Source organism: Gilliamella sp. ESL0232, assembly GCF_013346885.1.
GTDB lineage: Bacteria > Pseudomonadota > Gammaproteobacteria > Enterobacterales > Orbaceae > Gilliamella > Gilliamella bombi.
The window spans coordinates 57,672-173,014 of sequence record NZ_JAAEDW010000005.1 but is presented as its reverse complement, the minus strand read 5'-3'; the positions used below and the strand labels follow the sequence as shown (position 1 = coordinate 173,014).

The window sequence follows — 115,343 nt, the reverse complement described above, 5'->3', positions numbered from 1 at the left end:
TCTTCAAGCAAGTGTTTATCATAAAGTTCACTGTCGACCAATTTTTTAACGTGTTCATAAAGTGAAGGTGGGGTAAATTGATTAAAGGCTTTTTTACGTAAATGAAAGATCGCTAAGCGTGCGGCTAAATATTGATAGTCTGGCGCTTCTTGTGAGATCAGATCGGCTGCAGCACGAATAATTGTCTCATGAATATCCGATGTACGAATGCCATCATAAAATTGAATATGTGAACGTAATTCAACCTGAGAAACAGAAACATTTTCTAATCCTTCAGCAGCCCATGTAATAACACGGTGGATTTTATCAAGGTTTATTGGTTCTTTCTTTCCATCTCGTTTGGTAACGAGTATTGATTTATTCATTCTTTCATTCCAATGTTAAAGTATGTTTTTAATTATGATAATTGATATTTATCAAAATATACAATATGTAGTACCTATTAATTGAATTTATCACTATATGTAGTATTATTAATCAATAGTTCAAATTTATTAATTAAAATAAAACGTTATTGATTTTAATAGCTAGAATTTATTTTTTCATAAAAAATGAAAAAAAGAACTTATGCCAGTTACCGTCGTGCTGTCGATATCATTTAATTGATTATCGACAAAGTAAAAATTTGTGTAAAGCGATAACAAAAAATTTGAAAGCGATTTATCAGGCTACAACAGAACAGCAAGCACAAGCATTTACGCATTTTGGGTCAATTTGGGTTGAAAAGTAGGACTATACTAGCCAGTCGTAGCGTATAGGAACTGGGAAAACCTCAGCACCTTGTACTTACCCGTTGACATTCGCAAAGCAAATTTACATCACCAATGCAATAGAGTCTTTAAACAGTCCTATTCGCCATATCATCAAGAAATGTAAAGTTTTACAAACAGATAAATCAGTTAAAAAAGTCATTTTTTGGACAATACCACACGCTTGTAATAAATTGGCTATATCAATCCAAAACTTAAAAAAATGCTATAAGTCGGTTCATTATAAAATTTGGTGACTGAATCAACCGTCACCTTGAATAGGTAAATACACAAAATTTAGGGTAGTGCCTTTCAATCTGATTTTCTAGTTAATTTCTTAATAGCAAACGAGCAAATAGGAATAATCTCACGCTTTTCTTGCTGTAATTTTTCTACTACAAGGTCTAATAAATTATCTGCAATACCTTGACCACGATACGCAGAATCAACATAAGTATGATTAATAGTAGCTTTATCTTTCCCGACCCTTGTAAAGGTCATTTCAGCTATTTCTTTATTATTAGCATCACAAGCATAAAAACGATCATTATCTTCTAAAAAATGTAGTGTCATAAAATTACCAATATAACATTGTAATTAGTTTACTATGATTCACATCCATACTTGATAAATAAAAACTCTTTTATTATTAAAAGCAGCCTAATTCCATATCGACTCATTTTAAAGGAGTTAGTAGATAAACAAATAGGTGACTGTCATAAAATATCATTTTTACCAGTTCACCTATTAATAAAACAATCAGATATTTATCTATTACTAATTATGCTTAAATGGCACAATTAACATTTAAAATAATCGTTTGGCTGTATTGTATAGATCCATATCAAATGGACGCTTCATATTATTGATAGCATCTATAATATCGTGATGTACTAATTTACCATTTTGTACGCCAACGCTTCTACCTGCATAGCCTTGTAGCAGTAATTCAACAGCATAAGCCCCCATACGAGACCCCAAAATACGATCATAAGGGACAGGAGAACCACCACGTTGAACGTGCCCTAATACTGTGGCACGAGTTTCGTGATGAACAGCAGCTTCAATGTCTACTGCAAGTTGATTTACATCACACATATGTTCTGTAACAGTCACAATTGCATGTTTTTTACCTTTTGCAAAGCCTAGTTTAATTTCTTCGATTAGATCTTCCTTCGTATAAGAAACCTCTGGAATAATCATAAATTCACAACCACCAGCAACTGCTGCATTTAAGGTTAAATCACCACAATCTCTCCCCATTATTTCAATAACTGAAATTCGGTTATGTGAAGAACAAGTATCACGTAATCTATCGATTGCTTCAACAGCAGTACTAAGTGCAGTAAAATAACCTATAGTATAATCAGTACCACGAATATCATTATCAATAGTTCCTGGTAAACCAATACATGGAAAACCTTCTTCAGTTAATCGCATTGCGCCCATATATGAACCATCACCACCAATAACAACTAAAGCATCAATTTGATGTTTTTTTAGATTAGCAATGGCTTTTTGTCTTACAGCTTTATCTTTAAACTCTGGAAATCTAGCCGAACCAAGAAATGTACCACCACGAGTAATAATATCAGATACACTTGAACGCTTTAGTTGAACAATGCGATCTTCACAAAGTCCCATATAACCATCATAAACACCAAAAACATCCAACCCTTCTGATAATGCTGTTCTCACTACACCTCGAATAGCAGCATTCATTCCTGGAGCATCGCCACCACTGGTTAAAATACCTATTTTTTTTATCATATAAAATAACTCCAAATTATTAACTTTTAGTTATTATAGAGTCTTAACAGATATCTAACAATAGACAATAAAAGCTATTTTTGATTAAGTTTTCTACTTCATCATTTCGATGGGCACAACAGAAATTGGATCTTGATGAATAATCACCGTTGCAGGAGAAAATTCTTTAGAAATATGTTTTTCAATAGCATCAGCAATGGCATGAGCAGTGATTAAAGGCATATCATCGTCTAATTCAAGATGCAATTGAATAAATTTGAGAGGGCCTGCTTGGCGGGTCTTTAGATCATGAAAACCTCTTACATCTGGATATGAAGCAACAATTTCAGCTATTCGCAAATTATCACTATCTGGTAAAGCATGATCCAATAGGTCTTTAATTGCATTATGTGCAATGTGATAAGCATTATAACAAATATACAAAGCAATAAAAATTGCAAAGGCCGCATCAGCATAAGTAATGCCATACCAACTTAAACAAAGTGCAATTATAACAGCAATATTCAACAACATGTCGGAAGAATAATGCAACATATCGGCTTGAATAGCATTACTTTTAGTGATTTTTACAACATATCTTTGATACAAAACAAGAATGCATGTCACTACAGCAGAAACAGTTGAGACAATAATCCCCAATAAAGGTTCCTGCAGTTCATTCGGATAAATAAAAGAGCGAATGCTAGAAAGTAATAAAATTATTGCAGAACCAATAATAAACGCACTTTGTAATAATCCTGCCAAAGATTCGGCCTTGCCATGACCAAAAGTATGATCAGCATCTGCGGGCTTTAGTGCATAACGAACTAAAAAAAAGTTAACACCAGAAGCAAGTAAATCGATACTTGAATCTAATAATGAAGCAAATAAACTTATTGAACCAGTAAACCAACAAGTAATAAATTTAATTAAAATTAAGGAAATAGAGATTGAAACAGCGCCTAGCGTCGCTCTTTTAACTAATTTTTCATACAAATGTGAATTTGACATTTAGTACCTATTTATTGATAGGATTCAATTCCCAAAGGAAGAACTAATTGCCGAGCAATTTCAGCTGCTTTTATTCGGCCTAACAACGCATCTATAATTTTTAAAGCAAAATCAATAGACGTTGCGGGACCTTGGCTAGTAATAACTTTATACAACTCATCAAAATAAACTCTATCGGACTTCCAATTTTTAAACGCCTCTTTAGTGGTTGGATAACCAGTCATATATGCGTGTGGAAATAAGTTATGATGTTGTAAAACCATAGCTGGAGAAGCACAGATTGCAGCAACAATACCGCCACTTTGGTGCGTTTGTTTCAATTTTTCGATTAGCAATGGACAATCTCGAAAATTTTCAGCGCCTTTAACACCTCCAGGTAAAACAACAACATCAAAATCAATGTATTGAACATCCGAAAGTATTTTTTTGGCCAAAATGGTTACCCCTCGAGAACATTCAATTTCACGAGAATTTGAAATACTTGCAGTAGTAACTTTAATATCAGCTCGGGTTAATAAATCGATAGTGGTTACTGCTTCTGTTTCTTCACAACCATTCGATAAAAACACCAATGCTTGCTTTGTCATCATTACGCTCCTTTTGAAAAAACAACTTATTAATTTTTTATCGAAAATGAATTATTTCACCCTTTCAATATTGGCGCCTAATTTTCTTAATTTTGCTTCAATATTGTCATAGCCTCGATCTATATGGTAAATACGATCAACAGTGGTTAAACCTTCAGCAATACAACCAGCTAAAACTAGACTCGCTGACGCCCGCAAATCCGTCGCCATCACTTGTGCACCGCTCAATGTTTCAACACCATGGGTAATTAAGGTATTACCTTCAATTTCTGCTTTTGCACCCATGCGAATTAGCTCAGGAACATGCATAAATCGATTTTCGAAAATGGTTTCTTTAATGATTCCTGTACCTTCAGCAACCATATTTAGCAATGAGAATTGTGCTTGCATATCAGTAGGAAAACCTGGATGCGGAGCAGTATGAATGTTAACAGCTTTTGCCCTTTTTCCTTGCATATCTAAACAAATCCAATCTTCACCTACCTCAATCTTAGCACCAGCTTCCTTCAATTTAGAAAGCACCGCATCAAGTAGGGTTGGATCAGTTTTACGGCAAGTGATTTTACTTCTAGATATAGCTGCCGCAACTAAAAAAGTCCCTGTTTCAATACGATCAGGAACTATTTCATGTATACCACCACCTAAACGTTCAACCCCTTCTATCTCAATACGCATTGTACCAGCACCAGTAATTTTAGCGCCTAACATATTTAAGAATTTAGCGGTATCAACAATTTCAGGTTCACATGCTGCATTTTCGATGATAGTTTTGCCTTCAGCTAAAGTTGCGGCTGACATAATCGTAACGGTCGCGCCAACACTCACTTTATCCATGACAATATGAGTACCTTTTAGTTTTCCATTGACTGACGCTTTAACATAGCCTTCATCAAGTGCGATTGTCGCACCAAGTTGTTCAAGACCACTAATATGAAGATCAACAGGCCTTGCACCAATAGCACAACCGCCAGGTAATGAAACTTGTCCTTGCCCAAAACGAGCGACAAGAGGGCCTAAAGCCCAAATTGAAGCACGCATAGTTTTTACTAGCTCATAAGGTGCACAGTAGTTATTCAGATGACCTGCATCAAGGTAAATAGAATCATTTCGTTCATATTTTACACCTAGCTGGCCTAGCAATTCCAAAGTTGTATCGATATCTTTTAATTTAGGAACATTTCGAAGTTCTACTGGTTTTTCCGCCAAAATTGCAGAAAATAAAATGGGTAGCGCAGCATTTTTTGCGCCAGAAATAACCACTTCGCCATTTAGCGATGTTGGACCTGTTACGTGAAACTTTTCCATTGTTAACTCTTATGCGTGATAAATTGGCGATTATTATAGAAGCTATTTACTAATAGTTAAATGAATTTCATTAAAAATTGAAAACATCGCTTTTTTGAGATCAATAAAAACAACTAAAAATAAATAAGTTAAAAATTTTATCTTATTTTGAATCTAGTAAATAATTACGATTAATCAATGATTGACTCAAACAAATTAGCGCCTTATAGTGAATATACTATTTTCACATACAATTTGGGTTATATGACATATACCGCAAGATGTCCTTATATCAATACGATAATATTCAGTCGAGGGAAAAATATATTTGATTCACTTGCAAAAACAAGTCAGATTAATAACAAAAATAAATTCATTAAAAAAGACGTTTATATCTAATTTTATACTGAAACACATAGTTACCTGAAACTTTTTTACAAGTTAACTGGCATAGAGAAGTGCTCATCTTTAATAGTCACACATAATTTAATTTGCTAACATAAATGGCTTTTAAACATGGTAAAAAAGAACTACACAATAACATGGATTACGATATCGCGATTATAGGACTAGGGCCTGCTGGCAGTACGCTAGCCCGTTTACTGAGTCCTTCATTCAAAGTCATTGCATTAGATACAAAACATAAAACGGGAAATGGCGGATTTCATAAACCTTGTGGGGGACTATTAGCAGATGATGCACAAAAAGTCTTTGCTAGGCAAAATATAAACTTACCCGCTGATATTTTAACTGATCCTCAAATTTTTAGTGTCAGAACTTATGACTTACAAACCAAACTTATTCGCAATTATCAGCGGAGTTATGTAAGTTTTGATCGGCACAAATTTGATCTGTGGCTAAAGTCACTAATACCATCAAATGTAACCGTCCTTCATAATACACTCTGTAAAGAAGTAAGACGCATTATTGATGGTTATCAGATCACTTATCTTGATGAAAATAAAAATGAACACAACGCCACTGCTCAATATGTGGTCGGTGCTGACGGTGCCAATTCTCTGGTTAGACGAATGCGATATCCTCAACATACGATAAGACAATATGTAGCGATACAACAATGGTTTATAGAGCAACATCCAACTCCATTTAATTCTTGTATATTCGACAATGAATTAACAAATTGCTACTCGTGGAGTATTTCAAAAAATGGTTATTTTATCTTTGGCGGTGCTTTTCCTAAAAAAGTAGCGAATCAAAATTTTGAACAATTAAAAGAAAAATTGACTACACAAGGTTTTATTTTTGGCAAACCTCTCAAAACAGAAAAATGTTTAGTGGTTTATCCAAATCGGCTACGTGATTTTTATACTGGTAATGAAAATATTTTTTTAATTGGTGAAGCTGCTGGTTTTATTAGTGCAAGTTCGTTAGAAGGTATTAGCTATGCTTTAGATAGCGCTGAAATTTTAAGTAAAATATTAAATAGTGGCCATCCAAAACCTAATAAATGTTATTATCAACGTACAATACCATTACGCTTCAAACTTTATAGTAAAATTGTTAAAGCCAAACTATTAACAACTCCTTTGTGGCGTAAATTAATAATGAAAAGTAAGATTCAGCATATTGAATAACTTAAAATAAAAAAATAATAATGAAATATATTGGGAAATATTAATTATGTTTGATGTAAACGATCTGATCCGTTTTAACCACGAATGGTCAGAAAAAATAGAGCAAGAAGATCCTGAATTTTTTAAACAACTTGCAGTTGAACAAAACCCTAAATTTTTATGGATCGGCTGTTCAGACAGTCGTGTGTCAGCAGAAAAACTCATTAAGTTAAAGCCAGGTGAGTTATTTGTGCATCGTAATGTTGGTAATCTTGTAATACACACTGATTTAAACTGTTTATCTGTCGTTCAATATGCAGTGGATGTACTTAAAATTGAAGATATCATTGTTTGTGGTCATTTAGGTTGTGGTGGAATTCGTGATGCGGTTGAAAATCCTGATTTAGGACTAATTAATAACTGGTTACTGCATATTCGTGATCTTTGGTTTCGAAACAGCTCACTTCTAGGGGAATTTCCACCCGATATCCGTTTGGATGTTTTATGTGAACTTAATGTAATCGAACAAGTATACAATCTTGGACACTCTACAATTATTCAATCTGCATGGCAACGAGGTCAAAAGGTTAATTTGCATGGTTGGGTTTATGGAATTCATAATGGCAAAATTACTGATTTGCATATCACTTCATCAAGTAGCGAAAATCTTGAAATTAACTACCGAGAAGCTATTTCTTATCTTCTAAATTTACATAAATCTCACTAATTAGCCCATGATTTTTATTTAAAACGATGGATAACTTGATTGCTGCTTCCTCGCCATAATAGGCGAGGATCAGCAAGTTCCTGCACAAATTTCCCATCAATTAACACATCAATATAAGGAATAACCGCTTGTTGTTCAGCTGTTAACTCATCAAGCTTATACCCAGTCCAAAGCCAAATATCTTTATTATCGCACTCAGATTTAACACGTTGGACCAGTTTTAATATAGTTGCAACGTTTTTAGGATGCAAAGGATCACCGCCAGAAAGCGATAATCCTTGACGTTTTATTTCAGTATCTTGTAAATCTTTAATGATTTGATCTTCAAGTGCTTGTGTAAATGGTAAACCAGAATTTACTCCCCATGTACTTTTGTTATAGCAACCTGGGCACTGATGTACACACCCGGCAACAAAAAGAACACAGCGAGTTCCTTCCCCATTAACAACATCGACAGAATAATAACGATGATAATTCATAAATATTTATTGATTATTAACCAATTTGACCATTATTTAAATGTTTAACTCGACGTTTTACTTCTTCTTGTTTACCTGCATTGAATGGGCGGGCATCAGGACTACCTAAATATCCACAAACACGACGAGTAACCGATACTTTTGAAGAATCATGATTACCACAACTTGGGCAAACAAAGCCTTTGCTGGTACAAGAAAATTCACCGGTATAACCACATTCATAACATTCATCTATTGGCGTATTAGTCCCATAATAAGGAACTCGTGAATAACTATAATCCCAAACATCTTCTAATGCTTTGATATTGTTAATCATATTTGGATATTCGCCATAACAGATGAAACCACCATTAGCAACTTGAGGATAAGGTTTTTCAAATTCGATTTTTTCGTACGGATTAACCTTTTTCTCAACATCAAGATGGAAACTGTTAGTGTAATAACCTTTATCAGTAACACCTGGAATTACACCAAATTCAGCCGTATCAAGTCGGCAAAATCGATCACATAAATTTTCGCTTGGTGTGCTATATAAACTAAACCCATAACCGGTTTCGTTCTTCCATTGATCCACCGCATTACGTAAACGCTCAACAATTGCCACACCTTTTTCGCGTAATTTATCACTATCAAATGGATGCGTTTGATTTCCGTAAAGTGCATTTAATGTTTCATGAAGACCAATATAACCTAAAGAAATTGAAGCTCGCCCATTTTTGAAAATTTCAGAAACATTGTCATCTTCGTTAAGCCTTACACCACAAGCACCTTCCATATATAAAATTGGTGCCACTCTTGCTTTTACGCCATCAAGTCTAGCAATACGCGTCATTAATGCTTTTTTACATAGTTCTAAACGTTTATCTAAAATTTCCCAAAATCGAGCTTCATCACCTTTAGCTTCAATAGCTATACGAGGCAAATTTAGACTAATTACACCTAAATTATTGCGCCCATCATGAATTAACTGGCCGTTTTCTTCATAAACGCCCAAGAAACTTCGACAACCCATTGGCGTTTTAAATGAACCCGTCACTTCAACAACTTTATCGTAATTTAAAATATCTGGGTACATCCGTTTACTTGCACACTCAAGTGCAAGTTTCTTAATATCATAATTAATATCGCCCTGTTTATGGTTAATACCATCTTTAATGGCAAAAACAAGTTTTGGAAAAACTGCTGTTTTATGATTTTTACCTAATCCTTTGATACGAACTTTTAAAATAGACTCTTGAATTAAGCGTGATTCCCAACTAGTTCCTAAACCAAAACCAAAAGTAACAAACGGAGTTTGTCCATTAGCTGTGTGTAAAGTGTTTACTTCATATTCAAGAGATTGAAATGCATCATAACACTCTTTTTGAGTGCGACTTTCAGCATAAGCTTCTGGATTTGGGATATTCCATTCTTCAGCCACTTGTTTGTGTTTGTTATAACTAATAGTAACAAACTTTGCTAAAACTTCATCGATACGATTAATGGTCGTGCCACCATAAATATGGCTAGCCACTTGCGCTATAATTTGTGCAGTTACCGCAGTTGCTGTAGCAATTGATTTTGGAGGCTCAATCTCAGCATTACCCATTTTAAAACCATTTGTTAACATACCATCTAAGTCAATTAACATACAGTTAAACATAGGGAAAAATGGCGCATAATCTAAATCATGATAATGAATTTCACCACAATCATGAGCACGAGAAATATCTTTAGGTAATAAATACTGCTTTGCATAATGCCTTGCTACAATACCCGCAAGTAAATCACGTTGAGTTGGAATAACCTTGCTATCTTTGTTAGCATTTTCATTTAAAATGGCGACATTACTTTGCTCAATTAACCCTCGAATATCTTGATTTAGACGGCTACGTTCTTCTCGAGCACGATCACGATCATGACGATACTCAATATAAGTTCTCGCTAATTTTTTATAAGGGCCTGACATTAACTGATTTTCAACTGCATTTTGAATTTCGTTGATATCAACACTTTCACGTTCGCTCATTTGATTAGTAACAACACGAGCAACCGTTTCGCAATAATCAGGATCATGAACATTCGTCGCCACAGCTGCTTTGACAATTGCATCTTTAATTCGAGTCTCATTAAATGCAGTTTGACAACCATCTCGTTTTATTACTACAGGCATATATACTCCTCAATATCCATCAATAACTCGCGTTAGTCACAGGTGTTATACCAACATTAATATTCGTTGTTATTATTCATTTTTTATCAAATCATTAGTTTTTTGATATAATCCCGAGGCTTTCTACCGCTTAAATAACACTATATATAGTAAATAATATTCAATTATACACAATATATAGTGTTTTTCTAGGCTTTTTAATAAATGAAATCACTTGACAAATTTAAAATCAATAATGACAAGGAGTTATGAAATATTGAGATACAAAAGGGGAAAAAGCTATACAAAAGTGCAAACTTACTTGCACTCTTGTATAGCAAAATAAGATTATAAATTGAAAATATTAAGATTCAATATTTAACCAATCGGTATGGAACACACCTTCTTTATCAATACGCTCATAGGTATGAGCACCAAAATAATCTCTCTGAGCTTGAATCAAATTAGCTGGTAATACCGCTGATCGATAACTATCATAATAAGCAATCGCTGCTGAAAGTGTTGGAACAGCAATACCTTGTTGTACCGCTAAAGATACCACATCACGTAATGATTGTTGGTAAGCCTCAACTGTTTGATTAAAATAAGGCGCTAACAATAAATTATCAATCTCATTATTATCGGCATAAGCATCAGTAATTTTTTGAAGAAACTGTGCACGAATAATACACCCTGCTCTAAAAATCTTAGCTATTTCACCATAATTTAAATTCCATTGATATGTATGAGAAGCAGCTTTTAGCTGTGCAAAACCTTGTGCATAAGAAATAATTTTACCCATATACAGTGCTTTACGGACTTTTTCTATGAGCTCCTGCTTATCACCACTATAAGGCGCTTTTTGAGGACCTTTTAACACTTTTGCCGCCGCAACTCGCTGATCTTTAATTGCTGATAGATAACGAGCAAATACAGACTCAGTGATTAAAGATAAAGGCTCACCCAAATCTAAAGCACTTTGGCTGGTCCATTTACCTGTACCTTTATTGCCTGCCGCATCTAAAATCACATCAATTAAATAATTACCATCTTCGTCTTTATGCTTAAAGATATCAGCGGTAATTTCGATTAAATAACTGTCTAACTCGCCTTTATTCCAATCTGTAAACACCTCAGCAAGTTCATCATTAGTTAAACCAACAGCATGTTTTAATACCGAATAGCTTTCAGCTATCAGTTGCATATCGCCATACTCAATGCCATTATGTGCCATTTTTACATAATGACCTGCACCATTTGGACCTATATAAGCAACACAAGGTTCACCATTAGCTTTAGCCGCTATTTTCTCTAATATAGGAGCAACTAGTTCATAAGCCTCTTTTTGCCCACCAGGCATAATTGATGGACCTTTTAGCGCTCCCTCTTCGCCACCTGAAACACCAGTACCAATAAAGTTAAATCCTTCTGCTAACAATGTTTTGTTTCGACGAATTGTATCTTCAAAATAGGCATTCCCACCATCGATAATAATATCACCTTTATCTAAAAGTGGACGCAACTCATCAATTACTGCATCAGTACCTTTACCTGCTTGCACCATAATCAGGATACGGCGTGGTTTTTCTAAAGAATTGACAAAATCTTCAATTGTATAATAAGGAACCAATTTCTTATCAGAATGTTCAGCCATGACTTGTTCTGTTTTATCTTTAGAGCGATTATAAATAGCAACAGAAAATCCTCGACTTTCAATATTGAGCGCAAGATTTCGCCCCATAACTGCCATTCCAATAACACCGATTTGTTGTTTTGACATGATTTGGCTCCTTTATTAAACCTCTATAACCTTAACCATAAGGTTTTAACAACACCTAAAACTTAATTAAGTTTTATAAATTACGCTATATTTTGCCATAAAAAAAGCCGTATCAGAATACAATACGGCTCTTTTTCGTGACTTTAATGATATTTACTATCAACTGAATAAATCATGAACGTTTCATCATTTCGAAAAACTCATCATTAGTTTTAGTCATGGCAAGTTTATCGATCAAGAACTCCATTGCATCAGTCTCACCCATTGGGTTAAGAATTTTGCGTAAAATCCACATTTTTTGTAGTTCATCAGGCGAAGTCATTAGATCTTCTTTACGTGTACCAGAACGATTAAAGTCAATAGCAGGAAACACACGACGTTCAGCAATTTTACGCGATAAATGGACTTCCATATTACCGGTACCTTTAAACTCTTCATAGATAACTTCATCCATTTTAGAGCCAGTATCAATCAATGCTGTTGCAATAATTGTTAAACTACCACCTTCTTCCACATTACGTGCTGCACCAAAAAAACGTTTCGGACGATGTAATGCATTCGCATCCACACCACCAGTCAACACTTTACCTGATGAAGGAACAACTGTATTGTATGCACGAGCCAAACGGGTGATCGAATCTAATAAAATAATCACATCTTTTTTATGTTCAACCAAACGTTTTGCGCGTTCAATAACCATTTCAGCAACTTGAACATGTCTTGCTGCTGGTTCATCGAATGTCGATGCAACAACTTCACCTTTAACTAGACGCTGCATTTCGGTCACTTCTTCGGGACGCTCATCAATCATTAATACAACTAACTCGCATTCAGGATGATTAACCGCTAAGCTTTGTGCAATATTTTGTAAAAGCATTGTTTTACCTGCTTTTGGTGGTGCAACAATCAAGCCACGTTGACCTTTACCAATTGGTGATGCTAAATCAAGAACTCTTGCGGTGATATCTTCGGTAGAACCGTTACCTCGTTCCATTCGTAAACGAGAATTTGGATGAAGTGGAGTTAAGTTTTCGAAAAGAATTTTATTGCGGGCATCTTCTGGTTTATCGTGATTTACTTCATTTACTTTTAACAAAGCAAAATATCGTTCACCTTCTTTTGGCGGACGGATTTTACCTGCAATGGTATCACCAGTCCTTAAATTAAATCGTCGAATCTGACTTGGTGATACATAAATATCATCAGGACCAGCTAAATAAGAGCTATCAGCTGAACGCAAAAAGCCAAATCCATCTTGCAAAATTTCCAGTACGCCATCACCAAAAATATCTTCACCACTTTTGGCATGTTGTTTTAAGATTGCAAAAATAATGTCTTGTTTTCTAAGTCGGGCAAGATTTTCAAGCCCCATCTTTTTTTCTCCAAGCGCTACAAGCTCGGAAACAGAAGTGTTTTTTAATTCAGTTAAATTCATAATGTTAAAAATTCTTGAGGATAAAATTGATATGTTTGCAATTTAATATTATTTTTGTATATTTGTTTAATTCGCTTATAAAAAAGCTCTCTTACAACACTTAAATTCAATCGATTGCTAAGCTTTTGATGATAATTGAACATTTGAATATAGAATTTCACCACTTTACCAATAAAAACAATGAATTACAGAAAGGGATACATGTAAGAGAAGCACAGATTACACTAAAATCATTAATTTGTCTACAATTAATTGAATATAACTATTATAAATTAATAAATCTAGTAAAATTAAAGACACAAAAAAAGAGTAATGCAAAATTCATTACTCTATTAACCATATTATAAAAACATAAAGTAACTATTACAATTGAGGATTAATAAAATCTCTAAGTTGAGCTTTAGATAAAGCTCCTACTTGAGTGGCAGCTACTTGTCCGTTTTTGAAAATCAATAAAGTAGGAATACCTCGAATACCAAATTTAGGTGCTATATTGGGATTTTCTTCAATATTCAATTTGGCAATAACTATCTTATCGCTATATTCTTGAGCTATTTCTTCCAAAATCGGAGCAACCATTTTACAAGGCTTACACCATGAAGCCCAAAAATCAACGAGTACTGGTTTCGATGATTCATTAACTACTTTATCAAAAGTTGCTTCTGATAACTGAACGATATTATCACTCATTTTTGTCTCCTACATTTTTACTTTTTACAATAATAGAATACTTTGAATTTCTCTACTAGCAATTAGTATAATAGGATATAATTATTAGTGATGTCACTATATTTAGTGTGTTATAATCTGACAATTCTGATAATTATATTCACAACAATAATGATTCAATCATATCTTACCAAAACAACTTTTAGCCAATTTCCTCTTCATCCTTCAGTGTTAAAAGCACTTGAAAAAAAAGGATTTGTTTATTGCACACCAATTCAAGAAAAGACATTACCGCTAACCACTAACGGAATGGATATTGCAGGGCAAGGACAAACAGGAACAGGCAAAACCATGGCGTTTTTAGCATCAACATTTAATCACTTGTTGAATCATGAGCCTTTACCTGATCACAAAATAAATCAACCAAGGGCAATAATTATTGCCCCTACACGCGAATTAGTTGTACAAATATACCATGACGCTGAACGGCTATCTGAAGAAACAGGATTAAAATTAGGATTAGCTTTTGGTGGTGATGGCTATGATAAACAATTAAAAATGCTTTCCACAGGGGTCGATATTTTAATTGCCACAACAGGACGATTGATTGATTATGCAAAGCAAAATTATATTAATTTAGACGCAATTCAAGTTGTCGTATTAGACGAAGCCGATCGCATGTTTGATTTAGGATTTATCCGTGACATACGTTGGGTTTTCAAACATATGACACCACCACAAAAAAGATTAACCATGTTGTTTTCTGCAACATTAACACACAACGTGCGTGAATTAGCCTTTGAGCATATGAATAATCCTCAGTATATTGAAGTTGAACCAGAACAAAAAATTGGGCATCGCATTAAAGAAGAACTATTTTTCCCATCTAACGAAGATAAATTAGCACTTTTACAAACACTAATTGAGGAAGAATGGCCTGATCGTTGCATTGTGTTTGCTAATACCAAAGTAACTTGCGAAAAGATTTGGCGGCACCTTATCGCTGATGGTCATCGTGTTGGATTATTAACTGGTGATATTGCTCAGAAAAAACGTTTATCAATTTTAGAACAATTTACCCAAGGTCATCTTGATATTTTAGTTGCTACCGATGTCGCAGCCAGAGGATTACATATACCTAATGTTACTCACGTTTTTAATTATGATCTGCCCGATGATTGTGATGATTATCGTCATCGAATTGGAAGAACAGGGCGTGCAGGAGCTGGAGGTTACTCAATTTCATTAGCCTGTGAACGTTATTCGCAAAATTTACCTGCTATTGAAAAAGCAATTGATCATGCTATTCCTGTTAGCCAATATGATCCTTCTGCGCTACTGGTTGATTTGCCTCATCCAAAACCATTTAGACGTCCACCACGTAGAAAACCATCAAATTGACTAAACTAAATAGTAGATAGAAAACATAAATAATATCAACCATAAAAAATTATCTAAAAATGTAATTATACTTCATCGTAAAGCATTTTTAGATAACTGTTATTATTATGGTGATATTATTATAAGTACTTTGATCAACATAGCCAGTCAAAATTATTCTTTATATGAGTCATTATCCATCTGGTTTAAAAAACATTGATATTCAAGTTCAATTTCTTTTTTAGTCTCCTTGGACAAAGTTGCAACATGAAAACGATGTAAAGAACTATATAAAACAAACAATATATTAATGGAAATGGTTTCTTTTTTTTGTTTTATTTTATAATATGCATTCAAATAACCTACCTTTTGAAAGGTATCAACATCTTTAATTCCAACACTACACAATAACCTTTCTAACGACAAAGTCATATTTGGCAACTCTTTTATCCGTTTTGCTTTGATTTCGTTTTTTTCATATTGCTCTTTTTTAGTATACTTTATCACCATCTGTACCATAGAAAACAGTTTTTCATGATCCTTAAAAAGTTCATTACCTACCTTATAATAATCAAGCAATTTAGTAGACATGCCTGTCGTTATACTTAATGGCTGCATACCCAAATTAATAAAAAGTGAACGATAATCTGGATGCCCTCTTAAATAAAAGCTTTTTTGGGTAACCCAACCAAACATTATATCTTTACTATTAACACTAAATCCTCCAAAAAACGTTTTAATTGAAATATCTTCAACGTCAGAAAGCTCTGTTAAAATTCGATTTGCAAATGTTGAGCACATAATTAATTTCCATCTAAACTTTATTGAGTAACTGAAGTAACTTAATAGTTAATCTAAATTATAGTTATTTTATATTCAAACTATTTCTAAATTAATACATAAATATGCGATCTGCATTCCATATATAAATATAAAATACATTATTACTTGATAAATTATATTTTTGTGAAATTAAATTAATTTTTGTAAAGAGTTTTAGCAAAGAAAGACAAAGCTAAATAGTTAGAAAAAAAGAAAATAGCTTTAACATTGTTATTCTGTCGTAATAATTATACAATCACGGGGTCATTAATTTTGGTACCTAAATTTTGCCTAATCGAATCAATATGATAAAAAACATCATTACTCTATTTTTTATATTTTATTCTTTTATCGCATCAGCCGATAAAGTGCCATTGATTGATTCGTTAATGCTTTGCAACTCTGATTTTTTTAAAGAAGTTTATAGCAATAAAAATGAACTAGAAAAATATACTAATATAAAAGTTTTTAATAAAAATCAAGCCAATATTGTTATTGAAAATCGCTCTGATATAACTAAAAACTACGTTTATTTCAAAACTCCTATGACTTATAAAAACCTAACAATCATTGGCTATTATGATAGTGCCATGGATCTTGGCAAAATGGGAAAATATTATTTCTGGGGATTTATAATCGATAATGATATTAATCAAATCAAAGATGCTTTGAATTTTGTAGATTGGAAAAATATGGAAGATAACCTACTGTATATCGCAAATCCAAAGATTCGTAATATTAATGACGATCTCCAGACTTGGCATAAAAATACCGGAACTGTTGTCGGTGTTAAAACCATTCCAGCTCCAGATACCACCGAAAAACTGCTATTACTCGAAAAAAGCCCAAATATGAACCTTCTTATTTGTTCGATTCAAGGTATTGTGACTTCTGAGCTACTCAAACAAGAACGACCTGACATTCAGTAATTTAAACTAAATCGCAGATTCATCCATTTCGCCAGTTCGAATACGAATGACTTGTTCAACGTTATAAACAAAAATTTTGCCATCACCAATTTTACCGGTTTGTGCTGTCTTCATAATAGTCTCAATACACATTTCTAAAATATCATCAGACACAATAAGTTCAATTTTCACCTTCGGCAGAAAATCAACCATATATTCCGCACCGCGATAAAGTTCAGTATGCCCCTTTTGACGACCAAAACCTTTAACTTCAGTAACTGTCATACCTGTAATACCTTGATCAGCAAGTGCCTCTCGAATATCATCTAATTTAAATGGTTTAATAATAGCTTCAATCTTTTTCATATTTAATTTACCTTTAATTCAAGATCACCAATTTTTAAATCCAAAAGCAGAAGTAATAGGATAACGGCGACCTTTGCCAAAGTTACGAGCTGTTATTTTCGGACCGACCGCTGATTGGCGACGTTTATACTCATTTATATCAACCAATTTAATAACACGCCTTACAGTTGCTTCATCATAACCTTGCGCAATAAGTTGTTCAACGGAAAGATCAAGTTCGACATAACCTTTCAAAATTCCATCTAAAATATCATAAGGCGGTAAACTGTCTTCATCTTTTTGATCTGGAGCCAACTCTGCTGATGGAGGGCGAGTAATCACTCTTTCAGGAATAACATAAGAACGAGTATTCCGATATTTTGACAATGCAAAAACCATGGTTTTAGGCACATCTTTCAGAACATCAAACCCACCAGCCATATCGCCATAAAGAGTTGCATAACCTACCGACATTTCACTTTTATTACCCGTTGTCAGCACCAGCCTGCGCCGTTTATTTGATAGTGCCATTAAAACAACACCACGACAACGTGCTTGAAGATTTTCTTCAGTAGTATCTTTTGGCGTACCAACAAACATTGGACTTAACGATGCCATAAACGCATCAAACATTGGCTCAATCGAAATAATATCAAATTCAACCCCTAATATTTCAGCTTCTTCTTTGGCATCAGCAATACTAATATCGGCTGTATAACGAAATGGCATCATCACTGCCTGCACTTTATCTTTTCCTAGCGCATCAACTGCAATAGCAAGGGTTAAAGCTGAATCAATCCCTCCAGACAGTCCTAATACTGCACCTTGAAAGCCATTTTTAGTAACATAATCGCGAGTCGCAAGTACCAATGCATCATAAACTGAAGCTAATTGATCATTTTCATTATTATCAATTATCGCCTGATGATTTACACCATATTCAAAAGAAGAAACTTGCTCTTCAAATGATTTTAGCTGACAAACAATTTCACCAAGCTCATTACAAACAAATGATCCGCCATCAAACACCAGCTCGTCTTGACCACCCACTTGATTAACATAAATGAAAGGTAAACCTGTTCGTTTAACATGCTGTTTAACTAACTCTCGACGATTTTTCTGCTTGTCGCAGTCATAAGGCGAAGCGTTAATAGCCACAACAAAATCAGCCTGAGCCTTATGGATATTATCAACTGGCTCAAATTGCCAAAGATCTTCACAAATTAGTAAACCAATCCTTTTACCTTTAAAATCAACTACGCAAGTTTGATTGTCAGCCGTAAAGTAACGCTTTTCATCAAATACATCATAATTAGGTAATCGCTGTTTATGATAGCGAGCTAACAATTCGCCATCATAAAAAAATGAAAGGGCATTATAAATATTTTGATCTTGCCAATGCGGATGTCCAACAATAACTGCACAGTACCGACTCGCTTGTTGAATCAACGATAATGCTTTTTGGCAACGAGCTTTAAAATCAGAACGAAAAATTAAATCTTCGGGTGGATAACCACACAAAGCAAGTTCTGGAAAAATAATGAGATCATCGGATGAGTGGCTATTTATCAATTCAATAATCTGTTGAGCGTTTCCTTCAATGTCGCCCACACGCCAATTTTTTTGTGCTAAAACAATAGATAAAGACATATAAAATTTAATATCACAAATAGAAATTATTGACAAGTTTAAATGATTCTAAGTTGCACTGCCACTTTTTTATCGCTAACATGCAACAATAAATCCACTTTGACTTGTCTGGAAATTAATATGCAAAAAACATTAAATGTAGCGCTAGCTAAACGCAGTTATCCAATCACAATTGGTGAAAATCTACTAAGTGAATTTCAACATTTTAAACTCCAAGCAGGGCAACGCGTACTCATTGCTACCAATGAAACCATAGCCCCACTTTATTTACAAACACTAATTGATATGCTTGAAAAGCATGGTGTAAAAACCGATTCAGTTGTTGTTCCCGATGGTGAAAAATATAAGACCATGGAAACATGGAATAGCATTTTGACAACGTTACTGGCAAACAATCATACTCGCAGTAGTATACTTATAGCACTAGGTGGAGGTGTGATTGGTGACATTGCAGGATTTGCCGCTTCAGCTTATCAACGTGGAATTAAGTTTATTCAAGTGCCGACAACGCTATTATCACAGGTTGATTCCTCGGTAGGAGGTAAAACAGCGATTAATCACCCACTGGGTAAAAATATGATTGGCGCATTTTATCAACCACAGTCTGTAGTGATTGATCTTAGTTGTTTAAAAACATTACCGCAAAGAGAGCTTTCGGCTGGACTTGCCGAAGTTATAAAATACGGCATTATTTTAGATGCTAAATTTTTTGATTGGCTTGAAGAACACATCAACGATTTACTAAACCTAGATGTTAATGCATTAAGCTACTGTATTTACCATTGCTGTGAACTCAAAGCACAAGTGGTTGCTGCTGACGAAACAGAACAAAACATGCGAGCAATCTTAAATCTTGGTCACACTTATGGGCATGCCATAGAAGCAGAACTAGGCTATGGAAATTGGCTACATGGCGAAGCTGTCAGTGTTGGTATGCTAATGGCTGCACAAACAGCCAAATTACTTGGTAAATTGGATCAAACTGATATTGAACGAATTAAGAACTTATTAATTCGCGCTAAACTACCTGTTAACAGACCAAAAAAAATGTCAATTGAATCTTATCTGCCACATATGTTACGAGACAAAAAAGTATTATCTGGGCAATTAAGGCTTGTTATACCAACTAAAATTGGCCATGCTGAAGTGATAGATGGTATTGATAAAGATATGGTAATTCAGTCTATACAATTAACTTAATCTATAATTGATAACCAATAGTTGCATCATTTACATATAGAAATTAAACGTCTGGTTAAAGGCGGAAAGTCCATTGAAGTTAAATTAAGGCGACAAGCTAAACGCTATAACAAAACCTATCTGGGAGGAAATACTACAATACCAAACGTTTACCTTTACTTAAAAACGAAGCCAAACAAAAGAGGCGAGAGTATTTATTTGTCGGTCAGTATTGATGATTTTTCACAAGAGCTTTATGCAGGCATTTACTCCCAATAAATCCCGATTTAACTAGCACTATTTATACAAACAATGTGTTAACCCTATATCCTTTATCATTGAATGTATTTATTCCAAGAATGGACATGAATATCAAGGCACAGGTGAAGAGCTATTTGTTAAAACGTGTAACAACCATCGTATCCATCAAAAATTCACGAAACTAGCCTGTCCACAAACGAATGGGAAAGCTCAAAAGAGTGATACGATCTTTAATGGAAATGTAGAATAATCAGAAAATATTTAGCCATTAAAAAGATAGAAAACACAATATTAAACGATTTATTAACTATTATAATACAATTAAACCCCATAAAGCGATTTCGAAAAAAACGCCTTATAAGTTTTTAGAGGATTATTTTAACCATAAAGTGTAAATAACCCTGTATTTTCCTACAAAAGCGTTGTTATTTTTATTTTCCAGCGTAATTATAATAATATTTTTATAAATTTTTATTGGAAAACCAATCCTATTCTAGTTTAAGAATAGTTTTTTGCGATTAAACTATTGTCAAAAACTTTCAGGAAAACCTACGTTTAAATCAAAAATCATGATGAAAAATGACAAGAAAATAGATAAATCCACAAAATAATAGTCAATAATAACGACAAAAATACCGCCGCCGAGCCATAATCCTTTGCTCGGCCAGATAAATCATGCCTTTCAGAGCCAATACGATCAACTACACACTCAATTGCACTATTTATTAACTCAGTAATCATCACCACTCCAATTGAACCAAGTAGCAAAATACGCTCATAAATAGAGAAATCAATTAGCATTACAACAATATAAGCCACAACTAATAGAATTAACTCTTGGCGAAATGCAGCTTCATGTTTGATCGCCGATTTTAAGCCTTTTAAAGAATATTTTGTTGCTTTAAGGATACGTAGTAAGCCTGTCGATTTTTTCATTACAATATTCCAAATTTAAAATTACCTTACGTAGCCATAGTTCATCAAGCGTTGATATCTTCTTTCTAGTAATACAGATAAATCCATACTTTCAAGTTCATCAAGATCACTAAGTAACTGTGTTTTGAGTGAATTAGATACAACAGCATAATCACGGTGGGCACCGCCCAGTGGCTCAGCTATAATCGAATCAATAAGATTCAATTTTAGTAATTTATCTGCAGTCATATTCATAGCTTCAGCTGCAACTGGTGCTTTATCAGCACTTTTCCATAAAATCGAAGCACAACCTTCTGGCGATATAACAGAGTAAGTACTATATTGAAGCATATTAACTTTATCGGCAACCCCAATAGCAAGAGCCCCCCCAGAGCCTCCCTCTCCAATTACTGTACAAATAGTAGGTACTTTAAGACGTGACATTTCTCTTAAATTACGAGCAATAGCTTCTGCTTGACCTCGCTCTTCGGCACCAATACCAGGATAAGCACCTGGAGTATCAATAAAAGTAATAATTGGTAATTTAAAACGCTCCGCTAATTGCATTAATCGTAAAGCTTTACGATACCCTTCTGGAGCGGGCATACCAAAGTTCCGATAAATTTTCTGTTTTGTTTCTCGACCTTTTTGATGCCCAATAACCACCACAGATCTTCCATCAATACGAGCTATTCCACCAACAATTGCTTTGTCGTCAGCATAAGCCCTATCACCAGCTAATTCATCAAAATCAGTAAAAATTTCTTTCAGATAATCCAATGTATAAGGACGATTTGGATGTCTTGCTAGTTGCGCAATTTCCCAAGGAGTTAAATTAGCAAATATTTTTTTTGTTAATTCACGACTTTTTTTATGTAATTGCTTAATCTCTTTATCTAAATTAATATCTAATTCAACTTGTTGCGAATCAATATTCTTTAAGGAATTAATTTTTGCTTCTAATTCCGCTATCGGCTTTTCAAATTCCAAAAAATTGTTCATAACGCTTGTAATTGCCTCTTAATTTATTTGGTATTTTAAAAAAATACACATCTAATACAGTATACTGGCTAATTCTTAAAATAAAATTAATCCAATTCTACTATGTAATACTCATTGAAGTCACCTAAATTTATATTATTAGACTTCAACTATTCAAAATGTTATACCACTTACATTTAATTAAAGTAACATTATTTAATAAATTTAATTAATCAACCAGACTACTATTAACAAGTTTATTTTCTTATTCAAACTCAAATTCAATACGATCAATACCAATAAGTGTCTTTAATTCAATAATCAGAGCGTCCTCTGGAATAACCCTCCATGTCGTACCGAATTGAATCCTAACAACCGAATCACTCCGGTGATAATATAAGCTAACAGGCACACTACCATGACGATAAGGTTCTAAAACTTGTTGTAAACGTTGCAATATTGCTTGATTTGCTTCGCTTTCTGTTAATGTAATGGACAGTCCTTTTACATATTTAGTACGGGCATCTTTTAGATCAACAATATCTCGCACTGACATTTTAAAACCACCATTAAAATCATCATTACTAACTTGGCCTGTAACAATTAAGATCTTATCTTTTACGAGTAAATGTCCAAAATTTTCCAAAGATTCTGCAAAAAGCATACCATCAATACGACCTGAACGATCATCTAAAGTAAACAAGCCAATTTTTTTACCTTTTTTAGTAATTCGAGTCCTAGCATCAGTAACAATACCAGCAAAAGTAACTGTTTTTCCCCAGCCTGTCGGAGATGCTTCACTAATTCGCAATCCACCAGTATAACGATTTAATTCTTTTAAATATTGCGTTACAGGATGCCCTGTTAAATAAAGCCCTAAAGCTTCACGTTCTCCATCAAGCAAAACTTGATCGGGTAATTCAGGTACCGCAGCATAAGCATGCTCAACTTGTTCAGGTTCTTCAGCTAAGACTCCAAACATATCTTCTTGACCAATATCTTGAGCTTTTGCATATTGATCCGCTGCCTGCATTGCATCATTAATACTATGCAAAATAGCTGCTCTGTGAGGGCCTAATTTATCAAATGCCCCTGCCATAGTAAGTTTTTCAAGTACACGGCGGTTGATCTTTTTCATATCTGTTCGAGCACAAAGTTCGAATATATTTTTAAAATATCCACCACTATTACGTGCTTCAACAATTGCCTCAATAGGACCTTCACCGACACCCTTTATAGCCCCAATCCCATAAACAATCTCACCTTTATCATTCACATGAAAGTGATAAAGACCACTATTAATATCTGGTGGATTAACCTTTAATCCCATCCGTAAGCATTCATCAACCAAACCGACAATTTTATCAGTATTATCCATATCGGCAGTCATAACTGCAGCCATAAATTCTGCTGGATAATGAGTTTTTAACCATAATGTTTGATAAGAAACAAGCGCATAAGCTGCTGAATGAGATTTATTAAAACCATAACCGGCAAATTTTTCCACTAAATCAAAAATGCGCATGGAAAGCTCACCATCGATACCTTGCTTTTCGGCACCTTCTTTAAAAACAGAGCGTTGCTTTGCCATTTCCTCAGGTTTTTTCTTCCCCATAGCTCGACGTAATAAATCCGCACCACCTAATGTATAACCCGACAAAGTCTGAGCAATTTGCATAACTTGTTCTTGGTACAAAATAATACCGTATGTTGGTTCTAAGATAGGTTTTAATGATTCATGTTGATATTTAATATCAGGATAGGATACTTCTTCTCTGCCATGTTTACGGTCAATAAAGTTGTCTACCATGCCTGATTGTAACGGACCGGGTCTAAATAAAGCAACTAAAGCGATCATATCCTCAAAACAGTCAGGTTTTAATCGCCTTATTAAGTCTTTCATACCTCGAGATTCAAGTTGGAACACAGCTGTTGTTTCGGCTTTCAATAACAAATCAAATGACGCCTGATCATCGAGAGGAATTCGAGTAATATCGATAGGTTTATTTCCTTCTCTTAACTGACGTTCATTAATCATTTTGATTGCCCAATCAATAATGGTTAATGTCCTTAGTCCTAAAAAGTCAAATTTAACAAGGCCTGCATATTCAACATCATTTTTATCAAACTGGGTTACTGGGTGATTTCCTTCTGGATCACAATAAATTGGCGAAAAATCTGTAATCTTAGTTGGTGAAATTACAACGCCCCCAGCATGCTTACCTGCATTTCTAGTTACACCTTCTAATTGACGTGCGATATCAATTAATGATTTAATTTCTTCATTATTATCGTATAACTCCTGAAGTTGAGGCTCAACTTCAAAAGCTTTAACCAATGTCATTCCCGGATCTAAGGGAATTAATTTGGAAATCCGATCAACAAAGCCATAAGGATGTCCAAGTACTCGGCCAACATCCCTGATTACTGCTTTAGCCGCCATAGTTCCAAAAGTAATAATCTGAGAGACTGCATCACGACCATACATATCAGCAACATGATCAATTACTAGATCTCGCTTTTCCATACAAAAGTCGACATCAAAATCAGGCATTGAAACACGTTCAGGATTCAAAAATCGTTCAAAAAGTAAGTCAAACGCCAATGGGTCTAAATCGGTAATTTTTAAAGCATACGCAACTAGTGAACCCGCACCTGAACCACGCCCAGGTCCCACGGGAATATCATTATCTTTCGACCATTGAATAAATTCCATAACAATTAGAAAGTATCCAGGAAAACCCATCTGATTAATAACCGTTAATTCTGTTTCTAAACGCTCATCATATTCAGGTCTTCTTTGTTTTCTAACTTCTGGATCGGGAAATAAAAACTCAAGTCTTTCTTCTAAACCTTCACGCGATTTATGCACCAAAAAATCTTCGGTCGACATATCACCAGTAGGAAATTTAGGTAAAAAATATTCACCTAACCGGATGGTTACATTACAGCGCTTTGCTATTTCAACACTATTTTCAAGCGCTTCTGGTATATCAGAGAATAGTTCACACATTTCCTGTTCAGATCGTAAATATTGCTCTGCTGAGTAATTTTTAGGTCGGGAAGGATCTTCAAGTGTATTCCCATCATGAATAGCAACACGAATTTCATGAGCCTCAAAATCTGAAGCTTTTAAAAAACGAACATCATTAGAAGCAACCACGGGTAATTGATACTGTTCAGCCAATCTTACTGCACTATGAATAAATAGCTCTTCATTGATTCGTTTAGTCCGTACTAGCTCAAAATAAAAATGCTCATTAAAATTTTCAAGGTAAAAATTAATAGCATGCTCAATAATAGTTTGATTATTGCGAACGATACCGATACCAATATCACTTTCTCGTCCAGCTAATACAATTAACCCTTCTCGATGCTCAATTAACCACTCATTATCAACAACAGGCAAATCTCCAATGTATCCTCGCTGATAAGCTTTAGAAATCAATAAAGTAAGATTTTGATATCCCTGATTATTAGCTGCTAACAGAGTTAGATGATAAATATCATCAGGCAATTGAGAACTTCTAATAGCGAGATCTGCACCAATGATAGGTTTAATACCTTTTGACATTGCTGAGCCGTAAAACTTAACCAGTCCACAAAGATTAGTAAAATCAGTGATTGCAAATGCAGGCATCTGCAACTTGCTCATTTCATTTACTAATGCACCTACCTTAGCAATTCCATCAATCATAGAGAAATCACTATGTAAATGAAGATGAATAAATTTTGGTTCTGCCATAATTACCAGAAATGAAGCGATAAAATTAGCTTTGAATTATAACACAAGCAAGAAGAATATTCTTATTCTCTTTACCTACATGAACTTACAACAAAATGTAAAAGAAATAAAAATTCTTGATGTAAAAAACCAACCAGAGTACATTTAAAGTTAGCACAATTAATCTAAAAAAGTGCAAAACTATTTACGACGTAGTCCCTCTGTAGTTGCTACTTTTATAACGATTTTCATCAACTCTTCATCACTGGTATTAGCTAAGCCAAATTCAGCCAGCATGGTTGATAAACCGACAGATTCGCAGAAATTATATACAGTTTCAATCATATCTGAATTACTATCGATTAACATTACCAATGTACCTATCGCTACTGTTTCTCCAGCCAATAATCATGCGTTGTTTCTGATACAGTAAAGCCATTATGAATGGCATGAGCAGCAGGCATTCGCCACATTTAAAGCTTCTAAAATATAAGAATAAAATTTGAACATACACTAAACATATCGTCTCCAATCAAGGAGAAAATATATTTGTTGATATAAATATAAAACAAGCTTTAACATTCAATTTACCAAATAGAATGTTAGAAAAATGAGGAATACGCTACATTTTTACTTAATAAAAATGGACTATTATTGACAACACATTAACAAGAGATGAATAAATTCCCACCATTTTTAGTGATGGGAAAATAATTAAAATTATATTTTTTTAAATAGGACCGAACCATTGGTTCCGCCAAAACCAAAAGAGTTACAAAGTGCATATTCTAAATTTTTAACCTGACGCGCTGTATGAGGAACATAATCAAGATCACATCCCTCACCAGGATTATCAAGATTAATTGTCGGCGGAACAGCTTGATCACGTAATGCTAGGACAGTGAAAATTGACTCAACTGCACCAGCTGCACCCAATAAATGCCCTATCATAGATTTAGTTGAACTCACCATCACTTTGCTAGCATTTTCTTTAAAAATACTTTTTACCGCTTGGGTTTCAGCCTTATCACCAGCGGGGGTCGATGTACCATGAGCATTAATATAACCAACCTGTTCTGGAGCAATACCTGCATCACGAAGTGCACATTTCATTGCTAAGGCCGCACCACTACCATCGGCTGGAGGCGAAGTCATATGATAAGCATCACCACTCATACCAAATCCAACTAGTTCAGCGTAAATCTTAGCTCCGCGTTTTTTGGCATGTTCATATTCTTCTAAGAACATGATTCCTGCACCATCACCCAACACAAAACCATCACGGTCTTTATCCCAAGGACGGCTTGCTGCTTTAGGATTGTCGTTATTAGTTGATAAAGCACGAGCTGCACCAAAACCACCGATACCCAATGGGGTACTCGCTTTTTCGCCACCACCCGCTAACATCGCATCTGCATCACCATAAGCAATCATGCGTGCAGCATGACCAATATTATGAACACCTGAAGAACAAGCTGTTGCAATAGTAATACTCGGTCCTTTTAATCCATAAATAATAGATAAGTGGCCTGCAATCATATTAACAATTGTTGATGGTACAAAAAACGGGCTAATTTTGCGTGGTCCACCATTTACTAATGCACTGTGGTTTTCTTCAATCAACCCAAGCCCACCAATACCAGAACCTATAGCACAACCGATTCGTTCTGCGTTTTCATTCGTGATTTCAATGCCTGCATCTTGCATTGCCTGCATACCTGCAGCAATGCCATATTGGATAAAATAATCCATTTTACGTGCATCTTTGCGTGAAATATTATAATCTTCGCCATTAAAGTTTTTAACCATCGCTGCGAAGCGCGTTGCGAAAGGGGCTGTATCAAAGTGCTCTATGAGTTCAACACCACTTTGCCCAGCTAATAAAGCTTGCCAAGTGGATTCAACTGTATTACCTACAGGAGATATCATGCCCATTCCAGTAACAACAACTCTGCGTTTAGACACATTGCCCTCCAGGAAAGGATTGAAATGAAATTTGAATCATTGAAAAATTTTATTTTGAGTTTTCTAAAGATTTATACCGACTTATTTTTAATTTAACAATTAAAGATATAAATACAAACTAGGCGATCATTTGACCGCCTATCATAAAAACTCTACTAACCTTATTGATTTGCAGTAATATAATCAATTGCAGATTGAACAGTTGTAATTTTTTCAGCTTCTTCGTCAGGAATTTCAGTATCAAATTCTTCCTCTAAAGCCATAACTAATTCAACTGTATCAAGAGAGTCAGCGCCAAGATCTTCAATGAAAGAAGATTCGTTTTTAACTTCTTCCCCTTTTACACCAAGTTGCTCAACAATAATTTTCTTAACTCGCTCTTCAATAGTGCTCATACTCTTTTTTTTCCTATAAAAATCGCCGAAAGTGGCGGTGAATGTAAGTTTATAAAATGTTGAAAAAGATGCCAATCATTTTCCAACCCAATTGCTTAGTTTTTGTTCAAAACGTTAAAATAATGGCTCATTTTACACTATTCTAACCAATTACACCATATACATGCCACCATTGACATGTAAAGTTTCACCAGTAATATAAGATGCTTCATCTGATACTAAAAATGCTACTGCATTAGCTATTTCTGTTGGTTCACCTAATCGTCCAGCAGGAACTTGTGCTAATGTTAAAGATTTTTGTTCATCGGTTAATGCATTGGTCATATCAGTTGCGATAAAACCAGGTGCAACCACGTTAACAGTAATACCTCGTGATGCAACTTCACGTGCTAATGATTTACTAAAACCAATTAATCCAGCTTTAGCTGCAGCATAGTTAGCTTGGCCCGCATTTCCCATTGTGCCTACTACTGAGCCAATGGTTACAATTCTTCCATAGCGTTTTTTCATCATTGTGCGCAATAATGCTTTAGATAAGCGAAAAACAGATGTTAAATTTGTATTCAAAATATCTTGCCATTCGTCTTCTTTCATTCGCATTAATAAATTATCACGAGTAATACCTGCGTTATTAACCAAAATATCAATATCACCAAATTCAGCCTTAATTGCACCAATAACTGACTCAATTGATGTTTGATCTGTCACATTTAAAGCAAGACCTTTACCATTTGCTCCTAAGTAATGGCTAATAGCTTCAGCACCTTTTTCTGTTGTTGCCGTACCAATAACAGTTGCGCCACAAGCAACTAATTTTTCTGCAATTGCTTTACCAATTCCACGACTTGCTCCCGTAACTAAAGCAATTTTTCCTGATAGGTTCATAACCACCTCTTTTACCATTTTACTTTGTGTTTTCTAATGCCGTTTCTAATGATACTTTATCATTAACCACAAGACCAGAAAGTGTATCAACAATACGTTTAGTTAATCCCGTTAACACTTTCCCAGGGCCCATTTCGATTAAAAGTTTTACATCTTGTTTTGCCATATATTCAACAGTTTCAGTCCAACGTACAGGGCTGTAAAGCTGAGCAATTAATGCAGTTTTAATTTTTTCTGCAGATGTTTCAACTTTAACGTCGACATTATTGATAACAGCAAACTTTGGTGTATTAAATTCAATATCATTTAATGTAGTCGCTAATTTGTCAGCTGCTGGCTTCATTAACGCACAATGTGATGGTACGCTAACAGAAAGCGGTAATGCACGCTTAGCACCCGCATCTTTACATAGTGAGCCTGCACGTTCAACAGCTTCCTTATTACCAGCAATAACTACTTGACCAGGTGAATTAAAATTCACTGGCGCAACAATCTGCCCTTGAGCCGCTTGTTCACATGCTTTGCTAATTGATTCGTTATCTAATCCAATAATAGCGTACATTGCACCTGTGCCGCTTGGCACGGCTTCTTGCATTAATTTTCCGCGTAATTCGACTAATTTAATCGCATCTTTAAACTCAATCACGCCTGCACAAACTAAAGCAGAATATTCGCCTAAACTATGACCAGCCATAAAATCAGGTTGAGTACCATTAACACTTTGCCAGACTCTAAATATTGCAACAGATGAAGCAAGTAGTGCTGGTTGTGTCTGCCATGTTTTATTTAGTTCTTCAACTGGGCCTTTTTGTACTAAATCCCACAAATCATAACCTAACACATCAGAAGCTTCATCAAATGTTGATTTGACAATCGGAAAATTATCAGCAAGATCTTTTAACATACCGACAGCTTGAGAGCCTTGTCCTGGAAATACCATTGCAAATTTGGTCATTCTTAAATCCTTGATCATTAAAAATACTTCATAAACTAAAATCTAACTAGTGCAGATCCCCAAACAAATCCGCCACCAAAGGCTTCTAATAAAATTAGATGACCTCGTTGAATTCGTCCATCTCTTACACCAGTATCTAAAGCACAAGGCACAGAAGCAGCAGAAGTATTGCCCTGCTTATCTAATGTGACAATAACTTTATTCATATCCATATCTAAGCGTTTTGCGGTTGCAGAAATAATTCTTAAATTAGCTTGATGCGGAACTAACCAATCTAAATCTGCTTTATTGAGCGTGTTTTCAGTTAAAAGCTCGTCAACCAAATTTGATAGCTCTTTAACTGCCACTTTAAACACTTCATTGCCATGCATTGTCATATAAACAGGATCATTCATATTACGGCGATCAACATATGGATATTTTAATAAATCACCATAACGACCATCAGCATGGAGATGCGAAGCAATAATACCAGGTTCTTCTGATGCACCAACAACAACCGCTCCTGCACCATCCCCAAAAATGATAATGGTGCCTCGATCATTTGGATCAACACCACGGGTTAACATGTCAGAACCAACAACTAAAGCATTTTTAATTGCACCACTTTTAACATATTTGTCAGCAATATCAAGCGCATAAATAAACCCAGAACAAGCAGCTGACACGTCAAAAGCAACGACATCACCAATACCTAATTTAGCTTGTAATTCTGTTGCAGAACTTGGAAATGCATTGCCCGAAGTTGCTGTTGCAACAATAATCATACCTATTTCTTCTTTATCGATATTGGCCATTTCAATTGCATTTATAGCAGCTTCATAAGCCATGCTCGTTACTGTTTCATCTGGCTCTGCGATACGTCTTTCTTTAATACCAGTACGCGTTGTGATCCATTCATCACTGGTATCAACCATTTTTTCAAGATCTGCATTAGTTCTTATCTGTTTTGGAAGATAACTCCCAGTTCCTAATATCTTTGTATACATCTAATTATTCGCTCTTGGGTAGTGCGGAAGAAAGGCTCGTTGCAATCTTCTCAGGTATATTTGTTTGTATAGCCAAAATAGCTTGTTCTATTGCTGCATAAAATGATTTTTGATTGGCACTACCGTGACTTTTAATCACAATACTTCGAAGTCCAAGCAAGCAAGCGCCATTATATCGTCCGGGATCTAAATAACCAAAATTTTTTGCAATTTTCCTTTGTAGCCATTTACTCAATAATTTCAATAATAGTGAATGATGACCTAACGATAATTTAAAAGAAGACATAAAAATTTTTATTAAACCTTCTACTGTTTTTAACGTTACATTACCCACAAAACCATCACAAACAAGTACATCGGTTTTACCCGTTAAAAGTTCGTTACCTTCTAAATAACCGATATAATTAATTTTGTTATTTGATTTCAAAATAGCAGAAGCCGCACGAATTTTATCCAAACCTTTAATGTCTTCTTCACCAATATTAAGTAATGCAACACGAGGATATTCAATATTAAGCACTGTTTTAGCTAAAATTTCACCCATTATCGCAAACTGAACTAACATATCACTATCACACTCAGCATTAGCTCCTAAATCCAATACTACTGTATTTTGATTGTTTAATGCTGGAACTATAGCGACGAGTGCAGGACGATCTATACCCGTCAATGAATGCAAAAGTAGTTTTGACAGCCCCATTAACGCACCAGTATTACCGGCACTTACACATGCTTGAGCTTTATTATCTTTAACTAGTTCAAGCGCAATTCTCATAGAAGATCCTTGACTATGACGAATTGCATAAGAAGGTTTCATATCATTAGCTATTACTGATGTCGATTCTATCAACATTAATCGACCTTCTTGTTGGTATTGAGTAATTAACTTTGCTTTTTCTTTAGGCAAAAAAAGATTGATTTCTGTTAGACACCCTACCAGAAAAATTGAAAGAGTTGGATAATTATTTAGTGCTTGTATTGCAGCAGGAACAACAATACGAGGACCGAAGTCCCCGCTCATAGCATCTAACGCAATGGTTAGATTATCCAAAATGTCACCTGAGGATTTCTAATTACTAAATAATTATTTAGAAATCACTTTACGACCACGATAATAACCATCAGCGGTTACGTGATGACGCAAATGTGTTTTACCTGATTCATCAACTGAGATATTAGCAACAGTTAATGCATCATGAGAACGACGCATACCACGTTTTGCACGAGTTTTACGATTCTGTTGAACAGCCATGGATTTACCCCTTATTCTTTAAACTAACTAAAATTGCAAATGGATTTGTTTTTTCATTCTCAGTAGGAATTTCACCAAATACCATATCTGCCTCTGACACTTCGCAGTGTTTACTATCATGTACCGGCGCAATTGGTAACGAGAGAATAATTTCGTCCTCAAGTAACGCTAATATATCTACTTCACCAAACTCGTTCATCAAAACGGGTTCATAATGTTCCGGTAGCGTCTCTGCTTGAGCATCGCTCTTAACAGGACTAAATTTATTCGTCACATGAACTTCAGTGACAAAAGGTTTAAAACAACGTTGACAAGTTTGTTCTAACGTTAATTTTGCATCAATATTGATAATGCAGAGTTTTTGTTCATCATAATAAAAAGACAAACTACACTCAATATCACTTTTTGGGCTATCAACCCTATTTACCGCTTGAAGTGGATAATATCCAATATAATCAAGTCGTTTTTGTGCCGATTTAATCGGATCAATAGTAAATGGTAATTTATTTTGCATAAGATATGCATACTACCTTAAAAAAATTTTTTTAGTGTAGTTAAAAACTACACAATGCCATAAGGCGCGCATATTACCTTTAAATCAAGGTTTCGTCAATGGGATCACACAATATAATTTGTTTTAGTTGTTGATTATTACTTTAATATTCATTTTGTTAATGATTATTTTTTTCTTGCAAAGTTTTTTCAGAAAACACCCATATTTCAGTATAAAAGTTGTCATTTTGGTCTTTTCATTTATTATGATAATCGACACAAACTATCTTTCATAATCGCTCGAAAATCATCAAAAGTTCTGCTATCTAATAAACGTTTGGTAGACTTTTCTTTGACAAAGTTTACAAACAAATTATATATTCGCATAGCATCTTCATATTCATCTTTGCTAATTGCTAATAAAAAAATAACATGCGCAACTTCATTTTTATCCCAAACAATACCTTGTGGTGCTAAAATAGTCGTAACTACAGTTTTTTTTGCCAACAATCCAACTGAATGAGGAATAGCAATATTTTCACCTAATAATGTAGAGACTATTTCTTCCCGCTCAACAAGTGATGGATAAAAATCACCACCAACATATCCTGATTGTTCAAGCCTTACACAAATACTTTTAAAAATTTCTTTTTGTGTCATTGGCTTATCAATAATAATAAAGAACTTTTCATCAAAAAAACGTTCAATAATATAAGGCATTTTTCGGTCAACCATTGCCAATCGCCCTAATTGTTCAAGCTGATAAGCTGTCGGAAATGGTGCTATTTTGACAATTTGTTTGTCTTTTTCGGTTAAGCGAACAGTTGATACAACAAAATCCTCTTCTATTTGTGTTAATTGCTCATACTCTCGATAGGAAAGTGTACGATTAATTTGGATATGCGGAAAATCTCTCTTAATTTTTGATTCAACCATACGCAAAGTTGAGTTACTGAGCTCACTAACTAATAGAATTTGTGCAAATCTTTCATGCCCTGCACTATAATTTCGCTCCAATGCTACACCAATATGTAAGGCTAAATAACTTATTTCATCCTCTGTCATTTTTGATTCAGTGTATTTTTCTGTATTAGTTAACGCAGAAAGCGTAATATCATAAGCAAATGGATAATATTGTTTAATTTCATGCAATAAAGGATTGGTTGTTCTTATTTGATATTTTATCCTAGATAACATTGATGACGTATGAATCAGCATATCTTGGCGTAATTTAGTATCATCCCATAAATTATAGTGATATGTATCATTAATATAAGATAATATATGCTCAACTAACGCCAAACTTTTTGCTTGATTTGGGGATTCTGTTATTATTCGAGAAATAATTTGTACACACAGATAATTAAATTCCGCATCACAAAGTACACTGCCTAAAAAATATGAAAACTCTTCTGAAATTTCACGTGCAGCACTAATAACTGTTGTATTAATTTGATCAACTTGATATTCAAGCAGCTCATAACCTTGAGTAATACGAGTAATAGATACAGCGCAACTGTAAAGCAAATATCCCTGTCCTTCAGCATTTAACTTTAGTTCAAAACGTTCAAGTTGGTTTTGTAAAATCTTTTCAAGATAATCTAAATCAATATCATTTAATATTGTCTGACGAAGCCTGTTTACGTTTATAGTATCTTCTGCCATATGACGTTGCCACAATATATCAGTTAAACATGCTCGAATTGATGACTCCTCTCCAACTAAGTACATCCCATAATAAGGACGATTTTCAAGAGATAAATTGTACTTATCTAAATATTGTTTAACCTCGATAACATCATTTTGTAAAGTACTGCGACTTAAAAACCACTCATCAGCTATATCATCCAATTTCACAGAAATGGACTGTGTTAAAAAAGCAATCAATAAAGCCGAAACCCTTTCTTTACTAGTTCTTGGTACTTGCTCAATTGCTTGAGTAATAGGCAATTGAGCATAACTGACTGGATCGGTTACTACAAGTTGATATCCTACATTTTTAGTATAATCAACTTGAGCACCATAACTACGTAAAACATCGTTAAGTGCTGAAACATCAGTACGAATTGTGCGAGTAGATACTGAAAAGCGATTAGCTAACTCTTGCTGAGGTAGTGTCTCTTTTTTTATAGTATCAAATAAATACGCTAATCGCTGATAAGAGAAAAGCACTTTAGATGACATCATTTATCCTACTAGTTTTTGTGTGATAGCTAAAAGTTGTTTGACATCATTGGTTCGCGTTGCACCAGTCGCTTTGTCAATAATAGAACTATAGATGTGTGGAATAATTTTTTTTACACCTGCATCTAAGGCAATTTTTAAAATTGCTTCATAATTATCTAAATCAATTCCACCTGTCGGCTCAAGATAGAAATCGTACTCAGCACAACACTTAGCCACATACTCAAATTCATCTTTATGTTTTAGACCTCCCATAGGAAAATATTTTATTGAACTGCCGCCCATATCTTTCAGTAAAGCGATAGCTGTTTCCACTGGAATAACTCCTGCTGGCGAATTTGAGCTTAAAGGTCCAGTTGCAATATTAACTAAACCAACTTTACCTGTCGGCGAAACTAAACCATTAATGATTGTTTGTTTTTGTCCTAACAATGCTCGGCTAGTCGCAACACCCGTGAAAACTTGGTTAATATGCTGTGGTTGAAGTACCGCTGAAATTTCAGACACCATAGTTGACTGATTTGGATCACCTGCACCAAGCCCCACAGAAATAGCATTATCGATAGCTGCAGCGTATTTTTGCATATCCTCAATCGCCGATTCATTATCTGAATAGTTTTTAGATAAGATACCAACAACTACATGACTTTGTGCCGCTTCATAAATCTCTTTTGCATTATCGATTGAATTTGCTAAAACATTTAAACAAACACGATCATTATAATAATTTGGAGTCAGTTGCATTATTTTGCTCCTTGAATAATATTTTTGATTTTGTTGTAAATAATATCGAGTTGGGCTGATGTTACACTACGCACATCGGCATCAACTTTACCTTCATTGGCTTTATATTCTCTGAAATACACTGCTATTTCGCCTTTTTTCATCAGGTCAACTATCTCAATTGCAGATTTACCTATTACACTTGCATCAAACGTTATTTCTGCACGCGCAATATCACGTCCTGCGCCATCCCAAACGACTCTGGCTGATACTCCATCAAGTGTATTTAGGCTTTCAATAAATGGCGTCATTTTAGTCACCATTTGCTGTCCTGTTTCAGTCTTTTTATCAGTAATATAAAGTTCAATAGCTTTTGTTAATCCTAAAATACCTTCTTTTCCTACTTTCATTGGTCGGCCAATACCTTGTGATTGTAGTTTTAACCATTCCACCGCCTGATGACGACCAATAACCAAACCACTAGTTGGCCCTTCGATTGCTTTAGCACCACTATAAACAACCAAATCTGCGCCTTGCTGATAATAAGTTTGTAAATCTTCTTCTGCCGCTGCATCAACAATTAATGGGACATTATGTTTTTTTGCAATTGCTGCTGTTTGTGCAACCGACAACATACTTTTTTGTACACAATGATGTGACTTAATATATAAAATTGCGGCAGTATCTGGATTAATTAGTGATTCAATATGCTCAGGCTTACACTCGTTGGCATAACCAGCTTCAACAATAATCCCTCCACCTAAAGAAACCATTGTGCCAATTGGTGCACCAAAATTAACATTATGACCTTTAGGAACAATGATTTCACGGGGGACATATTTGTCAGATGAATGTAAATTAAATAATAAATCGCGATCATCCTTAATAATTAATCCAGCAACAGCTTGGGCAATACCAGCAGAAGCACATGATACTACCACCGCATTTTCAACATTAAGCAATTTAGCAATATATTGGCCTGTTTTATCAACCAAATCTTTAATTTCAAAATATTCATTTAGCCCATGGGATACAGTATCGACCACTTCAGGCCTTGGCGTTGAAACACCTAAAATTGTCATTCGTCCTGATGCATTAATTACCTTTTTTAGGTTATATTTACTGTAAACATCTTTTTCAGTTTGAGATTCTGAGCTCATTTTTACTACCTTCTTCTGTTATTTCAATTCGTATCAAATGGTTTTTCTCATCAGCAACAATAGAGGCTAGAGGAACAAATTGCTCATCACTTTGTCTAACTTCACCTTCTGAATCTAATAATGAAACTGTTTGCTGTCTAATATCAAAAATAGTCAAATCTGCATCATAACCAACCGATAAAACACCTTTATTTTTAATTTGCAAAACTTGTGCCACATTTTTCGTCACACTATCAATGATTCTTTTTCGACTATAACCAAGACAGATAAACTTTGTCATCACATTAGCCAGGCTAAAAACTGGTCCCTGTAAACGATTTTTAGAATAAATATCAGAGCTAATAGTATTAGGATAAATATCTAAGCATTTAGCTCGTTCTGCTACTGAAAAACTAAAACTTTCACCACCATGACCGACATCCAATATCACACCACGTTCAATTGCTCGTTTAATTGAACCACGCAGTTTATTTTGTTTATCAAAGATTTGATTGGGTTTACCATTAAAACAATGTGTAATAATGTCACCTTTTGTTAACAAATCAGCAATTTCATCAAGCTCTGGAGGATTATTGCCAACATGGATCATTAAAGGTAAACCACTCTTTCTTTGCATTTCTTTAGCTTTAATTAAGGGTAAAATGCCATTTTCACCTACTACACTACGGCTCATTCGCACTTTGATCCCAATAATAAAATCGGGATACTTAGCTAATGCCTCATCAAATAAGGGTACATCAATATCTTGTATATCGGCGAGTTCACTTTGCCTTAATAACCCGATTTTAGAAATATTTAAAAAAGAGTAAACATGTGTACTTGCTTGCTGAGCTAATTGATAAAACTCATCTACATCGATAGCTCCAATGCTACCAGCATCAACAACCGCAGTAACACCAGCTTTAACGCCGATCAAATCAGGCTCATCATGATAAATAGGTGAATGAGCAAAACAATGGGTGTGTGAATCAATCCATCCGGCACTGATATAGTGCTTATTTTGTAGATCTAAGACACGCTCAGATTGGTCTGTAATAGAACTAGCAATCGCAACAATCTTTCCATGATGAATAGCAATATCTGTTACTGATTCATCAATTTGTTTGGCATTTTTTATAATTAAATCATACATAATTTATTCCGAATCCCCTCTTTGCAATTTAATAAATTACAGAGGGGAATAACTAATATTATAAAATTGGAAATATACCACCAAAAATCATAGCACCTAAAATAGCTCCACCTGTGATTGGTTTTTTCCATACATAAAAAAGTAGCGCCCCCAATAATGAACCGGTACCAATAGGAATTGAAGCAACCATCGCAGATAAAATAATCATAGGACCAAGAAATCGTCCTGATGCATTACCTGCCCCCATCATGACATCAGCACCAAAAGTCGAACCACCACCACTATTGACAGTGAATTTACGGATAATAATAATAATTAAGCCTATAAGCACACCTAATATCAATCCAGTTGCTAACGCTGCAAAAAAATTTTCAATAGGTAAAGTATAGCCGCCAGCTAGCAGTAACGCAGGTACACCAAGCCCAATACCTGTTTGCAATGCACCACCGATATCTAAAATGCCGACCAAGGAACCCTCAATAACACGAGCAAATAAAAAACTAGCACCAAAAGCCGCAACAGCGCCATAATCGCCAGTGGTCATTCCTGATTTGAGCATAGCAACAAATGCAATTTCATTAAATGCACCAATACCGTACACATAGAATGTATGCGTTCCAGCAAAAATACCGGCAGATAATAGCCCACAAATAATAGGGAAAGACCAATCGGCATACCAAAAACTTTTATTGACCATTGTTTGTGTATTCATAATGTGTCCCTATATTATTTAAACCAATAAGATAAACCATCTCTAAACGAGTTAATCATCTTCAAATCAAAACCACGGAAATATCCACTCATAACAAATAAAATAATGACAGCAACTAACATAATTTTCATCACACGGTTCCAGCCACTATCATCTACACCTTTGCCAATCAATATACCCAACACCAACCCTGGTACTGCATTGCCCATAATTAACTGTGCAAGCCCACCAAATAACGTTCCCCAAAATCCACTACGACGCCCTGCATCTAGAGCGGCTAACCAGAAAATAACAGGCATAACCGTTGCAACTAACAAGTTAGCGGCAGGAACAAGAACCTTCGTTGCAGTAATTTTTAGCGAATCAGGAATAACTGAAGTGGTTGTATTTAAAAATAACACCACAATCATCCCAATAAATGCACAAGCAAATGCCATTTTTTTAGGATCATGTAAGGTTTCTGCAAGATTACGATTTTTTATCATCAATAAAGCTCCACCCCAGTTAGGGATGATGCGATGATCAACGTCTTGAGTAAAAGAACCAGCAGCAACCGATGAAGCCCACGCATTAAAAAAAAACCCTAAACCAAATGAAAAGTGCGCTGCAGGATCACCTTCACAAGAATTAAGTTCACCTAATGTCCGAAACGCACCCATCCCTTGATAAGTTGGCGCATGAAACATTCGAGCAGCTCCCGCACCGACCCCAAAACCACAAAGTCCGCCGATAATAATAGACTTGAATGCAATAATTAAAATTTCCATAACTTCCCTTTTACGTTATGTTATTTTGAAGTAAATTTAATATCATTTAAATCAATAAAAATTACGTTAACAGATACATCAAGCGTGATTTCATAAAATGTCTTTTTCCTTGGCAAAAAGATAAACAAAAAACGTTCTGTTGTTATCTTTTCTATTGCTGATACAACTTGAATATCAATTGGTTCTATTCGCAACATAATATTATTAATGTTTTTGAGTACTTCTTTCTGAACCTGACTTAAAGCTATAGCAAAAGCTCGCTGCTTAGAATCACCATGACCTTTTACTCTAACAAGTTTCTGTTCTGTTTTTTTCATTCTTATTTACCGTTTATGAACGTGGATATTTTTTTAGAAATGCTTTTGCTACACGTTGTCCTAATTCTTCCGTGTCCATGAAACCAAAACCAAGAACTTTACAGCCGTCATTAATAGCTGTTTCACCTTCCTCAATTGATCGCATACCATGGCGTTGTGAATAGCCATATTTATTTTGTGCAGTAATAGCACCAGCTCCACCACTACCACAAAATGAAAGGCCCAAATCGGCATTTTCTTTATTCATTACATCACCTAATTTCATATCTGCTGCCATACCTGGAATGACGATTGCACGACAACCTTCTACTGAGTTAATTCCCTCCGCAATTTTTTGCCCTTTTCCCATTCTATCGCCGATAACAATGACTACTTCTGCCATAATATTTCTCCTATTAATTATTGTTTTTTACTTGTCTAGTAATCGTTTAATTTGCTTTAGCTACTTCATAATGAACTGCCAATAAATATGCTTCTTCTATCGGTAAATTATCAAATAAGTTTATTGTTTTTCTTGCCAGTTCTAAAGATTCTTCTGAAAGTTCATCAAATAACCCAGGGTCGACTTCAGGTAATGTTTCTAATGTTTTGGCCCTTTCAACCATAGCTTTTACATGTGAAAATAACATCGCTTTTTGAACATCATTTTGTATGATTTGATGCTGTACTAACCAACTATTGATGATCGTAATGGTTTGTTCAATAACTAACTCTGGTTCTAAATTATCCTCGATCATTCGAAATTTTATTGGGTTCATAGCTAATACATATCTCTTATTGTTTTTTGAATTGGATAGAATAAGCGTAAATCAATCAAGGCTTAATGTGGATAGAGAATTTTTCCGTCTGCAAGAGGAAATTTATTATAAAGTTTGCTAAATACAGCAATAAGCAAGAATTGTTACTCTTGATACAACTATTTATTGATTAAATCTATGTTCAATTTTGTGATTTAGATCATAAAACCCGACCTTCACAAATACATTTAAAAATACAATTTCTATAATTTGATTAATTAGATAATACTGTCATTTATACATTGAGGATAATATTCAAACATTGTAAAAAATAGGTAAAAATTAAAAAATTAGTTTATTTTTCCAAAAATGCTCAGGTTTGCTATTGATTTTATTTGATTTTTTAATGTTTAAAAAATTAATCTTTTTATACTTAGCTATTTATATTATGAAGACTATGAGCAAATTGTGCAAAATTAACTTAAGCTTTAAAATCCACTTTAGACATCCACTCTGTAGAAAACAGCGCATAGCTTTCTTCTATTTTCTCTTGTGAAAGGTAAAGACGATTCATTACAACATACATGCCTATACTTTTTATATTTATGACTTTTAGTCATCATATAAAAAAATAGCACGCTATGCGTGCTATTTATGAATCAAATCTATAATGAGACTATTGATTTTCTTCAGCTGAATTTAGTAACTCAGCTAAATTAGCTGTAGCTTCTTCAGCTGAAATTGTTGTTTGAATCTCATCAGTCGATGGCATTGCTCGTTTACGTAAACGTTCCTTATGGTAAGCATAACCTGTACCAGCTGGAATTAATCGACCAACAATTACGTTTTCTTTTAAGCCACGTAATTCGTCATTTTTACCAGCTACCGCTGCCTCTGTTAAGACGCGAGTCGTTTCTTGGAACGAAGCTGCAGAAATAAACGATTCAGTCGTTAATGATGCTTTGGTAATACCAAGTAGATCGTGTAAATAAACAATCGGTTCTTTACCTTGAGCCTCAAGTTCACGGTTGATAATCTTCAAGCGTGAAACTTCAAGTTGTTCGCCTTCAAGCAAGCGAGAGCCACCAGGATGGATAACTGTTGCTTTACGTAACATTTGGCGCACAATAACTTCAATGTGTTTATCGTTAATTTTTACACCTTGTAGACGATAAACTTCTTGAACCTCGTTTACAATATAACGTGTTACAGCATTAACACCACGTAGACGTAAAATGTCATGAGCCGATTCAGGTCCATCAGAAATTACATCTCCACGACCAACTTGTTCACCTTCAAATACGTTAAGTTGACGCCATTTTGGAATCATTTCCTCATATGGTTCACTACCATCTAACGGAGTGATAATTAAACGACGTTTACCTTTCGTTTCTTTACCAAATGAAATGATACCATCAATTTCAGCTAAAATAGCAGGCTCTTTTGGTTTACGAGCTTCAAATAGGTCAGCAACACGTGGTAAACCACCGGTGATATCTTTGGTACCAACAGATGCTTGTGGAATACGAGCAAGTGTGTCACCAATATTGATTTCTGCACCATCCTCTAACTGTACTAACGCTTTACCTGGTAAAAAGTATTGTGCAAGCATTTCTGTACCAGTAAGATAAATATCTTTACCTTCAGCATCAACAATTTTAATTGCTGGACGTAAATCTTTACCCACCCCAGTTCGTTCAGCTACGTCTAATATCACAATAGATGATAAACCAGTTAACTCATCAGTTTGGCGAGTAATAGTTTGTCCATCAACCATATCAACAAAACGAACAAAACCTTTTGCTTCTGAAATAACTGGCATTGTATGCGGATCCCAGTTAGCAACGGTTTCACCCGCATCAACTGTTACACCATCACCTTTACTTAAAATCGAACCATAAGGAACTTTATAGGTTTCTTTCATTCGACCTAATTCATCAATAATCGTTAATTCTGCATTACGCGAAGTAATAACTAATTTCTTATCTGGGTTAGTTACAAATTTAGCATTAGTTAATTTAATACTACCTTTGTTTTTAACTTGCACACTTGATTCAGCAGCAGCACGCGACGCCGCACCACCGATATGGAACGTACGCATGGTTAACTGAGTACCTGGTTCACCAATTGACTGCGCAGCAATAACGCCGATGGCTTCACCTTTATTAACCAAATGACCTCGAGCCAAATCTCGTCCATAACATTTTGCACAAACACCAAAATCAGTATCACACGAAACGACTGAACGTACTTTAACGCTATCTACCGATTCAGCTTCAAGTAAGTCACATTTACTTTCATCAAGTAAAGTATTACGTGGAATTAAGATATCTGCACTACCAGGTTTTAATACATCTTCAGCTGTGACTCGACCTAATACACGCTCACGAAGTGGTTCTTTAACATCACCACCTTCAATAACTGGTGTCATGACCACACCTTCTAAGGTGCCACAGTCGTCTTCGATTACCACTAGATCTTGTGCAACGTCAACTAAACGTCGAGTTAAATAACCTGAGTTTGCTGTTTTTAATGCAGTATCGGCAAGACCTTTACGCGCACCATGAGTAGAAATAAAGTATTGAAGTACGTTTAATCCTTCACGGAAATTCGCTGTGATAGGTGTTTCGATAATCGAACCATCTGGTTTTGCCATCAAACCACGCATACCAGCAAGCTGACGAATCTGTGCAGCAGAACCACGTGCACCTGAGTCAGCCATCATGTAAATACTATTGAAAGAAGATTGAACTTCCTCTTCACCTTCACGGTTAATGACTTTTTCAGTTGATAAGTTATCCATCATGGCTTTAGCAACACGTTCATTAGCAGCTGCCCAAATATCGATAACTTTATTATAACGTTCACCAGCAGTTACTAAGCCTGATTGGAATTGCTCTTGAATTTCAGCAACTTCAATTTCAGCTTCATTGATGATTTGTGATTTCTTAGCTGGAATCTCCATATCATCAATACCAACAGATACCCCTGAACGTGCTGCATAAGCAAATCCAGTGTACATAATTTGGTCGGCTAAAATTACCGTATCTTTCATACCTAATTGGCGATAACAAATATTTAAAATCTTAGAAATCGCTTTTTTACCAAGAGGTTGATTAATAACAGAGAAGTTCATTCCTTTTGGCATAATTAACCATAAAATTGCACGACCGACAGTTGTATCAACAATCGAGGTAGTATCTTCCCACTCACCTACACTATTTCGTTGGCTTTCAGTAATACGAACTTTAACTTTAGCATGTAATTCAACTAGACCTAAACGGTATAGCTTTTCAGCTTCTTTAGGACCAGTTAATACCATGCCTTCGCCTTTGGCATTAATTTTATCACGAGTCATATAGTAAAGACCTAAAACCACATCCTGAGAAGGAACGATAATAGGTTCTCCACTTGCAGGTGAAAGAATATTGTTGGTTGACATCATTAACGCACGTGCTTCTAACTGAGCTTCTAACGTTAATGGAACGTGAACCGCCATTTGGTCACCATCAAAGTCAGCATTAAATGCCGCACAAACTAGTGGGTGTAATTGAATCGCTTTACCTTCAATTAGGATAGGTTCAAATGCCTGAATACCTAATCTATGTAATGTTGGAGCACGGTTTAATAATACTGGATGTTCACGAATAACTTCATCTAAGATATCCCAAACAATTGCATCTTCACGCTCAACCATTTTCTTCGCAGCTTTAATGGTTGTTGCATAACCGCGACGTTCTAATTTCCCATAAATAAATGGTTTGAATAATTCAAGTGCCATTTTCTTTGGTAAACCACACTGATGCAAATGCAAGTATGGACCTACAGTAATTACAGAACGACCCGAATAGTCAACACGTTTACCTAACAGGTTTTGACGGAAACGACCTTGCTTACCTTTGATCATATCAGCAAGGGATTTTAATGGGCGTTTGTTAGAACCTGTAATCGCACGACCTCGGCGACCATTATCTAATAATGCGTCAACAGATTCTTGTAACATACGTTTTTCATTACGTACAATAATATCTGGTGCAGCTAAATCCAATAAACGTTTTAAACGGTTATTACGGTTAATAACTCTACGGTAAAGATCATTTAGATCTGATGTTGCAAAACGCCCACCATCTAGTGGAACCAATGGACGTAAATCTGGTGGCAACACAGGTAATACATTTAAGATCATCCATTCAGGTTTGTTTTCTGATTGAATAAATGCTTCAATAATCTTAATACGTTTAGTTAGTTTTTTACGCTTAGTTTCAGAATTAGTAGTTGCTAGCTCATCGCGTAGAGCTTCACATTCTGCTTGCACATCAATATTACGCAATAATTCTTGGATAGCTTCAGCACCCATACGAGCATCAAACTCATCACCAAACTCTTCTAACGCGTCAAGATATTGCTCTTCAGTTAAAATCTGACCTCGCTCTAAATTAGTCATGCCGCCATCAAGAACCATAAATGACTCAAAATAAAGCACTCGTTCAATATCGCGAAGTGGCATATCAAGTAATAAGCCGATGCGAGAAGGTAATGATTTTAAAAACCAGATATGAGCAGTTGGAGATGCAAGTTCAATGTGCCCCATACGTTCACGACGTACTTTAGCTTGAGTTACTTCAACTCCACATTTTTCACAAATAACACCACGGTGTTTTAGACGTTTATATTTTCCACATAAACATTCATAATCTTTTACTGGTCCGAAAATACGTGCACAAAACAACCCATCACGTTCAGGTTTGAACGTACGATAATTGATTGTTTCAGGTTTTTTGACCTCACCAAAAGACCATGAACGAATCATATCAGGAGAAGCAAGGCCTATCTTGATAGCATCAAAGTCTTCAGTTTTTGTTTGTGCTTTTAGAAACTTTAATAAGTCTTTCACAATTGACTCCTATGGAGTTAAACCAATTAGATAACTTATTATTACTAATAAGTTATCCCTATAAATAGAAATCATTTAAGTTAGAGAAAATTACTCTTCATCTAACTCTATATTTATACCTAGCGAACGAATCTCTTTTAATAGTACATTAAATGATTCTGGAATCGCAGGCTCCATACGATGATCACCATCTACAATATTTTTATACATCTTAGTTCGACCGTTTACGTCATCAGATTTAACGGTTAACATTTCTTGTAAGGTATAAGCTGCACCATATGCTTCAAGTGCCCATACTTCCATCTCACCAAAACGTTGACCACCAAATTGAGCTTTACCACCCAATGGTTGTTGAGTAACCAGACTGTATGAACCAGTAGAACGAGCATGCATTTTGTCATCAACTAAGTGATTCAATTTGAGCATATACATATAACCTACAGTAACTGGACGTTCAAATTTTTCACCTGTACGACCATCGTACAAAGTAATTTGGCCTGAAGTTGGTAAGTCACCTAGCTCAAGTAATGCCTTAATTTCTCGCTCTTTAGCACCATCAAATACAGGTGTTGCTAATGGCATACCATTACGTAAATTTTGTGCTAAAGTCATCACTTCTTGATCAGTAAATTCTGCAACATTAACTTTTTGCGCAGCACCTAAACCAAGATCATACGCTTTTTGTATAAATTCACGTAATTTAGCTAATTCCTGCTGTTCTTTTAGCATAGCATCGATCTTCTGACCAATACCTTTAGCAGCCATACCCAAATGAGTTTCTAAGATCTGTCCAATATTCATACGGGACGGAACACCTAGCGGATTCAATACGATATCAACTGGACGACCTTTTTCATCATAAGGCATATCTTCAATTGGGTTAATTTTTGAAATAACCCCTTTGTTACCATGACGACCAGCCATCTTATCACCAGGCTGAATTTGACGTTTAACTGCCAAGTAAACTTTAACAATTTTAAGAACGCCAGGCTGTAGATCATCGCCTTGAGTAATCTTCATACGTTTAGCTTCAAGTTTTTTGTTAAACTCTGTTTTTATTTCGTCGTACTGTTCAGCCAACTGTTCTAATTGAGCTTGTTTATCTTCGTCTGCGATACCAATTGTTAGCCATTTTTGATGTGGTAAAGCATCTAATTTATCCGCTTTGATTCCACCTGAAATTAATACATCACGAATTCGAGCAAACAATGCAGCTTCTAAGATTTTAAGTTCTTCAGTTAAATCTTTTCTTGCCTGCTTGAGTTGCATCTCTTCGATTTCAATTGCACGTTTATCTTTTTCTACGCCATCACGAGTAAACACTTGAACATCAATAACAGTACCTGAAACACCATTTGGCACACGTAATGAGGTATCTTTAACGTCAGATGCCTTTTCACCAAAAATAGCACGTAGTAATTTTTCTTCTGGCGTTAATTGAGTTTCACCTTTAGGTGTCACTTTACCAACCAGAATATCGCCACCTTTTACTTCAGCACCGATGTATACAATACCTGATTCATCAAGTTTAGACAGTGCTGCTTCACCTACGTTTGGAATATCCGCAGTAATTTCTTCTGCACCTAATTTTGTATCACGAGAAATACAAGATAACTCTTGAATATGAATCGAGGTAAAACGGTCGTCTTGTACCACTTTTTCAGAAACTAAAATAGAATCCTCAAAGTTATAACCATTCCATGGCATAAATGCCACTCGCATATTTTGCCCTAGTGCCAATTCACCTAAGTCAGTAGATGGACCATCTGCAAGTACATCACCACGCTCAACTTTTTCTCCCAATTCCACACATGGAATTTGGTTAATACAAGTATTTTGGTTAGACCGTGTATATTTAGTTAAGTTATAAATATCAATACCTGTTTCACCAGCATATATTTCATCTGAATTAACATTAACCACAATACGCGATGCATCAACATATTGAACTGTACCACCACGACGAGCAACCGCTGTTACACCCGAGTCAACAGCTACTGCACGTTCCATACCAGTCCCAACAAACGGCTTTTCAGCTTTTAAGGTTGGTACTGCTTGACGTTGCATGTTCGCACCCATTAAGGCACGGTTCGCATCATCATGTTCAAGGAACGGAATTAATGAAGCACCAACTGATACGATTTGTTGAGTTGATACATCCATATAATGAATTTGTTCAGGACTATATAAACCCGATTCACCACTTAAACGACAAGTTACTAAATCTTCTTTAAAACGACCATTTTCATCAAGATTTGAGTTTGCCTGAGCAATTACAAATTCACTTTCATCAATCGCTGATAAATAGGTAATTTCATCAGTTACAATACCATCAATAACACGACGGTATGGTGTTTCTAAAAAGCCATACTCATTGGTACGAGCATAAACTGCTAATGAATTAATCAAACCAATGTTTGGACCTTCAGGCGTTTCGATTGGACAGACACGTCCATAGTGCGTTGGATGTACGTCACGCACTTCAAATCCTGCTCGTTCACGCGTTAAACCACCTGGTCCTAAAGCTGAAATACGACGTTTATGCGTAATTTCGGATAGTGGATTGTTTTGATCCATAAACTGAGATAACTGACTTGAACCAAAGAATTCACGAATCGCTGCTGAAATTGGTTTAGCATTAATCATATCTTGTGGCATTAGTGAATCAAGATCACCTAGAGATAAGCGTTCTTTCACTGCTCGTTCAACACGAACTAAACCAATACGGAATTGGTTTTCTGCCATTTCACCAACACTACGAATACGTCTATTACCTAAATGGTCGATATCATCAACTTCACCGTGACCATTACGAATAGCGATTAATTTCTTTATTACGTCAACGATATCATCTTTCGTTAAAACGCTTTCACCTTCAATGTCATCACGCCCTAATGAACGGTTAAACTTCATTCGACCAACAGCAGATAAATCATAACGTTCTTCAGAAAAGAATAAATTATCAAATAACGCTTCAGCTGCTTCTTTTGTAGGTGGCTCACCTGGACGCATCATGCGATAAATTTCAACTAATGCTCCAAGTCGGTCACGAGTTGAATCAACATTTAATGTCTCAGAAATAAATGCACCATGATCTAAATCATTAGTGAATAATGTTTCTATCTTTTTATAGCCAGCATTCGTTAATTGAAGTAATAGTTCTAGTGAAATCGGTGTATTGGCAAAAGCAATTACCTCACCTGTTTCTTCATCAACATAATTTTTAGCAAGAACTTTATTAACAATATATTCAACTGGTACATCAATTTTGCTAACTTTATCTTTTTCTAACTCACGAATGTGACGAGCTGTAATACGTCGGCCTTTTTCAGCGTAAACTTTACCTTTTGACTCAATATCAAATAGTGCTGTATCACCACGTAAACGCTCTGGAATAAGATCCATTTTTAACTTAGATTTGCTAACTTCAAAAATAGTTTTTTCAAAGAAAATATCTAAAATTTCTTCTGTTTCATAACCTAATGCACGTAAAATAATGGTTGCTGGAAGTTTACGACGACGGTCAATACGAGCAAAAAGATTATCTTTTGGATCAAATTCAAAATCAAGCCAAGAACCACGATAAGGAATAATCCGAGCATTATATAAAACTTTACCAGAAGAGTGCGTTTTACCTTTATCACTATCAAAGAACACACCTGGACTACGATGTAATTGCGATACGATTACACGCTCTGTACCGTTTATCACAAATGTACCATTGTCTGTCATTAAAGGAATTTCGCCCATATAGACGTCTTGCTCTTTAATATCTTTAACTGTTCCCTCTGGCGCATCTTTATCATAAATAACTAAACGTAATTTTACGCGCAACGGTGCTGAGTAAGTGATCCCTCTAATTTGACATTCTTTAACATCAAACACAGGTTCGCCCATCATAAAGCTCACGTACTGTAACTCAGCGTTACCACTATAACTTTTTATCGGAAATATTGAACGGAATGCAGCTTCTAAGCCATATTGTCCTTCTGGATCTTGCTCAATAAATTTCTGGAACGAATCAAGTTGAATAGAAAGAAGATACGGTATATCCAAGACTTGTGGACGCTTACCAAAATTCTTACGAATTCGTTTTTTCTCGGTATAAGAGTAAACCATTAGTTCCTCAACTTGCTTATCTGCTATTTTAGCATGATTAAATATTCATCAGGGTGTTATCGCCAACTGATACACCTGACACCTCATCGAAAATATCTATAAATATCAATTGATTAGGCTTAATAAATATACTATTTCTTTATTATTTTTTATTGATAATCTTCAAATAAAATTCTTTAACTTATTATAGCGCAAAAAGGCTGGAGGTATAAAACCCCCAGCCATTTATCGGAATATCGATAAACTTATTTAAGCTCGACAACTGCACCAGATTCTTCAAGTGCTTTCTTAAGTTCATCAGCATCGGCTTTGCTAACGCCTTCTTTAACTGTTGCTGGAGCTGATTCAACAAGGTCTTTAGCTTCTTTTAAGCCTAAACCAGTTGCACCACGAACTGCTTTGATAACAGCTACTTTATTAGCACCAACATCTTTTAAGATTACATCAAATTCAGTTTTCTCTTCTGCTGCTTCAGCTGGACCTGCTGCGGCTACGGCTACAGCTGCTGCTGCAGAAACACCAAATTTTTCTTCCATCATTGATACAAGCTCAACAACATCCATAACAGACATTTCAGCAACTGCATCTAAAATTTGTTCTTTAGTGATAGACATAATATAGTTTCCCAAATTTACATTTTTTAATTAATAAAATTCACAATCAAACCGCCAATTAAGCAGCTTCTTTTTGATCGCGAACCGCTGCAAGAGTACGAACCAATTTGCCAGCTGCGGCTTCTTTCATGGTTGACATCAAGCGAGCTAATGCTTCTTCATATGTAGGTAATGTTGCTAAGCGATCAATATTCGCTGCAGTAATCAACTCACCTTCAAAGGCTGCGGCTTTAATCTCAAATTTTTCATTTTCTTTCGCAAACGCCTTAAAAATACGCGCTGCAGCACCTGGGTGCTCATTTGAAAATGCAATTAGAGTTGGACCAACAAACGTATCTTTTAAACACTCATATTGAGTGCCCTCAACAACACGGCGTAATAGCGTATTACGAACAACACGCATATAAACACCCGCTTCACGAGCAGATTTACGTAATGCAGTCATTTTTTCTACAGTTATGCCTCGAGAATCAGCAACAACTGCAGATAGCGCACCTTTGGCGATTTCATTGACTTCAGCAACAATTTCTTGTTTATTTTGAAGATTTAGTGCCATTGGTATTGCTCCTGGATTATACTAGGCAAAAGCCTAGACTTATTCAAGCTAGCTACAAATATAGCTAGCACAACCACGATGAGCAGAATCCTTCTATTATATCTTATCAGGTTCTGTCACCGTCTACGTAGGAAAATTAAGTAGTCACACAACAACCACACCTACGGTCTTGGACGGGGTCTGGTTAAGGCCAGACACCAACCGATTTCTCTATTTAATTATAAATAATAATTAAACAGTTGCATTTAATGTTGCTTGATCAATAGCAACACCAGCACCCATTGTAGTAGAAAGGCTAACTTTCTTAATAAATACACCTTTAGAAGAGGCTGGTTTTGCACGTTTCAACGCAACAAGTAATGCTTCTAAATTTTCTTTAAGCTTATCTGCATCAAAATCAGCTTTACCAATAGTAGTATGGATAATACCATTCTTATCATTACGGTAACGGATCTGACCAGCTTTAGCGTTTTTTACAGCTTCTGCAACGTTAGGAGTTACAGTTCCAACTTTAGGATTTGGCATTAAACCACGTGGTCCTAAAATTTGACCTAATTGACCAACAACGCGCATAGCGTCAGGTGATGCAATTACGACATCAAAATCCATTTCGCCTTTTTTGATTTGATCTGCAAGATCGTCCATACCCACTAATTCAGCACCAGCTTCTTTTGCAGCCTCTGCATTTGCACCCTGAGTAAAGACAGCAACACGCACGCTACGTCCAGTACCATGAGGAAGAACGATCGCACCACGAACATTTTGATCTGATTTACGTGAATCAATACCTAAATTAACAGCAACATCAACACTTTCTGTAAATTTAGCTGTAGCTAATTCTTTTAATAAAGTAATTGCTTCATTGATATCATATTGTTTAGTTGCGTTTACTTTTTCGCGGATAAGTTTAGCCTTCTTAGATAATTTAGCCATGAATTAACCCTCCACTTCCAAGCCCATTGAACGAGCTGTCCCTTCAATAGAACGCATCATCGTTTCAATGGTAGCACCATTCATATCTGCAGCCTTCAATTCAGCGATTTCGCGAATTTGTGCACTCGTTACTTTACCTACTTTTTTCTTATTAGGTTCACCTGAACCAGATTTGATTTTAGCCGCTTTCTTTAACAAAACAGCAGCTGGAGGTGTTTTAGTTACGAATGTAAATGAACGGTCAGAATATACTGTAATTACAACAGGAATTGGTAAGCCTTTTTCCATGCTTTCTGTTTTTGCATTAAATGCTTTACAGAATTCCATGATATTCACACCATGTTGACCAAGTGCTGGACCAACTGGCGGACTAGGATTTGCTGCACCAGCTGCAACTTGCAACTTGATGTAAGCTTGTACTTTTTTTGCCATTTTTAGTTTCCTTTGCTTGGGTGCAAACGCCTCTATTAATAATAATTATTAATAAATAGACAGCTCCCCTAAGTTAAATGAGGGCAGAATTATCCTATAACTTAATTGAAAATGCAAGATTTAATTTAAGTATAGATAAATCAAAAGCAAGGCAAATACCTTGCTTTAATCCTAAATAACATAAAAATTAAAGAACACCTACAGCATTAAGCTCTTTAAATGCAAGTTCTAAACGAGCAACTAAAGAATCTTGTCCCTTACGTAACCATACGCGAGGATCGTAGTATTTTTTATTTGGAGCATCAACGCCTTCAGGGTTACCTAATTGCCCCTGTAAGTAAGCTTCATTTGCTTTGTAATAATCTAAGATACCAGACCAGTTAGCCCATTGCGTATCTGTGTCAATATTCATTTTAATTACACCATAACTAACTGCTTCAGCTATTTCTTCCGGTGTAGAGCCTGATCCACCATGGAATACAAAGTTTAATGATTTAGCTGGTAGATTATATTTTTCAGATACATATTTTTGTGAGTTATCTAAAATTTTTGGCGTTAATTTAACATTACCTGGTTTATAAACTCCATGCACATTACCAAATGAAGCTGCAATAGTAAAACGAGGACTGATAGCACTTAAACGTTCATAAGCATAAGCTACATCTTCCGGTTGAGTATAAAGTGCTGAGCTATCCATATGACTATTATCAACACCATCTTCTTCACCACCAGTACATCCTAGCTCTAACTCTAAAGTCATTTTCATTGCTGACATACGAGCAAGATATTGACAACAAATATCAATATTATCTTTTAATGACTCTTCTGAAAGATCAATCATATGAGATGAAAATAATGGTTTACCTGTTTTAGCAAAATGAGTTTCGCCTGCATCCAGTAACCCATCAACCCATGGAAGTAATTTTTTAGCGCAGTGATCAGTATGAACTATAACAGGGACTCCATATTTTTCAGCCATAAGATGAACATGTTTTGCGCCAGAAATAGCACCCAACACAGCACATTCTTGACCTTCTAATTTTAGGCCTTTACCAGCAATAAATTGAGCTCCACCGTTAGAAAACTGAACAATAACAGGAGAACCTACTTTTGCGGCTGTTTCAATAACGGCATTGATAGTATTTGTGTCAACACAGTTAACCGCAGGTAATGCAAAGTTATTTTCGCGAGCGATTTGAAATACTTTTTGAACATCATCACCAGTGACAACACCAGGTTTAACAACATCAGAAATCTTAGTAACCATTTTATTACCTATAAATTTATTTATAAAAATTAAAGGATGAGTAATTATCTCATCCTTTTACTGAACTCAAATACTAGGCCTTTGCTCTAGCTTCTAACATCGCAACAGCGGGTAGTTTTTTACCTTCAACAAATTCAAGAAAAGCCCCGCCACCAGTTGAAATATAAGAGATTTTATCTTCAATACCAAATAGATCGATTGCAGCTAATGTATCCCCACCACCAGCAATTGAAAAACCTTCGCTATCGGCAATTGCTTTGGCTACAATTTCAGTACCACGACGGAAATTAGGAAATTCAAAAACACCCACTGGACCATTCCATAAAATGGTTTTAGCATTTTTGATAATATTTGCTAATACTTCTGCTGATTTATCACCTAAATCAAGAATTTGTTCATTTTCTTTAACATCTTTAACTGATTTTTCAGTCGCTGTTGCTGTTTCACTAAATTCTGTTGCAACACGAACATCAGTTGGAACTGGGATTTCACAGTTAGCCATTAATTTTTTAGCTTCTGGAATTAAGTCTGCTTCATAAAGAGACTTACCTACATTATAACCTTCAGCGGCAATAAAAGTATTAGCAATACCGCCACCAACAATAATTTGGTCAGCAATTTTTGATAAAGAATCAAGTACGGTTAATTTTGTTGATACCTTAGAACCAGCAACGATAGCAACCATTGGCCTTGCTGGATTATCTAATGCTTTACCTAACGCATCAAGTTCAGCTGCTAACAATGGCCCAGCACAAGCCACTGGCGCAAATTTACCAGCACCATGAGTCGAAGCTTGAGCTCGGTGAGCTGTACCAAATGCATCCATTACATAAATATCACAAAGAGCAGCGTATTTTTTAGACAAAGTTTCATCATCTTTACCTTCGCCTACATTGAAACGAACGTTTTCAAGTACAACTAATTCGCCTTCTTTTACATCTACACCATTGAGGTAATCTTTTACTAAACGAACAGGGAATGACACGTGTTCTTTTAAATAATCAACAACAGGTTGTAAAGAGAACTCTGGATTATACTCACCTTCTGTTGGACGGCCAATATGAGAGGTAACCATTACTTTAGCACCTTTTTTGATGGCTTCTTCAATAGTAGGTAGTGATGCTTTAATACGCGCATCGGAAGTTACCTTACCATTTTTGACCGGCACATTAAGATCTGAGCGAATAAATAAGCGTTTTCCTTTTAGATCAAGATCTTGCATTCTAATAATAGACATGATACTTCCCCTTGTAAAATATAAATAAAATAAAACTTACGCTATTCTAACATAAAAATTCTTTTTAGGTTATAGGGATTGCTGTGCAAATAATAAACATTAATAATAAATACAAAAACTACCAACATATTTTTTTATGTAACGCCATTGACAATAGGAAGAAATTAAGGCATATTTTGCCACCTTATTAATATGTAATTTTTATCTAAACTTGGGAGTTGACTTTGGCTAATATCAAATCAGCTAAGAAGCGTGCGGTTCAATCCGAAAAACGCCGTAAACATAATGCTAGTAACCGTTCAATGATGCGTACTTATATTAAGAAAGTTTACGCAGCTGTTGCAGCTGGTGATAAACAAACAGCTGAAGTGGCATTCAAAGACATGCAAGCAGTTGTTGACCGTCAAGCGGCTCGTGGCTTAATTCACAAAAATAAAGCTGCACGTCATAAAGCAAATTTAATCAAACAAATTAAAGCGTTGGCTTAATACATTAATTTTTTAACTAACATAGTTAAAGAAATACGAAAAAAAGTGGTGTAAGCCACTTTTTTTATTTATATACTAGTTTTATTTTACACAATATTATTAAAAAGAGAGTTTATTGTGGTTCAGCGTGATTATGTCAGAAAAAAGAGCCAATCAAAAAAAAGTAAGTCACGAAATAAGCCTAATTTTATGATATTTTTGGCTATTATAATCATTATTTTATTTTCTGCTATTCTCTATTTTGTTGCAAATAATACACCTAAAAAAACCGCTGAACCACCAAAAACAAAAACTCAACCTCCTTCAATAACTTTACCTGAACAACCTCAAGAGCGTTGGACATACCTTAAGGAATTAGAAACTCCTAATGCTAATTATGGTTCTGCGTCAAGTTCAATTGCTAGTGAAAGAGAGCAAATCCTAAATAGCTTTGTTAATAATTCACGCAGTGTGACGTCTTCTAAAAAAGAAGCAACAACGCAAAACCAAACATCAAATGTAACATCACAACCAACACAAGCTATTACAAACAAATGGCTATTGCAATGTGGAGCATTTAAAGATAAATCTAATGCTGATAAACTAAAAGCTAAGCTTGCAATGACTGGGGTTAGTGGCAATATTTCTTCAGGCCAATTATATCGAGTCACAGTAGGACCTTATACCAGTAAAAAAGAAGCCGATATCACATTAAACTTATTAAATAGTAATGGGATTAATAATTGTGTTATTTCTAACTAGAATATAAAAAGCCGATGAGATCAATGACGCAAATACAGATTTTTATAAAAATGTTATGGAATCGTATCAACCATGACCGGCTAACAACATCTTCTGCGGGACTTGCTTATACCACTATACTAGCACTAGTTCCACTTATTACCGTTATTTTTTCTTTACTTTCAGCTTTTCCTATGTTTGATGAAATTAGCCATTTATTGAAACAATTAATCTATAACAATCTTGTTCCAACGGCGAGTGACACCATTCAAAATTATTTAGAACAATTCATCTCCAATACAAAAAAAATGACCTTTGTTGGTGTAATTGGTCTGATTGTTACATCACTGTTGCTTATCAACTCAATTAATACAGCACTTAATCATATTTGGCAAACTAAACGCAAACGTTCCTTCATGTACAATCTAACCATGTATTGGACAATACTAACCTTAGGCCCAATTTTAATTGGTTCTAGTATAGCGATTAGCTCTTATATTTTTTCATTGAAATGGCTATCTACCGCAACAACGGGTAATATACTACTTAATTGCTTACCATTTATTATTTCTGTGATTGGATTTTGGCTACTTTATAGCATTATCCCGACCGAGTCTGTACCTTTAAAAGAATCGATGATTGGAGCGTTTGTCGCTGCAGCATTATTTGAAATAGGTAAACGCGCATTTGCACTATATGTTACTTCGTTTCCAACATATCAACTTATTTACGGAGTAGTATCATCAATCCCCATTATGTTAGTTTGGATCTATTTTTCTTGGTGCATTGTCTTGTTTGGGGCCGAATTTGCAGCAACCTTAACTGACTATAATAGACAAAAAAAACATATTGTTAACAACCCTTCTTTACCAGAGTAATTAAATTATGATCGCCTTAATCCAACGAGTAAAACAAGCTAGTGTGACAATAGACAATAATATCATTGGACAGATTAATCAGGGTTTACTGATTTTCCTGGGAGTTGAGCAAGATGATGACGAACAAAAAGCAATTCGTTTATGTGATAAAGTTTTAGGTTATCGTATTTTCAGCGATAATGAAGGAAAAATGAATTTAAATGTTAACCAAGCTAATGGCGAAATATTAGTTGTTTCTCAATTCACCCTAGCTGCAGACACTAAAAAAGGAATGCGACCAAGCTTTACAAAAGGCGCTAAACCCGATGAAGCAAATAGGCTTTACCAATTTTTTGTAGAACAATGCCAACAAAAAATAACAACTCAAACAGGCCAATTTGCAGCTGACATGCAAGTATCATTGATTAATGATGGTCCTGTAACATTCTGGTTACAAGTCTAGTTATATAACTAAAATTACATTTAGATAATATTTCGCAAGTTTTACCAATTATTATTTAATATTTGGCATTGTAAGATCCAATTTAAATAGGTTATTGTTAAATAAATCTAGCAACAACCTAACAAAATTTGATTATAAGATGCGGCTAACCTTTATTAGTCATCAATCGTTAAATTTCGAGTAGTTAAATCAAATGGAGTTAACTGGTAAACATAATAGTTGAGCCAATTACTAAATAATAGGTAAGCGTGGCTACGCCATGTGGCTTTTGGTGTTAAATGAGGATTATTATCAGGAAAATAATTATATGGCATATCAGGATGAATACCTGCATTTAAATCTCGATAATATTCATTTGCCAACGTTGAAGAATCATATTCAGGATGACCTGTTACAAACACCATTCGCTTATCAGCTGTAGCCATTAAATAAGGACCGGTAATATCAGACTCAGCTAAAATAGTTAAATCGGTATATGTTTTTATTTTATCAATTGGAAAATCAGCATAACGAGAATGAGGAGCCCAAAAGGTATCATCAAAACCACGTGTTAAAATCGCATTAGTTTGCACAATATGATGCTGAAAAACACCCGATAACTTTTGCGTGCGAGTAAATTTTGGTAAATCATATAAGACATTCAAAGCAGCTTGAACACCCCAACAAACAAACATAGTTGAAGTAACATGATCCTTTGCCCAAGTAATAATTTTGGCTAACTTAGACCAATACACAACATCGGAAAAAGCCACTTTCCCTAGTGGGGCACCTGTTATAATTAACCCATCAAAATTTTGCTCACAAATATCATCAAAATCACAATAAAAACTATTTAAATGTTCAATAGGCGTATTTTTAGACTCTCGCTGATCAATACGTAATAACTGAATATCAACTTGTAAAGACGAATTAGAAAGTAAGCGTAAAAATTGGTTTTCTGTTTCGATTTTTTTAGGCATTAAATTTAAAAAAAGAAGCTTAAGAGGTCGAATTTCTTGGGTATTAGCACGCGATGAAGTCATAACAAATACATTCTCATTACGTAATACATCAACCGCAGGTAATGAGTCAGGAATACAAATAGGCATAACAAAAACTCCTAAATCGGTAAGTCATTTTTAAACATCAAAATAGACGTCTAGAAATCTATATAGCTAAATATAGTATCTTTTAATTTATTTGTCGAGATTTTTTATTTAACAAAATCATCAGAATAATCAAATTACAAATTAACAAACATTCTAAAGAAATGTGTATTACTTCATGCAAAAATCAAAATCACTCCGATAGATTTGTTAATTAAAAAGTACGAGTATCGGTACGCCAAGTATCTGCAGTAAGCGCTTCACCAAAATAGCTATTGATTAATTTTTGGGTAATATCACTCAGCGGTGAAGCTAATACTTCAGCAGTATTACCATATTCAACCAATTCGCCATTATGCATAACTAAAATTTCATCGCTGATATGTTTCATCATCCCAATATCTTGAGTAACATATACATAAGAGATATTTTGTTCAGCTTGTAACATCAGCATTAAATTAACAATTTGTGAACGCATCGAAATATCAAGTGCAGCTAATGCTTCATCTAAAATTATCACTTTAGGTTTTAAAATCAATGCTCGAGCTAATGCTACTCGCTGTTTTTGCCCCGCAGCCATCACTGAAGGATAATAAGAGGCATGTTCAGGTAACAATCCAACTTGCTTCAATACATCTCTAATTAACTTTTCACGTTCATGAGCATCATAATTAGCATTACACTTTAATGGGATTTCAAGCAATTGCCCAATACGTAATCGTGGATCAAATGAACTTTCTACATGCTGAAATATCATACGAATTAGTTGACAACGATAGCTATAATCGCCGTATTGAACTTTATTACCATCAATCCAGATATCTCCACTATCAGGCTTTATCATACCAACTAACATTTTTGCGAGTGTCGATTTGCCAGAGCCATTTTGTCCGATAATTGCAAGCGTTTTACCTTCATTAAGAGAAAACGATAATGGCTTCACCGCATTAATGTATAAATGTCCCAGAAATCCTTTAGGAATTTTAAATTGCTTAGATAAGTTACGCACTCTTAATATTGGATTCATCGTATATTCCTATTATTTATGGCTACTCATCAGTATTTAACGGAAAATGACAGGCTACGAAATGATCTTTTATCGGTATCAATTCTGGCGCCAAAATACATTTTTTCTGGGCATATGGACAACGAGGACCTAATCGACAACCTATTGGTAGGTGTTCTAATGATGGGATCACTCCAGGCAAAGTATTTAAAGGACTTTTATGCGGCATCGCTTTACCAAAGTCAGGAATTGCATAAATTAGCGCCTGAGTATAAGGATGATAAGGCGATTTAATTAAATCTTTACTATCAGCAACTTCAACTGTCTGTCCACAATATAAAACATTGATACGATCAGTCCATCTGGTAACCATTTGCAGATCATGACTAATAAATAAGATAGTGGTACCCACATTTTGATTCATACTAGCTAGCAACCTAAAAATTTGTGCTTCTGTAGTTGCTTCCATCGCATTTGTCGGCTCATCAGCAATAAGTAGCTTAGGCTGATTAGCCAACGCAATTGCAATCATGACTTTTTGACATTCACCTTCAGTCAATTCAAACGGATAAGATTTTAATATCTCCTTATGATTCTTAATTCCTACCCGATGCAATAACTCAATCGCTCGATGTTTACGCCAAAATAACCTTTGCCACCAATGCCCTTTAAATGTCCTTCTTGGAATTGCACTAATTAACTGTTGTCCTACTTTCATGGAAGGATCTAAGCAAGATTGTGGTTCTTGGAATATCATCGATATATTGGCACTAATGACTTTTCGGCGCTGTCTAGGAGTGAGTTTAAGTAAATCAATGTCATTAAAATAAAATCGATCAGCTGAAATCTTCCAATTATGATTAGTCACACCTAAAATAGCTTTAGCGATAAGGCTTTTTCCAGATCCTGACTCACCAACTAAACCTCGAATTTCACCTTCTGACAACTTTAAATTTACACGATCAATTGCACGTAAAAGACCATCTGGTGTAATAAACTCAATGGTTAAATTCCGAATATCTAACAATGCCATAATTAAGTTCCTGCTCGACGGCCATATAATCCAAAATTGAATAAATAAACCAAAATAATTGTAGCAGAAACCGCAATTCCCGGAGATAAAAAGGCTAAATAATTAGTTGCAATGATATCTTTCATTTGAAACATCATCATACCTAAATCTGGTCGAGAAACATCATTAGCAAAACCTAAAAAAGTTATAGTAGTAATAGTTAAAATAATCGAACCAAATAGCGAAACAATTTCAGTCAAATAAATAGGTAAAATATTAGGTAAAATATAATGATTAAAAATTGTAAAGGAAGATAATCCATCAAGTCTATAGGCCGTAATATATGTTTTATTCCATTCATTGATGGCACGCTGATGAATATTATAAATAAAGCGTGGCGTATAAGATAACCCTATTACCAATAAAATATTAGTAATGTCATCTTCTAATAATAAGCTAATAACAATCACACCAAGTAACGGTGGTACTACCATACAAAATTTAAAAACAAATAATATAAAAGGGCGTATAAATGATATAAAAAACATTAAATAATTGATTAACCCACCAATGACTACCACATAAAAAACCGCCTTTAAGGTCATTGACATAGTTGAGCGATAACCAATTAACAAATAATCAAAAATATCTTGTCCTTTAGCGTTAGTACCTAATACATGATTAATATCACCATTAGACCACCAAGCAGGTGGTAATGAAGTTGGGTAAATAGGGTTTAAATGGGCATGAAAGAACCATTTGGTTGATAATGCCACAAAGGCAAGCGCCAATATGCCATAAAGGCCAACAACTAAGTAGAAATTACTATGCAACCGATTAAAGCTTAAATTGACATTTTGAAGCAATCTTGCTCGCCTAGACATAATGTTCCTTATGACGTAAAGGATAAATAACTACCGCCGAAATTTCGCCCAATAACGTTAACAAACTGATGACAGTGCCACAGGCTAAAATGGCAATAGAAATAACAAAATAATTATGATGATGATAAGCAAGCATCACCCATTGCCCCAATCCTACTCGATTAAATAAAATTTCAATTACCATAGTTGAAAAAAGTAGTGTTGTCGTATTATAAGTCAGCTGTGGAATAGTTGCAGGAATGGAATTAGGTAATAAATGGCGGCGTAAAATTTTAAACGGTGATCGTTCACGAATAATCGCCATTTTAATAAAATTCTGTCGTGATGTATTTCTTACATTCTGGCTAACGAGTTGAATAGTCATAATGCTTGGTTGAATAGCTAAAATAATGATCGGCAAAAACAAATAGTGAAGTTGGCCCAATATCATATGCCATTTATCTGTTTTTGATGAAATTAAAAGATCCAATAACGAAGTTCCAGCTACTGATGGCGATACATTAAAATTCATCGATATCGACCAAGTTGGCGATAACCAATACATAACAATAATAACAACCATAACTATAGGGCAAGAATACAAAGATAAAGATCCTAAACGGATAATATTATTTAACCAATGAATATTACTAAGTCCAAGAAAAATTCCCAATGGCAATCCAATCAGTAAAGCAACGAATAAAGCAAGAATGCACAGTTCAAATGTAGCCAATAGTGTATGGAGAAACGGCACTGTTTCTCCAGTTAACAATCTGAATTGCCCCTGCAGCAACTGTTTAAAAAAAGCACTGTAGGCATCCAAAAAGCTTAAATTATTAATGTTAAATGTTGAGTGAGGGCTAAAATAAACTAAACAAAAACTAATCTGAGCTAATACGCAGATAATAAACAAAAACGTTACTATTTTCTTGAAAATATAGATAATCATTATTTATCTTTATCGCTATTATAATTAATTAAAACACGGCAACATAACCACGCCACCGTGTTTTAATCTATTTATTGATTATCCAGTATTACTGGTTTACTTGCTGCGGCATAAGCATGATCCTGAGCACTTAAACCACCAGCATTACCTTTACCTTCAAAATGATAATCTGATTCTTCACGCAATTTTATTTCAACATCATAAGTCACATATTCTGGTGCAGGTGCTTTAGTCATTGCTGATGAGGAATAACCTATTGAGTGTGAATCATTAATTACAAGATCATTATCATTTTTCTCACTAACGTTAAAATCCTCTTGAGCACTTACAAATATGGGAGCTTTTGATACCTCATCAACACTAGCAGTTCTATTTACATCTTCCTCATTTTTAACAATAACAGGAAGTAAAAGCGATGGAATGACAGGTACCACATTATGTGGTTCATAATTAGCTATTTGACTGTAATCAACAACAACACGACCTAAAGCTAATTCCAATGATGCTGCAGCAAACGGCAATGGTATTGGAGACTGTTTTAGTTCTACATTACGAACACGGCGTTTATTACGTTGGCCATTCATTCGTAAATGTCTTGAAGTACGACGCTGACGTTTCGGTTGAATTTCCGATACAATATTGCCCTCAGCTGATTCTGAGACAATAACAGGTAATAATAAAGAAGGGATAATTACTCGTTCTTGTTCAGTCTGCACCGTGGCAGTAGTATTACTATTTTTCACACGAACACCTTTAGTTAATGCTCGTTGTTGGCGTCTTGGCTTAGCCTCACGCAGTTTTGGTTGTACCACTTCCTCGACAACTCTATCTGCCTTAAGATTGTTTTCAGAGTCTGACAAATTAGCATTTGAATTACTATTTTGTTTAGCTCTGCGATTATTATTTCGACTTGATTCTTTAACCTCGTCAATATTGCCTGCTGCAACAAAATTACCATTATTAGCAGCATTGTTATTTCGGTGATTACGTTGACGTCGATTGTTTGAACGTTGATTATCCCGTCTTTTAGTCGGTCTTGTTTTAACTTCTGGCTGTGGTTCTACTTTTTCAGTAACAAACAGTTTACGTAATTTACCAAATAATCCACTAAACAGACCGCCTGATTTTATAGTTTTTGACTCTACCTTTTCTTTTGGTGTTGCACAAGCTTCAACTTTAGGTCCAGATAATACAGCTTGTTCAACAATAACTTCAACAGCTTGTTGCTCTTCTTCCTCTTCCTCAAGTTCACGAATCAATTTTGGAAGATTATAACTCAGTACATCTGTTTCTTCGCCTCTACGCTTACGAATCACCTTATACAATGGTGTTTCCATCTCTTCATCGCCAGCAATCACAATTTTGACATCAGGATGCATACTTTCAATATTGGTGATAGCACGACGTTTTTCGTTGAGTAAGTAGCTCGCTATTGGCACAGGAACAATGACATCGATTTGTACTGTATTATCTTTCATTGCTTCTTCTTGAATCAATCGAAGAATAGATAAAGACAATGAATTATTGTCCCTAACTGTGCCTGTACCTTGACAACGAGGGCAAATGTGATGCGTTGCTTCGCGTAATGAAGGGCTTAAACGTTGGCGCGACATTTCAAGTAAACCAAAGCGTGAAATTCGCGTAGTTTGAATTCGTGCACGATCGGTTTTCATCGCTTCTTTTAAGCGGTTTTCTACCTCACGTTGATTACGGACTGGTGTCATATCAATAAAATCGATAACAATCAAACCACCTAAATCGCGTAAACGTAGTTGACGAGCTATTTCTTCGGCTGCCTCAAGGTTAGTATTAAATGCTGTTTCTTCAATATCACTACCACGAATGGATTTAGCCGAGTTAATATCGATTGCTGTAAGCGCTTCTGTGGCATCAATAACAATTGAACCACCAGAAGGTAAGCGAACTTCTCGCTGAAATGCCGATTCAATCTGCCCCTCAATTTGGAAATGATTAAATAATGGCACATCACCCTCATAAAGCTTTAAGCGACCGATATACTCAACTCGTCCCAAATCAGCTAAACGTTTTTTAGCAATCTCAAGTACTTTAGGATTATCAATTAAAATATCACCAACATCATCACGCAAATAATCACGAAACGCACGAGTAATGATATCACTTTCTTTATGAATCAAGCTTGGTGCAGGATGTTTTTTGGCTTCGTTTTGAATTGCTGTCCAATAGTTAACTAATGCATCTAAATCTTGTTGCAACTCCTCTTGGCTTTTACCAACACCCGCCGTCCGAGCTATAACACCCATGCCTTTTGGCTTTTCAATTGCATCAATAATACGCTTAAGATCTGCTCTTTCTTCACCTTCTATACGGCGCGAAACACCGCCAGCACGAGGATCATTAGGCATCAACACCAAGTAGCTACCAGCTAAACTAATATAGGTGGTTAAAGCCGCACCTTTTTTGCCACGAATCTCTTTTTCAATTTGGATAAGGACTTCTTGACCTTCCTGTAGATGTTTAATACTACGACGACCAGAAATATTAGATGGGAAATAGCTTTCAGCAATCTCTTTTAAAGGTAAAAAACCATCACGCTCACCACCATACGAAACAAAAGCAGCTTCTAAACTTGGATTGATTTTAGTGATTTTACCTTTATAAATATTCGCTTTTTTTTGTTCATGTCCAAGGCTTTCGATATCTAAATCATACAATCGTTGACCATCAACAAGCGCAACTCGCAGCTCTTCTTGCTGGGTTGCATTGATTAGCATTCTTTTCATTATTCTACACTCTTGATTAATCTTAATTAACAGTAGGTAGAATCTTATTATTGATAAGTGATTATTTTAACAATGATGAATAATGGTACTTAACTAAATATTGGTATACAGCATTCATTATTTTATTTATGTTATTTTTGTTATTATTTTATGTGAACCTGATACCGCTTACACAACATCAATATCATACATTAAGTAACATGCTAAATTAAAAAGCACTAAATATTTAAAAAAACCTAATTGTATAATTTATTGACACTATTAATATGGCTAATTTGCAAACCTATGTTTCTTAACGGCTTTAGCAAATAAACTAAATCTTTATGCAATTGTTTAAAATAAACATATTATCTAATTATAATGATTCTACTTACGCTATTTTATTTTGAAAAACTGTAATGTCTAACGCCATTGCTGCATTACAAGGATAAAATTATCCGTCACTATTATTAACGTTTCAGTCAAGGATAGCAAGCAAATTAAACTGGCTGTTTTACAAACAGTTAAGAATTCATTTTTAGCTATATTCAACTTGCTTTAATCACACAATAAATAACTTATTTAATTTGCTTAAATTTTTTACTGAAACACATAGTTACCTGAAACTTTTTTACAAAATTTTTTCTTACTAATTATCCCATTAACTAAAAATAAAACACCGATGCAATTATGCATAACGAATCCTAATCAGTATAATTACAATAAAATGACATTATAATTTAAATATGAGATATATCTGTTTATGAACTCTGCCAATAAAACTGCCTTACTTAATTTTACTACTCGTTGGATTGAGCAATTCAAATACGCACCACAAAGCGAAGAACTACATGCCATCCCCTCGCCTTGTATTTTAAAAACTGACCATCTCACGGTATTTTGGCAACCATTTTTATTAGAACCACCAAGAGATCTCTCGATTGTTGAACAAGTTATTGGTATCATTTTACATCCCTCTGCTCACATTTTTTATGGTACACAATATGCTGGCAATATGACGGCTAAATTTACCGACACACATTTAACCTTAATTCAAGCATGGAACGATGATGACTTTTCAACTTTAGAACAAAATTTAATAGCTCATTTATCCCAACAAAAAAGATTAAAACGAACAGCAACCATTTTTATAGCTACGACAGATGACAGCACAAAAATAATTTCATTAAACAATTTAACGGGCGAAATAGTAAAAGAGGACTTAATTACAGGAGAACTAACGACATTAACTAATGATTTGATTTCATTTTTTAATCAACTTACAGTTTTTCAGTAACTATAAGAACGTTAAAAATTTTACAAAAATCTATTTTATCGTATACCTATTTGAAATTGTAACTTACAAAATAATGTGTATATAATGCAGTAATAATAATCAATTAAATAGGTGGATTATGTTTGAAAATTTGACAGCAGCACCAGCCGATCCCATTTTAGGGCTAGCAGACCTTTATAATAAAGATGAACGCACCAATAAAATTAATTTAAGTGTCGGTATTTATAAAGATGAAACGACCAAAACCCCTATTTTAGAAAGTGTCAGAAAAGCAGGGCATTTGTTACTAAATGACGAAACCACAAAAAGTTACTTTCCTATTGACGGCCTCAAATCCTTCAATATTGCAACGCAAACTTTGCTTTTTGGTAGTGAAAATGAACGAGCAAAAACTGCACAAGCACCTGGAGGAACAGGGGCTTTACGCATTATGGCAGACTTTTTAGCTCGTCGAACCAAAATAAAACGAGTTTGGGTTAGTAATCCAACTTGGCCAAATCATCGTAGTGTATTCCAAATGGCAGGCCTTGAAGTACGCGAATACCATTATTACAGTGCACAAACGCACACTCTTGATTTTGATGCCATGATGAGTAGCTTAAACCAAGTTACCGCTGGCGAAGCGGTATTATTCCATGGATGCTGTCATAACCCAACGGGTATCGATCCAACCCCAGAACAATGGCAAGCTATATCGGATCTTGCCTTAAAAAATGGTTGGTTACCGCTGTTTGATTTAGCTTATCAAGGCTTTGGACAAGGTATAGAAGAAGACGTTTATGGGTTACGGTTATTTGCCAATAATCATCCAGAACTACTTATTGCAAGTTCATACTCTAAAAATTTCGGTTTATATAACGAACGAGTGGGAGCATTTACATTAATTGCGGCAAATGCTGAAATTGCCGATCGAGCCTTTAGTCAAGTCAAAACAATTATTCGAGCTAATTACTCAAACCCTCCTGCCCATGGTGCTAAAATCGTCTCTTATATATTAAACAATGAAGAATTAAAAGAAGAGTGGATCGATGAATTAACAAGTATGCGTCAACGTATTCACCGCATGCGACAACTATTTGTAAAAACCTTACAAGACAAAGGTGCAAATCAAGATTTTAGTTTTATTGCCAAACAAAATGGCATGTTTTCGTTCAGTGGCTTGAACGAAGAACAAGTGCTAAAATTGCGTAATGATTATGGCATCTACATCGTAAACTCAGGACGTATCAACGTGGCTGGTATGACATTAGATAACATGTCCAGACTTTGCGAATCAATTGTTGAAGTACTATAGAAATTTTAATAATAAACAGTCATAACAATAGAAGCGCTCAAATAAAGGGTGTTTCTATTTACTTCCCCCCTTTAAATTAATATGTTTTTTACTATAAAAAACAGGTTTAGCTTTGGCATACATATCCTTATTAATCAAAAATTATCCTAATGATTACTTACACCTCCCCCCTTCTCATTAGTATTTTATTCCATTTGGTTATATCAATAGAAAAACAGATTATTAGACGATACTGCAATAATTACTAATAATTATTAAGTAAGATAGTAACAATTATTGAGGATAGTTTGGTGGCGTCACATATTTTAGATTTTTTAATTTTGGGCAATAACTTTGGTACTAACGAAATGAGAGCAATTTGGTCAGAGACAAATCGCTTGCAAAAACAGGTCGATGTCGAAGTTGCTTTAGCTAAAGCGGAAGGCGAGTTAGGCGTTATTCCAATTGAAGCAGCCAATTCAATCATATCCAAAGCCGATGCATCTAAATTATCAATTGAACAAATTGCCGAAGAAGCAGCTAAAGCCAAACATTCGTTAATGTCAACAATTAATGCACTGCAAAAACAAGTCGGTGATGCGGGTCAATATATTCATTACGGCGCAACTACACAAGATATCGTCGATACTGCAACTGTTTTACAATTAAAACAATCTTTTACTGTAATTGAACGCGATAGCAAACTAGTGGCACTAGAACTAAAACGTTTAGCTAAAAAGTATCAGTATTTACCCATGGTTGGACGAACCCATGGCATGCAAGCACTCCCTACAACCTTTGGTTTTAAACTTGCCGTATGGTTAGATGAATTTATTCGGCACTTACAACGTTTAAGTGAAATCAAACAGCGAGTATTAGTCGGTAATATTAGTGGTGCAATTTGTACTTATGCCTCAATGGGCAAGTTAGGACCACAAGTTGAAACGCGTGCTTTAACAATACTGGGACTAAATACCCCTAATATCGGTTGGCAAGCAGCTCGTGACCGTTTTTCTGAATATGCATCAGTCATTGCGCTAATTAGTGGCACATTAGGTAAAATGGGCAATGAATTTTACAACTTAATGCGTACCGAAATTAACGAAGTTGAAGAACCGTTCTCGGAAGGAAAAATAGGTTCAACTACCATGCCGCATAAACGCAACCCAGCGGCATTAGAAGGTTTAGCCAGTTTGACAGCTCCACTTTTAAAAAGTGTCGCATTAATTCACGAATCAATGAAAGTTGAACATGAACGCGATGCCATGAGTTGGCGAGCCGAATGGATCGCACTACCAGAAATTAACCTTTATATTTCAGCACAATTACAGACAGCCCTTGCCGTACTTAAAGGACTTAAAATCAATGCAGAAAAAATGTTGATCAATTTATCACTACAAAATGGTTTACTACTATCTGAAAAAGTGATGTTTGAAATCGGCAAACGATTAGGCAAACAAACTGCACATAATTTAGTTTACCAAAGCGCCATGAAAGCATTTGAACAAAATCGACCATTTAAAGATATATTATTAGAAGATCCACGTTTAAATAAAGAATTCACCGAATCCGAACTTGATGCTTGGTTAGATCCAATTAGCTATATTGGCTCTGCACCTGAAAAAGTAGCACAAGTTATTCAATATGCTGAACAGTGTGGAGTATTAGCATGAGCTTTCGCTTAATCACTCATAAAGACATTCCTGCTTATCAGGCGCTATTGCATAATGCTTATCAATCCACCACTCAATTAGGCATCCATTTTGTCGCAGCAACAGTCACGCAATCGCAAATTGCTGACCATATTAATTCCAATGCCGTGTATCTATTTGAAAAAGAAGGTGATCTACTATCAACCTTAAGTATTCGCTTTCCATGGGGTAATAACCCAGGACCTTATGGGTTACCGCATTTAGGTTGGTTTGCAACAGCGCCACAATATAAAGGCAAAGGTTATGGTAATGCATTATGGGATTTTGTTGAACAGCAAATTCTAATTAACCAACTAAAATTACCTGCTGTCACGTTAGGCACTGCTGCAAATCATCCATGGCTTGCCCAAACTTATATTAATAGAGGCTATAAAAAAATAGGGCAAGCTAATTTAACACTCGATCATACCACACTTTATTTTGAAAAAATCTTAAATCATAAAAACTATACCGAATGGAAAAAAAGGAGTAATAAACAATGAAAAAAATAAGCAAGTTACTGTCCGCTCTTTTATTAACTAGCCTAGCCTTAATTGGTTGTGATAATAAATCCAATCACCAAGTAACAGAGCAAAATGTCATTAAAGTGGGCTCCACAGGACAAAGCTATCCAAACGGTTATAAACAAGATGGCAATTTAGTCGGATTTGATGTTGAAGTTACTGAAGCAATTGCTAACGAATTAGGCTATAAAGTCGAATGGATCATTGCTGAATTTGGTGGCTTAATGGGGCAATTTGATTCAGGGCGTTTAGATACTATTGCCAATGCAGTTGCGGTTACAGATGCTCGTCAAGCCAAATATGATTTTTCCAATACCTATAGCCTTTACGGTAGCCAAGTTGTTACCCACAAAGATAACAACGATATTAAGCAATTATCTGATTTTAAAGGTAAAACCATTGCTGGTGTGCTAGGCTCAAATCATATAAACAATCTAAAAAAAGCCTTTCCTAACAACGAAATAACAATCAAGACCTATGAAACACGAGATGGTGCAATGTATGACACGGAGTATCGACGAGTTGATGGTTATGTCAATTCTAAGCCAATATTACTGGCTGAAATTAAGCGTAAAAACCTACCGTTTAAATTAGTGGGTGAGCCAATTACTATTGAGCACGTTGCTTTTCCATTTAGTAAAGATGAAAAAGGCCAAGCACTACGTGAAAAATTCAATCAAGCCATCGAAAAGTTACGCACCAATGGCACATTGAAAAACCTTGCAATTAAATATTTTGGTGAAGATATTACCCTATGAATTTTAATGTAAACTATTTTTTAAGTGTATTTCCGCAGATATTACCTTATCTGCCTGTTACACTTTTTATTACCATCATATCGATTATGTTTGCCATTATATTTGGACTTGCGATTGCACTATTACGTAGCAATAAAATAATCATTATCGATTCGTTTTTTGCACTGTTTATTTCACTGTTTCGAGGAATACCTTCTGTTGTTTTACTGTTTATTATTTATTATGGATTACCACAAATTTTTCCTGTTTTAAAACAAATGGGCGCTACAACAGCAGCCATTATCTGCTTCAGTTTAAAATATTCGTCCTATTTAGCTGAAATTTTCCGAGCAAGTTTAAAGTCCGTTGATCAGGGGCAGAAAGAGGCAGGAATAACCGTTGGTTTAAGTAAAATACAAGTTTATCGAGGTATTATACTACCACAAGCTATGGTCAATGCTCTACCAAACGCCGGCAATATGTTCATTTCATTACTTAAAGATTCGTCTGTTGCCTTTTTTGTTGGCGTGCAAGAACTATTAGCATCGGGGAAAATGTTAACTGCTAACTCATTCCTCTACTTCGAAACCTATCTAGCTGTAGGTATTGTTTACTGGCTAACTGTTGTTGCCTATTCTTGGATACAAAAACAATTAGAGCAAAAGCTCAGTATACCTTATCATCGTTAAGGAGTAAGGTTATGATTTCTGTTTCGCATTTATCTAAACGTTTTGCAAATAATGAAGTATTAAAAGACATCAACTTAAATATAAAACAAGGTGAAGTTGTTGCCATTATTGGCCCATCAGGCTCAGGAAAATCAACTCTGTTACGTTGTTTAAATTTACTAGAAAAACCAAATACAGGCACTATCAAAATAGGAACTGTATCACTTAATAGTAAGCATTATAGTATTAAAGAAGAAAGCAACTTACGAAAACAGTCCGCTATGGTTTTTCAACACTATAATTTATTTAAAAATAAAACAGCATTAGAAAATATAACTTATCCATTAATTGTTGGTCAAAAAATGGATAAAACCAAAGCAAAACAACAAGGATTATCATTATTAGAACGAGTCGGTATGTTGCCATACGCAACACAATATCCCATCACTTTATCGGGTGGTCAACAACAACGTGTTGCAATTGCAAGAGCTTTAGCTGTTAAACCAAATGTATTATTATTTGATGAACCGACTTCTGCACTCGATCCTGAGCGAGTACACGAAGTATTGCAAGTCATGCTACAGCTAGCAAAAGAACGTATTACTATGATTATAGTAACGCATGAAATGGAGTTTGCTAAGTACGTTGCAGATAGAATTATCTTTATGGCTGAAGGAATGATTATCGAAGAGGGATCAGCAAAATCAGTCATCGATAATCCTCAAAATGAAATTACGCAACGATTTTTACGCCAGCTAACTGACGAAATTGATTTTGAAATTTAGTTAAAAACTATACTAACTAATGATAATAATTTAACATTTAAAGAGTAAATAAATAAGATAATAGAAATTGACGAATATCTAAACCTTTTGCTAGTTTATGAATATCTGTTAATAATTGCTCTGCTTTAGCTTGATCTTTAATCGCTGAATGCAATTTTAACGACATTTCAGTTTGGCTATATGGGTTTTTAGGAGAACCTTTGGGAATATCAATACGCTGACTTATCTTTTTACCATTTTTAAGAAAAATATCAATAATTACATAACGCCCATTATAAGCTTCTGGATGTAGCGTAAGATGCGTTTGATAACTTCGTTTCATCTTCTGCATTAATTGTTTTATTGCATTTGAAATAGGTTGTGATGAAAACTGCTCAAAACCAAGTGGCAATCCTAAAAGAGTTAATGCTAAAACATATTCAGCCGAAAAACGTCCTTGCTGCGCCAATGAAGGGGTTTTATATATCAGTGCAGCATCACTATTTGGCGGTGCAAAATAAATAACAATATTATTAATATTATCAAATTCAAAGCTAAGATTTTGGTAAAGTAATTGACCCGCATCAGCAATATAAGCAGCAGCTGAACAATAAGAATAATTTTTAAACCATAATCCGGGATCCACAATCTTCCAAGTTTTACCCCAATGACTTAAATCAAAATGTGTATTACCTTGCCCATAAATAGCCAAAAAACCTAATTTATCATCTAAAAAATCTTGATCGGCATGTATACCAGCTCTTAACCATTCAACAGATTGTACAGCATGCTGTGCTGCTAGTCCTGCATGTAAAAATTTGATCGGAGTACCCATTAACAAACGCATTCCTGATGCTTGTGTAGCTGCTAATGTTAATGCCTGTGATAAAAAAGGTTCATCATAGAGATAACAAATAGCAGCAGTGGCAGCAATTCCACCCAAAGTAATAGTTGCATGCCAACCTTTTTCATAATGCTGTGGATTAACACTTTTACCCAACAAAGCCATCACTTCGATACCAATAACATAAGCCGTTAAAAAACGCCGACTATCAACCTTTTGTTCAATACTATCTAATCGAACACTAGCAATAAGAGCGGATAAAATAACGGCTGAGGGGTGGCCTCTAACATCTGAATGTACATCATCATAATCTAAACAATGCGCTTGGAAGCCATTAAAAAGTGCTGCTTGCCTTGCCGTAGCTAACTTTTTTTGACCAATCAGCAAAGCTCTAGTATTTCCACCCTCATCTGCTATCCATGCTAGTAATTTATGAACATCATCTTCCTGACAAGCTTGTAAACTACAGGCAAAATAATCGGTTATCCCCTTGATAGCACAATCAATAACTTGAGGATCACTGATTATTGAAGTATTTTTTATTAAAAAACTTAATTGTTGACCTGAATTCATTTTATATTCTCAATAAATACAATAACTAATAAAAATAACCATTTAATAAAATAATTTGCTTTACCATAGGTAACATAATGAAAAATAGATAAAAAGTTAAAGATTATATGGTTATATTTTTATAACACAAAGTCATAAGCATGAATCTATTTATATAATCATTCTTGGCAATTGTTTTTATGTGCTAAGATATTGCCATTCAATTATATTTAATATCACAAAAAAATAAGTCTAATTATGTCAATTTGTTATGTTGCTTTAGGGAGCAACCTTGAAGATCCGTTTGCACAAGCTAATCGTGCTATTGAATCATTACGCTGTTTACCTAGCACAAAAGTGGTAGATATTTCACCATTTTACCGAAGTAAGCCCTTAGGGCCACAAGATCAAAATGATTATCTTAATGCAGTAATTAAACTGACGACAAGCTTATCGCCTATAGCATTGCTTGATGAACTACAAGCTATTGAAAAAGCACAAGGACGCGTACGCAAAGATAATCGTTGGGGCGCTAGAACCCTAGATTTAGATATTTTACTTTATGATGACTTAGTCATTAATAATGAAAGACTTACTATCCCTCATTATCATATGAAAAATAGAGAATTTGTCCTCTATCCACTATTTGATATCAGTCCTGAACTTATTTTCCCCGATAACGACAAATTGTACGATTTAGTAGCTAAATGCCCTGAAAATGGATTAAAAAAGTGGAATAATTAATTATCTTTATTAATAACATATAGTTGTACTATTTTTTTATTTTTTAATTATAAAAATGATAAAAAAAATTTGCCAAAGGCTGAATTATTGCTATAGTTTAGCGCTTTCAAATAATCTTTACTTAAGGGGATTGCAGTGAAAAAGGAACAAAAAGTAAATACATCTTCTCTTAGCCTGCTTTCAATTGCTGGGCTTGAGCCTTATAAAGAGGCAAAAAACGAGGAGTACATGAACCCTAAGCAATTGAAACATTTCAAACTTATTTTAGAAGCTTGGCTAACACAGCTACAAGGTGAAATGGGAAAAACAGTTACACATATGCAAGATGAAGCAGCGAACTTTCCAGATCCGGCTGACCGAGCAACACAAGAAGAAGAATTCAGCCTTGAATTACGTGCTCGAGATAGAGAAAGAAGACTCATCAAAAAAATTGAAAAAACGTTAAAGAAAATCGAATCAGACGATTTTGGTTATTGTGAATCTTGTGGTGTTGAAATTGGAATTCGCCGTTTAGAAGCAAGACCAACAGCCGATTTATGTATTGATTGTAAAACGCTTGCTGAACTTCGCGAAAAACAAATGGGTATGTGATCCCAGTTTTATCTATCATTCCAAATCAGACCTATGCATTATATCGGTCGTTTTGCCCCTTCGCCATCTGGACCATTACATTTCGGTTCGTTGGTAACGGCTCTTGGTAGTTATCTCCAAGCTAAATCTTGTCGTGGTAAATGGCTTGTCCGTATCGAAGATATCGACCCACCACGAGAAGTCAAAGGGGCATCATCACTTATATTAAAAACGCTTGAAGCGCTTAATTTATATTGGGATGATACAGTCTTGTATCAATCATCTTGCAGTGAGCGTTACCGCACTGTTTTAAAAACACTAATAGATAAACAACAAGCCTATTATTGTGACTGTACTAGACAACGAATTCAAAACCTAACAAATGGTATTTACGATAACTTTTGTCGTGAACGACATTTATCTATCAATAATAAGCAACAAGTTGCTATACGTTTAAAACAAAATCATCCTATTTTTCAATTTAAAGATCAGATTCGTGGCTTACAAACAGTTGAAAAAGCAAGTGCGCAAGAAGATTTTATTATTCACCGCAAAGACGGCTTATTTGCCTATAACTTAGTGGTAGTTTTAGACGATCATGAACAAGGAATTACCGAAATTGTTCGTGGCGCGGATCTTTTACCTGTTACTGCAAAACAAATCTCACTATATCAACTGCTTGGTTTTTCTGTGCCAGGTTACAGCCATTTACCACTAGTATTAGATAAAAATGGCAATAAACTATCAAAACAAAATCATGCTAGCCCGATTGATTTAAACAATTTTAAAGCGTTAACCGTCCAGGCTTTACAGTTTCTAGGACAATATGTGCCAGAAGATTGGCAAGACGCCACTCAAAAACAGTTACTAGATTGGGCTATACAACATTGGCAAATTGACAATGTCCCAAAACAAAACAGCCAATTATCCACCGATATAAGATAAATTAGGGGTGAGCCCTACACGATGATTATGTAACAAATGCTTTTCTGGTTTAATCATTAATGAAGCAAGAATTCTTGCTTTTAATTGTTGTTTCTGTTCTGAGCTTTCCAACAAATCACGTAAATCAACCGCCGCATCACCAAATAGGCAGTAATGTAATTTACCGATAGATGATACACGTAATCGATTGCAACTTTTACAAAAATCTTTTGAATAGGGCATAATCAAACCAATTTTTCCTTGATAGTCGCTGTGCACATAAATCTTAGCAGGACCTGATAATGGTTTTTTGGGTTGTAACTCCCACCCCTGCGCAATTAATTGTGTTTCAATAAAACTACCAGACAAGTGATAACGATTGAATGTATCGTTGCTTTCGCCTGTTTCCATAAGTTCAATAAAGCGCAACTCTACTGGAATATCTTTAATCCATAACAAATAATCATTTAAATTATCATTCATATTTTTCATCAAAACAGTGTTAATTTTGACTTTTTTTATACCTACTTCTAACGATTTATCAACACACTGCAGTAATTCTTTAAGCTTATCTTGACCAGTAATTAATTTAAATAAATGGGGAGTAAAACTATCAATACTAATATTAATCGCATTTAAACCAGCTTGATGCCAATGGTGAATATTTTTTAATAAACGCGAACCATTGGTCGTAATAGCGAGTTCTTTCACGCTGGGATAGGAAGATATGAGCGATAAGATATCAATAAAATCGCGACGCAAAGTGGGTTCACCACCCGTTAACCGAATTTTACGCACACCAAGTTCAGTAAATGTTGCCACAACATGATTAATCTCACTGAGCGACAAAAATTTATGTTCCTTGTTAGGCTGATAACCACTTGGTAAACAGTACTGACACTGAAAATTACACAGCTCGGTAATCGACAAACGTAGATATTGAAATCGACGCTGATAATTATCAACTAATTGCATATATACATTAAACACCTTATCCAAATCGGGAAGCATAACCATTTCTGCGTTATACCGCGGCTAATCCACCATATGAAAATATCACTTAGGAAAAAAAGCTTCAGAGTTTGGTTCAGTCTAGCATAGGCTTTATTTTTTGACTATGAGCAAAGTGATTTTTATAACGTATCTTCTTATTGAACAATTAAAACAGTAACGCTTTCCTAAAATAACACCGCCAAAACAAGAAAGTTTTTATAAAAAATCCTCAGATAGATAATTGATTTTATTTTTTCGTTTTAAATTAAAATGAAACACTTACTGGACGGTGTTTCATTTTGTTAGTAGCGAATTTTGTTCTTTATTTTAGAAAAAAGCGCTTTTACTATCTAACTGCAATAGTGCGTATTTGCGATCTCCCTAGGCTTAGAGTCACATTATACTATGAAGTGTTAATCGTATTTTATGCTTATATTAAACTCTATTACACATTAAAAAGGCTCCATTAAAACATGGACAGATCAAACCTTTAGCACCCACTAACACTCAGAAAACCAATTTAGTTTTTCCCGTAATGCAACAACAGGCCCAATAATAATTAAACTAGGACTACAGGCTTGCAAAGATAATTGTGCTAAATCGCATAACTGGCCCGATATTACTTTTTGTTTCGTTGTTGTGCCTTCTTCAACAATTACAATTGGCGTATTTGCATTCATACCGTATTTAATTAATTGTTTTTCGATGTTACTGGCTTGAGATAATCCCATATAAAAAACTAATGTTTGCTTTTCAGCGGCTAAACTCTTCCAGTCAAGGTGACTACCATCTTTCAAATGACCAGTAATTAAACGTACGCTATGAGCATAATCTCGATGCGTTAATGGGATCCCACTATATGCAGAACAACCTGAAGCTGCTGTAATTCCTGGTACTACAGAAAATGGAATATCGGCGTTAAATAATGTTTCGAGCTCTTCACCACCTCGACCAAAAATAAAAGGATCTCCACCTTTTAAACGTACAACACGCTTACCTTTTTTAGCTTGTTGTAAAAGAATCTGATTTATTTGTTCTTGAGGTACACAATGAAAACCTGCTCGTTTACCAACAAAAATACGTTGAGCATCGCGACGAGTTAGATTCATAATTTCATCCGATACTAATCTATCATAGACAATAATATCTGCTTGTTGGATTTGCTGTAATCCCTTTAAAGTCAACAAGCCCGCATCACCTGGGCCAGCACCAACTAACACAACCTCACCACGGGAATCAAGTGATGTATCAAATAGCTCATTGGTGAGTTTTTCAACATGATCTGAATCGCTATTAGCAATCGCTTGAGCTAACCTATCATGAGAAAATAGCCTTTCCCAAAAACGACGACGTTCCGTCACTGTTTGATAGGTTGTTTTAACTTTATTACGTAAATAACCGGCATATTTAGCTAATTTGCCTAAATGTTGAGGTAAAATGGACTCTAGTTTTTCACGCAATAATCGAGCCAAAACAGGAGCATGCCCTTCTGAAGAGACAGCAACCATAATAGGGGAACGATCAATAATTGAGGGCATAATAAAACTCGCATCTTTTGGAGAATCAACCACATTACAAAAAATACGCCTTTTTTCCGTCTCAATACTCACTCTTTGATTAGTTTCCTGACAGTCTGTTGCCGCAATAACTAACCATTTATCATCCAGTAATTCAGCATTAAACTCCCCTTGAACTAAAACTAGTTGTTTTTGTTCATTCCAGCATATGAATTGCTCGTTAAATTCATGCGCATTGACAGTTAAGCGGGCACCAGCTTCAAGTAATAATCGAGCTTTACGTTCAGCAACTTCACCGCCACCGACTAATAAGCAATCACGGTTTTCTAGCTTACAAAATAAGGGGAAATAATCCATAACACCTCAAAATAAAACATTATCTGTTTAAAAATTTATTAACAACTAACCTCTAATAATAGAAATTTATTAATTATCCTATTGTTAATTGCTTCGTTATTTTTTTATCACTAATTATGATTAAAACCAAATATAATCCTAATTAATTTAACGTCTTTGGGGGATTGCTTACCATGCTTTCCCCCTTATATTGGTTATTTTAACCACACTTACTAAATTAAACAGCTATTAAGGTCGATCTTCTTTGGGGGTTGAATACCAGTATCCCAGTCCCATAAATAATGCACCAGAAACAAGATTTCCTAATGAAACCCATAATAGATTATGACCAATTCCAGCTAATGTGTAAGCATCGCTATGATGACCAAACCATGAAAGTGAAAAAAGTGTCATGTTCGCGACGGAGTGTTCATAACCACAAGCAATAAATGCTAACAAACACCACCAAATAGCGATAAACTTTGCCGAACCTTCAACTCGATTAGCCATCCAAATCGCTAAACAAACTAACCAGTTACATAAAATACCTCTAAAAAATAATGCCGAAGCTGAAGCAGATGTTTTTGCTAAAGCCGCTGCATGAACCAAACTAGTATCCGTTGATAATAGAGGTGTTGAAGCATAAAAATACAATGCAGCAACAAAAATTGAACCTAATAAATTTCCTAACCATGTTTGTGGCAATACTGTCCACATTTGGGTATGAGTAATTTTTTTGCATTTTACTCCTAGGGTTAAAAACATGGTATGCCCTGTAAATAATTCAGAGCCAGCAATTACAACCAATGTTAAAGCAATACCAAACGTTGCTCCCATAAGTAAAGGTCTTATTGATGGTTCAACAAGGTTTCCTAAAGTAAAAATCAAAATAATACCTATTCCTACATAAGCCCCAGCCATAGCAGAACTTAGCCAAAAACCAAATGGGTTCGTTTTTGCCAAACGAACAATACGCGCAGCATTTGCTGCACATTTATTAATTGTCTCTGTATACATAATTAATTTATCCTTTTAAAAATACATTTAGCGCGACTTTACTTGTACGATCCCATCGTCATTAACATCTACTTCATAATGAGGGATTGAATATTGTTCATCTTCCAAACAATAACCATCTTTTAAACGAAAGCGTTGCTTTTTAAGCGGACTTGCCACCCATAACTCATTTTCATGTTCTGCTATAATGCCTCGGGATAAAACACTTGCCTTAGCAAATGGATCAATATTACTAATCGCATAAAGCTCAGCATTATTATAAGGGCGAAAAATAGCCACATGATCATTACCAACAAGTGCACAAACTCCTGTGCCAGGTAAAATCTCATCAAGTTTACAAATAGTTATCCATTGACTCATATTATTCCCCTAACATTACTTTACGTTCTTCTGCTGTTGCTGGGCGATGCTGAGCACGCTCAGGTACGATTTGGACATTCTCATCACGTTTGTTACTATTAATAAAATGAGAAAATCGAATTTGACCTTCTGTATTTTCAACAGCTTCCTTCCATTCACATACCATTAATTTACGTAAGCGTGTCATTTCACTTTCTAACTCAGCATTTATGCCTAATTTATCGTCAATAATAACACTACGTAAATAATCAATACCGCCATCTAAATTTTCAAGCCAGACTGACGTCCGTTGTAATTTATCTGCGGTACGAATATAAAACATAAGGAAACGATCAATATATCGAATTAGTGTATTTTTATCGAGATCAGCAGCAAGTAAATCAGCATGACGAGGCTTCATACCACCATTACCACACACATAAAGATTCCATCCCTTTTCAGTAGCAATAACACCAATATCTTTACCTTGAGCTTCGGCACATTCACGCGTACAACCTGATACGCCTAGTTTAAATTTATGTGGTGCACGAATGCCTTTATAACGGTTTTCTAGCTCAACGCCCAAACCAACACTATCTCCGACACCGAATCGACACCAAGTACTACCTACACAGGTTTTTGCCATTCTTAATGCTTTGGCATAAGCATGACCACTCTCAAAACCAGCCTCAATAAGCTCCTTCCAAATAGCAGGAAGATCGTCTTTTTGTGCTCCAAATAAGCCAATGCGCTGTGAACCAGTAATTTTAGAATAGAGCTGATATTTTTTAGCTATTTGACCAACAGCAATTAATCCTTCTGGAGTAATTTCACCACCAGCACTACGCGGAATTATCGAATAAGTACCATTTTTTTGAATATTACCTAAGAAAATATCATTACTATCTTGTAGAGGAATCAAATTATCTTTAAGAATATAATCATTCCAACATGAAGCTAATAAAGATCCGACGGTAGGTTTACAAATTTCACAGCCATAACCTTTACCATGTTTTTTAATCACTTGCTCAAAAGACGTTAGGCCCTCAACACGGATAAGATGATATAACTCCTGACGAGAGTATTTAAAATGTCCGCATAATGCATGGCTGACCTCAATGCCTTGTTTAGCTAACTCTAAATTAAGAATTTGTGTAACAAGTGGAATGCAGCCTCCACACCCAGTCCCAGCTTTAGTTTCAGCTTTTATTGCTGCAACCGTATGACAACCAGCATTAATGGCATTAACAATTTTTTCTTTAGTCACATCAAAACAAGAGCAAATCTGTGCTGAATCGGGAAGCGCATCAACACCCATAGCTGGTTTTGCTCCTGCATGTGCAGGCAGTATCAGCGTATCTGGATGTTCAGGTAGATCCATATCATTAAGCATTAATTGCAATAAATTACTATAATCTGACGTATCGCCAACCAATACCGCACCCAAGAGTTTTTTATTATCATTCGAAACAACCAATTTTTTATAAACTGGCGTTGTTTCATCTAAATAAACATAACTATGACACCCTATTGTTTTTGCTTTAGCATCGCCAATGCTACCGACATCAACTCCCATCAGCTTTAGCTTAGCGCTCATATCGGCGCCTTCAAATTTATCTGTTTGTCCCATTAAATGCGCTAAGGCTATCTGAGCCATTTTGTAGCCCGGTGCAACTAAACCAAAAACCTTGTTTTGCCAACAAGCACATTCACCAATAGCATAAATATCAGGATCCGAAGTTTGGCAATAATCATTAATAACAATTCCCCCGCGAGGACCGATTTCTAACTCGCATTCTTGAGCTAATTTATCATTTGCTCTAATGCCAGTTGAAAAAACAATAAAATCGACTTCAAGTGCAGAGCCATCCGCAAATTGCATGATTTTCCCAGCAGGTGTATGAATAATTTCTTGAGTATTTTTACTGGTGTGAACACCTACCCCCATCTCCTCAATTTTACGACGCAGTTGTTCTCCACCCTGAACATCCAACTGTTCGGCCATAAGCACTGGAGCAAACTCAACCACATGCGTTTCCATACCTAAGTTTTTTAAAGCTCCAGCTGCCTCAAGTCCAAGCAATCCACCACCTACAACAGCGCCTTTTTGACAACGCTTTGCACATTCCTGAATAGCATCAAGATCTTCAATCGTACGATAAACAAAACAATCCGAACCATTAGCACCTTTAATCGGTGGTACCCAAGGATAAGATCCTGTCGCAATAATCAATTTATCATAAGCAACAATTCGCCCTTGTTGAGAATGAATCTCCTTACGCTGACGATTAATTAAAATAGCCCGTTCATTAAGTAAGACTTTAATATTATTCTCTTCGTATAAACCTTCACGAACTAGAGAAAGCGCTTCTGCTGTGTGACCAGAAAAATAAGAAGAAAGATGTACCCGATCATAGGCAAGACGAGGTTCTTCACAAAAAATAGTAATATTGAATTGATTGGGCTGCATTTTATCAATTAACTCTTCAATAAAACGATGCCCAACCATCCCATTACCAATAATAACGAGGTTGGTTTTACTCATACATAACTCCAATTTTAATTTAATTAAATTGCTAAAAAATTTTAATTTAATAACATTGTATGAAACTGTACATAGAATATAATTACCCTCAAGGATTACTACTTTAGTAGTATTTAAATATCAACTTGCTAAAACGCACTTAAAATAATTGCCAATTTTAACTAAACCAGTATAATTAGCCGACTAAATAAATTGAGTAATAAAAATTGAATTACAATTCAAGAAAGCTGCCTTCACGTGAAACCTTAGCTCGAGCGCAAAGATTTAACGATGACATCGTTGATGTTTCTGGTGTTGATCTGGTTTTGAGCTTAATAACAACGGCCGATCTAATTCGTGCTAATATCTATGCGCAATTAGATAAAGATTACGGCGTTTCTGAAGGTAAGTTTGCCTTATTGATGTCATTGTTTTCAGAAGGTGAAACCTGTGCCAGTGATCTTGCTTTGCGCATTGGTGTCACACCTGCGACAGTATCAGTAATGGTTAAACGAATGCTGGCAGCGCCAGAGCCTTTAATCTCGATGTCAAAAAGTGGTGATGATGGTCGTTCTCGATTAATCACTTTAACACATACAGGCGAAAAGCTGATTCAAAATGCATTACCCAATCACCTAAAATCAATTCGCGCTTTTGCACAAGTACTCAATTCGCAAGAACAAGAGTCTTTAATATTGATGTTACGTAAATTATTACGAAAATAACGGACTTTAATCATTAAAGTTCTTCATTTCACTTAAATAGTTAGCTGACTAAATAAATGGAAAATAAGCTATATATGAAAAAAAATGTCAAAATTCCTGTTATCTTTTTACTCCTGCTAATCTTTGGCTCATTTTTAATCTTTTTAGGTTCAAGAAATGATGCGGTCTCGGTTGCCAAAAGCATCAAATCTGGTGTATTAACTGCCGATGAGATTAATATTGCCTTTCAAAATGTCGGCGGAAAAGTCACCAAGCGATTTGTAGAAGAATCACAAATAGTAAAAAAAGGTGAGCCTTTAATGCAATTAGAAGATATCGATACCAAACTAGCTATCGATCGACTACAAGCTTTAGTTGATAGCCAAAAGGCGGCAGTAAACCAAGAACAAAAAAATATTGAAATCACTGAAAGTGAAACCAACCTTTCAGAATTATCAACTTGGCGAAAAATAGAAGAAGTGCAAGCCAATTTAGAAGCAGCGAAATCGGCTCGATACCTAGCTAATACTGAATTTGATCGCCAAACCCAATTACGTAAATCGGGGGGAAACTCGCAGTCACAACTTGATAATGCTCGTAATGTTTTTATTAATGCAAAAATGCAAGTTATTCAAATTGAAAGCCAACTTTCTACCTTAATGATTGGTGCGACGCCTGAACAAATTAGCCAATTTGAACAAACAAAAAATGCAACAGGAATGACAATACAATCAATCTTAATTGCACGACAAAAACTGCAAAACCGCCAAAATCAATTAACACAGCTTCAATCACAACTCGCGCAAGGCGAAGCTGAATTAAAACAACTACAGCTTAATTATGATCGACTAACATTAAGAGCACCCGAAGATGGAAAAGTATTAAAACTTATGTTTGAAGATGGTGAAATGGTACCAAACGGTGCGCCAGCAGTCTTATTAGAAACCGATCGTAAATATATCGACATTTATGTGAATGAAAAAATGGTTAATGATTATCAACCAGGCACAACGGTTACAGCAAAAGTAATTGCACTTAACAAAGAAGTAAAAGGAAAAGTTCGCTTTGCCACCGCTGCGCCATCATTTGCTGATTTACGCATGACACGAGAACGAGGTCAAGCTGATTTAACCTCTTATCAAGTTAGAATTTACATAGAATCAATTCCTAAACTATTAACTGGAATGACACTTGAGGTTGAAAAATGATGCAAAACATCATTAAATCCATGCTTGAAGAGCTTGACGCCATGTTGTCTGGCCATTTTATACCTTATTATAAAGTTTCGCTTGGCTTAGCTGCTATTGTTTCGCTTGTTTTTTCAATTGTATTAAGTCATGGAGCTGTGTTTGAAGGAAAAATTGCGGTTATTGATCTTGATGGTTCTCATTATTCGACTGAATTAATTAGCAAAGTCAATACATCGCCTTATATTGAAGTGACAGAAGTAATAAGATCGCCAGTAAATCCAATAACATTGGTTTCACACGACCGTAATTTAGGTGTTTTATATATTCCTAAAGGTCTAGAAAAAAGCTTAAAAAAAGGCGATCAAACCGTACGCCTAGGCTATTTTGCTGATGATACAAACGATGCACAAAATGCCAAAGTACTACAAAGCCTTAATGAATATATTCCAGAATTGGGGGCTGAACTCAGTGTTGGTAAAGTTGCAGCATTAGGACTTGGTAAAGAAGGCATTGAAGCAACTTTATCACCAATGCAACTTAAAACACGATATATGTTTAATCCAGCAAGCTCGTCCACCATATCGACGATTATATATTTTGTCTACTTTTTCTCGTCACTGACTTACGGCCTAACCTCATTAATGATTATTGGCCGCTTGAAAGTAACTGGCATGTGGGAACAAACAATAGAAAGAGGACTCTTACCTTTATTAGCAAAAACAATCCCTTATGCACTATTTTTTACAACAGCATTAACGCTTATCACAGCCATACTTGTTATATTTGGACAACTGCGTTTTGACGGTAACTATTTTGCTTTTGTACCGAGCATATTTATGACAGGATTAGCATTTGGTTGGCTAGGATTGTTACTGTCTTGGAAAACTAACAACCCAGGAGAAGGCGCTGGTCGAATGATTTTCTTAGTACCTCCAGGGTTTATCATGGGCGGTTCAACAATGGCTGTGGGAATAATGCCAATTTGGACTTACTATGTCAGCCATGCTTTCCCATTAGTTTGGTTATTTAAATTTTTCCGCGATTTTGCCATGCGAGGGCGTTCACTGATTGATATGTTAGCAACTTATGGGGCTTTCATCATCTATTTAACGATTATTGCTTTTGTCGTGATGATATTTGTTGAGCGAGCAAAAAAGCGGCTAATGCATCATAATTTATTAGTAATTTTAGTTTCGAGCGTTTTAAGCATTATAAAAAAAACAATACAATACCTCGCTCGAAAAAAATAATCGATAAATTTATGTATATAAAAAAGCCTAATTTGTAGGAAAACGTCGAGTTATTTACAATTCATGATTAAAATAATCCTCTAAAAACTCATAAGACGTTTTCCCTGAAATCGCTTTATACGGTATAAAAATTAATAAAGAGTTTGAGCTTTTGTTTTCTAACCTTTGAATCGCTCATTATTTGCTGATTGTGCAACCTCTCAATTAACGAACGTATCACACTTTCGATTTAACCATTCGTTTGAAAGCAGGCAGATTTGGTGAATGTTTAATTGATACGATGGTTCTCACACATTTTAATAAATGGAAAACAAAGAAATCTAAATTCATCACAAAACGGTATAGAATCCTGAATATTTTTTATAAAATAGCGCCTAAATGTGAATAATTGGTTAAATATCTAATAGTTAGAATACAACTCACCTAGAAAATGACGCTATCTGTATTCCGTGTTTTATATTCAATGGGAGCATGTTATTTAATGTTTGATGAGATCTTTCAGTGCAATAAATGGCTAGACAACTGACCATAAAGCGGTTAGCCAAATCAGTGACGGTGATTTTTCTTTATGATATAGGCATCATCATCTGTTTGGGATACAGAGTTATGTCTATGCATTACAATTGTTTTTCAAATTACGGTAAGCAACGCAAGTCATTCCTACAAATACTTAATGTGCTATCACTTAACACATTTTAACCAGCAGCGTTCAACTGCTGGTAATGAATTGTACGTTCTTGCTAATTCAAAACAACGCCTTGATCTTTCATATTATAATTTACCTGCACTACCGCAAATACGAATTTTATCTTCAACAATTTTTTTCATGGCAGCTTTTGCTGGCTGCATATAGTGTCTTGGATCGTTGACGTCAGGATGGAGTTTAAAATCTTGTTTTAAAGCATCTGAAAAGGCAATTTTTAATTCAGTTGCCACATTTACTTTGCAAATACCCAATGAAATCGATTTTTTTACCATCGCCTCAGGTATACCCGATGCACCATGTAACACTAGTGGAATATCAACTTTATTTCGAATTTTGGCTAATCGTTCAAAATCAAGTTTAGGCTCACCTTTGTACATACCATGAGCTGAACCAATAGCTACCGCAAGTGAATCTATTCCTGTGCGTTCGACATACTCTTTTGCCGCATTGGGATCTGTAAAAGCACTATCTTTGTTATCGACAATAAGATCGTCTTCTTGCCCGCCAAGCCGCCCTAATTCGGCTTCAACACTAGCATTATATTTATGACTAAAAGTAACCATTTTACTAACTATATCAATGTTTTCTTCAAAGGGGTGATGCGAAGCATCAATCATAATCGATCTAATTCCTGCCTCTATTTTTGTTTGAATATCACTGATATTTTCATGATGATCCAAATGTAACGCAAAAGGAAAATGATGAATGCTTGCTGCTGTTTCACAAATACTGATTAAATACTGTATTCCTGCGTAACTATAAGTTGCTGGCGTTGCTGCAAGTATCACGGGGGATTGCATCTGTTTAGCGGTATCAATAACAACTTGGATAGTTTCAAGGTTGTGTATATTAAATGCGGGCACAGCATAACATTCACGTTGAGCTTTTTTTAACATCTCTTGACTAGAAATAAGATACATAATTTAATCCTCATTAATCTGTTATTTTGCAATGATTTTGGTGACTTTAACGTGTTGATAATACTTGTCATAATTATCCATATTGACAAAACCGGTTTGCGATTCCATTGCATTTAGCATTCCCATAGTCATCGCACGTTTAAGCATTACCTCTACAGCTTCATTTTCATGAATGCTAACAGCAAGCCCAGCTAACGTAACATCACCCGATCCAACAGGATTAACCACGTTAATTTTAGGAATTGAAACTTGGTAATAATTGTGATGACAACGAGCAAAAGCACCGTTTTTACCTAATGAGATGATGATAAAAGCAATATCATTTAGTAAAGGATGATTAACGGCTTTAACTAATGAAGTTACATCATTTGGATCGATATCCATTTGAATAATCTGCTGTAGTTCATCTTTATTGGGTTTGATTAAAAAAGGTTTATTTTTAGAGATGAGCGTTTCTAATAACATCTTACCGGATGAGTCTAGCAATACAGGGATCTGATACTCATTTGCCTTTTCAATTAATTGAGTATAAAAACCGACTGGAAATCCTTGTGGCAATGACCCTGAAATAGCAATAACCTGCGCTTGGCTAAGCAAATTTAGGTAGTGTTCCAGAAAAACATTGACATCATGATTATCTAATACTGGCCCTGACTCTAGGATTTCAGTTTGATTTCCCTCATGTAAAATGGCAATACAGTTTCTTGATTCATGTTGGGTGATATAAAAGTTGTAATTAATATTATCGTTATCTAATTGTTTTTGAATATACTCGCCCGTTGTTCCACCAATAATGCCTGATGCAAGAACAGGAATACCTGAGTATTTAATGCCTCGAGTTACATTAAGCCCTTTACCTCCTGCGGTTTTTTTTACCTCTGAAACTCGATTAATATCATTAATCGCTAATTTATTTAATGGATACGATATATCCACCGAAGGGTTCATCGTAATTGTTAATATCATATTTTCTCCTACGCATTGATATCGTTGGGAGAAATAACAAGCTTAAATGATCACTACCATTAAATCGACTTGGCTAGAAGCAAAAATTTTTATCATTTAGGGTATCGAACCTAAACGAGTAATGGTTTTTAATATTTATGACCAATTAAGATATAAAAACACACGAGTGTAAGCACAAATATTAAACCGCTATTAATTTAATACCCTTTACCACAAATTCTTGTTTACAGCTACTGTCAACATCAGTATCAGTAATAATGGTATCAAGTTGGCTAAGTGGTAACACAACATTAATCCCATTACGACCAAATTTTGATGAATCGAGCACGGCAATCACATTTTTGGCGACATTAGCCATAACACTGCTGATAGTGTAACCTTCGTTAAACGTTGTTATTCCTCTTTTTGCATCAATTCCATCTGCACCAACAAACAAAATATCAGCAGAGATGCCAGTTAACGATTGCTCAGCAATTTTTCCATGAAAAGAACGCGTTTTATGTCTAAGTGTACCACCACACATAAATAGCATAATGTCACTATTGTCTGATAATATAAATGCAGAAGTAAGACTATTGGTAATCACAGTAATATGCTTCAATTTTACGAGTTCTTCAGCTATCAACATGGTTGTACTACCACTATCTAAAATAATAGTGTCACCTTCTTTAACATGTTTAACCGCTTCAATTGCAATACGTTTTTTAGCTTCTATAAATCGCTGATAACGTTCTTCTAATTGCAGTTCTTTAAATGATTTTAAGTCACCGTTATTTATGATTTTGGTTGCTCCGCCATGAAATCGTGTTAGCACTCCTTGTTTTTCTAGCAATCTCAGATCGGTTCTGGTTGTGACCTCAGAAACATTGAACTGTTCCGACAAATCAGAAACTAACACAGTTCCTTTCATATTAAGAAGTACTACTATCTGTTGGCGTCTTTCACTTGCATTCATAATATTTCCTTTTTCGAAAATTTTTTAGCAGTGTATAACAAACAGAATCAAAAGATAAGATTTCATTTTCAATCGCTGACTTAAATCAAAATAATTACATGCAATTTAATAAAATTTTGCCATTCATAGGACGACCATTTAAGGCAGTCACTTGTTTAATAAATGAATCAAATTCCTCTATGCCAGCAATCAGCTCATCAAGTTTAATTTTTCCATCCATAAAGTACTGACTTACTAATTGCCACTCTTTACCTGGCCATGGCGCTGAATAGTTCATCCAACTGCCTAAAATTTGTAACTCTTTTCGTAAAATCAGTCCAAATGTTTTTTCTGGAAGTGTAATATCATGATGAAGTGTACCCACCAAGGCTATCTTCGCTCTAGGGCCTGCAATTTCAATGGCTAAGTTGACCGTAACTGGTGAACCCGCCGTTTCTAATACAATTTGATCAAAGCGAGATAAAGATAAAGCTTGGTAAATCGCATCGGTGCTAAGATCTTGAGAATGATATACCATATCAGCGCCTAGTTGTTTGGCTAGATCGAGGCGCTGCTGGTTAATATCAAGCACCGCAACTGATTTTGCCCCCATTGCCTTGGCACATTGCATAGCAAGTAATCCAATTGTGCCACCGCCAACGATGACAACATTTTTGCCCTCACATCCATTAGCCAATAACAAAGCATGCATTCCAACAGTCATTGGTTCAAAAAATGCACCCTCAAGCGGGCTGATACCTTTAGGTAATTTAAACGCATTTTTCTTATCTAACACAATATACTCAGCAAAACCGCCTGTTATCCTTGAACCAACAAAAGTATAATTCTTACAAAGTGAATAATAATGATTTTGGCATTCATCACATTTAAAACATGGTAACAATGGCACGCAAGATATTAAATCATCAATCTCAAATTCAGTCACACCACACCCAATTTCAACAACTGTGCCACTAAATTCATGTCCCAATGTAATGGGATAAAAATGAGCACCATTGTGAAATATACGCGGAATATCTGAACCACATAAACCACAATAAGCCACTTTAACTAAAATTTGATCTGGAGATGTTATTTTGGGCATTTCTATATTTTGTATAGATAAAGCTCCCCCTTCATTGACAACAACCGCTTTCATGTTATTTTCCTTTATTGGTAAACAAATTACGTTGATGTATTGCTTTCACTCGTTACTGAGTGAAAGCTTTCTGATTGATTTTGGTGATGACTGTTTTGGGATTATTTTATTACTCCATCTTCTTGATATAATGATTTATTTTTTAAAAATAACTGGTATTTTTGTGCACGTTTCCATGTCAAAAATAAGCAGAAAAGGTAAAACAATCCAATAAGGGCAAAACCAATAGGTTGTTTCAAGTTGACCAACTGAACCATAAGATAAGTAATGGGTGACCCACCTTGATCCATTGCACCAACTGAAATGCCATTATTCGTAGCCATCGTGCCTGCATTAATGGCTAGTTGAGTAGTCAATGGAACCATTTGGGTGGCAATCCAAAGTGTAATGGCGATAATGATAGAACCAGAAATAATGATTCTAAACAGGTTACCTTGATGAACCGCTACCCCCATTGCGATAAAAAAGCCAATAGTTGCCAGATCACCAAAAGGTAAAACTTCATTACCAGGTAGGATGATGGCGATAAAAATACTTAATGGAATAAATATTAAACTTGCCGATACTACCGTTGAATGTCCTAATAACAATGCTGGATCTAAACCAATAAGAAAATCTTGCCCACCAAATTTTGATTGCAAATGTTTACGAGCTTGTTTAGAGATCGGTGTTAATCCATCCATAATAGGTTTAATTACGCGTGGCATTAATAACATTACCGCTGCAGTTTGAATCGCTAGTTGTAGCGTTTCTTTCACACCATACCCTGCTAATAAACCTAATATGATGCCCATGAATAAGCCTACGGTAACAGGCTCACCAAACGCACCAAACCGCTTTTGCATATCAACAGCATTAAAATTAATCTTATTAATGCCCGGGATTTTTTCAATGACAGCGTCAACAAAAACAGCAATTGGACCACAATATGCAGACGTACCATGAGGAACCGCAATACCGTCAAGCTCAAAAAAATTTTTGGTATCTTTGGCAAACCAATCACCCAGTTTATAAGCAATAATGGCATGAACAATAACCCCTACAATACCAAGCCAGTAAGAGCCTGTTGCAATGTAAACAAGCGCGCCAGTAAATGTCATGTGCCATATATTCCAAATATCAACATTAACAACCCTAGTTAATCTTAAAACTAACATAATAATATTTACTGCAATAGCGATGGGAATGGCTACTAAAGCAATTTGTGAAGCCCAAGTCATAGGCGCTGCACCAGGCCAACCAACATCGATAACATTTAGACTAATATCAAATCTTTCAGCCATCGCTTGAGCAGCAGGCCCAACAGAACTGGTTAACAAACCAACAACTAGTCCTATACCAACAAACCCTATTCCTATATGAATTCCAGCTTTTAGTGCATCACCCAACTTCATTCTTAAAGCTAATGAAAACAAGATAATCACAATGGGTAGCATCACCGATGGACCAAGATCGAGAATGTACTGCATAATTTCAGTAAACATAGATTTATCCTTTTAAAATAGATAATATTTTTTCTTTTAGTTGATCAATACCAACCCCTGATACAAAAGGCATTCCATGAACAATTGGAATATCACCAAAATTCTGATCCATTCGGGCTGTAGTACAGATCAAATCAACATCATCAATAAAAGTATTAATTTCATTAATGCGACATTGAATAAGATCAAATTGAATATTATTCTCGTTGCACAATTCTTTTATCTCTTCAGCAGCTAAAGTGGAAGTTGCAACAGCACCACCACAAGCAACAATAATCTTCTTTTTCATAATGCCTCCTGAAACTTATTGATTAAATATCACGTTATTAAAATGATCCACAACTTCATTTTGCGGAGCGTTTAATAAAAATTGGTAAAAGTCTTTATTTTGTAAATTTGAAAAAAGCGCTTTTAATAGCTCAATTTGATCCTCAGGTGAAGTCACAACAAGTGAAATAATCAATGAAATATCAATATTGCTATCATCATCAGCTCGATTAAAAGCAACTGGGGATTGAGTGCGAATAATAAAGATTGCAGGAGTATTTGCATGTTTTGCTTCACAATGCGGAATCGCCACAGCATAACCATCAAAAGCAATACCCGTTGGAAATAATGCTTCCCTTTCGATTAAGGCTTTTAAATGACTTTCTTTAACAATGCCCTTTTGTTGTAATTGCTCACTAATATAAGTTAATGCTTCTAATGCATTATCAAATTTAAGGTTGTTTTCGAAAAAAAGCTGAAATTTATTCATATTTGTTCTCCACTATTTTTTAGTTTATTTTTTCGAATTTGACTTTCGAAAACAAAACAATAACGAAAGATTATTGCCTTTCGAATTAAAAAGCAAATAAGATTTTATATTTTTGTGATCGGAATCTATTTTTCAATAGTAACGCTCAACTAATAGATAATTTTCTATTTATTAATAATTAAAAGTAAAACCTGATCCAGATCACAAATAAACTTTTTTTATATTGCAAATAGAGGTCAGCATGTCAAAATGTTACCCGTAACTAGTTGGATGTACGAAGGATCAATAATGACTAAAAAAAATAAACAAGTTTTTGTATTAATGGGAATATCTGGTTGTGGTAAATCAGCTGTTGCCAAACAAGTTGCTTACAATCTGGATGCTGCTTTTTTAGATGGTGATTTTTTACATCCAAAGGCTAATATTTTAAAAATGCGGAGCGGTACACCTTTAAACGATGAAGATAGAATGCCTTGGCTTAGCTTAATCAGTAATGCCGTATTTGCTATGAGTAATGTTAACGATGTCTCAATTATTATCTGTTCGGCATTAAAACGAAAATATCGAGATATTATTCGCGGTGAGAATAAAAACGTACATTTTATTTATTTGAAAGGAAGTTTCGATGTAATCGCTGAAAGACTAGCTAAACGTAAAGGACACTACCAAAAAACAGGGATGCTTCAATCTCAATTCGATACTCTAGAAGAACCAACTACTGATGAAAAAGATGTCTACAACATCAATATTGAACAACCATTAGAAAAGGTTGTGCACGATACTGAAAAAGTAATACGCACAATATGTCATTGTTAAAAAAATAGAAAAAAATAAGACGAGGTCAATGTGAATCCGACTATTCAGGCTGTAACTCAACGTATTATTGAGCGTTCTAGGGCATCTCGTACCGCTTATCTGCAAAAAATAGAAAGAGCTATGCATAAAAAAGTAACTCGATCTAGTTTACCATGTAGTAATTTAGCCCATGGTTTTGCTGCTTGTTGTAGCGATGATAAAAGTGATCTAAAAAACATTTTAAAAAGTAACATAGGGATTATTAGTTCTTATAATGACATGTTATCAGCTCATAAACCGTATGAGTTTTATCCTGAACAAATTCGAAAAGCACTTCACGAAGTTGGCGCAGTTGGGCAAATGGCTGGTGGAGTACCTGCCATGTGCGACGGTGTAACTCAAGGCGAGCCTGGAATGGAGCTATCATTAATGAGCCGTGATGTGATTGCAATGTCGGTTGCTGTCGGGCTTTCACATAATATGTTTGATGGTGCTCTATATCTTGGAATATGCGATAAGATTGTACCAGGTCTATTTATTGGCGCATTAACGTTTGGTCACTTACCTGCTATTTTTGTACCTGCAGGACCAATGCCATCGGGCTTACCTAATAAAGAAAAGGTGCGTATCCGCCAGCTTTACTCAGAAGGTAAAGCTTCGCGTGAAGACTTACTTGAATCAGAATCGGCATCTTATCACACTAGTGGTACTTGTACTTTTTATGGTACCGCAAATAGTAACCAAATGGTTATTGAATTAATGGGACTACATTTGCCAGGGACGGCCTTTGTTCATCCTGAAACAGCATTACGTTATGAATTAACCAATGCTGCTGCTAAACAAATTACTCGCCTAACCAACCAATCAGGAAACTATATGCCTATTGGTAAAATGGTAGATGAAAAGGTGATTGTCAATGGTCTAGTTGCACTACTCGCAACTGGCGGTTCAACTAATTTAACAATGCATATTGTGGCAATGGCTAAAGCAGCCGGCATAATTATTAATTGGGATGATATTTCAGATCTATCAACAGCAGTACCACTACTTTGCCGAATTTACCCGAATGGTCCAGCCGATATAAACTATTTTCAAGCCGCTGGAGGGACATCTTTATTGGTTCGCGAATTATTATCGGGTGGTTTATTACATGAAGATGTTGAAACTGTAGTAGGGCGTGGACTTAGTCGTTATACTCAAGAACCTATTTTAGAAAATGGCAAACTTACTTTCCGTGAAGGTCCAACAAAATCATTAGATGACAGCGTCATTGCATCAATCAAAAGACCATTTAATTCTCATGGTGGATTAAAAGTGATGTCAGGAAATCTTGGTCGTGCAATTATGAAAACATCAGCCGTTGCACCTGAACATCAAATTATTGAAGCACCAGCAGTCATCTTTAATAGCCAATATGATTTAGATGCCGAATATAAAGTAGGCAAACTAAATAAAGACTGTGTAGTTGTTGTCCGTTATCAAGGACCAAAAGCAATTGGTATGCCAGAATTACATAAACTAATAACACCGCTAGGTGTTCTGCAAGATAAAGGTTATAAAGTTGCGTTATTAACTGATGGTCGATTATCGGGAGCTTCGGGTAAAGTACCTGCCGCAATTCATGTCACCCCCGAAGCTTATGATGGAGGTTTACTCAGTAAAATCCAAAATGGAGACATGATCCGTGTTAATGGTCAAACTGGCGAAATAACATTATTAGTAGACGAAGCAGAATTAGCCAAACGTGAACCTTATTCTTTCGACTTAACGGATTCACATCTAGGTTATGGGCGTGAACTATTTACCGTTATCCGAGAAAATTTAACTTCCGCAGAAGAAGGCGCCGTTAGTTTTTAATTCATTTATTCTGCCGCAAATCAGCGGCAGATCCCCCCAAATTATACTGAAACACCCCTATTTCCTGAAACTTTTTAACAAAAACTCTCTGTAAACTTGTCATTTAAAATAAATATAAAAAATAATATAAACTATTTCTTGATAAAATTATCCACCAATAGATTTACTACATCGCCCATTTTCCCTTGCAAAGAAGCTTTTACACTGTAAAGCGCCATTCCCATAACCTGCGATGCTTGAATTTCAGGCGGCATAACTAATTCATTAGAGCTGGTTTTAACATCTAATAATGCAGGACCTTGATGCGATAAAAATGATTGCATTGCTTCATCAAGAGAATCAGAGTTATCAACTCTTATCGCAAATAATCCCATCGAATCGGCAACTTTTGCAAAATTAGGATTCTGTAAATCGGTATAGTGATCAACTAAACCTTCTGATTTCTGTTCCAATTCAACAAAATTAAGTGAACTATTATTAAGCACAATAATTTTAATTGGCAAATTTTCTTGAATTGTAGTTAACAAATCGCCTAATAACATACTAATACCACCATCACCTGATAAAGTAATAACCTGACGATTAGGAAATGCTTTTTGCACGCCTAACGCTTGCGGCATTGCATTTGCCATTGTGCCATGTTTCAAACTAATGACAGTACGTCTTTTCCCATTGGTATTAAAATGCCTACAAGCCCAAACCATAGCAGAGCCAACATCAGCACAAAGCACAGCGTCTTGTGTCGCATATTTATCAACAAGCTCGGTTAAATATTGAGGATGAATCATTGTTTGAGACGGTACAGCTTTCTTATTCAATTTATCCATTGCTTTTATATACAATTGGCGACATTTTTCTAAAAACTTAGAATCTTGCTTTTCATCAACTAAAGGAATTAAAGCGGCTAACGTTGGCTTACTACTACCAACAACCCCCACACTCACTGGATGACGCCGCCCAAGATGAGTGGCATCAATATCAACTTGAATAATAATCGCTTTATCAGGATAAAATTGCGACCACGCAAAATCAGCACCTAACATAATTAACACATCACACTCTTTAATCGCTGTTGTTCCTGACTCCATACCAAACATACCAGTCATACCAACGTTATAAGGATTATCATACTCAACAAAATCTTTACCCCTCGATGTATGCACAATAGGTGATTTTAATTTTTCAGCAAAGGCAATAAGCTCATCGTGAGCCTCACACACTCCTTGCCCAGCGAAGATAGCTATTTTATGATTATTATTAAGTATTTCTGCGATTTGATTCAATTCTTCATTTGACGGGCGAATAATAGGTTTAGGATGATAAATTTTATGCCCACTATTATCTTCAACCTTAATTAAACTAATATTATAAGGTACCACTAAAACAGCTACACCTCGTTGATTAATTGCAGCTTGAACTGCTGCGGTTGTTATTTGTCTTGCTTGGGTTGGATCATTGATTTGCTGACAAAATACAGAACAATTTTTATAAATAGATTCAAAGTCAACTTCTTGCGGAAAATCGGTACCTTGTTGCGAAGTCACCAATTGGCTTGCCAATAAAACAACAGGTACTTTATTACGGTGTGCTTCATAAATACCGTTAATAAAATGCAAACTTCCTGGACCACAAGATCCAGCACAAGCCGTAATTTGGTCTGTTAAATAAGCTTCTGCCCCTGCGGCAAAAGCACCGACTTCCTCATGACGAACATGTACCCATTCAATATTACTTTTTTTAATAGAAGAAGTAATATGATTCAAAGTATCCCCAACAATACCATAACAATGCTTAACACCTGCTTCAGACAAAACATCAACTATAATTTGTGCAACAGATTTTTTTGATGACATATTCTCTCCTAAAGAGTTAACGATTAAATAGGTTTAGTTGCTTAAATTACACCTACTTTTCAATAATGCGAATAGGTCATAAAGAAAATAGCAAAAAATGTTAAAAAACGAAAAATAACGTAAAAAAAATTAACGATAAAGTAATTATAGCCATATAAACTTTATTTAGAGATATTCCCTATTACAATAAATCAAGGTATTATGTACAAAATGTAATCTGTATCATAGAGCTACTTTTTGTGGAACATTTGTCATCTGAGGATGGTTTAGTATCATCAATCGCTAAATTCTTACCTAATTATTTTATTGAATATTACCCACTTATTACTGTCTGCATATTATTATTAATAGCAATTTTAATGTTTTCGTTCAGCAAATTAAGAATGGACATTATTGCATTGCTCACAATAACGGCAATCACCATCACAGGCGTATTAACACCAGCTGAAGCCCTCGCTGGATTTAGCGATCCTAATATTATCTTAATTGCCCTTCTATTTATTATTGGTGAAAGCTTGGTTAGAACAGGTATTTCATACAAAATGAGCGAATACATATTAAAAGTCGCAGGCAAAAACGATATTCGCATTATCACCTGCATTATGTTAGGCGTTGCTTTGCTTGGCTCAGTGATGAGCTCAACTGGCGTAGTTGCAATTTTTATACCCGTTGCCATTAGCATTGCTAACCATACTGGTATTCATGTAAAAAAATTAATGATGCCACTTTGTATTGCGGCATTAATAAGTGGCATGATGACACTGGTTGCCACCGCTCCAAACCTTGTTGTAAACAGTGAATTAAACCGTGCCGCTTTGACTGAATTCAGTTTTTTCTCGATCACCCCAATTGGTATTGGTGTTTTAATTGTCGGGGTTATATATTGCATATTAACACGCAATTGGTTACTCACAGCAGAACAAGTTACCCCAACTAATACCCAACCACAAAGACGAAAAATCACCGATTTAATTCGAGACTATAAATTAATTGGCCGAGCCCATCGAGCACAAATACTAGCTGGCTCACCTTTTGTTGGGCGCACAATTGATGGCTTACATTTGCGTAGTGAACATGGTGTAAATGTTATTGGTATTGAACGTTGGCGCAAATTCCACAAAGTACTAATCCCCGTTAATGGCTCAACCGAATTTCGTGAAAATGATATTTTATTACTCGATATGTCACACTCCGAAGCCGATTATCGAACCTTTTTAAACACCAACAACCTTGAACCGAAAGTATTACGAGGTGAATATTTTTCAGAACAGGTTAAACAAGTCGGCATGGCCGAAGTTGCCCTGCTCCCAGAATCGACACTGTGTGGAAAAACACTTAATGAAATTGATTTTAGAGGAAAATATTTCCTGACTGTAATTGGTATTTGGCGTAATCATGCACCAGTTGAAACAAACAACTTATTCCAAGAACGTTTAGAAATGAGTGATACATTACTAGTTTGTGGTGACTGGGGTTCGATCCAAAAACTACAAACTCGAACCAATGACTTTGTTGTATTAGACTTTCCGGCCGATATCGACGACATTGCACCAGCAAGCTCACAAGCACCAGCGGCTTTAATTAATCTCGCCATTATGATTATTTTAATGGTGACAGGTATTGTGCCTAATGTGGTTGCGGCATTAGTCGCCTGCTTACTGATGGGAGCAACACGATGCATTGACATGGCTAATGCCTATAAATCCATACATTGGCCAACCTTAATTCTAATTATAGGTATGATGCCTTTTGCACTAGCACTCAACAAAACGGGGGGGATTTCGCTCATATCAGCTTGGCTTGAAGTCCACTTACGCTCTTTCGGCCCATACATGGTGCTAACATTTGTTTTCTTATTATGCTCAACAATTGGATTATTTATATCCAATACTGCAACAGCCATTTTAATTGCGCCAATCGCTATTGATTTAGGACTAAAATTTGGTTACTCACCTTATCCATTTGCCATGACGGTGGCAATTGCCACATCAGCGTCATTTATTACGCCCGTATCCTCACCGATTAAAACCATGGTAGTAGCACCGGGAGGATACAGCTTTAGCGATTTTGTCAAAATTGGCGTACCGTTAACTTTTTTAGTAATGGCGGTGGATATTGCTTTAGTACCGGTGTTTTTTCCGTTTTAAAGCCTAACTATGGTAATGATTGAAAATAATACTAATATAAAAGCATATTTTATTAAATTGAGAAATAGGAGAATTTAAAAATGATGAATTTTTTACAAACCATTATGGGACTTGCAGTTTTTGCTGCATTAATTATCGGACTGTTGACTTTCTTAGGCATATTTATTCTATTGCTATGTTACACAATTATAAAGCAAGTAAAATCAGATAAAAAAAGTGATAAAATAAGTGATGAAATATTAATACAACACTATAATATGTTTAAAAAATACAAAGATAGTGTTGCTCTTGCAGTTTTGTGCTACGGCATTCTTTATATGTATGGCATGAAATTAAATCAAAAAGCTTTTGATGCTTATAAACAATGTATGATTAAACGTAATTTACCTTTATAATTTTTACTCACCAATTTAAACATAGTAATGGCAACAACAAAATAATCCACCAAACCTCCTGTTTTGCGTGCTGCTCTTACTTATAATTGTCATTACATTCTGACACCATAAAGAAGATTCCCATATTTACTTTACGGTGTTGTGAGCGTTTATTTTGATTTAAAACCATCAAGATATAGAATTTGATTGTATTGGAATTTTTGTTTTGCTTTTTTAAATTGAATATGTTGGTTACAGCGTGCTAAGATTTTGTTTGGTGTAGTGGTTTTAGACGTTTTAGCCTTTTGGTGGAATAAATAACAATAGTGGCAAGCAAGCTATGCGAATTGCCAGATCCCATTTAACAATCTCATTCTTAGCTGTACAGAATAAAGCCTACTTATATTTACTCATATTATCCTGATACTCGCCTTTTCGAGATCATCTTCACTTTGCTCAAATATTCAAATTTGTTACAGAAAATATATCCGCCAGCGCTCAGTTTTAACTCATCCTCTATAATTCGTTCTTGACTAGCGCAGCCAAACATTCCTGTTGGCTTGGCCTTATGGAATTTCGCATAAAATTCGCCAAATCGGACGTTAGTACGAATGTTATTTATTCTATAAAAAAGTCTGAAACATTGTCGAGCTCAAATAACTGTATAGCTGTATAATTGAATTAAAAAAACTCAATAAAATTATTTAATATAATTTTTTATTATTTATTGGCACACAGGCCTATCAATTTTCAAATTTGAAACCGCTTTATTCATTTGTTTAATCATATCTTTAGGGCTTTGAGCAATATAAACTTTTCCACCTGTTGCATTAGCAATACAGTCAATTTTGTGTTCACCAGCAATATCCACAATATTAATCTTTAATCGTGGTTTTTGTGCAGCTATATAATTTGCTAATGTACAAATATTTTTCCTTGTACAATTATCTTCACCATCGCTAATAATAAGAATATAATCATCACGATTTATGCCATCAAGCATTTTACTCGCTTTTTCTAAACCATTATATAAAGGTGTTCCACCTCCTCCGGCTGCAGTCGGTGTTAAGTTTCTAATTCTATGCTTTAGTGATGGGCGATTTTTGTAATTATAAAACGGCGAAACTTCTGCTGCTGGGCAATTAGTCAACGTTACCAGTGAAATACCAATATTTGGTTGTATCTTATCAATACTCGATGTAGCCACACTCTTACTACTTGATAAACGAGTTGGTAAACGGGTCATACGCTTTTCGTATTTGATTCTTTCTTCTTCTGACATATTACTACCATACGTCAAATATCGAAAATATTGTTCAACCGCTGATGGTGATTCATTTAATGTTACTGTCATTGATAATGAATTATCAAACACTATTGCCATTTTAGATGGATTAGGATCTTTATTCATCTCTTCTTTGGTTATACAGTTCGGTGGATTTTTTACCTTTGGCTTTAACGGTGGCTGAGGTATCGGTTCAGGTTTAGGCTCTGATGTTGCAATTGGCGTAGATTCTTCAGGCACGGTATCTTTTGGCTCAGTAACAGGCTCAGACGCCGGTTTAGGTTCAGGCTTCTTCACTATAACAGCCGGCGCAACAATAGCTATAGGATCGGGAACAACTGTTTTTTGTTTACCAAAAGGGCAAAATAAATACCACAGAATACCAAGCAAACCAACAAGCAATAAGGCTAATAGTAAAAAATGCCACCAACGCCAAAATGGTTTTAGTGGAATAACTGGAGCTACTACAGGTAAAACTGGTTCTTCAAAGGTATTAATAATAACGGGCTCATCATTAATAACATAAATTAGGTTACCTAAACTTTTAATTCTTGGAAGCCATGCTGAAACTAAATTTCGCTCTTCATCGTTTAATGGCATTAGTTTAATAGCATTTTCAATATCATTAATACGTGTTTGTAATGTCTTGGCTATTTTGTTTCTATGCGATTCATCGACAAGACTATCAAGTAATATAGGTTGCCCTTCAAGATTAGTGTACCATCCAATATATTCATTGTTATCAATCAATTTTGGTATTGCTAAAACCGAAAAAGTACGATCAGTTAAATGTGATTTTAATAATAATATTAAGGAATTATATTGTTCTAATAGAGAAATTTTCTCTAGATTATTATAATCAAAGACTATCCGCGTTATTCGTTGCATTATTGATTTAATTCCTTACATTCTCATATTATTACTCTAAATAATGTGCTAAATCTAACTTTTATAGATAAAAATATAAAAAACGATACATTCGAGCTATGTAATTGTATCGTTTTATTTAAAATTGATTATTCACATATAGGTTTACTAATATTCATACTCGAAATAGCTTTATCCATTTGGTTAATTATCTGTTTTGGACTTTGAGCTATATAAACCTTACCTCCAGTTTTGTTTGCTACACAGTCAATTTTATGCTGCCCAGCGATATCAACAATATTTATTTTTAAACGAGGTTGTTGAGTGGCAATTTTGTTCGCTAAAGCACAAATATTAGCTTTGGTACAGTTATCTTCACCATCACTAATAACTAATATGTAATCATCACGGTTTACACCATCAAGCATTTTACTTGCTTGTTTTATACCACTATATAAAGGTGTTGCGCTTTTATTTTCTAATGGTTGTAACCTATTTATTTTATTTTTTAACTTGCTTCTATTTTCATAATGATAAAATGGAGTAGTTTGTGCAACAGGACAAGCAGATAGAGTTACTAGCGCAATATTAACGTCAGCTTGTATTTTATCAATGCTCGACAATGCTACTTTTTTACTTGTTGATAACCGATTTGGTAAGCGAGTCATTCGTTTTTCATATTCATCAATTTCTTGTTGTGTCATTGAATAAAAATCAGCATGCAAGTATTGATTAATGGATGCCTGAGTTTCCATTAAAGTCAATGACATCGATGCTGAATTGTCAAATATCATAACCATTTTTGGTGTGTCTGTATTATTCGCAATTTCTTCACGAGTAATACAACTTTTAGGTGCTGGTATCGGTTCAGGCTCCGATTTTACAACAGGTTGTTGCTCTTCTTTTGGTGGGTCTGATTTCTTTTCTTCAACTGGCTGAGTAATTACAGGCTTTGTATCAGGAATCGTAGGCTTTGCTTTTCCATATGGGCAAAATAAGTACCAAATAATACCAAGCAAAGAAAGTAATAATAGGGCCAGAAGTAAAAAATGCCACCAACGCCAAAATGATTTTGGAAGAATAACTGGTGCTGGAGCAGGTAAAACAGGGTCTTCAAAGGTATTAACAATAACCGGCTCATCATTAATAACATAAATATGATTGCCTAAACTTTTAATTCTAGGTAACCATGATGAAATGAATGCCTGCTGCTCAGCTGTTATGGGTATTATCTTAACAGTTGTTTCGATATCGTTAATACGATATTGTAGCGTTTTTTCTATCTTAGCTTTAAGTGATTGATCACTAATTTCGTTCAATAAAACAGGTTGTCCTTCTAACTCGGTATACCAACCAATATATTGATTATCGTCAATCAATCTTGCTATTGCTAAGATAGAAAAAGTACGATCAGTTAAATACGGTTTTAGCAATGCTAACAATGAATTATATTGATCTAATAAAGATATTTTTTCAGAATTATTACGATCACACATAACTCTTGTTATTCGCTGCATTGCCTATTTATTCCCTTTTATTTAACTTCAGTTTTTGTTTGAATATTGATTAAACCAGAATATATTTATATATTCAGTGCTTTTTGCAATTGTTGAAGTTTTTTATTTAACTTTTCTAACTCAACTTGTTTTTCAAGTTCAGAACTACCTGAATTGTTAACTTTTTTCAGTTGCTGTTCTATATCTCTGACTTGAGCCTGTAGATCGTCACGGCCTTGGGCTTTTTGTTTAACCTCATCAGTTAGTTTAGTTAAATCAGTTTTTAATTTTTGCTGCTGTGCCTGTTTTTGTTTAATGCTTAATGAAGTGTCATTTTTTTGTTTTTCAATTACGGCATAAATTTCTTTAAACTGCTGATTAGCTCTTACTTCATTCTCTAGAATTTGCTTTTTTTGATCAATTCTAGCTTGGTAATTCCCTGAATAATTACAGCTGATTTTGTCCATAATACCAATGTTAGTATTAGTTGGATCACACTGTTCGGGCGTTGTTGAACAACCAACTAAAAAAATAAACGGGCTGAGTAATAGAAGATATTTTTTTTTCATAATTAGCTAACCTTAACCGCTGAACGTTGTTTTGTAACAAGATTAATTTGATTTTCAAGTACTGAAATTTGTTTATGTAATTGGCTTATTTGTTTATCAAGTTTTGATACATTCATACCTGATTGTCGTTCTTGAGATGATATTGAAATCCAATCATTTTCAACGCCTCTCATGCGTTGTAATTTATCTTGTAAATAAGCAATATTAGCATCAATTTGAACTAAATCTTTTTGAGCCTGTTTTTTATTTAAGGTTTCTTTTTTAATTTGATTATTTAATACATTAAGTGTCGCTAAATTCTTATCTAATACAGCTTTAGCTGTTTCAGTTACAGCTTGTACTTCGTAAGTGTTTTGTTGAATATCTTGGATGTAAACATCGAGGCGCATTTCAGCATCCGCATATTCTGCTCGTTTGTTGTCAAGATAATAGTTTGCTCCCATCATAACACCACAACCTACGGCTGCAGACGCAATACATACGCCTGTTTTTCCTCCTGCTAGCATACAGCCAATACCGCCCAAACCAGCACCAATAGCACAGGATTGCCACGCTGATTTACTAAAAAATTTAGCTGTATTACTTTTGGCCAATGCAGGATCGACATTTCTGGAGCTCACTCCGCCAGAACCTTGGCATCCTGTTAGAATAAGCGATACACACAAAGCAAGTGTTAGGATAATTTTATTCATCATTTATTTCCTTTTATTTCGGTACATGTTTGTAGCCAAATCGTTCGTTCGATTTTTCCAGATTCAATATATTGATTAATATGTTTGAAGTAAAGTTTTAAATAATCACTCATATTAGCTTTGCCACTATTTTCTAAAATAAATTGAGTTGATTTGGCTTGATCATTAATCGTATTTTTTTCGTAATTTGACGCAGTATTAACTATTGTGTCGGAATAATATTTCAATATAAAATCCCGTGCACTTTTAGATTCATCAACAACCTGTTTTAAATTATCTAGCTTCGCTTTTGAGCACATATTGTCATCTTCCAATGCGTCTGTTTCTTTTGGATCACAAACCTCATTGGTCATTGTTTTATATAAATTGTCATTATACTCAAATTTGCTGTTTAAATCTGAAACATTAGCGCACAAAAATGCGCCTAGCTGTAATGCCGATTGAATGGAACGATCCCGTTGTTCATCTCGAGCTTGATTAGCACTTCTTAAAAGCGTATTTAGTTTATTTAATTCTTTTTTTGTTTTTTCATCTTCAACTTGTTTGGTGATTTTTTCAAGCTCATTAACGACATTACCATTTTTTGTGCTGTCTGTTTCGTTACCTAACTGACTCCATTCTTTATCTAACTCTTTGATTTTGTCATTCGAATTCATCACTTCGGTTGTATAAACTAAACGAAATCCAACATCTTTACTTTTATACGCACCTTTATCATCATAAAAAGGTTTTTCGGTACGAAAAGCACTGGTAGTTGATGATTCTGGTGTTAAATAACTCCCACCACGGACAATCACTCCACCTTGTTGACCATGGTAGCGATCTAGTTTATTCATTCGAAACGAATCAAACATCATTTCGCTTGCATTACCTAAAATATCATAAAGATCTAGCGGGTTAGGTTCTAACCTACCAATCAGTTGTAATTTACCATTAGCAGATTTTGCGCCAGAAAACCATGCATAGCTTTCGAGATTACCTTTCATCGGAAATAGGGATTCACGAAACTCCGATTCTGTCACTTTTGACCCACCGCGAGCGGCATACTCCCATTCGGTATTATTAGGTAAACGAACATAACCATTAGGTAAATTACTTGATTTTATTTTTGATTGGTTTTCAATTAACCAACGATTATATTTATCCGTAAAGGCGATGACATCAAACCAGCTAATATCAGTAATGGGAAAAGAAAGATTTACTTTAGGAGTTGGACAAGTCTCGTTCATTACTGATTGATATTGCAATGCGGTAATCTCATATTTACCTATCAGGTAATACCGTTCTTTACCTGCATCAGAAAAACTACCAGCAATATAATTAGGTGTTGCATACTCGGCAAAACCGAGTTCTTTTTGGTTACTACCTAAAATGATTTTAATATCATCTAACGGTTTATTGGTCGGGGTAAAAACCTTTTTCATCACTAAACTGCCATCACATGGCATAGGTAAAATCACGTCATCTTTTGTTGGTTTGGGATTATAAAATTTACTATCCCAAGGTTGAGCAAAACTTAATGATGGATGTAGATTAATTGCAGCCAATCCCCAACAAGCTAGTCGGACGTATCGAGTACAATTATGCTTCACGTAAGCTTTCTGCTGGTTGAATTTTGATAGCACGTCGCCCTCCTATAAGCACAATGCCTGCAGCAATAAATAAAGTGAGTAAAAAGGCTATGATAAGATGATAAAATTGTAATTGACTTACAACAGATTGTGAAACCAAATTTTTACCTAAAACTAAATTAAACGCATAATTACCTATTACAAAAAGAGTACAAGAGGCAACAAAAGCCAAACAGCTTAAAATCATAGCTTGGTTTATTAAATAAAGCATAATACCTTTAGAGCGAAAACCGATTAATCGCATAAAGGCAATATCTTTACGTTTGCGTTCAATATTTGATAAAAATGATCCTATAAATGATAAAACACACCCTAAAATCGCTGTAATTGCAATAACGCTAAAAATAAAATTAAGTACTCTATTAATCGCTTGCATGTTTTCAATTGCGTTAGCTTGTGTACGCGTTTCAATGTGTTTTTCTCTTAATTTAAATGCTAGTGGTGATACATTATCAAGTGAGTCTGCATAAATACGAGCTCGTGCGAACGAGGTATGTTCAGGTGGATTTAATTGTCCTGTTGAGGTTGGAAAAATGTCACTTTGATAACCATCATAATAATTTTCCATATCAATAAGTAATTCTAAAGTAACAAAAACCGCGGCACGGCTATAACGGTTTTCGGGAATAATGCCAACCACATCTAATTCAGTCATGCCTTTTTCTAGTTTTCCATCAAGCTGCCTAGTAATTACCATTTTGACTCGACTTCCTACTGTTACTTGCATTTTTTCGGCTGATAATGAACTTAATAAAATTTGTTTTTTATTATTAAGTAATGGCAAGTTTTTTGTTATTGGATCATCTTTGGCTGTAGGTATAATTTCGGCATTATTAACAAAATGGCTAGCATCTTTCATTAAATCAGCTTGCGTATTTAATGAACGAGTTAATGGAATAACAAAAGCTGTTTCTGGCTGTTTCTTTATCCACTCAAACACTTCATCTTTTAGTTGTAAATTACCAACTATTTTTACTTCTAAATTTTGCGGGTCATTAAGCAATTGCTCTCGAAGTTGAGAAACCACACCATATTTTAAACTAAATAGCAATAATAGCGGTGTAATTACTGATATTACTGAGGCAATAATACAAAATGAAACTTTTTTGTCATACCATAAGTCAGCTACAGACAAACGAGTTATAAGTAACCATTTTGATATTGCTTTAGTCATCTTTTATGCCTTATCTTGTAATGGTAGAAATTCCGAAGATTGTGAGGAGGTTAATTTAGCCGATAAAGTAAATAATCCTTTGTTAGCTATACGCTGCAGGTCATGTGTTACAATCATGGCAGCTATATTATCCTGCTGAGCTTGTTCTATAATTAAATCAAAAAGTAAATTTGCATTATAGGGATCCAATGCCGAAGTCGGCTCATCGGCGAGTAATAACGCAGGTTTATGAATAATAGAGCGAATAAAGGAAGCTCGTTGCCTTTCACCAATTGATAACTGTTTAGGATATTTATTTAGTAAATGAATAATGTTGAGTTTTTGCACTAAATAATCAAAGCGATCATTATCCACTTTTTTCTGTAATAACTTTAACGATAATAAAATGTTGTCACGAACCGTTAAAAATGGCAGTAATCCACCTGTTTGTAACATAAAACCTAAATACTTAGCACGAACATCTGCCAATTGATCTATTTTATCTTGTTTGATGAGTGTTGCAATATCGATATCACAACTATCTATAGCCAGATTATAACAGCCAATTTCGTCTGGTTTTAGAATCATCCCCACCATTTCAAGTAAAGTACTTTTACCAGCACCACTGTCGCCCTGAATAACGACCACCTCACCAGCTTTTACAGTTAGCTTTGGTAGGCAAACACTAAAAAAGGATTTGCCTGTTGAGCGTGAAATTGCAATTTGATTGATGGTTAACATATTTTCTAACAACACAACTTTATGGCAACATTTCTAATGGTATAGGATACACATTCTCACGCGGATCGCTACCTTCAGCTAATGAAATCCAACGATCTACATCTGCATTACATTTTTGATAATAGCGAATTTTACTATTTAAATTACGAATAAATTTTTCTTGTTCAAGCCCACTCATACTTTTCCATGTATCTTGATCAAGCCCCGTTACATCGCTCTTATAAGGGATATTATCTAAATATTCACCAAGTAAACCCAAATCTGCAATTTTTGTGACAGAATCTGATTTTAATTTACTTGGATCTTGCCCCATTGCGGCAGCAACAGAGCGAAGTTGCGAAAACATATCATCGGCAGAAATCAATCCATCATTAGCTGCATTTGCAATTTTGCTAACAACATCACTCAGATCACTCAGTTGTGATTTTGTTAATAATATACGTGGCTCTGCTGTTGGTATAGTTGGTTTAACAAAATCTTTATCGGCAATCCAAGCCTTAAAAACTGACGGTGCTTTAGTACCTTTTACATCCCCTAAATAAGCAAGTTGCATTGCCTTACTTAATAACAATGCATCTTTTAACATATCAGAGTTATCATCTTTTGCATTTAGAGCATTACCAACAGAAGCTTCACCTCTATATGCTAGTTTGACTTGTTCAGATAGTGCTTGCGCTAATAAATCTACTTTTTTACCAAATTCATTAACATCACCAGCATTAACTGGGTAATAAAGTGATTTATGAATGAAATCGTTATAAGTTAAGTCTGAATATTGTGCTGCCGCTACTTGGTGATCTTTTGCACCACTTGGCGTTTTTAAATGTAGTGCATAAATGGCAACTCCTTTATGCTGAGCTTCAAGCCTTAATTGCGCTGCATCCATGCCAGTACTAGAAAGCTTATCATCCCCCGGAATCGCACTAGCATCTGTTATTAAAATCATATAACGTGCGCCAAAACTATTCCAATTAATATCATTTAATGCTTGAGCAATGCCCGCATAAGAATCTTCCGCAAAATACGAGGTAGAAACAGAAGCTTGTTTAAGTGAAGCACTTAACTTTTTAAAGTCTTCTTTATCCTTAACTTTATTTGGGTCGGCAAAAATCTTGGTAACAAATTCGAGCTTATCCGATGCTTTTAAGCTTGAGCGGAATGATATCAATCCGAATTTTACTTGTTCTTGTAGCTTTTCTTTTTCAATATGCTGATAAACTCGCGTTACCGCTTCTTTAGTTCTTGAAATATAAGGATCCATAGAAATAGTTGAATCAATAACAAACACAATAGCGGCTTTAAAAGGTACTACTTGATTTGCACTATCATCAGCAGTTTGAGCAGTGTTTTGCTTTGGGTTATTTTTTATCAATGATTCTTGTTTACTTACTGATGCGACCTCTAGCACTCGCTCATAAAACCCTCGCCCATTCATTACTTCTTCACCTTGCAAAATAGGTAATAAATAGAAATTACTTTTAAAATCTACAAACTCTTTAGGTTCTTGAGCAAGCACTTCTGGAGCTGCTTTATTCGCTTTTAGAGCTTCACGAATAGGTTTTAATAAAGTTTCAGGTTTATCGGCATCAACAATCGCAGTCAATGCAGCCTTATCCTTGAAAAATAGCAAAGGATCACGATCAACTGGATTAGTAAAAACTAATGTCATTTGCATATTCCAAGCAATAGTACATGAATCATTAATCCAACCAATAGTTTTTCCATAAGAATCTGGTCCTACATTAAGCCATTGCTGATTATTCTGATTTTTGCGCTCATAAACATAATAACGTGAAAATGCAGGTAAAGATTTACCAGTAGGATCAGCAATATTACTTTTTAATTCGCATGTTGGCGTACTTAGTACACGCTGATATAGCGTTTTTTTACCTACCTGCTTAAGCGGCTCTGCGGCAAAACCAATTAATGGTAAACATGTTAAACCTATTGTGGAAATCAGTTTTGAGATAGCTAGTTTATTCATTCTTGCTCCTCACTATTTTTGTAATTGGGTTAAACGATCTTTAACGAATGTATTCTTTGGATCGTTAGTCAAAGATGTTTCATACCAATAAATAGCCGTTTCTTTATCAGCTTCAAAACAATTATTCACTTCATAAAATTTTTCGTCATACTCTTTTGCATATAGCATAGCAATGTTAGCATTTGTTTGTGCTTGATTTGCATATAAACGCTGAGCTATATTACATTTTCCTGCTTTTTTAGCTTCAGTAATTATCTGAATAATTGCTCCCGTTTCAGGTTTAGTCTGTAAACATTGTTGAATAAATGTTAAATCATCAGTAGAAATGTTGCTTAAACTACATTGTTCACCAACTTCCACTGTGGGAGTAGGTTGTAATTGTTTTTGGAAAAATAAAAAATACCACGCCGCAAGACCTAGTCCAATTAGTATCATACATCCAACAACAATAGAAACAATTAGCCCTAGGCGACTTTTTGATTTAACTGGTTCCTCAGGAGTTATTCCAGATTCTGACTCCGTTTCAATAGGTTCGACTAATGTTTCCTTTTGAGAGGTAATATTAGATTCTTCAATTAATGGCGGTTCATCTTCAACAATAGGATCATTAACTGGCTCAGGATGTTCTATAACTTGTTCTTCATTAGATAAAGTTGTTTGTGCGTTTAATGCTGTTGAGGCAAAAACAGTTTCTGCAATACTAACAACACCACCATCAACATAACTTTGATTTTGCTTATCACGAATTTGTATAAGAAATCGGAGCTGACTTTCTTGTGTCACCAAAGAGTCGACCAACCATTCACCAACGTATCCCGTTAATTTTTCATTTTCAACTGACATATTTTCAAGAGTATGCCAATTTTTTTCGGGGTTCCATTGATTCAAGCCAGATAAGTAATAGCCATCCTGATTGCGTTGTACAAGTATATCAATTTGAGAACTACCACTCCATTTTTGAGCTAAAAACTTCGCAATACCGGGTTTATAACTATCTAATTCAATTCTTAATGCCATGATATCCTCTATTTTTATACTCAAATACGCGAGTATTATTCATCCGATCTATTGAATAGGGAAACATTTTCAACTCAAATAAGACTTCCCTATTACTCTATTTTTTATTTAATTTTAATTAATCTGCGATTGTTTGAAAAAATTAAGAATTTCACCCAATCGGCTATTTTGTTCTTGACTAATTTCTCGTCCTGCATGGTGCCCCACATTTTCTTGCGCAAGCATTGCAAATGCAACAAACCAATCAAATATCGCATACTGGGAATAATTTTTAGTTTTATCGTCCAGTTTCGGTAATGAATGTGATGATTGAACATTCAATTCACTTAGCGGTGAAGAAAATATCGGTTTCCCCTGATTAACTTTACTCATTGGTATATCACTTCCCTGCCCTTGAATAAAACCAAGCCATGCAATAAAATCGGCTAGTAAAGTGTGAATAGTACTAATTTGTCTAGATTCTAGATCATCACGCTTACTACCAGTATTTTCGTTATTCAAAATATGCTCGGTTAAACTTGCTTCAAGTTTCATTCGATTAGCTGCAGTAATAAGTTCTTCTACAATAAAAGAGAGTGATTTTTGATTGATACCAAAAAACTGTAAAATATGCTTATCTAATACAATATTCCTTAAATGCTCTAACCATGCCGAAAAAACAGTTTTGGCAAACTTTGATTCGGTTGGTAATGTGGCAACTTGTTTAGTGGTCAATGGTGAATTCTCATCAGAAAATAACTCGAAATCAGCATTTAAACCAAAATCATTCGATAAATTATCTAACAAATTATCATTGCTATCTTGCTGTGTTTCATTTTCTATTGTATTGGAATGATAAAGTGCTCTAATTGTTTGATCTGGTAATTCAAACACTTTAAGTAGTTCACCTAATAATAGTGCTTTACTTTGCAATTCTTTAACTGCATCAGCAATTACTTGCTTTTTCTTAACTAGCTCTTCATCACTATCCGCTTGATACCAAGTATCAAAACGCATATTAATAATGTAATCAATTTTCTCATTAAGTTGTTCAACAATACGTTGTTGTTTTACTTCCGTAATGGCAACTTGCTCCAAGTATTGGCTAATTCGGCCTATACCGCCATCATTAAGTTTTAACATGGCATCCCATGCTTCTTCTGGCTGGAACACATATTCTTTAATATCACTATTTTGCACAAATGTATTTTTTAATACATTCATTTTATCTTGATAATTTTCTCTATAATCAATCTCTTGGCTAGTGCTCGGTTCGACATTTAAAAATGGCACATCAAATCCTGGTTTTCGAACTAGAAAAATATTATTAAATTTGTGATTGTTCGACCAATTACTTAACCAATCATAACTACCAAAACGTTCTAAGATAGTTTGTTGTAACAAACCTCCTTTGCCCCAGCTATTTTTTAAATTATCTTCAGATAGTGTTAATGATGTGCCAATGCGTTTATCAAACATGGTTATTGCCCATAATAATCCCGGCTTTTTAGTAGCTCTTTTTTCAGCTGTTTCACCTTGGGTTTTATCAATCCAGCGCTCAAGTACTGGACCTACATCATTAACATCAGATTGTTTATCTGATGGTGTACAAACAACTAGCACATTCATTTCCTGGCTGTCAGTATATTTTTCAAAAAGATAAGCAACTTTACCACGCAATAAAAGCTGAGCAATTGGATTACCTTCTTTAACATCAGAAATCGATATCAAGTTTAGACGGCCTCGGTATCCAGGAAAATCAAGTAAATCTACATTTTCAAATGTTGGTACTCTGGTTTTATTGACTAATGGAAAAATTAATTCGGCAGTTAAAAAAGCCAATTGAGCTAAAGATATAGTTGTTGGTGCGCCATTTAATGGCGTTATAGTGACAGATGAATCTTTGTCGGTATTTAATCGCTCAAGAATATCAACATTCATAATACTGTCAATTTGTGACTTAGTACCGTTATTATCTTTGATTAAGACAGAAAGCGGCGCATATACCGTTTCAGCATGACTAAAACTTGATAAGGTCGTCGCTAGTTGGGTATAGATTGTGGTGAGTTCAGAAATACCACCCCATAAAACAGAAATCAGTTCACCACGATCAGATACAGGCAAATAAGGAAGAAGGTGCGTTGCTTTTTCCCAATATCCCCCTTTCAAACCTTCAAGCGAGTTACCGAAGTTCTCAGATAAATAATCATAAAGATCAACAACATCATCTTCAATAATACCGCCAACATAGCTTATTTGTTTTTTATTTTCTAACCGTTGAATCAACTGATTTAGCTGTGAAAACTCAATTTTATTGGATACTTTTTGTTGGTCAAAATCTTTAAAATAGGCATTTATTAAGATTTTTACAATTTCTATCTCTTTAAATAATTTTAATTCTAACGGATAGTTAGCTATACCACCTTTAGCAATACGGCTAAAACGAGTAACAAGACCTGTCGCTTCTTTACCACTACCTACAGGGTTTACATGATCAATAAAGTCTAAAACTTCGTTATCAACAACCGTTTCAAGCTTACCATTTTCACCCGCAGCTAGCGCTGAAATAAGGTACGATTTACCTGCCTGTGATAATCCAAAAAAACCAACTGCAACAGACTTAGTTGATACATCACCCAATCGTTTTGCACTATTACGTAAACGACGTAAATCTAAAATTAAATTATCTGCTTCACTATCTAAACGTTTAGATGAATGGCGTGTTTGATCTACCCACTCAATGGCCTTTGCTGATGCTTGATAGACCTGTTCCCAAGATTTAGGAAGTTGTTCATTTAAGTTTTTCATCGTTTTATCATTCCACTATCAAGCCAATATTGCGTACTTATTAAACCAGAGTTAACCATTGTATTTAAACTTAGTTTAATATCCTGATTTTTATTGCAGGCTCGCCCATCAGAGGCTTTTACATCCTTAATATAAAAATTTTCGACCGTTTTTTGTTTGTTTTTTATGCCGAGAGTAACTTCTAATACGACGCCTTCAGCACTTAATCGCTTGGCCACTTCACTATTTTCAATTGTTAAAATATAAATAGGCGATGCTGGCCACCTTTCAACTTCGAGTTGCCTAAAACCAAGTCTTGTGGTGCCTCTAATTTCAAATGAGAGATCAGGGAAATCATAATCAGGATTATCTAAGTCAATATCTTGATAATAAACATTTTCTTTTTTAATCATATTAAGATTATCTAAAAGTCCAATGTATTTAACTGTTGAATATAAATCCATATTAGAAGATCTAAAATAGAAATTAGGTAATCGTAAATTTTTACTTAAAAAACAAAGCATAGCACCCACAGCAGCCGTTGTTTTAGGATCATCAATGCGTTCTTGTTTATGAAAAGGATACCAACCACCAGTATGATAACCATGTAAAGGCAAAATTCGCCCTGCAGGCATAGATAAGCGTGATCGGAAATAACTTTGAATTCCCGGTAATCGAGAAGGGCGACCAGTTAATAAAAGAACATCACACTGATAACAACTAATAATTTCGGATAATGCATCAAACGTTTTACAGATGTTGTAATAATCACCACGAATAAACAAATAATGTATACGTTTAAGGTTAATATCGATACTTAAATCAAGTACCGAAAACTCAGGGTTATTTAATGCGCGCCTAATAGGTTCATTTATAAAATTAAGCACATTGTCAGTCATAGTATTATGTTGTAATAATTCGCCAAAGGTAGAACGATAATCATGTTGCTCTGAATGTAATGGATCATAAAGTTCATACGCTTTTAATATTTGTAATCCAACCGGTGTAAATAACTGTAAAGTGAGTTGTTGGCGCAATACCGCATCTTGGATAGATAGTTGTTGTGAACCAATAATAGTAGATAAAATTGGGTTTGGATCTGCAATTCCAGCTTGTTTTAGACCATTTGTTAAAGCGGTTAGAACGGTATCTTGAATGATATCAAGTAAAATATCATCACCTGCAACTTTGAATCCATCACGAAAACGTTGCGTTGGTACAATATAAGCATTACTACTGTTGGTTTGACCACTTACACCATAATCTAATTGGTAATCGTTAATCACTAAATCTGTTGTGCCGCCACCAATATCAACTGTTGCAATAGTTAGTTTCTGTTTATTAGCTTTACCTGGACGTACCATTGAAGCAATAAATTCTTCACTGCGCCCATTATAATTATTTTGTGTCTCGTTAAAGAGGTAAACCACTTGCCCGCAAGTCGCCTCGTCCCATTGAATATACACTTCAGGGATATTTGGCCATACACTT

100 protein-coding genes, 1 pseudogene and 1 riboswitch (2 of these 102 cut by a window edge) are annotated in these 115,343 nt (G+C 35.1%); of the genes and pseudogenes, 27 read left to right on the top strand and 74 right to left on the bottom strand.

Annotated features, from left to right (window positions below; all coding sequences use genetic code 11):
- From nrdA to murA, 6 genes are all read right to left on the bottom strand, one after another.
- Positions 1 to 365, bottom strand: partial view of a class 1a ribonucleoside-diphosphate reductase subunit alpha gene (nrdA, locus tag GYW75_RS07190; RefSeq protein WP_174798880.1) — the 5' end (the start) only. Its footprint begins 1,924 nt before the window's first position; the window shows 365 of its 2,289 coding nt (coding positions 1-365); it begins with the start codon at positions 363 to 365; its stop codon lies beyond the left edge, outside the window.
- 696 nt (positions 366 to 1,061) lie between these two features.
- Positions 1,062 to 1,322, bottom strand: coding sequence for a GNAT family N-acetyltransferase (locus GYW75_RS07185; protein ID WP_034914455.1), 261 nt, complete (start codon positions 1,320 to 1,322; stop codon positions 1,062 to 1,064).
- Between the two features lie 234 nt (positions 1,323 to 1,556).
- A complete protein-coding gene (gene pfkA / locus GYW75_RS07180) occupies positions 1,557 to 2,519 on the bottom strand; it encodes a 6-phosphofructokinase (RefSeq protein ID WP_034914458.1) in 963 nt (320 codons plus the stop codon).
- A 93-nt stretch (positions 2,520 to 2,612) separates the two neighbouring features.
- A complete protein-coding gene (locus GYW75_RS07175; protein ID WP_065589615.1) occupies positions 2,613 to 3,509 on the bottom strand; it encodes a cation diffusion facilitator family transporter in 897 nt (298 codons plus the stop codon).
- A gap of 11 nt (positions 3,510 to 3,520) precedes the next feature.
- On the bottom strand, positions 3,521 to 4,096 hold the full coding sequence (locus tag GYW75_RS07170) for a DJ-1 family glyoxalase III (protein ID WP_174798892.1): 576 nt from the start codon (positions 4,094 to 4,096) through the stop codon (positions 3,521 to 3,523).
- A gap of 51 nt (positions 4,097 to 4,147) precedes the next feature.
- Entirely contained in the window at positions 4,148 to 5,401 is a 1,254-nt protein-coding gene (gene murA, locus GYW75_RS07165) for a UDP-N-acetylglucosamine 1-carboxyvinyltransferase (protein ID WP_174798879.1), read from the bottom strand.
- A 482-nt stretch (positions 5,402 to 5,883) separates the two neighbouring features.
- On the opposite strand from murA, the gene GYW75_RS07160 reads away from it, so the two are divergent.
- On the top strand, positions 5,884 to 6,975 hold the full coding sequence (locus GYW75_RS07160) for an FAD-binding protein (protein ID WP_274600369.1): 1,092 nt from the start codon (positions 5,884 to 5,886) through the stop codon (positions 6,973 to 6,975).
- 46 nt (positions 6,976 to 7,021) lie between these two features.
- Positions 7,022 to 7,681 carry a carbonate dehydratase gene (can, locus tag GYW75_RS07155; RefSeq protein ID WP_034914468.1) on the top strand — a complete coding sequence of 220 codons (660 nt, stop codon included), beginning with the start codon at positions 7,022 to 7,024 and terminating at the stop codon, positions 7,679 to 7,681.
- A gap of 14 nt (positions 7,682 to 7,695) precedes the next feature.
- Here can and nrdG read toward each other — a convergent pair whose 3' ends face one another.
- From nrdG to trxA, 5 genes are all read right to left on the bottom strand, one after another.
- A complete protein-coding gene (nrdG, locus tag GYW75_RS07150) occupies positions 7,696 to 8,160 on the bottom strand; it encodes an anaerobic ribonucleoside-triphosphate reductase-activating protein (RefSeq protein ID WP_174798878.1) in 465 nt (154 codons plus the stop codon).
- Positions 8,161 to 8,176: 16 nt separating this feature from the next.
- Complete coding sequence (nrdD, locus tag GYW75_RS07145) at positions 8,177 to 10,312, bottom strand: anaerobic ribonucleoside-triphosphate reductase (RefSeq protein WP_085163892.1); 2,136 nt, start codon at positions 10,310 to 10,312, stop codon at positions 8,177 to 8,179.
- Between the two features lie 343 nt (positions 10,313 to 10,655).
- The gene (gene gndA / locus GYW75_RS07140; RefSeq protein WP_174798877.1) at positions 10,656 to 12,071 is read right to left on the bottom strand and encodes an NADP-dependent phosphogluconate dehydrogenase; all 1,416 of its coding nucleotides are present in this window, start codon (positions 12,069 to 12,071) and stop codon (positions 10,656 to 10,658) included.
- 172 nt (positions 12,072 to 12,243) lie between these two features.
- The gene (gene rho, locus GYW75_RS07135) at positions 12,244 to 13,506 is read right to left on the bottom strand and encodes a transcription termination factor Rho (RefSeq protein ID WP_034910472.1); all 1,263 of its coding nucleotides are present in this window, start codon (positions 13,504 to 13,506) and stop codon (positions 12,244 to 12,246) included.
- Positions 13,507 to 13,869: 363 nt separating this feature from the next.
- Positions 13,870 to 14,196: a thioredoxin TrxA gene (trxA, locus tag GYW75_RS07130; protein WP_085163891.1), complete on the bottom strand. Its 327-nt coding sequence runs from the start codon at positions 14,194 to 14,196 to the stop codon at positions 13,870 to 13,872.
- Between the two features lie 150 nt (positions 14,197 to 14,346).
- Here trxA and rhlB point away from each other — a divergent pair, with 150 nt between their 5' ends.
- Positions 14,347 to 15,576: an ATP-dependent RNA helicase RhlB gene (gene rhlB / locus GYW75_RS07125; RefSeq protein WP_065609437.1), complete on the top strand. Its 1,230-nt coding sequence runs from the start codon at positions 14,347 to 14,349 to the stop codon at positions 15,574 to 15,576.
- Positions 15,577 to 15,729: 153 nt separating this feature from the next.
- On the opposite strand, the gene GYW75_RS07120 is transcribed toward rhlB, so the two are convergent.
- On the bottom strand, positions 15,730 to 16,356 hold the full coding sequence (locus GYW75_RS07120; protein WP_174798876.1) for a TfoX/Sxy family DNA transformation protein: 627 nt from the start codon (positions 16,354 to 16,356) through the stop codon (positions 15,730 to 15,732).
- Between the two features lie 326 nt (positions 16,357 to 16,682).
- Here GYW75_RS07120 and GYW75_RS07115 point away from each other — a divergent pair, with 326 nt between their 5' ends.
- Positions 16,683 to 17,306, top strand: coding sequence for a hypothetical protein (locus GYW75_RS07115; protein WP_051634156.1), 624 nt, complete (start codon positions 16,683 to 16,685; stop codon positions 17,304 to 17,306).
- A gap of 6 nt (positions 17,307 to 17,312) precedes the next feature.
- Here GYW75_RS07115 and glnB read toward each other — a convergent pair whose 3' ends face one another.
- Both glnB and GYW75_RS07105 read right to left on the bottom strand, forming a co-directional pair.
- Positions 17,313 to 17,651 carry a nitrogen regulatory protein P-II gene (glnB, locus tag GYW75_RS07110; RefSeq protein WP_034910467.1) on the bottom strand — a complete coding sequence of 113 codons (339 nt, stop codon included), beginning with the start codon at positions 17,649 to 17,651 and terminating at the stop codon, positions 17,313 to 17,315.
- 24 nt (positions 17,652 to 17,675) lie between these two features.
- A complete protein-coding gene (locus tag GYW75_RS07105; RefSeq protein ID WP_174798875.1) occupies positions 17,676 to 19,280 on the bottom strand; it encodes an NAD+ synthase in 1,605 nt (534 codons plus the stop codon).
- A gap of 120 nt (positions 19,281 to 19,400) precedes the next feature.
- Here GYW75_RS07105 and aroB point away from each other — a divergent pair, with 120 nt between their 5' ends.
- Positions 19,401 to 20,480 (top strand): 3-dehydroquinate synthase, encoded by a 1,080-nt coding sequence (gene aroB, locus GYW75_RS07100; protein WP_034910466.1) that lies wholly within the window; start codon positions 19,401 to 19,403, stop codon positions 20,478 to 20,480.
- Positions 20,481 to 20,501: 21 nt separating this feature from the next.
- Positions 20,502 to 20,738 (top strand): hypothetical protein, encoded by a 237-nt coding sequence (locus GYW75_RS07095; RefSeq protein ID WP_174798874.1) that lies wholly within the window; start codon positions 20,502 to 20,504, stop codon positions 20,736 to 20,738.
- 549 nt (positions 20,739 to 21,287) lie between these two features.
- Here the strand turns inward: GYW75_RS07095 and GYW75_RS07090 are convergent.
- The 29 genes from GYW75_RS07090 to pgk form a co-directional block, all read right to left on the bottom strand.
- Positions 21,288 to 21,656: a diacylglycerol kinase gene (locus tag GYW75_RS07090; RefSeq protein ID WP_034910464.1), complete on the bottom strand. Its 369-nt coding sequence runs from the start codon at positions 21,654 to 21,656 to the stop codon at positions 21,288 to 21,290.
- Between the two features lie 21 nt (positions 21,657 to 21,677).
- Positions 21,678 to 22,637: an acetyl-CoA carboxylase carboxyl transferase subunit alpha gene (gene accA / locus GYW75_RS07085; RefSeq protein ID WP_174798873.1), complete on the bottom strand. Its 960-nt coding sequence runs from the start codon at positions 22,635 to 22,637 to the stop codon at positions 21,678 to 21,680.
- A gap of 244 nt (positions 22,638 to 22,881) precedes the next feature.
- The gene (gene dnaE / locus GYW75_RS07080) at positions 22,882 to 26,361 is read right to left on the bottom strand and encodes a DNA polymerase III subunit alpha (RefSeq protein ID WP_174798872.1); all 3,480 of its coding nucleotides are present in this window, start codon (positions 26,359 to 26,361) and stop codon (positions 22,882 to 22,884) included.
- Between the two features lie 180 nt (positions 26,362 to 26,541).
- Positions 26,542 to 26,709 carry a hypothetical protein gene (locus tag GYW75_RS07075; protein ID WP_167370036.1) on the bottom strand — a complete coding sequence of 56 codons (168 nt, stop codon included), beginning with the start codon at positions 26,707 to 26,709 and terminating at the stop codon, positions 26,542 to 26,544.
- Positions 26,710 to 27,060: 351 nt separating this feature from the next.
- The gene (fabF, locus tag GYW75_RS07070) at positions 27,061 to 28,305 is read right to left on the bottom strand and encodes a beta-ketoacyl-ACP synthase II (RefSeq protein ID WP_174798870.1); all 1,245 of its coding nucleotides are present in this window, start codon (positions 28,303 to 28,305) and stop codon (positions 27,061 to 27,063) included.
- A gap of 161 nt (positions 28,306 to 28,466) precedes the next feature.
- On the bottom strand, positions 28,467 to 28,700 hold the full coding sequence (gene acpP / locus GYW75_RS07065; RefSeq protein WP_174798869.1) for an acyl carrier protein: 234 nt from the start codon (positions 28,698 to 28,700) through the stop codon (positions 28,467 to 28,469).
- Positions 28,701 to 28,850: 150 nt separating this feature from the next.
- Entirely contained in the window at positions 28,851 to 29,585 is a 735-nt protein-coding gene (gene fabG / locus GYW75_RS07060; RefSeq protein ID WP_174798868.1) for a 3-oxoacyl-ACP reductase FabG, read from the bottom strand.
- Between the two features lie 19 nt (positions 29,586 to 29,604).
- The gene (fabD, locus tag GYW75_RS07055; RefSeq protein WP_174798867.1) at positions 29,605 to 30,540 is read right to left on the bottom strand and encodes an ACP S-malonyltransferase; all 936 of its coding nucleotides are present in this window, start codon (positions 30,538 to 30,540) and stop codon (positions 29,605 to 29,607) included.
- 35 nt (positions 30,541 to 30,575) lie between these two features.
- Positions 30,576 to 31,529 (bottom strand): beta-ketoacyl-ACP synthase III, encoded by a 954-nt coding sequence (locus tag GYW75_RS07050; RefSeq protein ID WP_174798866.1) that lies wholly within the window; start codon positions 31,527 to 31,529, stop codon positions 30,576 to 30,578.
- Between the two features lie 4 nt (positions 31,530 to 31,533).
- On the bottom strand, positions 31,534 to 32,580 hold the full coding sequence (gene plsX / locus GYW75_RS07045) for a phosphate acyltransferase PlsX (RefSeq protein WP_081298000.1): 1,047 nt from the start codon (positions 32,578 to 32,580) through the stop codon (positions 31,534 to 31,536).
- Positions 32,581 to 32,613: 33 nt separating this feature from the next.
- Positions 32,614 to 32,781: a 50S ribosomal protein L32 gene (gene rpmF / locus GYW75_RS07040; protein ID WP_025316508.1), complete on the bottom strand. Its 168-nt coding sequence runs from the start codon at positions 32,779 to 32,781 to the stop codon at positions 32,614 to 32,616.
- A 4-nt stretch (positions 32,782 to 32,785) separates the two neighbouring features.
- Entirely contained in the window at positions 32,786 to 33,295 is a 510-nt protein-coding gene (gene yceD / locus GYW75_RS07035) for a 23S rRNA accumulation protein YceD (RefSeq protein WP_065561382.1), read from the bottom strand.
- 242 nt (positions 33,296 to 33,537) lie between these two features.
- Positions 33,538 to 35,457 (bottom strand): BglG family transcription antiterminator, encoded by a 1,920-nt coding sequence (locus tag GYW75_RS07030; RefSeq protein ID WP_174798865.1) that lies wholly within the window; start codon positions 35,455 to 35,457, stop codon positions 33,538 to 33,540.
- Positions 35,458 to 35,460: 3 nt separating this feature from the next.
- Complete coding sequence (gene dagF, locus GYW75_RS07025) at positions 35,461 to 36,201, bottom strand: 2-dehydro-3-deoxy-phosphogluconate aldolase (RefSeq protein ID WP_065589631.1); 741 nt, start codon at positions 36,199 to 36,201, stop codon at positions 35,461 to 35,463.
- On the bottom strand, positions 36,201 to 37,340 hold the full coding sequence (locus tag GYW75_RS07020; protein WP_065589632.1) for a DgaE family pyridoxal phosphate-dependent ammonia lyase: 1,140 nt from the start codon (positions 37,338 to 37,340) through the stop codon (positions 36,201 to 36,203). The genes dagF and GYW75_RS07020 overlap by 1 nt, the downstream gene beginning before the upstream one ends.
- On the bottom strand, positions 37,318 to 38,472 hold the full coding sequence (locus GYW75_RS07015; protein ID WP_174798864.1) for an amidohydrolase/deacetylase family metallohydrolase: 1,155 nt from the start codon (positions 38,470 to 38,472) through the stop codon (positions 37,318 to 37,320). The genes GYW75_RS07020 and GYW75_RS07015 overlap by 23 nt, the downstream gene beginning before the upstream one ends.
- Before the next feature lie 58 nt (positions 38,473 to 38,530).
- Positions 38,531 to 39,169, bottom strand: a complete 639-nt coding sequence (locus GYW75_RS07010) for a DUF4310 family protein (protein ID WP_065589668.1) — start codon at positions 39,167 to 39,169, stop codon at positions 38,531 to 38,533.
- 29 nt (positions 39,170 to 39,198) lie between these two features.
- Positions 39,199 to 39,951: a DUF4311 domain-containing protein gene (locus tag GYW75_RS07005; RefSeq protein WP_034910435.1), complete on the bottom strand. Its 753-nt coding sequence runs from the start codon at positions 39,949 to 39,951 to the stop codon at positions 39,199 to 39,201.
- A gap of 20 nt (positions 39,952 to 39,971) precedes the next feature.
- Positions 39,972 to 40,268: a DUF4312 family protein gene (locus GYW75_RS07000; RefSeq protein WP_174798863.1), complete on the bottom strand. Its 297-nt coding sequence runs from the start codon at positions 40,266 to 40,268 to the stop codon at positions 39,972 to 39,974.
- Positions 40,269 to 40,281: 13 nt separating this feature from the next.
- Positions 40,282 to 40,650 carry an SFCGS family glycine-rich protein gene (locus tag GYW75_RS06995; RefSeq protein ID WP_034910428.1) on the bottom strand — a complete coding sequence of 123 codons (369 nt, stop codon included), beginning with the start codon at positions 40,648 to 40,650 and terminating at the stop codon, positions 40,282 to 40,284.
- A gap of 46 nt (positions 40,651 to 40,696) precedes the next feature.
- A complete protein-coding gene (locus tag GYW75_RS06990; protein WP_174798862.1) occupies positions 40,697 to 41,026 on the bottom strand; it encodes a hypothetical protein in 330 nt (109 codons plus the stop codon).
- A gap of 655 nt (positions 41,027 to 41,681) precedes the next feature.
- Positions 41,682 to 45,899 (bottom strand): DNA-directed RNA polymerase subunit beta', encoded by a 4,218-nt coding sequence (gene rpoC / locus GYW75_RS06985; RefSeq protein ID WP_085163874.1) that lies wholly within the window; start codon positions 45,897 to 45,899, stop codon positions 41,682 to 41,684.
- Positions 45,900 to 45,989: 90 nt separating this feature from the next.
- Positions 45,990 to 50,018: a DNA-directed RNA polymerase subunit beta gene (rpoB, locus tag GYW75_RS06980; protein WP_174798861.1), complete on the bottom strand. Its 4,029-nt coding sequence runs from the start codon at positions 50,016 to 50,018 to the stop codon at positions 45,990 to 45,992.
- A gap of 245 nt (positions 50,019 to 50,263) precedes the next feature.
- On the bottom strand, positions 50,264 to 50,632 hold the full coding sequence (gene rplL / locus GYW75_RS06975) for a 50S ribosomal protein L7/L12 (RefSeq protein ID WP_034884317.1): 369 nt from the start codon (positions 50,630 to 50,632) through the stop codon (positions 50,264 to 50,266).
- Positions 50,633 to 50,690: 58 nt separating this feature from the next.
- A complete protein-coding gene (rplJ, locus tag GYW75_RS06970) occupies positions 50,691 to 51,188 on the bottom strand; it encodes a 50S ribosomal protein L10 (RefSeq protein WP_065589635.1) in 498 nt (165 codons plus the stop codon).
- A gap of 231 nt (positions 51,189 to 51,419) precedes the next feature.
- Complete coding sequence (gene rplA, locus GYW75_RS06965; protein ID WP_065589636.1) at positions 51,420 to 52,121, bottom strand: 50S ribosomal protein L1; 702 nt, start codon at positions 52,119 to 52,121, stop codon at positions 51,420 to 51,422.
- A 3-nt stretch (positions 52,122 to 52,124) separates the two neighbouring features.
- Positions 52,125 to 52,553: a 50S ribosomal protein L11 gene (rplK, locus tag GYW75_RS06960; protein WP_034884321.1), complete on the bottom strand. Its 429-nt coding sequence runs from the start codon at positions 52,551 to 52,553 to the stop codon at positions 52,125 to 52,127.
- Between the two features lie 187 nt (positions 52,554 to 52,740).
- A complete protein-coding gene (fbaA, locus tag GYW75_RS06955; RefSeq protein WP_065589637.1) occupies positions 52,741 to 53,820 on the bottom strand; it encodes a class II fructose-bisphosphate aldolase in 1,080 nt (359 codons plus the stop codon).
- 73 nt (positions 53,821 to 53,893) lie between these two features.
- Positions 53,894 to 55,057, bottom strand: a complete 1,164-nt coding sequence (gene pgk / locus GYW75_RS06950; protein WP_065589638.1) for a phosphoglycerate kinase — start codon at positions 55,055 to 55,057, stop codon at positions 53,894 to 53,896.
- A 224-nt stretch (positions 55,058 to 55,281) separates the two neighbouring features.
- Between pgk and rpsT the strand changes: the two genes are divergently transcribed.
- The 4 genes from rpsT to dtd all read left to right on the top strand — a co-directional run bounded on the left by rpsT (position 55,282) and on the right by dtd (position 57,585).
- Positions 55,282 to 55,545 carry a 30S ribosomal protein S20 gene (gene rpsT / locus GYW75_RS06945; protein WP_025316521.1) on the top strand — a complete coding sequence of 88 codons (264 nt, stop codon included), beginning with the start codon at positions 55,282 to 55,284 and terminating at the stop codon, positions 55,543 to 55,545.
- 198 nt (positions 55,546 to 55,743) lie between these two features.
- Positions 55,744 to 56,286 carry an SPOR domain-containing protein gene (locus tag GYW75_RS06940; protein WP_167370035.1) on the top strand — a complete coding sequence of 181 codons (543 nt, stop codon included), beginning with the start codon at positions 55,744 to 55,746 and terminating at the stop codon, positions 56,284 to 56,286.
- 14 nt (positions 56,287 to 56,300) lie between these two features.
- A complete protein-coding gene (locus GYW75_RS06935; RefSeq protein ID WP_174798860.1) occupies positions 56,301 to 57,143 on the top strand; it encodes a virulence factor BrkB family protein in 843 nt (280 codons plus the stop codon).
- Between the two features lie 7 nt (positions 57,144 to 57,150).
- A complete protein-coding gene (gene dtd / locus GYW75_RS06930; protein ID WP_065589641.1) occupies positions 57,151 to 57,585 on the top strand; it encodes a D-aminoacyl-tRNA deacylase in 435 nt (144 codons plus the stop codon).
- Between the two features lie 155 nt (positions 57,586 to 57,740).
- Here the strand turns inward: dtd and metA are convergent, their stop codons facing one another.
- The 6 genes and pseudogenes from metA to rne all read right to left on the bottom strand — a co-directional run.
- Positions 57,741 to 58,673 carry a homoserine O-acetyltransferase MetA gene (gene metA / locus GYW75_RS06925; protein WP_065589642.1) on the bottom strand — a complete coding sequence of 311 codons (933 nt, stop codon included), beginning with the start codon at positions 58,671 to 58,673 and terminating at the stop codon, positions 57,741 to 57,743.
- A 211-nt stretch (positions 58,674 to 58,884) separates the two neighbouring features.
- Complete coding sequence (locus GYW75_RS06920; protein WP_065589643.1) at positions 58,885 to 59,697, bottom strand: peptide ABC transporter ATP-binding protein; 813 nt, start codon at positions 59,695 to 59,697, stop codon at positions 58,885 to 58,887.
- A 22-nt stretch (positions 59,698 to 59,719) separates the two neighbouring features.
- Positions 59,720 to 60,709 (bottom strand): peptide ABC transporter ATP-binding protein, encoded by a 990-nt coding sequence (locus GYW75_RS06915; RefSeq protein ID WP_065589644.1) that lies wholly within the window; start codon positions 60,707 to 60,709, stop codon positions 59,720 to 59,722.
- Between the two features lie 2 nt (positions 60,710 to 60,711).
- Complete coding sequence (locus GYW75_RS06910) at positions 60,712 to 61,572, bottom strand: ABC transporter permease subunit (RefSeq protein WP_065589645.1); 861 nt, start codon at positions 61,570 to 61,572, stop codon at positions 60,712 to 60,714.
- Positions 61,565 to 62,323 (bottom strand): ABC transporter permease subunit, encoded by a 759-nt coding sequence (locus tag GYW75_RS06905; RefSeq protein WP_238786423.1) that lies wholly within the window; start codon positions 62,321 to 62,323, stop codon positions 61,565 to 61,567. The genes GYW75_RS06910 and GYW75_RS06905 overlap by 8 nt, the downstream gene beginning before the upstream one ends.
- A gap of 281 nt (positions 62,324 to 62,604) precedes the next feature.
- A pseudogene (rne, locus tag GYW75_RS06900) lies at positions 62,605 to 65,262 on the bottom strand (ribonuclease E); the annotation flags it as partial.
- Positions 65,263 to 66,004: 742 nt separating this feature from the next.
- Here rne and syd point away from each other — a divergent pair.
- From syd to GYW75_RS06865, 7 genes are all read left to right on the top strand, one after another.
- Positions 66,005 to 66,538, top strand: coding sequence for a SecY-interacting protein (gene syd, locus GYW75_RS06895; RefSeq protein ID WP_085163865.1), 534 nt, complete (start codon positions 66,005 to 66,007; stop codon positions 66,536 to 66,538).
- Positions 66,539 to 66,656: 118 nt separating this feature from the next.
- The gene (locus tag GYW75_RS06890) at positions 66,657 to 67,832 is read left to right on the top strand and encodes an amino acid aminotransferase (protein WP_174798857.1); all 1,176 of its coding nucleotides are present in this window, start codon (positions 66,657 to 66,659) and stop codon (positions 67,830 to 67,832) included.
- A gap of 290 nt (positions 67,833 to 68,122) precedes the next feature.
- Positions 68,123 to 69,484, top strand: coding sequence for an adenylosuccinate lyase (purB, locus tag GYW75_RS06885; RefSeq protein ID WP_174798856.1), 1,362 nt, complete (start codon positions 68,123 to 68,125; stop codon positions 69,482 to 69,484).
- Positions 69,481 to 70,005 carry a GNAT family N-acetyltransferase gene (locus tag GYW75_RS06880; protein WP_081296750.1) on the top strand — a complete coding sequence of 175 codons (525 nt, stop codon included), beginning with the start codon at positions 69,481 to 69,483 and terminating at the stop codon, positions 70,003 to 70,005. The genes purB and GYW75_RS06880 overlap by 4 nt, the downstream gene beginning before the upstream one ends.
- Positions 70,002 to 70,784, top strand: coding sequence for an amino acid ABC transporter substrate-binding protein (locus GYW75_RS06875; RefSeq protein WP_085163861.1), 783 nt, complete (start codon positions 70,002 to 70,004; stop codon positions 70,782 to 70,784). The genes GYW75_RS06880 and GYW75_RS06875 overlap by 4 nt, the downstream gene beginning before the upstream one ends.
- The gene (locus GYW75_RS06870; RefSeq protein ID WP_034910372.1) at positions 70,781 to 71,452 is read left to right on the top strand and encodes an amino acid ABC transporter permease; all 672 of its coding nucleotides are present in this window, start codon (positions 70,781 to 70,783) and stop codon (positions 71,450 to 71,452) included. The genes GYW75_RS06875 and GYW75_RS06870 overlap by 4 nt, the downstream gene beginning before the upstream one ends.
- A gap of 11 nt (positions 71,453 to 71,463) precedes the next feature.
- The gene (locus GYW75_RS06865) at positions 71,464 to 72,216 is read left to right on the top strand and encodes an amino acid ABC transporter ATP-binding protein (protein ID WP_085163860.1); all 753 of its coding nucleotides are present in this window, start codon (positions 71,464 to 71,466) and stop codon (positions 72,214 to 72,216) included.
- A 37-nt stretch (positions 72,217 to 72,253) separates the two neighbouring features.
- On the opposite strand, the gene GYW75_RS06860 is transcribed toward GYW75_RS06865, so the two are convergent.
- The gene (locus tag GYW75_RS06860) at positions 72,254 to 73,612 is read right to left on the bottom strand and encodes an MmgE/PrpD family protein (RefSeq protein ID WP_174798855.1); all 1,359 of its coding nucleotides are present in this window, start codon (positions 73,610 to 73,612) and stop codon (positions 72,254 to 72,256) included.
- A 237-nt stretch (positions 73,613 to 73,849) separates the two neighbouring features.
- Here GYW75_RS06860 and folK point away from each other — a divergent pair, with 237 nt between their 5' ends.
- The 3 genes from folK (at position 73,850) to gluQRS (ending at position 75,850) form a co-directional block, all read left to right on the top strand.
- Positions 73,850 to 74,335, top strand: coding sequence for a 2-amino-4-hydroxy-6-hydroxymethyldihydropteridine diphosphokinase (folK, locus tag GYW75_RS06855; RefSeq protein ID WP_034910368.1), 486 nt, complete (start codon positions 73,850 to 73,852; stop codon positions 74,333 to 74,335).
- Between the two features lie 135 nt (positions 74,336 to 74,470).
- Entirely contained in the window at positions 74,471 to 74,926 is a 456-nt protein-coding gene (gene dksA / locus GYW75_RS06850; RefSeq protein ID WP_174798854.1) for an RNA polymerase-binding protein DksA, read from the top strand.
- A gap of 33 nt (positions 74,927 to 74,959) precedes the next feature.
- Complete coding sequence (gene gluQRS / locus GYW75_RS06845; RefSeq protein WP_174798853.1) at positions 74,960 to 75,850, top strand: tRNA glutamyl-Q(34) synthetase GluQRS; 891 nt, start codon at positions 74,960 to 74,962, stop codon at positions 75,848 to 75,850.
- Here gluQRS and moaA read toward each other — a convergent pair.
- The 5 genes from moaA to nirB form a co-directional block, all read right to left on the bottom strand.
- On the bottom strand, positions 75,830 to 76,804 hold the full coding sequence (gene moaA, locus GYW75_RS06840) for a GTP 3',8-cyclase MoaA (protein ID WP_174798852.1): 975 nt from the start codon (positions 76,802 to 76,804) through the stop codon (positions 75,830 to 75,832). The genes gluQRS and moaA overlap by 21 nt on opposite strands.
- Positions 76,801 to 76,922, bottom strand: a riboswitch (molybdenum cofactor riboswitch). Its footprint overlaps the gene before it by 4 nt.
- 400 nt (positions 76,923 to 77,322) lie before the next feature.
- Positions 77,323 to 78,696, bottom strand: coding sequence for a siroheme synthase CysG (cysG, locus tag GYW75_RS06835; RefSeq protein ID WP_065609364.1), 1,374 nt, complete (start codon positions 78,694 to 78,696; stop codon positions 77,323 to 77,325).
- 228 nt (positions 78,697 to 78,924) lie between these two features.
- Positions 78,925 to 79,692, bottom strand: coding sequence for a nitrite transporter NirC (gene nirC, locus GYW75_RS06830; protein WP_085164524.1), 768 nt, complete (start codon positions 79,690 to 79,692; stop codon positions 78,925 to 78,927).
- Positions 79,693 to 79,719: 27 nt separating this feature from the next.
- Positions 79,720 to 80,052: a nitrite reductase small subunit NirD gene (gene nirD / locus GYW75_RS06825; protein WP_085164526.1), complete on the bottom strand. Its 333-nt coding sequence runs from the start codon at positions 80,050 to 80,052 to the stop codon at positions 79,720 to 79,722.
- Between the two features lies 1 nt (position 80,053).
- A complete protein-coding gene (nirB, locus tag GYW75_RS06820; protein ID WP_085164528.1) occupies positions 80,054 to 82,576 on the bottom strand; it encodes a nitrite reductase large subunit NirB in 2,523 nt (840 codons plus the stop codon).
- Between the two features lie 206 nt (positions 82,577 to 82,782).
- Here nirB and GYW75_RS06815 point away from each other — a divergent pair, with 206 nt between their 5' ends.
- The 3 genes from GYW75_RS06815 to GYW75_RS06805 all read left to right on the top strand — a co-directional run bounded on the left by GYW75_RS06815 (position 82,783) and on the right by GYW75_RS06805 (position 85,699).
- Positions 82,783 to 83,280, top strand: coding sequence for a MarR family winged helix-turn-helix transcriptional regulator (locus tag GYW75_RS06815; protein WP_085164529.1), 498 nt, complete (start codon positions 82,783 to 82,785; stop codon positions 83,278 to 83,280).
- A gap of 74 nt (positions 83,281 to 83,354) precedes the next feature.
- Positions 83,355 to 84,467, top strand: coding sequence for an HlyD family secretion protein (locus GYW75_RS06810; RefSeq protein WP_174798851.1), 1,113 nt, complete (start codon positions 83,355 to 83,357; stop codon positions 84,465 to 84,467).
- Positions 84,464 to 85,699 (top strand): ABC transporter permease, encoded by a 1,236-nt coding sequence (locus tag GYW75_RS06805; protein WP_202983940.1) that lies wholly within the window; start codon positions 84,464 to 84,466, stop codon positions 85,697 to 85,699. The genes GYW75_RS06810 and GYW75_RS06805 overlap by 4 nt, the downstream gene beginning before the upstream one ends.
- 771 nt (positions 85,700 to 86,470) lie before the next feature.
- Here the strand turns inward: GYW75_RS06805 and GYW75_RS06800 are convergent.
- The 7 genes from GYW75_RS06800 to gatA all read right to left on the bottom strand — a co-directional run bounded on the left by GYW75_RS06800 (position 86,471) and on the right by gatA (position 92,625).
- Positions 86,471 to 87,325, bottom strand: a complete 855-nt coding sequence (locus tag GYW75_RS06800) for a tagatose bisphosphate family class II aldolase (protein WP_085164531.1) — start codon at positions 87,323 to 87,325, stop codon at positions 86,471 to 86,473.
- A gap of 21 nt (positions 87,326 to 87,346) precedes the next feature.
- On the bottom strand, positions 87,347 to 88,291 hold the full coding sequence (locus GYW75_RS06795; RefSeq protein WP_174798850.1) for a hexose kinase: 945 nt from the start codon (positions 88,289 to 88,291) through the stop codon (positions 87,347 to 87,349).
- 181 nt (positions 88,292 to 88,472) lie between these two features.
- A complete protein-coding gene (locus GYW75_RS06790; RefSeq protein WP_085164535.1) occupies positions 88,473 to 89,246 on the bottom strand; it encodes a DeoR/GlpR family DNA-binding transcription regulator in 774 nt (257 codons plus the stop codon).
- Positions 89,247 to 89,340: 94 nt separating this feature from the next.
- Positions 89,341 to 90,384: an alcohol dehydrogenase catalytic domain-containing protein gene (locus tag GYW75_RS06785; RefSeq protein ID WP_174798849.1), complete on the bottom strand. Its 1,044-nt coding sequence runs from the start codon at positions 90,382 to 90,384 to the stop codon at positions 89,341 to 89,343.
- Positions 90,385 to 90,485: 101 nt separating this feature from the next.
- Entirely contained in the window at positions 90,486 to 91,868 is a 1,383-nt protein-coding gene (locus tag GYW75_RS06780) for a PTS galactitol transporter subunit IIC (protein WP_174798848.1), read from the bottom strand.
- Positions 91,869 to 91,872: 4 nt separating this feature from the next.
- Positions 91,873 to 92,157 carry a PTS galactitol transporter subunit IIB gene (gene gatB, locus GYW75_RS06775; protein ID WP_065606572.1) on the bottom strand — a complete coding sequence of 95 codons (285 nt, stop codon included), beginning with the start codon at positions 92,155 to 92,157 and terminating at the stop codon, positions 91,873 to 91,875.
- Positions 92,158 to 92,172: 15 nt separating this feature from the next.
- The gene (gene gatA / locus GYW75_RS06770) at positions 92,173 to 92,625 is read right to left on the bottom strand and encodes a PTS galactitol transporter subunit IIA (RefSeq protein ID WP_085164542.1); all 453 of its coding nucleotides are present in this window, start codon (positions 92,623 to 92,625) and stop codon (positions 92,173 to 92,175) included.
- Positions 92,626 to 92,913: 288 nt separating this feature from the next.
- Here gatA and GYW75_RS06765 point away from each other — a divergent pair, with 288 nt between their 5' ends.
- Both GYW75_RS06765 and edd read left to right on the top strand, forming a co-directional pair.
- Positions 92,914 to 93,441 carry a gluconokinase, GntK/IdnK-type gene (locus GYW75_RS06765; protein WP_174798847.1) on the top strand — a complete coding sequence of 176 codons (528 nt, stop codon included), beginning with the start codon at positions 92,914 to 92,916 and terminating at the stop codon, positions 93,439 to 93,441.
- 30 nt (positions 93,442 to 93,471) lie between these two features.
- Complete coding sequence (edd, locus tag GYW75_RS06760) at positions 93,472 to 95,277, top strand: phosphogluconate dehydratase (protein ID WP_174798846.1); 1,806 nt, start codon at positions 93,472 to 93,474, stop codon at positions 95,275 to 95,277.
- A 131-nt stretch (positions 95,278 to 95,408) separates the two neighbouring features.
- Here the strand turns inward: edd and GYW75_RS06755 are convergent, their stop codons facing one another.
- On the bottom strand, positions 95,409 to 97,130 hold the full coding sequence (locus tag GYW75_RS06755; protein ID WP_174798845.1) for a thiamine pyrophosphate-dependent enzyme: 1,722 nt from the start codon (positions 97,128 to 97,130) through the stop codon (positions 95,409 to 95,411).
- 305 nt (positions 97,131 to 97,435) lie between these two features.
- On the opposite strand from GYW75_RS06755, the gene GYW75_RS06750 reads away from it, so the two are divergent.
- Both GYW75_RS06750 and GYW75_RS06745 read left to right on the top strand, forming a co-directional pair.
- Complete coding sequence (locus tag GYW75_RS06750) at positions 97,436 to 99,277, top strand: SLC13 family permease (RefSeq protein WP_411578251.1); 1,842 nt, start codon at positions 97,436 to 97,438, stop codon at positions 99,275 to 99,277.
- 80 nt (positions 99,278 to 99,357) lie between these two features.
- On the top strand, positions 99,358 to 99,672 hold the full coding sequence (locus GYW75_RS06745; RefSeq protein WP_065609344.1) for a hypothetical protein: 315 nt from the start codon (positions 99,358 to 99,360) through the stop codon (positions 99,670 to 99,672).
- 703 nt (positions 99,673 to 100,375) lie between these two features.
- Here GYW75_RS06745 and GYW75_RS06740 read toward each other — a convergent pair.
- The 11 genes from GYW75_RS06740 to GYW75_RS06690 form a co-directional block, all read right to left on the bottom strand.
- A complete protein-coding gene (locus GYW75_RS06740; RefSeq protein WP_085164549.1) occupies positions 100,376 to 101,824 on the bottom strand; it encodes a VWA domain-containing protein in 1,449 nt (482 codons plus the stop codon).
- 128 nt (positions 101,825 to 101,952) lie between these two features.
- Positions 101,953 to 103,320, bottom strand: coding sequence for a VWA domain-containing protein (locus GYW75_RS06735; protein ID WP_174798844.1), 1,368 nt, complete (start codon positions 103,318 to 103,320; stop codon positions 101,953 to 101,955).
- A 65-nt stretch (positions 103,321 to 103,385) separates the two neighbouring features.
- Positions 103,386 to 103,868: a hypothetical protein gene (locus tag GYW75_RS06730; protein WP_174798843.1), complete on the bottom strand. Its 483-nt coding sequence runs from the start codon at positions 103,866 to 103,868 to the stop codon at positions 103,386 to 103,388.
- A 2-nt stretch (positions 103,869 to 103,870) separates the two neighbouring features.
- Entirely contained in the window at positions 103,871 to 104,560 is a 690-nt protein-coding gene (locus tag GYW75_RS06725; protein WP_174798842.1) for a hypothetical protein, read from the bottom strand.
- On the bottom strand, positions 104,560 to 106,185 hold the full coding sequence (locus tag GYW75_RS06720; RefSeq protein WP_202983938.1) for an SUMF1/EgtB/PvdO family nonheme iron enzyme: 1,626 nt from the start codon (positions 106,183 to 106,185) through the stop codon (positions 104,560 to 104,562). The genes GYW75_RS06725 and GYW75_RS06720 overlap by 1 nt, the downstream gene beginning before the upstream one ends.
- On the bottom strand, positions 106,142 to 107,365 hold the full coding sequence (locus GYW75_RS06715) for an ABC transporter permease (protein ID WP_085164559.1): 1,224 nt from the start codon (positions 107,363 to 107,365) through the stop codon (positions 106,142 to 106,144). The genes GYW75_RS06720 and GYW75_RS06715 overlap by 44 nt, the downstream gene beginning before the upstream one ends.
- A 3-nt stretch (positions 107,366 to 107,368) precedes the next feature.
- Entirely contained in the window at positions 107,369 to 108,085 is a 717-nt protein-coding gene (locus GYW75_RS06710; RefSeq protein WP_065625390.1) for an ABC transporter ATP-binding protein, read from the bottom strand.
- A 19-nt stretch (positions 108,086 to 108,104) separates the two neighbouring features.
- On the bottom strand, positions 108,105 to 110,069 hold the full coding sequence (locus tag GYW75_RS06705) for a vWA domain-containing protein (protein WP_174798841.1): 1,965 nt from the start codon (positions 110,067 to 110,069) through the stop codon (positions 108,105 to 108,107).
- A 12-nt stretch (positions 110,070 to 110,081) separates the two neighbouring features.
- Positions 110,082 to 111,086, bottom strand: a complete 1,005-nt coding sequence (locus GYW75_RS06700) for a hypothetical protein (RefSeq protein WP_174798840.1) — start codon at positions 111,084 to 111,086, stop codon at positions 110,082 to 110,084.
- A 114-nt stretch (positions 111,087 to 111,200) separates the two neighbouring features.
- Positions 111,201 to 113,873: a putative virulence factor gene (locus GYW75_RS06695; protein ID WP_174798839.1), complete on the bottom strand. Its 2,673-nt coding sequence runs from the start codon at positions 113,871 to 113,873 to the stop codon at positions 111,201 to 111,203.
- Positions 113,870 to 115,343, bottom strand: the final stretch of a protein-coding gene (locus GYW75_RS06690; RefSeq protein ID WP_065609325.1) for a virulence factor SrfB. It continues 1,553 nt past the right edge of the window; 1,474 of the gene's 3,027 nt are visible here — the last part of the coding sequence; its start codon lies off the right edge, out of view — the gene reads right to left on this strand; the stop codon is at positions 113,870 to 113,872. The genes GYW75_RS06695 and GYW75_RS06690 overlap by 4 nt, the downstream gene beginning before the upstream one ends.

What these genes read in the sequence shown, in the direction of transcription:
- GYW75_RS06705 (WP_174798841.1), bottom strand. Translation starts at nt 110,069, where the DNA reads ATGAATAAACTAGCTATCTCAAAACTGATTTCCACAATAGGTTTAACA.
- GYW75_RS06890 (WP_174798857.1), top strand. Translation starts at nt 66,657, where the DNA reads ATGTTTGAAAATTTGACAGCAGCACCAGCCGATCCCATTTTAGGGCTA.
- metA (WP_065589642.1), bottom strand. Translation starts at nt 58,673, where the DNA reads ATGCCTATTTGTATTCCTGACTCATTACCTGCGGTTGATGTATTACGT.
- pfkA (WP_034914458.1), bottom strand. Translation starts at nt 2,519, where the DNA reads ATGATAAAAAAAATAGGTATTTTAACCAGTGGTGGCGATGCTCCAGGA.
- GYW75_RS06735 (WP_174798844.1), bottom strand. Translation starts at nt 103,320, where the DNA reads ATGCAGCGAATAACAAGAGTTATGTGTGATCGTAATAATTCTGAAAAA.
- moaA (WP_174798852.1), bottom strand. Translation starts at nt 76,804, where the DNA reads ATGCAATTAGTTGATAATTATCAGCGTCGATTTCAATATCTACGTTTG.
- nirD (WP_085164526.1), bottom strand. Translation starts at nt 80,052, where the DNA reads ATGAGTCAATGGATAACTATTTGTAAACTTGATGAGATTTTACCTGGC.
- rplK (WP_034884321.1), bottom strand. Translation starts at nt 52,553, where the DNA reads ATGGCAAAAAAAGTACAAGCTTACATCAAGTTGCAAGTTGCAGCTGGT.
- GYW75_RS06870 (WP_034910372.1), top strand. Translation starts at nt 70,781, where the DNA reads ATGAATTTTAATGTAAACTATTTTTTAAGTGTATTTCCGCAGATATTA.
- GYW75_RS07030 (WP_174798865.1), bottom strand. Translation starts at nt 35,457, where the DNA reads ATGTCATCTAAAGTGCTTTTCTCTTATCAGCGATTAGCGTATTTATTT.
- pgk (WP_065589638.1), bottom strand. Translation starts at nt 55,057, where the DNA reads ATGTCTATTATTAGAATGCAAGATCTTGATCTAAAAGGAAAACGCTTA.
- GYW75_RS07115 (WP_051634156.1), top strand. Translation starts at nt 16,683, where the DNA reads ATGATAAAAAACATCATTACTCTATTTTTTATATTTTATTCTTTTATC.
- GYW75_RS06860 (WP_174798855.1), bottom strand. Translation starts at nt 73,612, where the DNA reads ATGAATTCAGGTCAACAATTAAGTTTTTTAATAAAAAATACTTCAATA.
- GYW75_RS07120 (WP_174798876.1), bottom strand. Translation starts at nt 16,356, where the DNA reads ATGTGCTCAACATTTGCAAATCGAATTTTAACAGAGCTTTCTGACGTT.
- GYW75_RS07090 (WP_034910464.1), bottom strand. Translation starts at nt 21,656, where the DNA reads ATGAAAAAATCGACAGGCTTACTACGTATCCTTAAAGCAACAAAATAT.
- can (WP_034914468.1), top strand. Translation starts at nt 7,022, where the DNA reads ATGTTTGATGTAAACGATCTGATCCGTTTTAACCACGAATGGTCAGAA.
- GYW75_RS06785 (WP_174798849.1), bottom strand. Translation starts at nt 90,384, where the DNA reads ATGAAAGCGGTTGTTGTCAATGAAGGGGGAGCTTTATCTATACAAAAT.
- dagF (WP_065589631.1), bottom strand. Translation starts at nt 36,201, where the DNA reads ATGCAACTGACTCCAAATTATTATAATGATCGTGTTTGTTTAAATGTT.
- GYW75_RS06875 (WP_085163861.1), top strand. Translation starts at nt 70,002, where the DNA reads ATGAAAAAAATAAGCAAGTTACTGTCCGCTCTTTTATTAACTAGCCTA.
- rho (WP_034910472.1), bottom strand. Translation starts at nt 13,506, where the DNA reads ATGAATTTAACTGAATTAAAAAACACTTCTGTTTCCGAGCTTGTAGCG.
- nirB (WP_085164528.1), bottom strand. Translation starts at nt 82,576, where the DNA reads ATGAGTAAAACCAACCTCGTTATTATTGGTAATGGGATGGTTGGGCAT.
- GYW75_RS07160 (WP_274600369.1), top strand. Translation starts at nt 5,884, where the DNA reads ATGGCTTTTAAACATGGTAAAAAAGAACTACACAATAACATGGATTAC.
- GYW75_RS07005 (WP_034910435.1), bottom strand. Translation starts at nt 39,951, where the DNA reads ATGGAAATTTTAATTATTGCATTCAAGTCTATTATTATCGGCGGACTT.
- GYW75_RS06740 (WP_085164549.1), bottom strand. Translation starts at nt 101,824, where the DNA reads ATGCAACGAATAACGCGGATAGTCTTTGATTATAATAATCTAGAGAAA.
- GYW75_RS07170 (WP_174798892.1), bottom strand. Translation starts at nt 4,096, where the DNA reads ATGACAAAGCAAGCATTGGTGTTTTTATCGAATGGTTGTGAAGAAACA.
- GYW75_RS06710 (WP_065625390.1), bottom strand. Translation starts at nt 108,085, where the DNA reads ATGTTAACCATCAATCAAATTGCAATTTCACGCTCAACAGGCAAATCC.
- aroB (WP_034910466.1), top strand. Translation starts at nt 19,401, where the DNA reads ATGCAAAAAACATTAAATGTAGCGCTAGCTAAACGCAGTTATCCAATC.
- gndA (WP_174798877.1), bottom strand. Translation starts at nt 12,071, where the DNA reads ATGTCAAAACAACAAATCGGTGTTATTGGAATGGCAGTTATGGGGCGA.
- GYW75_RS06715 (WP_085164559.1), bottom strand. Translation starts at nt 107,365, where the DNA reads ATGACTAAAGCAATATCAAAATGGTTACTTATAACTCGTTTGTCTGTA.
- nirC (WP_085164524.1), bottom strand. Translation starts at nt 79,692, where the DNA reads ATGTATACAGAGACAATTAATAAATGTGCAGCAAATGCTGCGCGTATT.
- GYW75_RS07075 (WP_167370036.1), bottom strand. Translation starts at nt 26,709, where the DNA reads ATGTTAATCGATAGTAATTCAGATATGATTGAAACTGTATATAATTTC.
- fabG (WP_174798868.1), bottom strand. Translation starts at nt 29,585, where the DNA reads ATGAACCTATCAGGAAAAATTGCTTTAGTTACGGGAGCAAGTCGTGGA.
- glnB (WP_034910467.1), bottom strand. Translation starts at nt 17,651, where the DNA reads ATGAAAAAGATTGAAGCTATTATTAAACCATTTAAATTAGATGATATT.
- GYW75_RS07175 (WP_065589615.1), bottom strand. Translation starts at nt 3,509, where the DNA reads ATGTCAAATTCACATTTGTATGAAAAATTAGTTAAAAGAGCGACGCTA.
- GYW75_RS06910 (WP_065589645.1), bottom strand. Translation starts at nt 61,572, where the DNA reads ATGTCTAGGCGAGCAAGATTGCTTCAAAATGTCAATTTAAGCTTTAAT.
- rpmF (WP_025316508.1), bottom strand. Translation starts at nt 32,781, where the DNA reads ATGGCTGTTCAACAGAATCGTAAAACTCGTGCAAAACGTGGTATGCGT.
- fabD (WP_174798867.1), bottom strand. Translation starts at nt 30,540, where the DNA reads ATGACCAAATTTGCAATGGTATTTCCAGGACAAGGCTCTCAAGCTGTC.
- GYW75_RS06745 (WP_065609344.1), top strand. Translation starts at nt 99,358, where the DNA reads ATGATGAATTTTTTACAAACCATTATGGGACTTGCAGTTTTTGCTGCA.
- GYW75_RS07020 (WP_065589632.1), bottom strand. Translation starts at nt 37,340, where the DNA reads ATGAGCTCAGAATCTCAAACTGAAAAAGATGTTTACAGTAAATATAAC.
- dnaE (WP_174798872.1), bottom strand. Translation starts at nt 26,361, where the DNA reads ATGGCAGAACCAAAATTTATTCATCTTCATTTACATAGTGATTTCTCT.
- rplJ (WP_065589635.1), bottom strand. Translation starts at nt 51,188, where the DNA reads ATGGCACTAAATCTTCAAAATAAACAAGAAATTGTTGCTGAAGTCAAT.
- rplL (WP_034884317.1), bottom strand. Translation starts at nt 50,632, where the DNA reads ATGTCTATCACTAAAGAACAAATTTTAGATGCAGTTGCTGAAATGTCT.
- GYW75_RS06695 (WP_174798839.1), bottom strand. Translation starts at nt 113,873, where the DNA reads ATGAAAAACTTAAATGAACAACTTCCTAAATCTTGGGAACAGGTCTAT.
- nrdD (WP_085163892.1), bottom strand. Translation starts at nt 10,312, where the DNA reads ATGCCTGTAGTAATAAAACGAGATGGTTGTCAAACTGCATTTAATGAG.
- gluQRS (WP_174798853.1), top strand. Translation starts at nt 74,960, where the DNA reads ATGCATTATATCGGTCGTTTTGCCCCTTCGCCATCTGGACCATTACAT.
- GYW75_RS06990 (WP_174798862.1), bottom strand. Translation starts at nt 41,026, where the DNA reads ATGAACCCAATAAAATTTCGAATGATCGAGGATAATTTAGAACCAGAG.
- yceD (WP_065561382.1), bottom strand. Translation starts at nt 33,295, where the DNA reads ATGCAAAATAAATTACCATTTACTATTGATCCGATTAAATCGGCACAA.
- GYW75_RS06725 (WP_174798842.1), bottom strand. Translation starts at nt 104,560, where the DNA reads ATGAATAAAATTATCCTAACACTTGCTTTGTGTGTATCGCTTATTCTA.
- GYW75_RS06780 (WP_174798848.1), bottom strand. Translation starts at nt 91,868, where the DNA reads ATGTTTACTGAAATTATGCAGTACATTCTCGATCTTGGTCCATCGGTG.
- folK (WP_034910368.1), top strand. Translation starts at nt 73,850, where the DNA reads ATGTCAATTTGTTATGTTGCTTTAGGGAGCAACCTTGAAGATCCGTTT.
- GYW75_RS06730 (WP_174798843.1), bottom strand. Translation starts at nt 103,868, where the DNA reads ATGAAAAAAAAATATCTTCTATTACTCAGCCCGTTTATTTTTTTAGTT.
- GYW75_RS07015 (WP_174798864.1), bottom strand. Translation starts at nt 38,472, where the DNA reads ATGTATGATTTAATTATAAAAAATGCCAAACAAATTGATGAATCAGTA.
- GYW75_RS06880 (WP_081296750.1), top strand. Translation starts at nt 69,481, where the DNA reads ATGAGCTTTCGCTTAATCACTCATAAAGACATTCCTGCTTATCAGGCG.
- acpP (WP_174798869.1), bottom strand. Translation starts at nt 28,700, where the DNA reads ATGAGCACTATTGAAGAGCGAGTTAAGAAAATTATTGTTGAGCAACTT.
- gatA (WP_085164542.1), bottom strand. Translation starts at nt 92,625, where the DNA reads ATGAATAAATTTCAGCTTTTTTTCGAAAACAACCTTAAATTTGATAAT.
- GYW75_RS06935 (WP_174798860.1), top strand. Translation starts at nt 56,301, where the DNA reads ATGAGATCAATGACGCAAATACAGATTTTTATAAAAATGTTATGGAAT.
- trxA (WP_085163891.1), bottom strand. Translation starts at nt 14,196, where the DNA reads ATGAGTGATAATATCGTTCAGTTATCAGAAGCAACTTTTGATAAAGTA.
- GYW75_RS06805 (WP_202983940.1), top strand. Translation starts at nt 84,464, where the DNA reads ATGATGCAAAACATCATTAAATCCATGCTTGAAGAGCTTGACGCCATG.
- rhlB (WP_065609437.1), top strand. Translation starts at nt 14,347, where the DNA reads ATGATTCAATCATATCTTACCAAAACAACTTTTAGCCAATTTCCTCTT.
- GYW75_RS06915 (WP_065589644.1), bottom strand. Translation starts at nt 60,709, where the DNA reads ATGGCATTGTTAGATATTCGGAATTTAACCATTGAGTTTATTACACCA.
- GYW75_RS06810 (WP_174798851.1), top strand. Translation starts at nt 83,355, where the DNA reads ATGAAAAAAAATGTCAAAATTCCTGTTATCTTTTTACTCCTGCTAATC.
- murA (WP_174798879.1), bottom strand. Translation starts at nt 5,401, where the DNA reads ATGGAAAAGTTTCACGTAACAGGTCCAACATCGCTAAATGGCGAAGTG.
- GYW75_RS06800 (WP_085164531.1), bottom strand. Translation starts at nt 87,325, where the DNA reads ATGTATCTTATTTCTAGTCAAGAGATGTTAAAAAAAGCTCAACGTGAA.
- GYW75_RS06795 (WP_174798850.1), bottom strand. Translation starts at nt 88,291, where the DNA reads ATGATATTAACAATTACGATGAACCCTTCGGTGGATATATCGTATCCA.
- GYW75_RS06920 (WP_065589643.1), bottom strand. Translation starts at nt 59,697, where the DNA reads ATGAATCCAATATTAAGAGTGCGTAACTTATCTAAGCAATTTAAAATT.
- GYW75_RS07000 (WP_174798863.1), bottom strand. Translation starts at nt 40,268, where the DNA reads ATGAAAAAAACAGAACAGAAACTTGTTAGAGTAAAAGGTCATGGTGAT.
- GYW75_RS06995 (WP_034910428.1), bottom strand. Translation starts at nt 40,650, where the DNA reads ATGGCAGAAGTAGTCATTGTTATCGGCGATAGAATGGGAAAAGGGCAA.
- fbaA (WP_065589637.1), bottom strand. Translation starts at nt 53,820, where the DNA reads ATGGTTACTAAGATTTCTGATGTTGTTAAACCTGGTGTTGTCACTGGT.
- GYW75_RS07010 (WP_065589668.1), bottom strand. Translation starts at nt 39,169, where the DNA reads ATGGTCAATAAAAGTTTTTGGTATGCCGATTGGTCTTTCCCTATTATT.
- cysG (WP_065609364.1), bottom strand. Translation starts at nt 78,696, where the DNA reads ATGGATTATTTCCCCTTATTTTGTAAGCTAGAAAACCGTGATTGCTTA.
- nrdG (WP_174798878.1), bottom strand. Translation starts at nt 8,160, where the DNA reads ATGAATTATCATCGTTATTATTCTGTCGATGTTGTTAATGGGGAAGGA.
- dtd (WP_065589641.1), top strand. Translation starts at nt 57,151, where the DNA reads ATGATCGCCTTAATCCAACGAGTAAAACAAGCTAGTGTGACAATAGAC.
- rpoB (WP_174798861.1), bottom strand. Translation starts at nt 50,018, where the DNA reads ATGGTTTACTCTTATACCGAGAAAAAACGAATTCGTAAGAATTTTGGT.
- gatB (WP_065606572.1), bottom strand. Translation starts at nt 92,157, where the DNA reads ATGAAAAAGAAGATTATTGTTGCTTGTGGTGGTGCTGTTGCAACTTCC.
- GYW75_RS06700 (WP_174798840.1), bottom strand. Translation starts at nt 111,086, where the DNA reads ATGGCATTAAGAATTGAATTAGATAGTTATAAACCCGGTATTGCGAAG.
- GYW75_RS06790 (WP_085164535.1), bottom strand. Translation starts at nt 89,246, where the DNA reads ATGAATGCAAGTGAAAGACGCCAACAGATAGTAGTACTTCTTAATATG.
- GYW75_RS07105 (WP_174798875.1), bottom strand. Translation starts at nt 19,280, where the DNA reads ATGTCTTTATCTATTGTTTTAGCACAAAAAAATTGGCGTGTGGGCGAC.
- GYW75_RS06755 (WP_174798845.1), bottom strand. Translation starts at nt 97,130, where the DNA reads ATGTCATCAAAAAAATCTGTTGCACAAATTATAGTTGATGTTTTGTCT.
- GYW75_RS06865 (WP_085163860.1), top strand. Translation starts at nt 71,464, where the DNA reads ATGATTTCTGTTTCGCATTTATCTAAACGTTTTGCAAATAATGAAGTA.
- GYW75_RS07185 (WP_034914455.1), bottom strand. Translation starts at nt 1,322, where the DNA reads ATGACACTACATTTTTTAGAAGATAATGATCGTTTTTATGCTTGTGAT.
- GYW75_RS07050 (WP_174798866.1), bottom strand. Translation starts at nt 31,529, where the DNA reads ATGTATACAAAGATATTAGGAACTGGGAGTTATCTTCCAAAACAGATA.
- accA (WP_174798873.1), bottom strand. Translation starts at nt 22,637, where the DNA reads ATGAACAATTTTTTGGAATTTGAAAAGCCGATAGCGGAATTAGAAGCA.
- GYW75_RS06765 (WP_174798847.1), top strand. Translation starts at nt 92,914, where the DNA reads ATGACTAAAAAAAATAAACAAGTTTTTGTATTAATGGGAATATCTGGT.
- rplA (WP_065589636.1), bottom strand. Translation starts at nt 52,121, where the DNA reads ATGGCTAAATTATCTAAGAAGGCTAAACTTATCCGCGAAAAAGTAAAC.
- syd (WP_085163865.1), top strand. Translation starts at nt 66,005, where the DNA reads ATGAACTCTGCCAATAAAACTGCCTTACTTAATTTTACTACTCGTTGG.